The sequence below is a fragment of the Novosphingobium mangrovi genome (assembly GCF_022818885.1).
GTDB classification, from domain to species: domain Bacteria; phylum Pseudomonadota; class Alphaproteobacteria; order Sphingomonadales; family Sphingomonadaceae; genus Novosphingobium; species Novosphingobium mangrovi.
In genome coordinates this window covers 56,647-169,501 of sequence record NZ_JALHAT010000001.1, presented here as the reverse complement: position 1 = coordinate 169,501, position 112,855 = coordinate 56,647, and the positions used below count along the sequence as shown (strand labels likewise).

Annotated in this window: 103 protein-coding genes, 3 tRNA genes, 1 other RNA gene and 2 pseudogenes (2 of these 109 running past the window's edge); 65 read left to right on the top strand and 44 right to left on the bottom strand. The window is 65.0% G+C overall.

Annotated elements, in window-relative coordinates:
* The 6 genes from MTR65_RS00780 to MTR65_RS00755 form a co-directional block, all read left to right on the top strand.
* Window positions 1–376 carry the end of a leucyl aminopeptidase gene (locus MTR65_RS00780; RefSeq protein WP_243796349.1) on the top strand. 1,088 nt of this gene lie to the left of the window's left edge, so 376 of the gene's 1,464 nt are visible here — the last part of the coding sequence; its start codon lies off the left edge, out of view; the stop codon is at window positions 374–376.
* A 22-nt stretch (window positions 377–398) separates the two neighbouring features.
* Window positions 399–848: a DNA polymerase III subunit chi gene (locus MTR65_RS00775; protein ID WP_243796348.1), complete on the top strand. Its 450-nt coding sequence runs from the start codon at window positions 399–401 to the stop codon at window positions 846–848.
* A gap of 80 nt (window positions 849–928) precedes the next feature.
* The gene (locus MTR65_RS00770) at window positions 929–1,111 is read left to right on the top strand and encodes a hypothetical protein (RefSeq protein WP_243796346.1); all 183 of its coding nucleotides are present in this window, start codon (window positions 929–931) and stop codon (window positions 1,109–1,111) included.
* 122 nt (window positions 1,112–1,233) lie between these two features.
* Entirely contained in the window at window positions 1,234–1,533 is a 300-nt protein-coding gene (locus tag MTR65_RS00765; protein ID WP_213501218.1) for a hypothetical protein, read from the top strand.
* Between the two features lie 140 nt (window positions 1,534–1,673).
* Window positions 1,674–2,096 carry a nucleoside-diphosphate kinase gene (gene ndk / locus MTR65_RS00760; protein ID WP_243796344.1) on the top strand — a complete coding sequence of 141 codons (423 nt, stop codon included), beginning with the start codon at window positions 1,674–1,676 and terminating at the stop codon, window positions 2,094–2,096.
* A 207-nt stretch (window positions 2,097–2,303) separates the two neighbouring features.
* On the top strand, window positions 2,304–2,477 hold the full coding sequence (locus tag MTR65_RS00755; RefSeq protein ID WP_243796342.1) for a hypothetical protein: 174 nt from the start codon (window positions 2,304–2,306) through the stop codon (window positions 2,475–2,477).
* Between the two features lie 45 nt (window positions 2,478–2,522).
* Here MTR65_RS00755 and purN read toward each other — a convergent pair whose 3' ends face one another.
* Together purN and purM are read right to left on the bottom strand one after the other, a co-directional pair.
* Window positions 2,523–3,512, bottom strand: a complete 990-nt coding sequence (gene purN, locus MTR65_RS00750) for a phosphoribosylglycinamide formyltransferase (RefSeq protein WP_268739180.1) — start codon at window positions 3,510–3,512, stop codon at window positions 2,523–2,525.
* Window positions 3,505–4,608, bottom strand: coding sequence for a phosphoribosylformylglycinamidine cyclo-ligase (purM, locus tag MTR65_RS00745; protein ID WP_243796340.1), 1,104 nt, complete (start codon window positions 4,606–4,608; stop codon window positions 3,505–3,507). The genes purN and purM overlap by 8 nt, the downstream gene beginning before the upstream one ends.
* 69 nt (window positions 4,609–4,677) lie before the next feature.
* Here purM and MTR65_RS00740 point away from each other — a divergent pair, with 69 nt between their 5' ends.
* The 4 genes from MTR65_RS00740 to MTR65_RS00725 all read left to right on the top strand — a co-directional run bounded on the left by MTR65_RS00740 (window position 4,678) and on the right by MTR65_RS00725 (window position 7,848).
* Window positions 4,678–5,973 (top strand): heavy-metal-associated domain-containing protein, encoded by a 1,296-nt coding sequence (locus MTR65_RS00740; protein WP_243796338.1) that lies wholly within the window; start codon window positions 4,678–4,680, stop codon window positions 5,971–5,973.
* Window positions 5,974–5,982: 9 nt separating this feature from the next.
* The gene (locus MTR65_RS00735) at window positions 5,983–6,669 is read left to right on the top strand and encodes a P-loop NTPase family protein (protein ID WP_226636348.1); all 687 of its coding nucleotides are present in this window, start codon (window positions 5,983–5,985) and stop codon (window positions 6,667–6,669) included.
* 73 nt (window positions 6,670–6,742) lie between these two features.
* Window positions 6,743–7,471 (top strand): serine O-acetyltransferase EpsC, encoded by a 729-nt coding sequence (gene epsC / locus MTR65_RS00730; RefSeq protein WP_243796335.1) that lies wholly within the window; start codon window positions 6,743–6,745, stop codon window positions 7,469–7,471.
* A gap of 8 nt (window positions 7,472–7,479) precedes the next feature.
* Window positions 7,480–7,848, top strand: coding sequence for a DUF2794 domain-containing protein (locus MTR65_RS00725; RefSeq protein ID WP_243796332.1), 369 nt, complete (start codon window positions 7,480–7,482; stop codon window positions 7,846–7,848).
* Here MTR65_RS00725 and MTR65_RS00720 read toward each other — a convergent pair.
* A complete protein-coding gene (locus MTR65_RS00720; RefSeq protein WP_243796329.1) occupies window positions 7,845–8,747 on the bottom strand; it encodes an SDR family NAD(P)-dependent oxidoreductase in 903 nt (300 codons plus the stop codon). The two genes, MTR65_RS00725 and MTR65_RS00720, sit on opposite strands and share 4 nt — an antisense overlap.
* A gap of 165 nt (window positions 8,748–8,912) precedes the next feature.
* Between MTR65_RS00720 and purS the strand changes: the two genes are divergently transcribed.
* Complete coding sequence (gene purS, locus MTR65_RS00715; RefSeq protein WP_148625940.1) at window positions 8,913–9,149, top strand: phosphoribosylformylglycinamidine synthase subunit PurS; 237 nt, start codon at window positions 8,913–8,915, stop codon at window positions 9,147–9,149.
* A complete protein-coding gene (purQ, locus tag MTR65_RS00710; protein WP_243796327.1) occupies window positions 9,149–9,826 on the top strand; it encodes a phosphoribosylformylglycinamidine synthase subunit PurQ in 678 nt (225 codons plus the stop codon). Before purS ends, purQ begins: the two co-directional genes overlap by 1 nt.
* Window positions 9,827–9,910: 84 nt before the next feature.
* Here purQ and MTR65_RS00705 read toward each other — a convergent pair whose 3' ends face one another.
* From MTR65_RS00705 to MTR65_RS00690, 4 genes are all read right to left on the bottom strand, one after another.
* Window positions 9,911–12,283, bottom strand: coding sequence for a putative bifunctional diguanylate cyclase/phosphodiesterase (locus tag MTR65_RS00705; protein ID WP_243796326.1), 2,373 nt, complete (start codon window positions 12,281–12,283; stop codon window positions 9,911–9,913).
* A gap of 92 nt (window positions 12,284–12,375) precedes the next feature.
* Complete coding sequence (glmS, locus tag MTR65_RS00700; RefSeq protein ID WP_243796325.1) at window positions 12,376–14,199, bottom strand: glutamine--fructose-6-phosphate transaminase (isomerizing); 1,824 nt, start codon at window positions 14,197–14,199, stop codon at window positions 12,376–12,378.
* A gap of 94 nt (window positions 14,200–14,293) precedes the next feature.
* Window positions 14,294–14,617 (bottom strand): hypothetical protein, encoded by a 324-nt coding sequence (locus MTR65_RS00695; protein ID WP_243796324.1) that lies wholly within the window; start codon window positions 14,615–14,617, stop codon window positions 14,294–14,296.
* Window positions 14,618–14,740: 123 nt separating this feature from the next.
* A complete protein-coding gene (locus MTR65_RS00690) occupies window positions 14,741–15,571 on the bottom strand; it encodes a TIGR00266 family protein (RefSeq protein WP_243796323.1) in 831 nt (276 codons plus the stop codon).
* Between the two features lie 234 nt (window positions 15,572–15,805).
* On the opposite strand from MTR65_RS00690, the gene MTR65_RS00685 reads away from it, so the two are divergent.
* The gene (locus MTR65_RS00685) at window positions 15,806–16,543 is read left to right on the top strand and encodes a diguanylate cyclase (RefSeq protein ID WP_243796321.1); all 738 of its coding nucleotides are present in this window, start codon (window positions 15,806–15,808) and stop codon (window positions 16,541–16,543) included.
* A gap of 36 nt (window positions 16,544–16,579) precedes the next feature.
* Here MTR65_RS00685 and glmU read toward each other — a convergent pair whose 3' ends face one another.
* On the bottom strand, window positions 16,580–17,965 hold the full coding sequence (glmU, locus tag MTR65_RS00680; RefSeq protein ID WP_243796319.1) for a bifunctional UDP-N-acetylglucosamine diphosphorylase/glucosamine-1-phosphate N-acetyltransferase GlmU: 1,386 nt from the start codon (window positions 17,963–17,965) through the stop codon (window positions 16,580–16,582).
* A gap of 62 nt (window positions 17,966–18,027) precedes the next feature.
* Here glmU and MTR65_RS00675 point away from each other — a divergent pair, with 62 nt between their 5' ends.
* Window positions 18,028–18,705: an HAD-IA family hydrolase gene (locus MTR65_RS00675; RefSeq protein WP_243796316.1), complete on the top strand. Its 678-nt coding sequence runs from the start codon at window positions 18,028–18,030 to the stop codon at window positions 18,703–18,705.
* Window positions 18,706–18,720: 15 nt separating this feature from the next.
* Here the strand turns inward: MTR65_RS00675 and MTR65_RS00670 are convergent, their stop codons facing one another.
* Window positions 18,721–21,588: a M16 family metallopeptidase gene (locus MTR65_RS00670; RefSeq protein ID WP_243796314.1), complete on the bottom strand. Its 2,868-nt coding sequence runs from the start codon at window positions 21,586–21,588 to the stop codon at window positions 18,721–18,723.
* 118 nt (window positions 21,589–21,706) lie between these two features.
* Window positions 21,707–22,489 (bottom strand): phosphoribosylaminoimidazolesuccinocarboxamide synthase, encoded by a 783-nt coding sequence (purC, locus tag MTR65_RS00665; RefSeq protein ID WP_148625925.1) that lies wholly within the window; start codon window positions 22,487–22,489, stop codon window positions 21,707–21,709.
* A gap of 221 nt (window positions 22,490–22,710) precedes the next feature.
* Between purC and MTR65_RS00660 the strand changes: the two genes are divergently transcribed.
* Complete coding sequence (locus MTR65_RS00660; RefSeq protein ID WP_243796311.1) at window positions 22,711–23,298, top strand: GNAT family N-acetyltransferase; 588 nt, start codon at window positions 22,711–22,713, stop codon at window positions 23,296–23,298.
* Window positions 23,299–23,301: 3 nt separating this feature from the next.
* On the opposite strand, the gene MTR65_RS00655 is transcribed toward MTR65_RS00660, so the two are convergent.
* The 5 genes from MTR65_RS00655 to MTR65_RS00635 all read right to left on the bottom strand — a co-directional run bounded on the left by MTR65_RS00655 (window position 23,302) and on the right by MTR65_RS00635 (window position 30,093).
* On the bottom strand, window positions 23,302–23,796 hold the full coding sequence (locus MTR65_RS00655; protein WP_243796310.1) for a low molecular weight protein-tyrosine-phosphatase: 495 nt from the start codon (window positions 23,794–23,796) through the stop codon (window positions 23,302–23,304).
* A gap of 57 nt (window positions 23,797–23,853) precedes the next feature.
* On the bottom strand, window positions 23,854–24,018 hold the full coding sequence (locus MTR65_RS00650; protein ID WP_243796309.1) for a hypothetical protein: 165 nt from the start codon (window positions 24,016–24,018) through the stop codon (window positions 23,854–23,856).
* Window positions 24,019–24,171: 153 nt separating this feature from the next.
* The gene (locus MTR65_RS00645; protein ID WP_243796308.1) at window positions 24,172–26,100 is read right to left on the bottom strand and encodes a response regulator; all 1,929 of its coding nucleotides are present in this window, start codon (window positions 26,098–26,100) and stop codon (window positions 24,172–24,174) included.
* Entirely contained in the window at window positions 26,090–26,956 is an 867-nt protein-coding gene (locus MTR65_RS00640) for a CheR family methyltransferase (protein ID WP_243796307.1), read from the bottom strand. The genes MTR65_RS00645 and MTR65_RS00640 overlap by 11 nt, the downstream gene beginning before the upstream one ends.
* Window positions 26,957–26,964: 8 nt before the next feature.
* A complete protein-coding gene (locus tag MTR65_RS00635) occupies window positions 26,965–30,093 on the bottom strand; it encodes a response regulator (protein ID WP_243796304.1) in 3,129 nt (1,042 codons plus the stop codon).
* A 294-nt stretch (window positions 30,094–30,387) separates the two neighbouring features.
* Between MTR65_RS00635 and MTR65_RS00630 the strand changes: the two genes are divergently transcribed.
* Window positions 30,388–30,945 carry a hypothetical protein gene (locus MTR65_RS00630; protein WP_243796301.1) on the top strand — a complete coding sequence of 186 codons (558 nt, stop codon included), beginning with the start codon at window positions 30,388–30,390 and terminating at the stop codon, window positions 30,943–30,945.
* A gap of 15 nt (window positions 30,946–30,960) precedes the next feature.
* Here the strand turns inward: MTR65_RS00630 and MTR65_RS00625 are convergent, their stop codons facing one another.
* On the bottom strand, window positions 30,961–31,560 hold the full coding sequence (locus tag MTR65_RS00625; RefSeq protein WP_243796299.1) for a cysteine hydrolase family protein: 600 nt from the start codon (window positions 31,558–31,560) through the stop codon (window positions 30,961–30,963).
* A 147-nt stretch (window positions 31,561–31,707) separates the two neighbouring features.
* On the opposite strand from MTR65_RS00625, the gene MTR65_RS00620 reads away from it, so the two are divergent.
* The 13 genes from MTR65_RS00620 (at window position 31,708) to MTR65_RS00560 (ending at window position 50,544) form a co-directional block, all read left to right on the top strand.
* Entirely contained in the window at window positions 31,708–32,367 is a 660-nt protein-coding gene (locus tag MTR65_RS00620; protein WP_243796297.1) for an NUDIX hydrolase, read from the top strand.
* Window positions 32,368–32,468: 101 nt separating this feature from the next.
* Window positions 32,469–33,773, top strand: coding sequence for a nicotinate phosphoribosyltransferase (gene pncB, locus MTR65_RS00615; RefSeq protein WP_243796296.1), 1,305 nt, complete (start codon window positions 32,469–32,471; stop codon window positions 33,771–33,773).
* Between the two features lie 78 nt (window positions 33,774–33,851).
* A complete protein-coding gene (locus MTR65_RS00610; RefSeq protein WP_243796295.1) occupies window positions 33,852–34,412 on the top strand; it encodes an RNA polymerase sigma factor in 561 nt (186 codons plus the stop codon).
* On the top strand, window positions 34,409–35,374 hold the full coding sequence (locus MTR65_RS00605; protein WP_243796294.1) for a FecR family protein: 966 nt from the start codon (window positions 34,409–34,411) through the stop codon (window positions 35,372–35,374). Before MTR65_RS00610 ends, MTR65_RS00605 begins: the two co-directional genes overlap by 4 nt.
* Window positions 35,375–35,500: 126 nt before the next feature.
* Window positions 35,501–38,704: a TonB-dependent receptor gene (locus MTR65_RS00600; protein WP_243796292.1), complete on the top strand. Its 3,204-nt coding sequence runs from the start codon at window positions 35,501–35,503 to the stop codon at window positions 38,702–38,704.
* 17 nt (window positions 38,705–38,721) lie between these two features.
* Window positions 38,722–39,987, top strand: a complete 1,266-nt coding sequence (locus MTR65_RS00595; RefSeq protein WP_243796291.1) for a purple acid phosphatase family protein — start codon at window positions 38,722–38,724, stop codon at window positions 39,985–39,987.
* Window positions 39,988–40,104: 117 nt separating this feature from the next.
* Entirely contained in the window at window positions 40,105–40,992 is an 888-nt protein-coding gene (locus tag MTR65_RS00590) for a LysR family transcriptional regulator (protein WP_243796290.1), read from the top strand.
* 142 nt (window positions 40,993–41,134) lie between these two features.
* Window positions 41,135–42,142 carry an N-acetyltransferase DgcN family protein gene (locus tag MTR65_RS00585; protein ID WP_243796289.1) on the top strand — a complete coding sequence of 336 codons (1,008 nt, stop codon included), beginning with the start codon at window positions 41,135–41,137 and terminating at the stop codon, window positions 42,140–42,142.
* Window positions 42,139–43,158: a dipeptide epimerase gene (locus MTR65_RS00580; RefSeq protein WP_243796287.1), complete on the top strand. Its 1,020-nt coding sequence runs from the start codon at window positions 42,139–42,141 to the stop codon at window positions 43,156–43,158. Before MTR65_RS00585 ends, MTR65_RS00580 begins: the two co-directional genes overlap by 4 nt.
* 250 nt (window positions 43,159–43,408) lie before the next feature.
* Window positions 43,409–46,135, top strand: coding sequence for a TonB-dependent receptor domain-containing protein (locus MTR65_RS00575; protein WP_243796286.1), 2,727 nt, complete (start codon window positions 43,409–43,411; stop codon window positions 46,133–46,135).
* A gap of 176 nt (window positions 46,136–46,311) precedes the next feature.
* Window positions 46,312–48,300, top strand: coding sequence for a S9 family peptidase (locus MTR65_RS00570; protein ID WP_243796285.1), 1,989 nt, complete (start codon window positions 46,312–46,314; stop codon window positions 48,298–48,300).
* Window positions 48,301–48,304: 4 nt separating this feature from the next.
* The gene (locus MTR65_RS00565) at window positions 48,305–49,390 is read left to right on the top strand and encodes an amidohydrolase family protein (protein ID WP_243796284.1); all 1,086 of its coding nucleotides are present in this window, start codon (window positions 48,305–48,307) and stop codon (window positions 49,388–49,390) included.
* Window positions 49,390–50,544 carry a DmpA family aminopeptidase gene (locus MTR65_RS00560; RefSeq protein WP_419145023.1) on the top strand — a complete coding sequence of 385 codons (1,155 nt, stop codon included), beginning with the start codon at window positions 49,390–49,392 and terminating at the stop codon, window positions 50,542–50,544. The genes MTR65_RS00565 and MTR65_RS00560 overlap by 1 nt, the downstream gene beginning before the upstream one ends.
* 48 nt (window positions 50,545–50,592) lie before the next feature.
* Here MTR65_RS00560 and MTR65_RS00555 read toward each other — a convergent pair.
* The 4 genes from MTR65_RS00555 to MTR65_RS00540 form a co-directional block, all read right to left on the bottom strand.
* Window positions 50,593–50,669: transfer RNA gene (locus MTR65_RS00555), tRNA-Pro, on the bottom strand.
* A gap of 52 nt (window positions 50,670–50,721) precedes the next feature.
* Window positions 50,722–50,797 (bottom strand) — tRNA-Ile (locus MTR65_RS00550).
* Between the two features lie 111 nt (window positions 50,798–50,908).
* Window positions 50,909–51,916: a polysaccharide deacetylase family protein gene (locus tag MTR65_RS00545; RefSeq protein ID WP_419145019.1), complete on the bottom strand. Its 1,008-nt coding sequence runs from the start codon at window positions 51,914–51,916 to the stop codon at window positions 50,909–50,911.
* A gap of 52 nt (window positions 51,917–51,968) precedes the next feature.
* Entirely contained in the window at window positions 51,969–54,002 is a 2,034-nt protein-coding gene (locus MTR65_RS00540) for a histidine kinase (RefSeq protein WP_243796282.1), read from the bottom strand.
* Window positions 54,003–54,260: 258 nt separating this feature from the next.
* On the opposite strand from MTR65_RS00540, the gene MTR65_RS00535 reads away from it, so the two are divergent.
* Window positions 54,261–54,728 (top strand): Lrp/AsnC family transcriptional regulator, encoded by a 468-nt coding sequence (locus MTR65_RS00535; protein WP_148625892.1) that lies wholly within the window; start codon window positions 54,261–54,263, stop codon window positions 54,726–54,728.
* A 40-nt stretch (window positions 54,729–54,768) separates the two neighbouring features.
* Window positions 54,769–55,296, top strand: coding sequence for a hypothetical protein (locus MTR65_RS00530; protein WP_243796279.1), 528 nt, complete (start codon window positions 54,769–54,771; stop codon window positions 55,294–55,296).
* Between the two features lie 37 nt (window positions 55,297–55,333).
* On the opposite strand, the gene aroQ is transcribed toward MTR65_RS00530, so the two are convergent.
* Both aroQ and MTR65_RS00520 read right to left on the bottom strand, forming a co-directional pair.
* The gene (gene aroQ, locus MTR65_RS00525; protein ID WP_243796277.1) at window positions 55,334–55,771 is read right to left on the bottom strand and encodes a type II 3-dehydroquinate dehydratase; all 438 of its coding nucleotides are present in this window, start codon (window positions 55,769–55,771) and stop codon (window positions 55,334–55,336) included.
* Between the two features lie 518 nt (window positions 55,772–56,289).
* Window positions 56,290–56,366, bottom strand: a tRNA-Pro gene (locus MTR65_RS00520).
* Between the two features lie 310 nt (window positions 56,367–56,676).
* Between MTR65_RS00520 and yajC the strand changes: the two genes are divergently transcribed.
* The 4 genes from yajC (at window position 56,677) to MTR65_RS00500 (ending at window position 60,492) form a co-directional block, all read left to right on the top strand.
* Complete coding sequence (gene yajC / locus MTR65_RS00515) at window positions 56,677–57,009, top strand: preprotein translocase subunit YajC (protein WP_226636280.1); 333 nt, start codon at window positions 56,677–56,679, stop codon at window positions 57,007–57,009.
* Window positions 57,010–57,088: 79 nt separating this feature from the next.
* The gene (gene secD / locus MTR65_RS00510; protein WP_243796275.1) at window positions 57,089–58,696 is read left to right on the top strand and encodes a protein translocase subunit SecD; all 1,608 of its coding nucleotides are present in this window, start codon (window positions 57,089–57,091) and stop codon (window positions 58,694–58,696) included.
* An 11-nt stretch (window positions 58,697–58,707) separates the two neighbouring features.
* Entirely contained in the window at window positions 58,708–59,694 is a 987-nt protein-coding gene (gene secF / locus MTR65_RS00505) for a protein translocase subunit SecF (protein WP_243796274.1), read from the top strand.
* A gap of 198 nt (window positions 59,695–59,892) precedes the next feature.
* Window positions 59,893–60,492 carry a DUF502 domain-containing protein gene (locus MTR65_RS00500; RefSeq protein ID WP_243796273.1) on the top strand — a complete coding sequence of 200 codons (600 nt, stop codon included), beginning with the start codon at window positions 59,893–59,895 and terminating at the stop codon, window positions 60,490–60,492.
* A 37-nt stretch (window positions 60,493–60,529) separates the two neighbouring features.
* Here the strand turns inward: MTR65_RS00500 and MTR65_RS00495 are convergent, their stop codons facing one another.
* The 5 genes and pseudogenes from MTR65_RS00495 to MTR65_RS20275 all read right to left on the bottom strand — a co-directional run.
* Window positions 60,530–61,738, bottom strand: coding sequence for a glycosyltransferase (locus tag MTR65_RS00495; RefSeq protein ID WP_243796272.1), 1,209 nt, complete (start codon window positions 61,736–61,738; stop codon window positions 60,530–60,532).
* A 30-nt stretch (window positions 61,739–61,768) separates the two neighbouring features.
* On the bottom strand, window positions 61,769–62,365 hold the full coding sequence (locus MTR65_RS00490; protein ID WP_243796271.1) for a helix-turn-helix domain-containing protein: 597 nt from the start codon (window positions 62,363–62,365) through the stop codon (window positions 61,769–61,771).
* A 72-nt stretch (window positions 62,366–62,437) separates the two neighbouring features.
* Window positions 62,438–62,782 carry a hypothetical protein gene (locus tag MTR65_RS20285; protein ID WP_419145022.1) on the bottom strand — a complete coding sequence of 115 codons (345 nt, stop codon included), beginning with the start codon at window positions 62,780–62,782 and terminating at the stop codon, window positions 62,438–62,440.
* 156 nt (window positions 62,783–62,938) lie between these two features.
* A pseudogene (locus MTR65_RS20280) lies at window positions 62,939–63,772 on the bottom strand (ATP-binding cassette domain-containing protein); the annotation flags it as partial.
* A gap of 30 nt (window positions 63,773–63,802) precedes the next feature.
* Window positions 63,803–64,234: pseudogene (locus MTR65_RS20275) on the bottom strand (ATP-binding cassette domain-containing protein); the annotation flags it as partial.
* 169 nt (window positions 64,235–64,403) lie between these two features.
* Between MTR65_RS20275 and MTR65_RS00480 the strand changes: the two are divergent.
* The 4 genes from MTR65_RS00480 to MTR65_RS00465 all read left to right on the top strand — a co-directional run bounded on the left by MTR65_RS00480 (window position 64,404) and on the right by MTR65_RS00465 (window position 67,291).
* Window positions 64,404–64,727, top strand: coding sequence for a PepSY domain-containing protein (locus MTR65_RS00480; protein WP_243796269.1), 324 nt, complete (start codon window positions 64,404–64,406; stop codon window positions 64,725–64,727).
* A 123-nt stretch (window positions 64,728–64,850) separates the two neighbouring features.
* Window positions 64,851–65,528, top strand: coding sequence for a response regulator transcription factor (locus tag MTR65_RS00475; RefSeq protein WP_039394601.1), 678 nt, complete (start codon window positions 64,851–64,853; stop codon window positions 65,526–65,528).
* 55 nt (window positions 65,529–65,583) lie between these two features.
* Window positions 65,584–66,942 carry a sensor histidine kinase gene (locus MTR65_RS00470; RefSeq protein ID WP_243796471.1) on the top strand — a complete coding sequence of 453 codons (1,359 nt, stop codon included), beginning with the start codon at window positions 65,584–65,586 and terminating at the stop codon, window positions 66,940–66,942.
* A 145-nt stretch (window positions 66,943–67,087) separates the two neighbouring features.
* Window positions 67,088–67,291: a hypothetical protein gene (locus tag MTR65_RS00465; protein WP_039394598.1), complete on the top strand. Its 204-nt coding sequence runs from the start codon at window positions 67,088–67,090 to the stop codon at window positions 67,289–67,291.
* A 109-nt stretch (window positions 67,292–67,400) separates the two neighbouring features.
* Here the strand turns inward: MTR65_RS00465 and MTR65_RS00460 are convergent, their stop codons facing one another.
* Entirely contained in the window at window positions 67,401–67,700 is a 300-nt protein-coding gene (locus tag MTR65_RS00460) for a chorismate mutase (protein WP_226636256.1), read from the bottom strand.
* A gap of 109 nt (window positions 67,701–67,809) precedes the next feature.
* Here MTR65_RS00460 and MTR65_RS00455 point away from each other — a divergent pair, with 109 nt between their 5' ends.
* Together MTR65_RS00455 and MTR65_RS00450 are read left to right on the top strand one after the other, a co-directional pair.
* Window positions 67,810–68,826, top strand: coding sequence for a polyprenyl synthetase family protein (locus tag MTR65_RS00455; protein WP_243796266.1), 1,017 nt, complete (start codon window positions 67,810–67,812; stop codon window positions 68,824–68,826).
* Between the two features lie 122 nt (window positions 68,827–68,948).
* Window positions 68,949–69,716, top strand: a complete 768-nt coding sequence (locus MTR65_RS00450; RefSeq protein WP_243796263.1) for an energy transducer TonB family protein — start codon at window positions 68,949–68,951, stop codon at window positions 69,714–69,716.
* A 15-nt stretch (window positions 69,717–69,731) separates the two neighbouring features.
* Here MTR65_RS00450 and MTR65_RS00445 read toward each other — a convergent pair whose 3' ends face one another.
* Window positions 69,732–71,633 carry a putative bifunctional diguanylate cyclase/phosphodiesterase gene (locus MTR65_RS00445; protein WP_243796262.1) on the bottom strand — a complete coding sequence of 634 codons (1,902 nt, stop codon included), beginning with the start codon at window positions 71,631–71,633 and terminating at the stop codon, window positions 69,732–69,734.
* A gap of 224 nt (window positions 71,634–71,857) precedes the next feature.
* Between MTR65_RS00445 and hrpB the strand changes: the two genes are divergently transcribed.
* From hrpB to ffs, 3 genes are all read left to right on the top strand, one after another.
* Entirely contained in the window at window positions 71,858–74,311 is a 2,454-nt protein-coding gene (gene hrpB / locus MTR65_RS00440; protein WP_243796261.1) for an ATP-dependent helicase HrpB, read from the top strand.
* Between the two features lie 45 nt (window positions 74,312–74,356).
* Window positions 74,357–74,635 carry an ETC complex I subunit gene (locus MTR65_RS00435; RefSeq protein WP_039394582.1) on the top strand — a complete coding sequence of 93 codons (279 nt, stop codon included), beginning with the start codon at window positions 74,357–74,359 and terminating at the stop codon, window positions 74,633–74,635.
* Window positions 74,636–74,738: 103 nt separating this feature from the next.
* Window positions 74,739–74,833: signal recognition particle sRNA small type (ffs, locus tag MTR65_RS00430), an RNA gene on the top strand.
* Between the two features lie 35 nt (window positions 74,834–74,868).
* Here the strand turns inward: ffs and MTR65_RS00425 are convergent.
* Window positions 74,869–75,366 (bottom strand): hypothetical protein, encoded by a 498-nt coding sequence (locus MTR65_RS00425; protein WP_243796260.1) that lies wholly within the window; start codon window positions 75,364–75,366, stop codon window positions 74,869–74,871.
* Window positions 75,367–75,530: 164 nt separating this feature from the next.
* On the opposite strand from MTR65_RS00425, the gene MTR65_RS00420 reads away from it, so the two are divergent.
* From MTR65_RS00420 to MTR65_RS00390, 7 genes are all read left to right on the top strand, one after another.
* Window positions 75,531–77,627, top strand: a complete 2,097-nt coding sequence (locus MTR65_RS00420; RefSeq protein WP_243796259.1) for a DNA polymerase III subunit gamma/tau — start codon at window positions 75,531–75,533, stop codon at window positions 77,625–77,627.
* Window positions 77,628–77,631: 4 nt separating this feature from the next.
* Entirely contained in the window at window positions 77,632–77,967 is a 336-nt protein-coding gene (locus tag MTR65_RS00415; RefSeq protein ID WP_148626171.1) for a YbaB/EbfC family nucleoid-associated protein, read from the top strand.
* A gap of 206 nt (window positions 77,968–78,173) precedes the next feature.
* Window positions 78,174–80,579, top strand: a complete 2,406-nt coding sequence (gene lon / locus MTR65_RS00410) for an endopeptidase La (RefSeq protein WP_243796469.1) — start codon at window positions 78,174–78,176, stop codon at window positions 80,577–80,579.
* Window positions 80,580–80,853: 274 nt separating this feature from the next.
* Complete coding sequence (locus MTR65_RS00405) at window positions 80,854–81,879, top strand: aspartate-semialdehyde dehydrogenase (protein WP_226636243.1); 1,026 nt, start codon at window positions 80,854–80,856, stop codon at window positions 81,877–81,879.
* 244 nt (window positions 81,880–82,123) lie between these two features.
* Entirely contained in the window at window positions 82,124–82,489 is a 366-nt protein-coding gene (locus tag MTR65_RS00400; protein ID WP_226636241.1) for a carboxymuconolactone decarboxylase family protein, read from the top strand.
* A 167-nt stretch (window positions 82,490–82,656) separates the two neighbouring features.
* Complete coding sequence (locus MTR65_RS00395; RefSeq protein WP_268739183.1) at window positions 82,657–83,355, top strand: alpha/beta fold hydrolase; 699 nt, start codon at window positions 82,657–82,659, stop codon at window positions 83,353–83,355.
* 107 nt (window positions 83,356–83,462) lie between these two features.
* Window positions 83,463–85,301, top strand: coding sequence for a M2 family metallopeptidase (locus MTR65_RS00390; protein ID WP_243796256.1), 1,839 nt, complete (start codon window positions 83,463–83,465; stop codon window positions 85,299–85,301).
* 76 nt (window positions 85,302–85,377) lie between these two features.
* On the opposite strand, the gene MTR65_RS00385 is transcribed toward MTR65_RS00390, so the two are convergent.
* The 5 genes from MTR65_RS00385 to MTR65_RS00365 all read right to left on the bottom strand — a co-directional run bounded on the left by MTR65_RS00385 (window position 85,378) and on the right by MTR65_RS00365 (window position 89,589).
* Window positions 85,378–86,811: an AMP nucleosidase gene (locus MTR65_RS00385; protein ID WP_226636235.1), complete on the bottom strand. Its 1,434-nt coding sequence runs from the start codon at window positions 86,809–86,811 to the stop codon at window positions 85,378–85,380.
* Window positions 86,812–86,981: 170 nt separating this feature from the next.
* Window positions 86,982–87,584 carry a 50S ribosomal protein L9 gene (gene rplI, locus MTR65_RS00380; RefSeq protein ID WP_226636233.1) on the bottom strand — a complete coding sequence of 201 codons (603 nt, stop codon included), beginning with the start codon at window positions 87,582–87,584 and terminating at the stop codon, window positions 86,982–86,984.
* A 15-nt stretch (window positions 87,585–87,599) separates the two neighbouring features.
* Complete coding sequence (gene rpsR, locus MTR65_RS00375) at window positions 87,600–87,824, bottom strand: 30S ribosomal protein S18 (RefSeq protein ID WP_039284546.1); 225 nt, start codon at window positions 87,822–87,824, stop codon at window positions 87,600–87,602.
* A gap of 3 nt (window positions 87,825–87,827) precedes the next feature.
* On the bottom strand, window positions 87,828–88,187 hold the full coding sequence (gene rpsF / locus MTR65_RS00370) for a 30S ribosomal protein S6 (protein ID WP_039394560.1): 360 nt from the start codon (window positions 88,185–88,187) through the stop codon (window positions 87,828–87,830).
* Between the two features lie 310 nt (window positions 88,188–88,497).
* Window positions 88,498–89,589: a hypothetical protein gene (locus tag MTR65_RS00365; protein ID WP_243796253.1), complete on the bottom strand. Its 1,092-nt coding sequence runs from the start codon at window positions 89,587–89,589 to the stop codon at window positions 88,498–88,500.
* Window positions 89,590–90,198: 609 nt separating this feature from the next.
* On the opposite strand from MTR65_RS00365, the gene MTR65_RS00360 reads away from it, so the two are divergent.
* Window positions 90,199–90,780, top strand: a complete 582-nt coding sequence (locus MTR65_RS00360) for a hypothetical protein (RefSeq protein ID WP_243796251.1) — start codon at window positions 90,199–90,201, stop codon at window positions 90,778–90,780.
* 68 nt (window positions 90,781–90,848) lie between these two features.
* Here MTR65_RS00360 and MTR65_RS00355 read toward each other — a convergent pair whose 3' ends face one another.
* The 3 genes from MTR65_RS00355 to MTR65_RS00345 form a co-directional block, all read right to left on the bottom strand.
* Window positions 90,849–92,972 carry a TonB-dependent receptor gene (locus MTR65_RS00355; RefSeq protein ID WP_243796249.1) on the bottom strand — a complete coding sequence of 708 codons (2,124 nt, stop codon included), beginning with the start codon at window positions 92,970–92,972 and terminating at the stop codon, window positions 90,849–90,851.
* Between the two features lie 128 nt (window positions 92,973–93,100).
* A complete protein-coding gene (locus MTR65_RS00350) occupies window positions 93,101–93,520 on the bottom strand; it encodes a DUF2946 family protein (RefSeq protein ID WP_243796247.1) in 420 nt (139 codons plus the stop codon).
* Between the two features lie 91 nt (window positions 93,521–93,611).
* Window positions 93,612–94,847, bottom strand: coding sequence for a polyhydroxyalkanoate depolymerase (locus MTR65_RS00345; protein ID WP_243796246.1), 1,236 nt, complete (start codon window positions 94,845–94,847; stop codon window positions 93,612–93,614).
* A gap of 231 nt (window positions 94,848–95,078) precedes the next feature.
* Between MTR65_RS00345 and MTR65_RS00340 the strand changes: the two genes are divergently transcribed.
* From MTR65_RS00340 to MTR65_RS00330, 3 genes are all read left to right on the top strand, one after another.
* Window positions 95,079–95,786: a glutathione S-transferase gene (locus MTR65_RS00340; protein WP_243796245.1), complete on the top strand. Its 708-nt coding sequence runs from the start codon at window positions 95,079–95,081 to the stop codon at window positions 95,784–95,786.
* 323 nt (window positions 95,787–96,109) lie between these two features.
* Entirely contained in the window at window positions 96,110–96,535 is a 426-nt protein-coding gene (locus tag MTR65_RS00335; RefSeq protein WP_243796244.1) for a DUF2231 domain-containing protein, read from the top strand.
* Window positions 96,532–97,947, top strand: coding sequence for a PQQ-dependent sugar dehydrogenase (locus tag MTR65_RS00330; RefSeq protein WP_243796243.1), 1,416 nt, complete (start codon window positions 96,532–96,534; stop codon window positions 97,945–97,947). Before MTR65_RS00335 ends, MTR65_RS00330 begins: the two co-directional genes overlap by 4 nt.
* A gap of 94 nt (window positions 97,948–98,041) precedes the next feature.
* Here the strand turns inward: MTR65_RS00330 and MTR65_RS00325 are convergent, their stop codons facing one another.
* Window positions 98,042–98,866, bottom strand: coding sequence for a flagellin N-terminal helical domain-containing protein (locus tag MTR65_RS00325; protein WP_226636208.1), 825 nt, complete (start codon window positions 98,864–98,866; stop codon window positions 98,042–98,044).
* Between the two features lie 261 nt (window positions 98,867–99,127).
* Here MTR65_RS00325 and MTR65_RS00320 point away from each other — a divergent pair, with 261 nt between their 5' ends.
* A complete protein-coding gene (locus MTR65_RS00320; RefSeq protein WP_243796241.1) occupies window positions 99,128–100,078 on the top strand; it encodes a DUF808 domain-containing protein in 951 nt (316 codons plus the stop codon).
* A 146-nt stretch (window positions 100,079–100,224) separates the two neighbouring features.
* Window positions 100,225–100,668 carry a helix-turn-helix domain-containing protein gene (locus tag MTR65_RS00315; RefSeq protein WP_243796239.1) on the top strand — a complete coding sequence of 148 codons (444 nt, stop codon included), beginning with the start codon at window positions 100,225–100,227 and terminating at the stop codon, window positions 100,666–100,668.
* Between the two features lie 82 nt (window positions 100,669–100,750).
* On the opposite strand, the gene MTR65_RS00310 is transcribed toward MTR65_RS00315, so the two are convergent.
* From MTR65_RS00310 to MTR65_RS00300, 3 genes are all read right to left on the bottom strand, one after another.
* Window positions 100,751–102,316 carry a globin-coupled sensor protein gene (locus tag MTR65_RS00310; RefSeq protein WP_243796238.1) on the bottom strand — a complete coding sequence of 522 codons (1,566 nt, stop codon included), beginning with the start codon at window positions 102,314–102,316 and terminating at the stop codon, window positions 100,751–100,753.
* A 194-nt stretch (window positions 102,317–102,510) separates the two neighbouring features.
* Complete coding sequence (locus MTR65_RS00305) at window positions 102,511–103,530, bottom strand: DUF6976 family protein (RefSeq protein WP_243796237.1); 1,020 nt, start codon at window positions 103,528–103,530, stop codon at window positions 102,511–102,513.
* The gene (locus MTR65_RS00300; protein ID WP_039394532.1) at window positions 103,502–103,717 is read right to left on the bottom strand and encodes a hypothetical protein; all 216 of its coding nucleotides are present in this window, start codon (window positions 103,715–103,717) and stop codon (window positions 103,502–103,504) included. The genes MTR65_RS00305 and MTR65_RS00300 overlap by 29 nt, the downstream gene beginning before the upstream one ends.
* Window positions 103,718–104,024: 307 nt before the next feature.
* Here MTR65_RS00300 and MTR65_RS00295 point away from each other — a divergent pair, with 307 nt between their 5' ends.
* The gene (locus MTR65_RS00295) at window positions 104,025–104,330 is read left to right on the top strand and encodes a putative quinol monooxygenase (protein ID WP_243796236.1); all 306 of its coding nucleotides are present in this window, start codon (window positions 104,025–104,027) and stop codon (window positions 104,328–104,330) included.
* A gap of 57 nt (window positions 104,331–104,387) precedes the next feature.
* On the opposite strand, the gene MTR65_RS00290 is transcribed toward MTR65_RS00295, so the two are convergent.
* Entirely contained in the window at window positions 104,388–105,857 is a 1,470-nt protein-coding gene (locus MTR65_RS00290; protein WP_243796235.1) for a glutamate ligase domain-containing protein, read from the bottom strand.
* A 58-nt stretch (window positions 105,858–105,915) separates the two neighbouring features.
* On the opposite strand from MTR65_RS00290, the gene MTR65_RS00285 reads away from it, so the two are divergent.
* From MTR65_RS00285 to MTR65_RS00265, 5 genes are all read left to right on the top strand, one after another.
* Window positions 105,916–106,740, top strand: coding sequence for an LD-carboxypeptidase (locus MTR65_RS00285; RefSeq protein WP_243796234.1), 825 nt, complete (start codon window positions 105,916–105,918; stop codon window positions 106,738–106,740).
* 106 nt (window positions 106,741–106,846) lie between these two features.
* Window positions 106,847–107,797: an ACP S-malonyltransferase gene (fabD, locus tag MTR65_RS00280; protein WP_243796233.1), complete on the top strand. Its 951-nt coding sequence runs from the start codon at window positions 106,847–106,849 to the stop codon at window positions 107,795–107,797.
* A gap of 51 nt (window positions 107,798–107,848) precedes the next feature.
* Window positions 107,849–108,445, top strand: a complete 597-nt coding sequence (locus tag MTR65_RS00275; RefSeq protein ID WP_243796231.1) for an SAM-dependent methyltransferase — start codon at window positions 107,849–107,851, stop codon at window positions 108,443–108,445.
* 18 nt (window positions 108,446–108,463) lie between these two features.
* The gene (gene fabG, locus MTR65_RS00270; RefSeq protein WP_039394519.1) at window positions 108,464–109,228 is read left to right on the top strand and encodes a 3-oxoacyl-[acyl-carrier-protein] reductase; all 765 of its coding nucleotides are present in this window, start codon (window positions 108,464–108,466) and stop codon (window positions 109,226–109,228) included.
* Window positions 109,229–109,239: 11 nt separating this feature from the next.
* Window positions 109,240–109,719 (top strand): hypothetical protein, encoded by a 480-nt coding sequence (locus MTR65_RS00265; RefSeq protein ID WP_243796229.1) that lies wholly within the window; start codon window positions 109,240–109,242, stop codon window positions 109,717–109,719.
* On the opposite strand, the gene MTR65_RS00260 is transcribed toward MTR65_RS00265, so the two are convergent.
* Complete coding sequence (locus MTR65_RS00260; RefSeq protein ID WP_243796228.1) at window positions 109,716–110,084, bottom strand: hypothetical protein; 369 nt, start codon at window positions 110,082–110,084, stop codon at window positions 109,716–109,718. The genes MTR65_RS00265 and MTR65_RS00260 overlap by 4 nt on opposite strands.
* 257 nt (window positions 110,085–110,341) lie before the next feature.
* Between MTR65_RS00260 and dnaN the strand changes: the two genes are divergently transcribed.
* Both dnaN and MTR65_RS00250 read left to right on the top strand, forming a co-directional pair.
* Window positions 110,342–111,460, top strand: a complete 1,119-nt coding sequence (dnaN, locus tag MTR65_RS00255; RefSeq protein ID WP_039394510.1) for a DNA polymerase III subunit beta — start codon at window positions 110,342–110,344, stop codon at window positions 111,458–111,460.
* Window positions 111,461–111,821: 361 nt separating this feature from the next.
* Window positions 111,822–112,855 carry the start of an EAL domain-containing protein gene (locus tag MTR65_RS00250; protein ID WP_243796227.1) on the top strand. 1,603 nt of this gene lie beyond the right edge of the window, so 1,034 of the gene's 2,637 nt are visible here — the first part of the coding sequence; it begins with the start codon at window positions 111,822–111,824; the stop codon falls past the right edge of the window.

Genomic DNA, 112,855 nt, shown 5'->3' with positions numbered 1-112,855 from the left:
GACCGGCGCGATCCTGGTCTCGCTGGCGCACGAATACGCAGGGCTGTTCTCAAACGACGACGATCTCGCCGCCGATCTCGACGCAGCGGGCGCCGCATCGGGCGACAAGGTATGGCGCATGCCGATGGGCGCGGCCTACGACAAGCAACTCGACAGCGCGATTGCCGACATGAAGAACGTCGGCACGCGCTTTGGCGGTTCGATCACCGCCGCGCAGTACCTGCAGCGCTTCATCGACAAGGGCCGCCCCTGGGCGCACCTCGACATCGCAGGGATGGCCTGGGCCGACAAGCCCGGCGCGACTTGGGGGAAGGGCGCGACCGGCTACGGCGTGCGCCTGCTCGACCGCCTCATCCGCGACACCGCGGAAGGCTGAGGCAGGGCGAAGGGCACGGCCGATGCGCGTGATGTTCTACCAGCTCAGCCGTGACCCCGCCCACGCCGTGGTCCCGCTTCTGGCGAAGAAGTCGCTGGAGGCGGGCGCGCGCGTCCTCGTCGTCTCGGGCGAAGAGCGCCAGCGCGCGGAAATCTCGCGCGGGCTCTGGACGCTCTCCCCGCAGAGCTTCCTCGCCAACGGAGAGGCCAGCGATCCGCACGCCGAGCACCAGCCCATCCTCCTGTCGGGCGAGGTTTCCCCGGCCAACGGCGCCAGCTTCCTGTTCCTGGCCGATGGGCACTGGCGGGAAGGCGAAGGGGAGGCTCCCTTCGAGCGTGTCTTCTATCTGTTCGACAACGACACCCTTCAGGAGGCTCGGCAGGTCTGGAAGGACCTGCGCGGCCGTGACGGCGTGACCAAGGAATACTGGGCGCAGGAAGACGGGCGCTGGGCGAAGAAGGCGTCCGAATAGGGTAGCTTGGGCCCTGGTATTGACGCGGGCGGACGGTCCCGATCTAGTGCACAGACTGGATGGACAGGGGACCAATAGGCATGATCAGGACGGCTTCGACACGTTTCTCGCTGGGGTTCGTGGGCGGTCTCCTCGTCGGCGTGATCATCGACAATATCGCGCTGGGCCTTGTTCTCGGGCTGATGCTCGGTGCAGGCGGGGCAAAGCTTGGCACGGCGGGCGAGGACGACGCCGATCAGGATAGCGGGACACCCGCCGATTGACATTGGCGCAGCCGGTGCCCACAGGCTCTGGCGCGCTTGGCTGGCCTCCGGGTCCAACTCCCCGCGCGGTGAACGTCCCAGCGCGGCGGACATCCCAGCACGGCGACAAGGGCCTGAATTTCATGACTTCCCAGGAACAGCTTACCCTCTTTACCCGCGCGGTCGAGGCGCTTGGCGGCGTGCGCGCCGTCGCGCAGATCCTGGGCTGCTCGGAGCGCAGCGTGGGCCGTCTGCTCACCGGCGAGATGGCGCTGCACGAAGGTTGGCTGCGCGGCGTATCCAGCGCGCTGCTCGAACACGCGGTGCTGTGCCGCAAGCTGGAGCGCAGCCTCTCCCCCGATTTTCCCTCCAATCTCCTCTCCGGGCAGGCGCGGGCCGCCGGTTCCGGGAGGCGCGAGGACGGTGGTCTGGACGCCGACTGAGCCCTGCGATGGGACCTGTGCTGTTCAAGTAGACCGCTGGTGAATAGGGAGCGTGCGTGAACCTGTTCTTGCGAAGCGCTGCGAAGCGGGCTAGTGGCGCGCGCAACAGTTCCCCCGTTCACTTTTCAAGGACAGATCTCATGGCGGTTACCCGCACGTTCTCGATCATCAAGCCCGACGCTACCCGCCGCAACCTCACCGGCGCGATCACCAAGATGCTCGAAGATGCCGGCCTGCGTGTCGTCGCGTCGAAGCGCATCCAGATGACCAAGGAACAGGCTGAGGGCTTCTACGCGGTCCACTCCGAGCGTCCGTTCTTCAACGACCTCGTCTCGTTCATGATCTCGGGTCCCGTGGTCGTGCAGGTTCTCGAAGGCGAAGACGCCGTCAAGGCCAACCGCGACGTGATGGGCGCCACCAACCCGGCCGACGCCGCCGAAGGCACCATCCGCAAGACCTTCGCCGAATCGATCGAGGCCAACTCGGCCCACGGTTCGGACTCGGACGAGAACGCGGCGATCGAGATCGCCTACTTCTTCAAGCCCGAAGAAATCGTCGGCTGATCCGGCAGGGACGCAGGCCAGCGGCTAGCGTCCCGACCCGTCTCCGGACGGATGCAAAGGGGGCTGCCTGCAAGGGCGGCCCCTTTTTCGTGTGCGTGGGCCGTGCGGGCAGGTGAACAAGTTTTCACTTCGCGTCGCGAACCGGGGCTGAGATCAAGGAAGCGGGACAAGAAGGTGGCCTGCACGTGCAGGTCGGATGGGGCATCGATGCACGTAAAGACGTTCATGAGTGTAGGTTTGCTGTCGTTCCTGGCCTCGTTCGCCTTTTCGCACCTGGCGCAGGCTGGCGCCAAGGGCGACGAAGAGGTGCGTCAGAAGGCGGCCGCACAAGAGCGGCAACTGGCAGCCAGAGACGACCAGGGTCACGCGATCCTGCCGTAAGTGGGCGCAGGGCCCTGCAATGTCGCGCCCTGCAAAAGCCCGTGTTTAGAAGTCGTCGGCGGCGTCCTGCAGGCGCGTCAGCCGCTTGGGGGCGGCGCTTCGCCAGCTGCGTTCGAGCCATTCGCGCACGCTGTCCCAATCGACGCCCGGACGGTTGAGGATGACCCCAACCCAGCCCGAAGCGCCATAGTACGCGGGCTTGAAATAGGCTTCAGGGTTGCGCTCTGTCAGCGTTTCGATCTCGTCCACGCCGCTGGTGCGCGCGAGGAGGGCGATGTGCGGCGTGCCGTGGTGCTGGTCGTTGAAGTGGGCGAAGTACTTGCCGCCCACGCGCCATCCCGGACTGCCGTGCGATTCGCGTTCCTCCGCCTCGGGCAGGGCAGAGGCCAGTTCGCGGACCCGTTCAAGCAGCCATGCAGGATCACGCTCGCGGCTGACGAGCCTCGCCAGGCAGCGTGAATAGAGCTGGTGCTCGGCGATGAGGACGCGGGCACCCAGTGTGTCGGGCGTGTCGCCGGGCACGATGGCCACCGGCGTCTGGCCCAGGATCGGCCCGTCGTCGAGTTCGGCGGTGACGAGGTGGACGGTGACGCCGCCATGGCTGTCGCCCGCCTCGATCGCGCGTTCATGGGTGTGAAGGCCGGTGTACTTGGGCAGGAGCGAGGGGTGGATGTTGACCATCCGGTTCGCCCAGCCTGACACGAATTCGGCCGTCAGAATGCGCATGTAGCCCGCGAGCGCGACCCATTCGGCCCCGCTGGCGCGGATGGCCTTGTCCATGACGGCATCGTGCTCGGCGCGCTTCATGCCCTTGTGCGAATGGGCAAAGGTCGCCACGCCCTCGGCAGCGGCCAGAGCAAGCCCCTTGGCCTCCGGGTCGTTCGAGGCGACCAGTACGATCTCGTAAGGGCAGTCCGCCGCGCGGCTGGCATAGAGAAGCGCGGCCATGTTGGTGCCGCTGCCCGAGATGAGGACAGCGACCTTTGCCTTCTCGATGCCTGCCTGCGCGCCGGAAGCGCCGGGGATGTCAGCCAAGGTGTACGGCCTGCCAGGGCTCGCGCGCGGACCAGGCTTCGGCCGACCCTTGCACGGTGCAGCCCTTTTCGCCGGCCTCGATGGCGCCGATCACGTGGACGGTTTCGCCCGCGGCTTCGAGGTCGCTCTTGAGCGAGGCGGCCTCGTCGGCGCTGACGGCCAGGACCATGCCGATGCCGCAGTTGAAGGTGCGGGCCATCTCGGCGGGCTCGATATTGCCCTGCGCCTGGAGGAAGGCCATCAGGCGCGGCTGCGCCCAGGCGTCGGCATCGATGCGGGCATGAAGACCCTTGGGCAGGACGCGCGGGACGTTTTCAAGGAGACCACCGCCGGTGATGTGGGCGAGCGCGTGAATGCGGCCCGAACGGATGAAGGGCAGCAGGCTCTTTACGTAGATGCGCGTGGGCGCGATCAGCGCGTCGATCAGGAGCGTTTCCTGGTCGAAGAGAGCCGGACGGTCGAGCTTCCAGCCCTTGTCCTCGGCCAGGCGACGCACCAGCGAGTAGCCGTTCGAATGGACACCCGAGGACGCGAGGCCAAGGAGGACGTCGCCCTCCTGGACCTTGTCGCCGGTCAGCTGTTCGCCGCGCTCGACGGCGCCGACGCAGAAACCGGCAAGGTCGTAGTCACCGGCCGCGTACATGCCCGGCATCTCGGCGGTTTCGCCGCCGATGAGCGCGCAGCCCGAAATCTTGCAGCCCTCGGCAATGCCCGCGACGACGCGCTCGGCAACGCCGTTCTCGAGTTTTCCGGTGGCGAAGTAGTCAAGGAAGAAGAGGGGCTCGGCGCCCTGGACGATAAGGTCGTTCACGCACATCGCGACCAGGTCGATGCCGATGTGGTCGTGGCGGTCATGGTCGATGGCCAGCTTGACCTTCGTGCCCACGCCGTCGTTCGCGGCGACCAGCAGCGGGTCCTTGTACCCGGCTGCCTTGGGGTCGAAGAAGCCTCCGAAGCCGCCCAGGTCGGCATCGGCGCCCGGACGGGCGGTGGCACGCGCCATCGGTGCGATGGCTTTGACGAGCGCATTGCCGGCGGCGATCGACACACCGGCCTGCTCGTAGGAGTAGCTCTTCTGAGAGTTATCGTCGGACATTGCGGCCGCATAATGCTTTGTGACTTGGATTTCCATTCCCGTTTGGGCAAAAGGCCCACGGTTTTGAAAATGACACGATCGATTTCCTCCTTCTCACCGCGGCCCGACCGCACGGGCGCGGGCTCTATCTCGCGCAAAACGCTAGGTTATGTGCTGGCTGGCACGGCCGTGCTGGGCCTTGGCGGACTGGGCGTTTCCAGCCTCGTCGCGCAGGTCGAAGGCGATCGCGGTATCCCGCCTCTCGCCAATTCCGCGGACATTCAGGTCGATGGAATCACCGTGGACGTCACCGGCAAGACCGGCGCGGAAGCGCGCCTGAAGGGCTGGAAGGAAGCGCAGAAGCTCGCCTGGAAGAAGCTGGGCGGCCCCGATATGCCCAGCGAATCGATTGACGCGATGGTCTCCTCGGTCGTGATCGAGAAGGAACAAGTCGGCCCGCACCGCTACATTGCGACGCTGGGGGTGATCTTCGACAAGGCGAAATCCAGCCAGTACGTCGGCGGCGCGGGCAGCGTCGCCCGTTCGGCGCCCTTGCTGGTGATTCCTGTGCTCTATTCGGGCGGCGTGCAGCAGGTCTTCGAGGTGCGCGGGCCCTGGCAGCGCGCCTGGGCCGAGTTCCAGGCCGCCGCGACTCCGGTCGACTATGTCCGCCCTTCGGGAGCGGGCGGCGAATCGCTCATCCTGACTGCCGGGCAGCCCGGTCGGCGCAGCCGCCTGTGGTGGCGCACGATCCTGGGCCAGTTCGACGCCTCGGACGTCCTCATGCCCATGGCGCGCCTGGAGCGGCAATGGCCGGGTGGCCCGGTCAAGGGCACCTTCACCGCGCGCTATGGCCCGGACAACACGTATCTTGGCAGCTTTACTCTCGAAGCGCCGTCCGAGCAGGCTCTGCCCGACATGATGGACCAGGCGGTCGAGCGTATGGACGGTCTCTACCGCGAGGCGCTGGCCCGCGGCGAGCTCAAGCCCGATTCGACCCTGACAGGCGGCAACGCGCCGCTGGAACGTGCTTTCGCACAGTTGCGCGAGAAGCTTCTGCCCGGCGGCGGTGTACCCGAAATGCCCGTTGCCGAGCCCGCCGTGCCGCAAGCCCCGACCATCGTGACCGAAGAACCCGCAGGGGCTCCGGTCGAGACGGTCAACGTCCAGTTCGTGACGCCCGATGCCGCCGCGGTCGATGCAGGGCTTGCCGCCGTGCGCGGAGTGCCCGGCGTCGAGGGCGCGGCCACGGTCAGCCTCGCGATCGGGGGGACCTCGGTCATGCGGGTTTCGATGCGGGGCGGTTCGGAACGCCTTGCCAGCGCCTTGCGAGCGCAGGGTTGGCAGGTGTCCGGTTCGGGCGCGACCATCCGGATTTCGCGGTAGGTCCAACATATGCCCAAGCAGATTGCCCTTCCGCTGTCCGCCTCGAGCGACAGCCCGCCGCGTATCGTGGTGGGCGAAGCCAACGCGGCCGCCATCGACGCGCTGACCGATCCGGGCCGCTGGCCCTTCCACACCGCGATTCTCTATGGCCCGCCGCGTTCGGGCAAGTCACTGCTGGGCAACTGGTTCGCCGATGGCGGGGGCGGCGTGGTGATCGACAACGCCGAGACGGTGGACGAGGACGTGCTGTTCCACGCCTGGAACCGCGCGCAGGAAACCGGCCAGGCGCTGCTTCTCATCACCAACCGCAAGCGTGCACCCCAGAAAAAGGGGAAGGGCAAGGCCGCGGCCAAGCCCAAGGCGCCTGCGAAGTCCCGGGCCAAGAAGAACGACGGGCTGTGGCACGTAGGCCTTCCGGACCTCGCCTCGCGCCTTGGCGCGGCGCTTCAGCTGGAGATCGAGGAGCCGGACGACGAGATGCTCGCCGAGCTGATCGACGTCCACGCGCAGATGCGCCACCTCGTTCTCGACCCATCGGCAAGTGCCTATCTTGTACCCAGGGCCGTTCGTAGCCATCTGGGGGCCGAACGTCTGGTCGCGGCCATCGACCGGCTCAGTCTCGAGCGCAAGCAACCGCCCACTCTGGCGATCTGGCGCGAGGCACTGGCCGAGTTCGGCAAGAGCGCCCAGACCTGATCCTGAGACCCGCGTGCAGGGGCTTTCGTGGCCGGAACTTGCATCGCACACCGATTGATGGGAGATTCGGGCCATGTTGCGAAAACTCGTCCGTTACCTCGATTCCGTAGTCGCGCGCGATCCTGCGCCGCGGTCGCGTTGGGAAGTCCTGCTCTATCCGGGCGTCTGGGCGTTGTTCTTCCACAAGATCTCGCACCGGCTTTTCAACGCGCGGCTTTTCTTCCTCGCGCGCGCAGTGAACCACTTTTCACGCTTCATGACCGCGATCGACATCCATCCGGGTGCGACCATCGGCAAGAATTTCTTCATCGACCACGGCTTTACCGTAATCGGCGAGACCGCGTTGATCGGCGACAACGTCACGATCTATCAATGCGTGACTCTGGGGGGCTCGAACCCGACCAACGGCGTGGGAGGCAAGCGCCACCCGACCCTGGAAGACAATGTCATTGTCGGTTCGGGCGCGCAGATCATCGGGCCTGTCACCATCGGCAAGCGTGCGCGCATCGGTGCAAGCGCGGTGGTGACCGAGAGCGTGCCTGAAGGCGCGACCATGATTGGCGTGAAGGCCCGCTCCACGCTGGTGACGGCCGAAACCTACTCCAAGAAGTTCATGCCCTATGGCACGCCCTGCCGCGAACCGTGCGAGCCGGCGCCCAACCAGCGTGTGGATGAACTGGAAGAGCAGATCGAGGCGCTGCGCAAGGAAGTGGCGACGATGACCCAGGCCCTGGGCGCGGCGCACGAAGCGCTCGACCGCGCGGCCAGGACGCCCGACGAACCTGTCTGCAAGGGAGTCTGAACGCGCGCGTGTCGGGACCTGTTGGAAATTCGAACACTCCAGATGCCAGCATCGTCGCGTTTCCCGGGCGCAAGCCGCTTCAGATCGCGTTCGACCGCTTTGAACTGCAGAAGATCCTGAACCTTTATGGCCGGATGGTCGCGGCCGGGTTCTGGCGCGACTACGCGATGAACTTCGAGAAGGACGCTGCCCACTTCTCCGCGTTTCGCCGCGCGGCCGAACGCCCTCAGGCGCGGATCGAGAAGCGACCGGCGCTGCGAAGCAAACAGGGCATGTGGACGCTCTTTGGCGAATCGGGCCAGGTTCTGAAGCGCGGGCATGAACTGTCCGGCGTTCTCAGTCCACTGGAACGCAAGTTGCTCAAGGTTGTCGACTAGCTTTTACGGCTGAGGCGTGAGAGCGCGCGGTGCGATTGCTCCATGCCGTTTTCGAGGACGCGCAGGCCCCGGCGGGTGTCGATTTCGTCCCAGGCCGCGGCGATGGCTTCGGGCGTGCAGTCCTCGGGCGCCAGCAGGACGCCTTCGTTCATGGTCACATAGGCGCCCTGGAAGACGCCGCCGCTCGCGCCGATGACCGCGTCGCTCGGGGCACCTCGCGAGACGAGGAAAAGGGCCGCCGGAACCACGGTCTCGGGGCTGAAGGCGTCATAGGCCTCGTCGGGGAAGATATCGGCGGTAAGGCGGGTTCCGGCCGTGGGCGCAATCGAATTGACGCGGATGTCGTACTTGGCGCCCTCAAGGCGCAAGGTGCGGGCAAGACCCAGCACACCGGCCTTGGCCGCGCCGTAGTTGGCCTGGCCGAAATTGCCGCCGAGCCCGGTCGAGGAGGTTGTCATCAGCACCCGGCCATAGGCCTGCTCGCGCATGGTGGCCCAGACCGCCTTGGTGGCATAGGCGCTGCCCAGGAGGTTCACCCGCACCACCGCCTCGAAGTCGGCCATGTCCATCTTGTGGAAGGTGCGGTCGCGCAAGGTTCCAGCGTTGTTGATGAGGATATGGATCGCGCCCCAGGCGTCCTGCGCGCGTGCGGCCATGGCCTCCATCTGGGCAAAGTCGGAAACATCCCCCGAATCGGCCAGCGCCTCGCCGCCCATCGCGCGGATCTCCTCGACCACGCGGGCCGCACTGTCCGAGCCGCCGCGACCATCGGGTGAGGAGCCGAGGTCGTTCACGAGCACCTTTGCGCCGCGCCGCGCCAGTTCCAGCGCGTAGGCACGGCCAAGGCCGGTTCCGGCGCCGGTGACGATGGCAACCTGGTCGGCAAAGGAAATGGGCATCGAGGGCCTCCACAAGGGACCCGCACGGCACGGGCCCGGTCCGGATGGCACCAACGGCGCGCGCATTCAACGATCAAAAGCGCGCAAGTGCCCTTGCCCCGGGGGGCAAGCGAGGCCATAGGCGCATTTTACCGAATCTGCCGCATTCAGCGAAAGGCCCCCGTGATGAAAGTCCGCGTCCACGTCAGCCTCAAGCCCGGTGTCCTCGATCCGCAGGGCCGCGCGATCCACCACTCGCTCGAAGGGCTCGGCTTCTCGGGCGTCAACGACGTGCGGGCCGGTCGCCTGTTCGAGCTCGATGTCGAGGACGGCGTCTCCGACGAGGCGCTCGACGACATGTGCAAGAAGCTCCTCGCCAACATGGTGATCGAGAACTACCGCATCGAGAAGGTGGCCGCCTGATGGCGTTCCGCTCGGCCGTCATCACGTTCCCGGGCTCCAACTGCGACCGCGACATGGCGGTGGCTCTGGAGAAAGTCTCGGGAGAAGCGTGCACCCGCGTGTGGCACGGGGATTCCGATCTGCCGGAAGGGCTCGATTTCATCGCGCTTCCCGGTGGCTTCTCTTACGGTGACTACCTGCGTTGCGGCGCGATCGCCTCGCGCTCGCCGATCATGCAGGCGGTCATTGCCGCAGCCGACAAGGGCGTTCCGGTGCTGGGCGTGTGCAATGGCTTTCAGGTGCTGACCGAAAGCGGCCTATTGCCCGGCGCACTGCTGCGCAACTCGGTGATCCGCTTTGTGTGCCGCGACGTCACGCTCAAGGTGGAGAACGCGAACTCGCTGTTCACCTCGGGCTACAGCGCAGGCCAGGAAATCTCGATCCCCGTCGCGCACCATGACGGCAACTACTTCGCCGACGAGGCGACCCTCGACCGTCTCGAGGGCGAGGGGCAGGTGGCCTTCCGCTACGCCGAGGACATCAACGGTTCGGCCCGCGCGATCGCTGGCGTGCTGAACGCCAAGGGCAATGTCCTTGGCATGATGCCCCACCCCGAGCGCGCGATTGAGGACATCCACGGCGGCAGCGATGGCCGCGCGCTGTTCGAAAGTGCGATCAAGGGCCTTATCGGCGCCTGATCGCGATTTCCTGAGCGACACGAAAAACCGCCCGGAAAGCTCTGCTTTCCGGGCGGTTTTTCGTTGTGGGTAGGCCGCCTTTGGTCAGGCGACGCTCTGGCGTTCGAGGTAGTGGGGGTTGTGGAAGAGCCCGCGCGCATCCTCGGCGCTCATCGGGCGGCCGAAGAAGTAGCCCTGGATCTTGCGGCAGCCCAGTTCACGGATCAGCTGGACCTCGTGCTCGGTCTCGGCACCTTCGGCGGTGGTCGACATGTCGAGGCTCTCGGCCATGGCGACGACAGCGCGGATGATGGCGATGCTCTCGGCGTTGCCGGTAGCCGCGCTCTGGACGAAGGAGCGGTCGACCTTGATCGTCGAGAAGCGCAGCTTGCGCAGGTATCCGAGCGAGGAATAGCCGGTCCCGAAGTCGTCGAGCGCGACACCGCAGCCCAGCGCCATGATACGTTCGAGGACGTGGTTCGCGGTCGTGCCGTCGCGCAGGAAGATGCTTTCGGTGACCTCGATCTCGAGCCGGTGCGGAGCGAGGCCGCTTTCGGCCAGCGCATTGACCACGCTCGTGGCGAAGTTCGAATCGAGCAGCTGTTCGCCCGATACGTTGACGGCGACGCGCACGTCTTCGGGCCAGTTCACGGCCTGGCGGCAGGCCTCGCGCAGCACCCATTCGCCGATGGGGACGATGAGGCGAGTATCTTCGGCAAGCGGAATGAACTTGGCCGGGCTGACGAAACCGTGTTCGCGGCTGTGCCAGCGCACGAGGGCCTCGAAGCTCACCACGCTTTCGTCGGTGGCGTCGACTACGGGCTGGAAGTTCAGCACGAATTCGTCGCGTTCGAGCGCGTGGCGCAAGGCGGATTCGAGCTTGCGGCGTTCCTCGGCATGGGCGTGGAGCGAGGGTTCGTAGCGATGGTGCACGTTGCCGCCCAGGTCCTTGGCGCGGTAGAGCGCAAGGTCGGCGTTGCGCATCAGTGTTTCGACATCCGCGCCGTCCTGGGGCCCGCAGGCCGAGCCGATCGAGGCGCCGACGTAAAGGGTGTGGTTGTCGATCTCGTAGGGCTGGGCAAGTCGGTCGATCACACGGCGCGCGAGTATGGACACTCGTCCGGCATCGGACACATCGCGCATCACGATGGCGAATTCGTCGCCGCCCAGACGTCCGCACATCTCGTCCTCGCCCATCTGTTCGCGGATGCGGTCCGAGACCCGGGCGAGGAGCTGGTCCCCCACGAGATGCCCCAGCGTATCGTTGACCGCCTTGAAGCGATCGAGGTCGATCATCAGGAAGGCACAGCGCGTACGCCAGGTGGACGAGTAGGCGAGGGCATCGTTCAGCGCTTCGGTCAGCATCATCCGGTTGGGAAGGCCGGTGAGGGCGTCGTAGCGGGCGAGGTAGGCGATCTTGTCGGAACTTTCGCGCGCTTCGGTCTCGTCCGAGCCGACACCGCGAAAGCCGGTGAAGATCCCGTTCGAATCGAGCTTGGGCGTGCCGGACAGTTCCCACCAGCGCGGGCGCCCCTGCACGGTCACGCGGACAAGCAGGTTGGAGAAGCTTTCCCGGCGCTTGATCCGTTCGGCGAGCTCGCGAAGGCTGGGGTGAACGTCTTCGTCCTGCCAGCTGGAGCCTGCGATCAATTCGACAAAAGGCATGCCCTCGATCTCGCTGGCCTCGCGGCCGAGCGCGAAGGCGAAGCGTGGCGAAACAGCCCGGACCCGGCGCTTGGTGTCGGTCTGCCAGAGCCAGTCGGCCTCGTTCTCCTCGTACTCGCGAAGGAGCATCGAGACCACTTCGTCCTTCTCGGAGATGCCGGCCTCGGCCACCTTGGCATTGAGATAGCGGGTCGCGCTCTCAATCGCGCCCCAGATCGTGATGGCGGCCATGGCCAGGCTGATCAGCGCCATCTCGAAGGAGCCGGTGATGAGAAAGAACACCGCCGAGGAGCCGCCGATCAGGACGCCGAAAAACAGCGCCGCCATCGGCACGGCGGGCATGAGCAGGGCCGAAGCGGTCAGCATGACGGCGAGGATCGCCCATATCTGGAAGCGCAAGGAGAGGTCGCCGAGGCCTCCGAAGGTCGTCAGCGGCACGGTCCAGGCAAGCGCGTTGAGGCCCACGCCGTGAAGCAGGCGGTTGATCTCACTGCGCGAAATGCCGCGCCGATCCGATCCGATGAGACGCTTGAACATGGTGTAGCTATGCCACAGTGAGAATCCGGAGACGGCAAACCATCCTGCGAGGGGCAGGAGTGGAACCTTGCCGTAGCAGATCACGACGATGGCCAGCATCGCGGTGATCTGGGTGACACGCCGGATCGTCGAGGCCTGTTGCAGCCCCTGGAACTGGAGACCGCGCAGCCTCTCCCAGTCGCCGTCACCGTCCTTGGGGTCGTTCAGACCGAGGACGGCAAGGGTGGGCAGGCGACTGGGCAGGGCGCGCGTCTGATGGGAATTTTTCTTCGTCACGAAAGTGTCCCTAGGGACAACCGGTTAGCAGCCGGTAAAGGATTGCAAACCATTGCCTTGGGCAGATTGTCCAAGGTGCTTGCGGGACCTGATCATTCGACAGTGACGCTCTTGGCGAGGTTGCGGGGCTGGTCGACATCGGTGCCCTTCGCGCAGGCCACATGATAGGCGAGCAACTGCACTGGCACGGCATAGACGATGGGCGCGATCAGGGGATGGACGCGGGGCATCTCGATCGTGGCAATGCAGCCTTCGCCAGCCTCGGCAATGCCCTCGGCATCCGAAATCAGGACGACCTTGCCGCCGCGCGCGCGCACTTCCTGCATGTTGCTGACCGTCTTCTCGAAGAGCGGCCCGGAAGGGGCGAGGACGATGACCGGAACGGCCTCGTCGATCAGCGCGATGGGGCCATGCTTCATTTCACCCGATGCATAACCTTCAGCGTGAATGTAGCTGATTTCCTTCAATTTGAGAGCGCCTTCGAGCGCCAGCGGGAAATCCGGGCCACGGCCGAGGTAGAGGACATCGCGCGCAGGGGCGATGAGATGGGCCATCTGCGCGATCTCGTCGTCGTGGTCGAGCGCGGCGTTGAGGCGGGCAGGCGCTTCAACGAGGTGGGTGACGACCTGCGCTTCCTCGTCCCTGTCCATGCGCCCGCGCAGGACGGCAAGGCGCGCGGCCAGCGCGGCGAGGACGGAGAGCTGGCAGGTGAAGGCCTTGGTGGAGGCCACACCGATCTCGGGTCCGGCGTACGTCGGCAGGAGCAGGTCGGCCTCGCGCGCCATGGTGCTGGTGGGCACGTTGACGACGACCGCGATGGTCTGCCCCTCGGCCTTGCAATGGCGCAGCGCGGCCAGCGTATCGGCCGTCTCGCCCGATTGCGAGATGAACAGCGAAAGCCCGCCGGGTTCGAGCACGGGATCGCGGTAGCGGAATTCGGAGGCGACATCGATGTCCACGGGAATGCGCGCGAAGGTCTCGATCCAGTACTTGGCGACCATGCCTGCGTAGTAGCTCGTGCCGCAGGCGACGATGGTGATGCGGTTGATGCCGCCGAGGTCAAAGTCCATCTGGGGGAGGGTGACCGACTGGGAGACCTGGCGGATGTAGCTCGACAGCGTCTGCGCGACGACGGTGGGCTGCTCGAAGATCTCCTTCTGCATGAAGTGGCGGTAGTTGCCCTTCTCGATCGCCACCGCCGATGCGCCCGAGGTGACCACCGCGCGCTCGACAGGATTGTTCTGCGCATCGAAGATCTGCGCACCGTCGCGGGTGATGACGACCCAGTCGCCTTCTTCCAGATAGGTGATGCGCTGGGTCAGGGGGGCAAGGGCAAGCGCGTCGGAGCCCAGGTAGGTTTCGCCCTCACCGTATCCCACGACGAGCGGGGAGCCGAGGCGTGCACCGATCAGCATGTCGGGATGTTCGCGAAAGGCGATGGCCAGCGCGAAGGCTCCGCGCAGCTGGGGCAGGGCGGCCTTGACCGCGTCCTGCGGGGAGAGGCCGGCTTCGACCTGTTCGGATACCAGATGGGCGACGACTTCGGTGTCGGTCTGGCTCTCGAAGGTGCGTCCGCGCGATTCGAGCGATTCGCGCAAAGGGCGGAAGTTCTCGATGATCCCGTTGTGGACCAGCGCCAGCGTATCGGTCGCGTGGGGGTGGGCGTTCACCGCGGTGGGCGCGCCGTGGGTGGCCCAGCGGGTGTGGGCGATGCCGATGAGGCCCGGGGCGGGATTGCCTGCCAGTTCGGTCACGAGGTTGGCCAGCTTGCCTTCGGCGCGGCGCCTTACCAGCTGGCCATTCTCGACCGTGCAGATCCCGGCGCTGTCATAGCCGCGGTATTCCATCCGGCGCAGGCCATCGACCAGACGGTCCGCCACCTCTTCCTTGCCGACGATGCCGATAATTCCACACATTGCGCGCCTGTCACCTCTTTGCCGGGGCTCGATCCCGGAAGGACCGATATGCCCAGCGTTAAAGCGCGTGGACGCTGGCTTCCAGCCCAAAGATTCAGTTGTCGTCCGAGGTCTTGTCGGACCAGCGCTTCGTCGTGTGGATGCGCAGCAGTCCGCGATGCCGCTCGCTGGCTCGTACCTGGCGCAGACGGATCACATTCTCGCGGCGGGTTTCGGCTCGGCGCGCCGAGCCGCACAGGAGGGCCATGCCGAAGAAGGCCAGCCCGGTGGCCGAACTGACGTTGCAGATCGCGGCAATCTGTTCGGTGCTGCAAAGAAGGAGGCCCTGGCCGCTCGATGCGGTGGACGCGGCCGGGCACGGGCGGCCATAAAGCCAGGCCAGGATGAGGCCAAAGGCCAGGCAGGCGCCAAAGGCCAACCAGGCTCCTATCCGAAGTATGCGACCGGGGCCCTCGCTCCAAAACATGATGCCGCTATGGCGATGCAGAAGTTAATGGGCATTTAAGTAACTGTACTGTATACATTATTGTGAGGTTTAAGATCAGTCTCCGTCGATCATGTCGCCAAGACCACCCAGCAGGGAGCCTTCGCCCCGGTTCTGCCCGCCGCGCGACCCGGCGGCCGCCAGCATGCGCCCGGCGAGGCGCGAGAAGGGCAGCGACTGGATCCAGACCTTCCCCGGACCGCGCAGCCGGGCGAAGAAGATGCCTTCGCCGCCAAAGAACATCGACTTGACCGAGCCGGCGCGCACGAGGTCGAAATCGACGCTCTCGGTGAAGGCGGCGATACAGCCCGTATCGATGTGCAGTTCCTCGCCGGGGTGAAGCTCGCGCTCGACCACGGTGCCCCCCATCTGGACGAAGACCCAGCCATCGCCGTCGAGGCGCTGCATGATGAAGCCTTCGCCGCCGAACAGGCCGGTCATGATCTTGCGCTGGAAATGAATGCCGATCTCGACTCCGCGTGCCGCGCACAGGAAGGCGTCTTTCTGGCAGATCAGGCGCCCGCCCACTTCGTCGAGCTTGATCGGGAGGATGGCGCCCGGGACCGGGGCGGAAAAAGCCACGCGGGCCTTGCCGCGTCCGTGGTGGGTGAAGACGGTCGTGAACAGGCTTTCGCCGGTGACGAGGCGTTTGCCCGCGCCCAGCAGCTTGTCCATGAAGCCGCTGCCCTGGCCGCCCGAGCCATCGCCGAAGACGGTCGACATTTCGATCGGGGCATCCTTCCAGACCATCGCGCCCGCTTCCGCGACGGCGCTTTCTCCGGGATCGAGTTCGATCTCGACAAACTGGAGTTCCTGGCCCTTGATCTCGAAGTCGATGTCGTCCGACACGGTGGACGAGCGGGTGTGGCTCCAGGGGCTGTTGGCCATGTGAAACTCCAGATTTAAGTGGTGGCAAACCGGCGACTTGCGCGTGCCCAAGATGTGAGTTTCGACTGCTCTCTTGTCAAACCGCGTTCATCGGATATTCTGGGCACTTAAACGAACGGTTCCTTACTCGAAAAATACAGGCGCACGAAAAGAGCGCCGGGAAGGGACTGTTCCGGGAGAAGGATTGCTGCCTTGCACGCCACGAATCCGTTTTCAGGCCGTTTGTCCGCCAATGTGCCCCGCCGTCTTATTGCCGGAGCAGGGCTTGCTCTGGTTCTTGGCGTTGCGGGCCTGTCCTCCAGTGCCGGGGCTGAGGAAGCCGGTTTCGTGGAAGGGCTGCACAGGTCCGGGCCGACGGCGCTCGTGGTGGCGCCGCTGACCGCGCCCGACCTCAAGACCGACCTCAAGAAGGGCTTCGCCATGCTTCGCAAGGGCGAGGATGAGAAGGCGGTTTCCTATTTCGACCGGGTGATCGCGGCCGCCGACAATTGGCTCGCGGGTGATTCGCGCCCGCGCCGCTGCATCGATGCGAAGGCCGCGTCCACGCCCGCTGCGGGCCACGCGCCGATCGACGATGCGCTGTGCGATGCGCACTTCGGGCGCGGCTATGCGCTGATCGACATGGGCCGCGGGGATCTCGCCGAAGCGGACCTGCGCGCGGCAACTCGGATGGCGCCGGAAAATGCCCACTTCGCCAACGAATACGCCGAACTCTTCAAGTCGCGCCGCGAATGGCAGGCCGCGCTCGTCGAATTCGAGCGCGCCTGGGAGATGGCCGACAAGACCGTGGGTGGCCCCGATGCGGACCTCGCCGCCCGGGCCCTGCGCGGCATGGGCTATGCCAAGGAAAAGCTGGGAGACCTGGACGAGGCACACGCCCTCATTTCGCGCTCGCTTGAGTTCGAACCCGACAGCGAGGCCGGGAAGGTCCAGCTTGCCCATGTGGAGCGGATGCGCACGATCGGATCGTGAGCCTCTGGAGCCTCTGGAGCCTTGGGGGAGGGCGGATCAGCCCTCCTTTTGGGCCTTCTTTTTCTGCTTCATGGTGTCGTGGAAGCGATCGGCCCAGCCGGGCTTGACCAGTTGTTCGCCGCGCACGAGGCGCAGTTCGCCATCCCCCACATCGCGCGTCACTGCGCTTCCGGCGGCCACGATGGCGTCGGCCCCGATCTTGACCGGGGCGACCAGTGCCGAGTTCGAGCCGATGAACGCGCGCTCGCCGATCACCGTCTTGTGCTTGAAATACCCATCGTAATTGCAGGTGATCGTGCCCGCGCCGATGTTGGCGCCCGCTCCGATCTCGGCATCGCCAAGGTAGGAGAGGTGGTTGGCCTTGGCGCCTTCGCCCAGCACGGCCTTTTTCATCTCGACGAAGTTTCCGACCTTGGAATTGGCCTTGAGTACGGCGCCGGGGCGCAGGCGTGCATAGGGGCCGATGGCGACCCCGCTTTCCAGTGTCGCGCCTTCCAGGTGTGAGAAGGCGTGAATGGTGACATCGTCCGCCACGGTGACGCCGGGGCCGAAGACCACGTTGGGTTCGATCGTCACGTCCTGACCGATCACCGTGTCCCAGGCGAAGAAGACGGTTTCGGGGGCGACCAACGTGGCACCATCGGCCATCGCGCGTTCGCGGCGGCGGATTTGCCAGCGCGCTTCGGCGGCGGCGAGTTCGGCGCGGCTATTGATGCCGCCCACCTCGTCGGGATCGTCGGTGACGATGACCGCGCAGGCGCGCTCTTCAAGTGAAGCCACGTTGACGATGTCGGTGAGGTAGAATTCGCCCGCCGCGTTGTCGTTCTCGACCTTGGCGAGGAGGGCGAAGAGGTCCTGCGATTTCACCGCCATGAGACCGGAATTGCACAAGGTGCAGGCGCGTTGTTCCTCGGTCGCGTCCTTGTATTCCACCATCATCGCAATGCGCCCGTCATCGTGTGCGAGGATGCGGCCATAGCGCAGCGGGTCCTCCGGCTCGAAGCCCAGGACGACCACTGCGGGCGTGTCCTCGCCGTGCAGGCGTGCGATCATGGCGCGCATCGTTTCGGGGCGCACGAAGGGAACATCGCCGTACAGGATCAGCACGTCGCCTTCGAACCCGGCAAGGGCTTCCTGGGCCTGCTGGACGGCGTGGCCGGTGCCGAGCTGGGGTTCCTGCACGGCAATGGCCGCGCGCGTACCGAGCTGGGCTTCGAGCTGGTCGCGCCCGTGCCCGGCGACGACGACACTGCGCTCGGGCGCAAGCTGCGCGGCGCTCGCCAGCAGGTGTTCCAGCATGGGTTGCCCTGCGACCGGGTGCAGCACCTTGTGGCGCGCACTCTTCATGCGGGTGCCCTTGCCCGCGGCAAGGACGACGATAGCGAGCGGAGATGCGGCGGGCGGTGTTGCGGTGTCGGTCATGGTGAATTCCATCTGCCAGCAATTCATTGCAGTTTCCACCTGAACTCGCCACTTAGGCGGCGATGACGGATTTTCCCTACGACATTGTCGGCTTCGACCTCGATGGCACGCTTCTCGATACCCATGGAGACCTCGGTCATGCGGTGAACCATGCACTGGCGCTGGCCGGGCGCGAGCCTGTGGCCAAGGAGACGGTGCGCACGCTTGTCGGAGGGGGGGCGCGCAAGATGCTCGCCCGGGCCTTCGAGGTGACGGGAGGTCCGGTCGCGCAGGACCGCTTCGAGGAGCTCCATGGCGAGCTCATGGCCTACTATACAGCGAACATCGCGCGCGACACGCACCTGTTCCCGGGCGGCGAGGCCATGCTCGACGGGCTGGCCGCGCGCGGGGTCAAGATCGCTGTGGTGACCAACAAGCTGGAAGAACTGGCGGTGCGCCTGTTCGAGGAACTGGGCCTTAGCGAGCGTTTCGTGACGGTCATCGGCGGCGATACGCTGGGACCTGGCCGCGCCAAGCCCAAGCCCGATCTCCTCCATTTGATGCTGGAGCGGGCCGGAGGGGGCCGGGCGGCCTATGTCGGCGATACGAGCTACGATACCGGCGGGGCGGCGGCGGCAGGTCTGCCGTGCGTGGTCGTCAGCTTCGGTTTCAACGACGCGGCGCCCGAGACACTGGGCGGCAGCGCAGTGATCGACCATTTCGACGAACTCATCCCGACGCTGGAGCGCCTGGGCGCCTGATCCGGCGCCAGAGGCTCAGCCTTCCGGCGCTGCGTCCTTGGGAAGTACCGTCACGTCGACCGCGTCCACAGGGGCCAGATAGCGCCGCGCCATCTCCTGGACATCGTCGCCGGAGAGCGCGGCAAGGCGTTCGCGCGCCTTGAGGTAGCGCTCGATCCGCTCGGCCTCGCTCTGCGCATGGTCGACCAGCGCCATCCAGCCCGTGTTGGTCTTGAGGGCATTGTCGAGCCCCTCGAGCATCGGCTGGCGCGCGCGCTGGACAATATCGGGGCTCACGGGCTCGGCACGCAGCTTCTCGAGCACCTTGCGGATGGCCGCGCGCGTCGCCGCGACGTCCTTCACATCAACCGAGGCGCTGATCGCAAAGGTGCCATAGCCCTTCCAGTAGCGCGAAAGCGTGCTCGATGCGCCGGGGGAGTAGGTCTTGCCCAGTTCCTCGCGCAGGGTGTCGGTCAGCTCGACGCGCACGACCTTCTCCAGCAGTTCCAGGCGCTGGACGTCAACCGGGTCACTATCGTCGCGTGTCGGCCAGGTCAGGCGCAGCAGCGCCTGGTCGGCTGGGCCGTTATGGTGGATGACCCGCGGGCTGCGATCGGCTGTGAAGGGGCGCGCGGGCTTACCGGCATAACTCCCGAATGCGCGCTCGCGCGAGGGCAGGGCACCAAACGTGCGCGCGACGAGCGCGATGGCCGCGTCCTCGTCGAAGTCACCGACGAGCGCGATCTCGATGGCGCCGTGCGCGAGCCGGTCTTCGATTGCGGCCTTGAGGTCGGCGTAGGAGAGCTGGCTGTAGCGGGCAGGGGGCTGCAGGCTGAAGCGCGGATCTCCGCCCGAGAGAATACGGCCCAGGTCCGCCTGCAGCGCGGAGGCCGGGGTCGCGCGCAGCTGCGCGAAATAGGTGGCAATCGCCTGACGGTACTGCACTTCGCCTTCCGGGCGATAGCCGGGGTCGGTGACAAGCGCGGCGATGAGTTCGAGCTGGAGTTCGAGATCGGCAGGGGTCGTCTGCGCGCGCGAGACGAAGGCATTGCCGCTATTGCGCAGCTCGAAGCTCAAGGTCTTGCCCGCGAGGATCGTGTCGAGGTCATCGCGGCTGTGTGCGCCCAGACCACCCCAGGGCACGTAGGAGACGAGCTCGGTGGCAAGCGGATCGTCCCGCGTGTCGAGGCGGGTGCCGCCATCGATGGAAACCTGGACCCGCACCTTGTCCTTTTCGAGGTCGGAGCGGTGCAGGTTGAGCATCACGCCGTTGGCAAAGCGCAGTTCGCGGATGCCTAGCTGCGCCTCGCGCCGGTCCTCCACCACGCGTCCCGGCGTGCCGAAATCGGTATAGGCAAAGCGCTCGGTCTTTGTCTCGCGGGCGGCGGCGATGGGGGCGTTGTTGGCCGCCTCAAAGGCGGCGCGCAGGGCGTCCTCGCCGCCTTCGGGGGCCTTGCGGCCTTCGAAGCGGATCAGGGGATCGACCAGGGGCGCGGCCTCGTGCCGGATCGCGGCGAGCGCGGCTTCGGGCGTGATGCGTGGTTCGAAGGCGGAAAAGCGTTCAAGTGCGGATTGCGGGGTGGAGGGGACCGTCTCCTCGGTCACCAGGTTGAGCGCCGCAGAGGCGAGGGCCTTGTTGCTGCGGGTCCCGGCGCTGCGCGCGCCCTGGGTCAGCGCGGCGCGGATGTCGGCCACCTGTTCGGCCACTTCGGCCTTGCTGAAGCCCTGTTCAAGCGCGCGCCGGTACTCGGTGACGGCGGCGGTGAGGCCCTTGCGCCATCCACCATCGACGGTGTCGACGATCAGACGCGTGGTGCGAGCCGCCTCGAAGGCATCGCCCGTGCCGTAGCCTGCGCCGCGAAAGGGCGGCTCGGCTTGACGCGCAAGACGCTGAAGGCGGCGGTTGACGATGTTGTAGCCAACAAGGCGCAGGAGATTGGCCTGCCGCTGGGCGATGGAATCGGGCTCCTCGCGCCAGGGCCGATTGCGTGCCAGGGTCACGCGCTCGGACAGCGAGGGATCGAGGTGGATGTCGCTGCGGCCGCTGTCTTCGGGCGTGACCGGCCCTGCGTCGGGCTGCGGGCTTGGCGAAGGACCCGACCAGTTGTTGAAATGCCGGATGACCGCAGCCTCGAGCGCGTCGATATCGAAGTCGCCGACGACGACCAGAGTCGTGTTGGCGGGCACATAGGTGCGTTCGTATAGACCCCGCAGGCGTTGGGCTGTGGCCGCCTCGATGGTCTCGCGCGTGCCGATGGCAAAACGCTGCGTGAAGCGCGCCTCGGGGTAGAGGAAATCGAGACTGTCCAGCGTGTTGCGGAACTCGTAGGTGTTGCGGTCGCGCATCTCCGAGAGGATCACGCCGCGCTCGCGTTCGACGGCGGCGGGCGCGATGGTCAGCTCGCTTGCGGTCTCGCGCATGAGCATGAGCGCGGTGTCGAGCAGCGTCATGTCATTGCGGGGAAGATCGAGCTTGTAGGTCGTGCGTTCGAAGCTGGTCGAGGCGTTGGTGTCGGCGCCAAAGGCGAGGCCGCTGCGTTCGAGCAGGGGGACCATCTGCCCTTCGGGGACCCGGCGCGAACCGTTGAAGGCCATGTGTTCGAGGAAGTGGGCTAGGCCGCGTTCTTCGGGCGCTTCGTCGAGCGATCCCGCTTCGATGTCGAGCCGCACGACGCCGGTTCCGGCCGGAGTGGCGTTGTGGCGCAGGATATAGCGCATGCCATTGGCGAGGCGGCCAAAGCGGAAGTCCGGATCGACCGGGATGTCGCTCGTCGCGAAGGCCCAGGCGGGGGCGGTGTCGTGCGCGCTCGCCTGTTGGTCTGCACTGGCGGCTTGCGGAGCCTGCGCGAGGACAGGCAGGGGCAGGGCGAAAAGGAGGCAGGCCAGCAGCTTGGGATAACGCATCGCCCCCTAGTGCCCGAGCGGATCGGGCTTGCCAAGGCGGCCCCATGCAAAAGGCCCCCGGTCATGCGTGGATGACCGGGGGCCTGAACGTTCGTGTCAGCCGCTGGGGCTGTGAAACTTACTTGCCGCGCAGCTTGCGGTGCTGCGAGAGGTCGAGGACTTCGCTCGGGCCGTTGTCGTCCTGAAGCAGGCCGAGACGGCGGGCGACTTCCTGGTAGGCCTCTTCCTCGCCGCCGAGGTCGCGGCGGAAGCGGTCCTTGTCGAGCTTCTCGCCCGAGACCATGTCCCACAGGCGGCAGCCGTCGGGACTGATCTCGTCGGCGAGGATCACGCGGCTGAAGTCGCCGTCCCAGATGCGGCCGAACTCGAGCTTGAAGTCGACGAGGCGGATGTCGATCGCCGCGAACATGCCGGCCATGAAGTCGTTGACGCGGATCGCCATCGCCGCGATGTCCTGCATCTCCTCATTGTTGGCCCAGCCAAAGCACGCGATGTGCTCTTCGGCGACGAGGGGATCGCCCAGCGCGTCGTCCTTGTAGCAGTATTCGATCAGCGTGTGCGGCAGCATCTCGCCCTCGGGAATGCCCAGGCGCTTGGAGATGGAGCCGGCCGCGACGTTGCGTACGACGACCTCGATGGGGATGATCTCGACCTGGCGGACCAGCTGCTCGCGCATGTTGAGGCGGCGAATGAAGTGGTTGGGCACGCCGATGTGGTTGAGGCGCGAGAAAACGTACTCGCTGATGCGGTTGTTGATGACGCCCTTGCCCTGGATCGTGCCCTTCTTCTGGGCGTTGAAGGCGGTCGCATCGTCCTTGAAGTACTGGATCAGGGTACCGGGCTCGGGGCCCTCATACAGGATCTTGGCCTTGCCTTCGTAGATCTGGCGGCGACGGGTCATTCGGGTGATCCTTGCAACGTGAAATTGAGCAACTGAAAAAGAGCAAACCCCGGCTGCGGCGTCGCTTTGGCGACCTGTGGGGCCGGGGGTGTTCAGCGCCCGCATATAAAGCAACCGGGACCAAAATCAAACGGCGCGATTTGGAGGGGGACTTGCGCTGGGGGCGGGGGATACGCCAGGCTTGCGACAAGGGGGCAGGGACGAGGAGGAAAGAGGCCGGAATGGACGTGGCGATACGGGCGCTGGAAGGCGCCGAGGTGCGGGCAATGGCGGGGGCACTGGCGCAGCTGCGCATGGAGGTCTTCGCGGACTGGCCCTATCTCTATGACGGCGATGCCGCCTACGAGGAAGCCTATCTGCGCGAGTTCATCGAGGCAAAGGGCAGTGTCCTCATCGCGGCGCTGGCAGGCGACCGGCTGGTCGGCGCGGCGACGGCCTCGCCCATGCACGCGCAGAAGACGGAATTTCGCGCGCCCTTCGAGGCGCGGGGTATCGCGACGCAGCAGTTGTTCTATTTCGGCGAGTCGGTGCTCTTGGCGGACTACCGCGGGCAGGGGATCGGCCACGCCTTCTTCGACGCCCGCGAGGCGGCTGCCCGCGCACACGGGGCGCACGCGGCGACCTTTGCGGCTGTGGTGCGCCCTGAGGATCACCCGGATCGTCCGGCCGACTACCGCACGCTCGACTCTTTCTGGCGCGCGCGCGGCTATGCGCCGGTCGGAGGACTGGTCACCGAACTTGCCTGGAAGGACCACCGCGAAGCGCAGGAAAGCGCCAAGCCCATGCAGTACTGGCTGCGCCGATTCTGAGGCTCAGTCCTGTCCGGCAAGCTCGCGCACGAGGGTTTCGGCGGCGCGCCGGACCTGATCCCAGGTGATGGCAAAGCCTTCCTCGCCCCCGAAGTAGGGATCCTCGACGTCCTCGCCTTCAAGCCCCGGGACATGATCGAGCAGGAGCGAAAGCCCGGCGCGTGCATCGGCGGGCGCCATGGCTTCCAGATCGGCGAGGTTCTGCGCGTCCATGGCGATGATCCGGTCGAAGCGGGCGAAGTCGGCCGGGGAAACCTGCCGGGCGCGGTAGTGCCCTATGTCGATGCCGTGGCGCCGGGCCTCAGCGCGCGAGCGCGGATCGGGCGCCTTGCCGATGTGCCAGGAGCCGGTCCCGGCCGAATCGATCTCAAGCGCGAGGCCCGCCTTCGTCGCGGCTTCGCGCAAGGCCGCTTCGGCCAGCGGCGAACGGCAGATGTTGCCAAGGCACACGAAGAGCACCGATGCGGCAGGTGCGGGCCGGGAGGAGGAGGTCATCATGCCGATCTAGGCCAGCTTGTGGTCTGCGTCACCCCCGGCGCGCGGCCTGTGCGGCCGCTAGAGCGTGCGCAGGAACCGCAGCAGGCGCTCGCCCAGTTCGGTGATGAGGCCGGGCTCGTCCATCGGCTGGATGGGCCCGTGAATCTGGCGCCTGAGCATGGGGTCGAGCGGCGTGCGAAGCGTGGCGGTGCGGGATGGGGAATGCGGTGCGGAGCGGGGCATGGGCGTATCCTGGCTAGTGGCGGCAGGCCGGGTCTGTCCGGCCCGGCGAGGCCACTGTGAAGGACGACGGGTAACCCTTTTCCTTGCGCTTCTCCGTCAGGTTTGCCGGGGGTGCGTGGTAACCCAAATTAACCCTTGTCGGCGATCCCCCCGTCAACCCGCGGTGTTGCGTATTTCATGCGCCAGTTCGGCGATCACGGCATGGACCTCGCGGCCCAGGAAGGGCTTGGCGAGCATCGGGCGATGGCCGTGATTGGCGGGCAGGTGCTGCCGGTCGTAGCCGCTCACGAAGGCAAAGGGCGTGTCCTGCGCCGCAAGGGCGTCGGCTACCGGGTCGATCCGCTCTCCGTTAAGATTGCCGTCGAGAAGCGCAAGATCGGGATGGGCCTGTTCGATGATGCCGATGGCCTGCTCGCACGAGGAGGCAGGGCCGATCGCGATGCCGCCATTGTCCTCGATCTCCATGGCCAGTTCCATCGCCACGAGCGGCTCGTCCTCGACGATGAGGATGCGCAGATTGTCGAGCGAGGGAAGGGCTGCTGTCTGGGCCGGCTCGCTTTGCGGTGCGGGAACGGGCAGCGGCTCTGGTGGTGTGGACGTGTGGACGTGCGCGGGCGCTGGTGCTTCCTCGGCGCAAACCTTTGCGTCAGATGCCGGAACATCGGCAAGGGCAGCGGTCTCAGGTTCGTCGCACGGAGCGCACTCAGAGCCGGTAATCAGCGGGACCATGAGATCCCAGCGCACGCCTTCGGGGGCATAGTCGGCATGGATTCGCGCGCCATCTGCCGCGAGGCTGCCCTCGATCAGGCTGGAGCCGAAACCGCGGCGTTCCGGCTTGACCACGGGTGGGCCGCCGGCTTCCTGCCAGCACAGTGAAATCCATTCGCCCTCGCGGGTCCAGCTGAGGCTGACGGTGCCGGTCTCGTTGGAAAGGGCGCCGTACTTGTGGGCGTTGGTCGCCAGTTCGTGCAGGATCAGCGAGAAGCGCAGCGCCAGTTCGGGCGGCAGGTCGATGTCGGGTCCCGAAAGGCGCAGGCGATCTTCGCCGATGGCGCCGATGGCGACCTGGTCGGCGATGAGGTGGCGCAGGCTGGCGCTGTCCCAGGTCGTCGCGCTCAGCAGCGAATGCGCGCGCGAGAGCGCCTGGATGCGTCCGGTGAAGGCTTCCTGGAAGTCTTCGGGCGAACGGGCGTGGCGGAAGCCCTGTGAGCAGATCGCCTGCACGGTTGCGAGGGTGTTCTTCACCCGGTGGTTCAGTTCGCCGATGAGCAGGCGCTGGGTGCGTTCGGCCCGGCGCCTTTCGGTGACGTCGATCATGGAGAGCATGATGCTGCCGTGCGAGCCGTTGCTGCGCGGAAGTGCGGTGGCGTACCATTCGCCTTCGCGCCGGGCCCCATCGGCGCGGCGGAAACGGTGATCCTGGACGGCGCGGCCGCCTTCGCTGGCAAGTAGCGCGCGGATCGCGTCCTGAACCGATGCGCGATCCTCGTCGAGAAGAAAGGGGGCGTCCTGCAGGCGCAGGCCGATCATGTCCTGGGCGTGGTAGCCGATGGTGCGCTCGGCCCCCTTGAACCAGTTGAGAATGCGCAGGTTCGCATCGACTTCCAGTGTGGCGAGCAGCGAGTTGTCGCCGTAGGCGCGCAGACGGCCGAGCGCGGCCCCCAGCTCGTCGCGCTGGTTGGCGATCTCGCGGCGCTGGCGGGCCAGTTCGACGAAAACGGCGACCTTGGAATTCAGGATCGTGATGTCGAGCGGCTTGAGCAGATAGTCCACCGCGCCCGCCTCGAAGCCGCGGAACTTGCGCCGCTCGTCGGTGGCGACTGCGGTGAGGAAGATGATCGGGATGCCGCGCGTACGCTCGGTGCCGCGCATCAGTTCGGCGAGCTCGAAGCCGTCCATTCCGGGCATCTGCACGTCGAGCAGGGCCAGCGCGAAGTCATCCTTGAGCAGGTATTCCAGCGCATCGAGCCCGGAACTTGCCGTGACCAGTTCGACACCGGGCTGGTCGAGCGCGGCTTCGAGCGCCACCAGGTTCTCCTGGATATCGTCCACGGCCAGAATCTTGATGGGCTCATTCGGCATAAACGGCCTCCTGACTGGAATGGGAACGGCGCCGCCACACCTTTTCATCGGGTGCAAAGTCGGCAAAATTCTCGCGCTCGGGGGAGAAGAGTACGGTTTCCTTGGACCCCAGGCCGAGGAAGCCGCCGGGTGGGAGCGAGCGGGCGAACAGGCCCAGGGCGCGGTCCTGAAGGGTCCGGTCGAAGTAGATCAGGACATTGCGGCTCGACACGAAATGGACCTCCGAGAAGACCGCGTCGCTGGCCAGGTTGTGGTCGGCAAAGACCACCCGGCTGCGCAAGGTAGGGTCGAAGCGGGCGACGCCGTAGTTCGCGGTGTAGTAGTCCGAGAGCGAACCCTTGCCGCCCGCCTCGCGGTAGTTGCGCGAGAAGCCGGGCAGGCGGTCGATCTCGAAAATCCCGGCCTTGGCCCGCTCGAGCGCGGCGGTGTTGATGTCGGTGCAGTAGAACAAGGTGCGGTCTTCCAGCCCCTCTTCGCGAAAGAGGATGGCAAGGGAGTAGAACTCCTCGCCATTCGCGCAGCCAGCGATCCACACCTTGATCGAGGGCCAGGTGCGCAGGTGCGGCACCACCTTCTCGCGGATCGTGCGGAAGTAGTCCGGATCGCGAAACATGTCGCTGACCTGGATGGTGAGGAAGCCGATCAGCTCGGGCAGGCATTCGGGCTCGTGCAGGATCTGGTCGAGCAGTCCGGAGAGGTTGGCATGGCCGAAGTGCGCCTGCGCGCGCTGAAGACGACGCAGCACCGAAGTGCGCGAATAGTCGCGGAAATCGTACTGGTAGCGGCGCCAGATCGCCTCGATCAGAAGATCGAGTTCGATGTCCTCCAGGGTGTCCTCGCTGCGCATGTTCATCATCGCCCCGATTACCTGCGCGGCATCCACACGCGCACGAGGCTGAGCAGCTTGTCGATGTCGAGCGGTTTGGGCAGGTAATCGTTGGCGCCCGCTTCCAGGCATTCGCGGTGGTCGCGTTCCATCGCCTTGGCGGTGAGAGCGATGATCGGCAGGTTGGTCCATTCGCCCTGCTTGCGGATTTCGCGCATGCAGGTGAGGCCGTCCATCTCGGGCATCATGATGTCCATGAGGACGAGATCGACCGGCGCGCCGTCGCTGTCCGCCGCGCGCCCCAGCTCGGAAAGCGCTTCCAGGCCATTGCGGGCAATGCGCACGTTGACGCCATGCGGTTCAAGCACCGAGGTCAGCGCGTAGACGTTGCGGATGTCGTCTTCCACGACGAGGATCTGGCGGCCTTCCAGTGCGGCATCGCGGCCCAGCGAACGGGCCAGCAGCTGCTGCTTTTCGTCCGGAAGGTCGGAGACGACCTGGTGGAGGAAGAGCGTCACCTCGTCGAGCAGGCGCTCCGGGCTCTTGGCACCCTTGATGATGATCGACTTGGAATAGCGGCGCAGGCGCATCTCTTCTTCGGAGGAGAGATCGCGGCCGGTGTAGACGATGACGGGCGGGAACGAGACGCTCTCGTCGTGCGACAGGCGGTCGAGCAGGTCGAGGCCGGTCATGTCGGGCAGGTTGAGGTCGAGCACCATGCAGTCGAAGGTGTCGCTGGCGAGGCGTTCCAGACATTTTGCCGCGCTTTGGACAGTGACTGTCTCGACATCGCGGCTGGCAAGCAGTTGGTGGATGGCGTCGGCCTGGGTCGAATCGTCTTCCACCACCAGCACGCGGCGCAGGCGCTGGGCCATGCGCGCTTCGAGACCTTCGAGCATGGTCACCAGCGTTTCGCGCGCGACCGGCTTGAAGAGGTAGCCGACGGCCCCGCTTGCCAGCGCGTCGTGGTCATCGTGATCGGCCGAGACGATGTGCACCGGGATATGGCGCGTGCGCGTGTCGCGCTTGATCCGGTCGAGCACCGAGAGGCCGGTGTGATCGGGCAGGTGCATGTCGAGGATGACTGCCTGAGGCAGGTACTGGCGCGCCAGCAGCGCCCCTTCGTCCGCGGTTCCGGCGACCAGGCACTGGAAGCCGGTCTCGTGCGCGATGTCGAGGAGAATGCGGGCAAATGCGGGGTCGTCCTCGACAATGAGGATCGTGCGCGAATCGCCGGTGAGGCTCTCCCGGTCGTCGGGGACGAAGGGCGTACTGGACGCGGTAGGAAGGTGCTGCGAGTTTCCGCTGGGCCCCTTACGTGCGTTGCGCTCTTCGGCCGCGCTCGAAGTGGGCCGGGACGCCGCGCCGGTATCGCTGGGCTGGAAGGTGCGGGGCACCGTGAGCGTGAAAGCGCTGCCTTCGCCAGGCGTGCTCTTCAGCGTGATCGCGCCGCCGAGCAGGCTGGCGAGTTCGCGCGAGATCGAAAGGCCAAGGCCGGTTCCGCCGTACTTGCGGGCGATCCCGCCATCGGCCTGACGGAAGGCTTCGAAGATCGCGTCGCGCTGGTCCTCGGGGATGCCGGGCCCGGTGTCGCGCACGGTGAAGGCCAGGGCGTCGTCCGGGGCCGCCGTGACTTCGAGCGCGACCTCGCCCTTCTCGGTGAACTTGATCGCGTTCGAAAGGAAGTTCTTGAGGATCTGCTCGAAGCGCAGGGGATCGGTCTCGAAATTGCGCGGGGCGTCATCATCCTGGGTGATGCGCAGGGCAAGGCGCTTGTCGGCCGCGGCGCTCGCAAAGCTGTCGCGCAGCTTGGCCAGCAGGTCCTCGACGGGCAGTTCGCGCGCTTCCAGGTCAATGCGACCGGCCTCGATCTTGGAGATGTCGAGAACGTCGTTGATGAGGGTGAGGAGGTCGTTGCCCGAGGTCTCGATGGTCTGCGCGTAGCGCACCTGCTCCTCGTTGAGATTGCCACCGCGATTGTCGGCAAGGAGGCGCGCCATGATGAGCAGCGAATTGAGCGGGGTGCGCAGTTCGTGGCTCATGTTGGCGAGGAATTCGGACTTGTAGCGGCTGGCCTGCTCCAGTTCCTCGGCCTGCGCGCGCATGCGGGTCTGGGCGCGGGTCAGTTCGTCGCGCTGGGCTTCCAGAGACGCGGTCTGTTCCTCGAGCTGGGCATTGGAGCGCTCCAGATCCGCTTGCTGCGCCTCGAGCTGCTCCTGCGAGGACTGGAGCAGCTTGGTCTGGGCTTCGAGTTCGTCGTTGGTAGCACGCAGTTCCTCGCTCTGGTTCTGCATTTCCTCGGCCTGCTGCTGGGTTTCGGACAGCAGGTGCTCGAGCCGGGCGCGGTACTTGGCGGCGCGCAGGGCTACGCCCAGGATGCCGGAAATGCGTTCGAGGAAGTCGGGCACTTCGTGGGCAAGCGTGCCGGGTTCGTCGAGGAAGGCAACCTCGATGAGGCCGTTGACCCGTCCATCGATGGTGGAGGCACCGATCACGAGGCGATCCGGGCGGGCCTGGCCCAGGGCCGAACCGAAGGCGATGTAGCCATCGGGGATGCGGGTGATGGCGCGCGCGCGGCCATGGTTGATCGTTTCGCCAAGCAGGCCGTCGCCGCGCTCGATCACGGCGGGAACTGCCGCGTTCTCGGGCACGGCATAGCTGGCCGTGCGGCGGTAGATGCCGTCGTCGTTGACGTAGAGCAGGCCTGCCGTGGCTCCGAAGTTGGTGCCCAGGAAGTTGAGGACCCGCGTGCCCAGATCCTCCAGCGAGAGATTGCCCTGAAGTGCGCGGGCGAGGTCGGTCTCGGCCTGGCGAAGATGCTGTTCGAAACGGGTGGCGTTGCGCATCGCGATGAAGGCCACGCCCATGCCGCCGATCAGCAGGTTGGTGATGCAGGCAAGCGTGCGGTTGACCAGGGCAAAGTCGTCCGAGCTGTTCTCGGGGGCCAGCACGAAGCCGACGACAATCAGGACACAGGCCACCACCGCGACCACAGCCGGGACGATCCGGTGCGGTGACAGGAAGGCCAGGGTGGTTGGAATGAGGTAGATGACCCAGAACGCCATGCCGAGCGGAAACGTGCTGTCGACGATCGCGGTGAGGACCAGAAGGGCAGCCAGCAGCGTGTAGAGAAGAGGACGGGAATCGAGGGCGCGCGCAAAAGCCATGGTATCTTTCTGGTAAGCAGGAACGAGGGCCGGATCGCCTGCTGGAAACGGAATAGATCGAGCGAGGAAACGCAAGTGGTTGTAAAAGGTTCCGCACACCTCGCCATTTTTGCGAGAGGCCTCACCGAGCAGCGGCTTTGACAAGCGCGGCAAGGGAGGGGCTGGTGCATCTCTTTTTCTTTCTCGCACCTGCGATGTCGGCGATTGCCCGGATATTGCGCTGGCCTTGCACGCTTTTGCTGGCGTTTGCGCCGGGTCAAAGTTACCGTGCAGACGCTCGTCTAGGAGCGACCCATGATATCCAGGAGCAACGCGCTGACCGGACAGGTTTCCATCGCCCACGACCTTCGCGGTGTCGGCAGCGACAGCGCCGCCGTACGCCTGCTGCGCGACATGATGTTGTGCGCGGGCGGGACGATCCTGGGCGCAAAGGCGGATGGACGCCTAGCCTACTATACAATGCAGTCGATCTGCTCGGGCGATGGTTTCAACCTTCTGGCGAGCGTCTCGGTTCATCTTCGGATCCTGCCCGCCACCAGCGCGCTGATGCTCCTGGTCGCGATTGCCTGCCAGTGGCCGGGCCGCGCGGCGCATGGTTCGCGCCCCGCTTTCACCCCGCGCGAGCGGGTCGGGCGGTGGAGTGCCTTTGCGCTTCGCACCGGACTTTTCTTCCTGGCGATGATGCTGGCGATGAGCGTCATGCAGCCGGTGGCCTTGTGGGTGCTGCCGCCTTCGCCGTCCTCGGCGGTGCTGGCCTCGGTCGTGGGCATGTTGTTGCTGGCGCTTGTCGCGGCAGCGCTGCGTCCGCTGGCACTGCGTGTGCCGTTTCTTGTCCCGCTTTGCTGCCGTTAGCGCGGGCGGGGTGTCTCAGGCCTTTACAAGATGGACGGGCTTTCCGGCGAGATCGCTGGCGATCACTTCGTCGATCTGGCGGTCTATGCCCTTGGTTAGTGCTTGGGGCACATGGACCGTAAAACCTCGTTCCAGAAGCCCCTGGACAGCCCACAATACGCAATAGTCGGCCGCAACGCCGATGACGGTTACATCGCGCACTCCGCGCCTGGCAAGGTCGGTAAAAAACGCATCGCGTGCAATGGGCTGCGTGGGCCTGGCATCGTTGCGTGCGCTGGTGAGTGGGAGGCCGGCTTCGCTCCACATGTCGAAGACGCCCTTTTCCAGTTTCCAGGTCGGGATCTGCGCGGGAACCCGGTCAGGATCGAGCATGTTTGCCCAGCCTGCACTTTCGCGCACGCAGTGAAGGGGAAAGGCCTCGGCCTCGGGCGATCCGGAATAGATGGCCGGGTCGTGGGTGTCGAAGGTGAAGAGAACGCCCTCGGTCGTCTCAGGATCGAGCGCCTCGAGCCAGGCCTGCATCGGCGCGACGAGATCGTCCGCGCCCGCCACGCTGAGCGCGCCATCGGGTGCCATGAAGTCTCTTTGCGTATCCACGACAATCACGAATGGCATCGGGCGTGTCTCCTTGGGGCCTGGCACCTTGACTTATATGCGCCTCAAAAATAAGTAAAGCGCGGCTTGAATATAAGGTGCGCTGTGGCGGATATCGACATTTTGGCAGGAGAGGATCCAGACGCCTACGCGCGCCTGTCCGTCTGCGTGGATATCGTGCTTATGGGGGTGCGCAAGGGCGCCCCCTGCGCCTTGCTGCTGCGGCGCGGTGCAGCGCCCTTTGCAGGGCACGCTGCGCTTCCGGGTGGTTTCGTGGGCGCGCGGGAGGCGCTTGAGGACGCAGCCCGGCGTGTGCTTCGCGACAAGGCCGGGCTCCTGGATGTGCGGTGCGAGCAGCTCTACACCTTTGGCGAGGTCGCGCGCGATCCGCGTCGGCGCATCGTGACCGTGGCCTGGCTGGCGCTTCTGGCCCCTGCCGCTATCGAAGCTGCGCTGGAGGCCAATCCTGAATTGCTCTGCGCGACGCTGGCCGTGCCGGAGGGGGATTGTTCGGGCGATAGCGCCGTGCTGGACCCAACCGGAGCGCGGCTCCCCCTTGCGTTCGATCACGAACAGATCCTGACCCTCGCGCTGGAGCGTCTGCGCGGCAAGCTCGATTATACCGCCGTCGGCTTTGATCTCCTGCCCCCGTTCTTCACCCTGCGCCAGCTTCAAGACGTGCACGAGGCGATCCGGGGGAGCGCGCTCAACAAGCCGGCATTCCGGCGGCGCATGATCGACAAGGGGTGGATTACGCCGACCGGCACGCGCGAAACCCGAACCTCCCATCGTCCCGCCGAGCTCTATCGTTTCCGGGGCATGACCTGATTGAGCAGGGCGCGCAGGCCGCACCTGATGTTGCAATGCCTGCGTGCATGCGGAGCCGGCATTGTGTTCCTTCCCTCCCGCAATCGGCTAAGGAGCCTGGCATGACCGTAACCGACATTGCACGGCGCAGCTACGACCACGGCTTCCGGCTCGACCCCATCGTGCGCAGTCTGCTCGACACCGACTTCTACAAGTTGCTGATGCTGCAGATGATCCATCACATCCACGGCGATGTCGATGCGACCTTTTCGCTCATCAACCGCACGAAATCGGTGCGGCTGGCCGAGATCATCGACGAGGACGAACTGCGCGCCCAGCTCGATTATGCGCGCTCGGTGCGCTTTGCCAAGAAGGAGCTGATCTGGCTCGCGGGCAACAGCTTTTACGGCAAGCAGCAGATGTTCAAGCCGGACTTCCTGGCCTGGCTCGCGGACTTCCAGCTTCCCGAGTACGACCTGCGCAAGGTGGACGGGCAGTACGAACTGCGCTTCGAAGGCCCCTGGACCCACACCACCATGTGGGAGATCCCCGCGCTCGCGATCGTCAACGAACTGCGCTCGCGCGCCGCGCTTGCCGGACGGGGCAAGTTCGCGCTCGATGTCGTCTACGCGAGGGCCAAGGCGCGGCTGTGGGACAAGGTGGAGCGGCTGCGGCAATTGTCTGACCTTGCCATCTCCGACTTCGGCACGCGGCGGCGGCACGGCTTTCTGTGGCAACGCTGGTGCGTCGAGGCCCTGAAGGAGGGGCTGGGGGACCGTTTCATCGGCACTTCCAACGTGCTTCTTGCGATGGATGCCGACCTCGAGGCGATCGGCACCAACGCGCACGAGTTGCCGATGGTGGCCGGCGCGCTGGCGACGAGTGACGCCGCGCTCGCCCACGCCCCCTACCAGGTGCTTGAAGACTGGCAGCAGCACTACAACGGCAACCTTTTGATCGCGCTGCCCGATGCTTTCGGCTCGACCGCGTTCCTGCGCAACGCGCCCGACTGGCTGGCGCGCTGGACCGGCTTTCGCCCGGACAGCGCGCCGCCCATCGAGGGGGGCGAGCAGATCATCCGCTGGTGGGAGGAACGCGGCGTCGATCCGCGCACCAAGCTCATCATCTTTTCGGATGGAATGGACATCGACACCATCGAGGAAACCTACCACCACTTCCAGGGGCGGGTGCGCATGAGCTTTGGCTGGGGCACCAACCTCACCAACGATTTTCGCGATTGCGACCCGGAAGGGCAGGCCGGGCTCGAGCCGATCTCGCTCGTCTGCAAGGTGACGCAGGCCAACGGGCGTCCGGCGGTCAAGCTGTCCGACAATCCGGCCAAGTCCACCGGCGATCCAGAGGAAGTTGCGCGTTATCTGCGCGTCTTCGGGGGGCAGGACCGCGTCGCCAGCGCGGTCGAGGTGTAGCGCAAGCGTCGCCAAACCGTCATGGAGCGCGGCTAGGGCGCACGGCTACCGCATTCTCTTCACGGAAAAAGCCGCGCCGTGCCCCGACCCGATGCCCTCCTGCTTGCCCGTGACGGCGATAGTCCCGGAACCGACTGGACCATGGTCCAATCCCGGCTCATCGGCTATCTGCGCGCCCGTGGGGCCCGTGCGGATCTGGCCGAGGACATTGCGCAGGAGACCGTGCTGCGTCTGATCGCGATAAGTCGGACGAAGGAAATCGGGAGCGTCTTCGCGCTGGGGTTTCGCATTGCCGACAATCTCCTCGTCGATCAGCACCGCGCCGAGAGCCGCTACGCAGATGCGGGGGAGGGCGCCGAAGGCGAGGAAGGCCAGTGGCAGACCACGGCACCCTCGCTGGACAGGGTGCTCGATTCCCGGCGTGCGATCGAGGTCTTCCAGCGCTGTCTCAATCGAATGCCCGCGCTGCGCCGCGAAGTATTGGTGCGCCGACGCCTGCGCAACGAAAGCTGCCGGGCCATTGGCGAGGATCTCGCGCTCAGCGGCAAGGCGGTCGAGAAGCACATAACCCGCGGCCTGGTGGACCTGCGCCGCGCGATGGAAAAGGCCGGGATCGATCCGGCGGGATGGAACGAATGATGGCGAGCGAACGCGCCGAGATCGACAGCGCGGCCGCGCTCTGGCTGGAGCGCATGCGCGGTCCCGTCCAGGACAGCGCGATTGCGGCGAGCTTCGATGCCTGGATCGCCGAAGACCCGCGCCACGTGGAAAGCTACGCCCTGATGGCCTCGCTGTGGCAGTCCGAAGGGTTCGCGCAAGCTGCGTGCGCGACCCGCGCGGGCAATGATAATGGTGGGGATCACGAAGACGGCGAGGGCGGGCCGCGCGCGCGCGCAAATCGCCGCTGGTTCGGACTGGTGGCGGGTCTCGCGGCGCTCGCGGCTGTCGTGCCGCTTGCACAGGGACTGTTCGCGCCGACCCACACCTACGAAGCGCCTTGGGGCACGACGCGCGAGATCGTGCTCGCGGACGGATCGCACATCCAGCTAAGCGGCGGTTCGCGTCTCTCGGTTCGGCTGACTCCCTGGTCGCGCGAGGCGGACCTCGAGAAGGGCGAGGCCTTCTTCGACGTGGCGCACGAAGCGCTGCGCGGTTTCGCCGTCGAGGCCAAGGGGGCGCGCGTCGAAGTCCTGGGGACGGCCTTCGACATCGACGTGCTCGCGGGCGGGCGCCGCGAGGTGCGGGTCTATCGCGGGCTCGTTGAGGTCGCGGGTGAGAGCGGTGCGTGGCGGCTGCCCGCAGGCACCGGGCTCGTTCTCGAAGGTGCCCATGTGCGAAGCCTTGAGGGTATCGGCGGAGATCGTCCGGGCTGGCTGGATGGCTGGTTCGATGCGCAGGACACGCGGCTGGACCGGCTCATCGAGCGGCTCAACCGGACCGCGCGCATTCCCGTCGTACTCGACGATCCGCAGCTGGGAGAGCTGCGCGTCACGGGCCGCTTTGAAATGGATAGTCCCCAGGAAATCGTCGAGACGCTCGCGGCCATCCACGACCTGTCCTGGTCGCGCGAAGAGGGCCGTTACCGGATTGGCCGCCAGTAATTCGTCGAAGTTGTATGTCTCTAAAATGGCATCGTAATTTAATAAAAGTGCCATAAAATTATTTTGTCGGGTTTTTAATTTCTCAAGCGTCTTTCCCGCGTACTTGGTTACCACACAGGGGATTTCATGTTTCGCTCAGGATCCAGCCGCGCCGGTGTTTCGGCGCTGGCCCTTTCGCTTGCCTGCGTTTCGTTCACCGCCACACTCGCCCCGGCCCATGCGGCAGGCGCGCAGAGCTTTACCTTTGCTATCCCTGCGCAGGACCTGGGGAGCGCGCTGCGCCAGTATTCGCGCGTGACGGGTCTGCAGGTTGCCGCCTCGGCCGATGTCGTGCGCGGCCGGCGCAGTTCGGCCGTTTCGGGCTCGCTTTCGTCCGAGGCTGCCCTGACCCGGCTGGTGGCCGGGGCGGGCGTCGAGACCCGCCGCCAGGGTCGTACCATCATCGTGCGTCTGGCCGCCCCGAAGGCTTCCACCAAGGTGGCCGTGGCGGCTGCGCCCGCGCGCACATCGGCTGCGGCCACCAGCGTGGCCCTGGCCCCGGCCGACGATGAGATCGTGGTCACCGGCTACTTCGAGGCGGTGCAGGAATCGCTCGACAAGAAGCGCAACACGGATGTCGTCTCGGACACGGTGAGCGCGGACGACATGGGCAAGCTGCCCGCCAACAACGTCTCCGAAGCGCTCGCGCGCATGCCCGGCGTCAACGCGGTGCGCAGCGCGACCACGGGTGAGGGCGACCGCATTACCGTGCGCGGCCTCTCCACCGAGCTCAACAACTACTCGATCAACGGTGTGCGCCTGGGTGGCGCAGGTTCGCGCGACGATGTGTTCTACCGCGGCGTGCGCCTCTCGGTCCTGCCGCCTGACGGCATCAAGGAGATCACCGTTTACAAGACTCTGACACCCGACCGCGATGGCGACGCGCTGGGTGGTTCGGTCGATATCTCCACCCCGACCGCCTTCGATCAGGACCCGACCTACTTCCGCTTCTCCGCCGAGGGCGGGATGCTCGACAAGTTCGACCACAGGAAGTCCGCGCAGGTCTCTACCGCCGCCTCGCGCCAGTTTTCCGATAACTTCGGTGTCTTCGTTTCGGGCAGCTGGAGCCGCCGCAAGTCGCAGTTCGAGCAGAACGGCGTCGATGGCGATAACCAGCCCGACACCTGGTACGCGGACAGCGAGACGCTGGGCTGGGACCCCAACCGCTTTGTCCTGCGCGGCATGAACCTGGGCTTTGGCGAGACCGAGGTGGAGCGCTGGGGCGTCAATTCGAGCGTCGACTTCCGCTCGGACAACCACGACTTCCACCTTCGCGGGCAGTACAACAAGTACCGCAAGAAGGAGTTCCTCAACCGACTGAACTTCCGCAACGACACCTCGCGCAATTCCACCCGGCTTTCTCAGGTGGACCGTTCGCGTGCCGATCTTGCCCAGCCTGAGGACGCAATCACCGGCTTCGACGAGGAACTGGGACGCATCTACGGCTATACGCCCGGCGAAATCATCGACCGCGATGGCGACGGCATCATCACCGATGCGGACCGTTCGGCGCGCTCGACCTACAGCCTGGTCGGCAATTCGGGTGCCTGGGACCCTGCGGGTTTCCGCCTGCGCCGCTTCTGGGAAGGTTCGGCCGAGACGGGCAACCTGGCTTCGGCCAACTTTGGCGGTGTCTCGCGCTTCGGGGCGCTGACGCTTGATTATGACGTCTCCTATTCGCAGTCCGAGGACAACCTCGACGATGGCTACGAGCTGGAGTTCCGCAGCGACAAGTACGGGTGGCTGGGCAATCGCGGCGTGCTCTTCTCGGCGGCCGAGGACTCGCGCTTTCCCAAGTGGCTGCTGAACCCGGCAGGCCTCGCCGGTGTGCAGGATCCCAATGAATACGACTTCAACGGCCTTGAGGGCGAAGTGGGCGGTTCGAGCGAGAAGCTCTGGCAGGCCCAGTTCAACGCACGCTGGGATGTGGATGGGCCGTTCCTGAAGTCGATCAAGACGGGCGGCAAGTTCTACAACTCGCGCCGCCGCACCTACGAAGGCTCGTTCCTCGATCTCAATTCGGACGGCACGCTGGCGGACTTCGCCGGGCTCTACGGCAAGGAAATCACCAGCCTGTTCAGCGGCGCCTACACCGGAGACTATCGCCTCGGCACCGTTCTCGACAACGAGGCGATGCTTAGCGAACTGCAGCGTGCGCAAGCCGGCGAGAGCAGCTACTTCGATGGCTTTGCGGTCGATCCCTCGCAGGCCTCGATCTCGGACGAGGACAGCTTCGAGTTCGAGGAGCGCGTCCTGTCCGCCTACCTCATGGGCACCGCGCAGATCGGCAAGGCGAAGATCATCGCGGGCGTGCGCATGGAAAACACGCGCAACACCATCGATGCCTGGAACATGGACCCGGTTTTGGGCGAGCGTTACACGCGCGACCGCACCAGCTTTACCAACTGGCTGCCCTCGATCCACGTCAACTACGACTTTGACGACAAGACCAAGCTGCGCGGCGCAATCTGGACCAGCTTTGCCCGTCCCGACATCGCCCGCATGAGCTCGGCGCGCGAATACGCCTATGACCGCGATCCCGATGGCGATGGCGTCCTCAACCCCACCTCGGACTGGATCCTGACCGGGATCGAGATGGGCAACCCGGACCTGAAGCCCCTGCGCTCGACCAACTTCGACATGTCGCTCGAACACTATGCGGGCCGCACCGGGGCCTACTCGGTCGCCCTGTTCTACAAGCAGATCGACAACTTCCTGTTCCGCTCGTCCTCCTCGAACATCCGCAACGGCACCGCCGGTGTGAACGTCAATCCCGAGGGCGTGGCGGTGACGATGCCCAACAACGGCAAGTGGGCCGATGTCTACGGCATGGAGATCAGCGCGCAGCAGCTCCTGCACTGGCTGCCGGGCGTGCTCGGTTCGCTGGGCGTGGGCGGCAACCTGACGTTGCAGCGCTCCAAGGCCGAGACGGGCCTGTCCTGGCACCCCGAGGGCTACACCCTGCCGCTGATGGAGACGCCCGAGACCATCGCCAACCTCCAGCTCTTCTGGGAACGCGACGGCTGGGAGGTCTATGGCGCCTGGAACTACCAGTCGAAGTTCATGGCCGGGATCAACGACTTTGGAAACGACCCTTACGAGCAGGCGTACAGCTTCGTCGACCTGACCTTCCGCAAGACCTTCCTCGAGAAGTCCTCGGTCCAGCTCCAGGTGCAGAACCTCTTCGATTCGCACACCTACTGGCAGACCGTCTCCTCGGGCGACGGGGCGAGCCGCGCCTACATCAAGAACGGGCGCTCGATCTCGCTCGGCTTCAACATGATCTTCTGATGCACGAGAGACCTGTCATGACAATGTTTTCCAAGACCTTCCTGGCCGCTCTCCTTGCCGGTTCCTGTGTCGCCCCCGTGGCGGCCCAGGAGCAGGTGGTCGTGCTTGCTCCGGCAACCCAGGCGCCCGAGCGGATCATTCTCAACCTCACCGCCGACACCGCGCACGAGATGGCGGTGACCTGGCGTACGGCGCCGGGCCTTTCCGGCCGTGTCGAATACGCGGTGGCAACGCCCGGGCCGGACTTCGTGAAGACCCCGATGGCTCTGACCGCGACAACCGAGGAGGCGACCGTCGCGACCGAGGAGGACCCGGCTTTTCGGGCCGCCTACCATTCCGCCGTGATGAAGGGCCTCAAGCCCGATACCGTGTACGCCTACCGCGTGGGCAACGGCACGCTCTGGTCGGAGTGGTTCCAGTTCCGCACGGCAGCGCAGGAGATCAAACCGTTCCGCTTCCTCTACCTGGGCGACATGCAGAACCAGGTCCTTTCGCAAGCTTCGCGCACGCTGCGCATGGGCTTTCGCACGGCGGGCGATGTCGCCTTCACGATCCATGCAGGCGATCTCATCAACCACCACAATTCCGATCGGGAGTGGGGCGAGTGGTTTGCGGCCGGGGGCTTCCTCTATGCCCAGACCCCGCAGTTGCCGACGCCGGGCAACCACGAATATGGCAAGGATGGCGCGGCCCGTGCCGGATCGTCGGTGACGGGGCAGTGGCGCCATCAGTTCACGCTCCCCGAGAATGGCCCCAAAGGCGTTCCCGAGGCACGCGAGACACACTGGTACACCGACTATCAGGGCCTTCGGCTGATCTCGATCGATTCCCCGCAGCTTGACCGCAACGAAGCGGCGCGGGCGCAGACCATTGCCTGGCTGGACGACCTGCTCGCGAGGAACCCGAACCACTGGACGGTGATCTTCCTTCACTTCCCGCTGTTCTCCAGCGATCCCGACCGCGACAATCCCAAGGTGCGTTCGGCGCTGAAGCCGCTCATCGACAAGTACGGGGTCGATCTGGTCCTGCAGGGCCACGACCATGGCTATGCGCGTGGGGCTATCGACGCGGCGGGACCGGTGCCGGACGGGCAGGGGGCTACCTACGTGGTCTCTGTCGCTGGCCCCAAGATGTACGAGGTTGCCGAGCTCGACTGGGCGCGCAAATCGGCCGCGCGTACGCAGGCCTATCAGGTGATCGATGTGGACGGCGCAGACCTTGTCTACACTGCTTATACGGCCAATGGGGATGTCCTCGACACGATGAAGGTGCACAAGCCCTGATGCACCTGCACGGACCGGAGAGCGAGCGACCCGACTCTCCGGTCCGACATTTCGGACAATCGGGCGTGCGCGATGGTTGGTTGCTCTCGGGCGCGAAACGGCTTAGCGGCGCAGTTCATGAAGCTCAGGCACATCGAGGTCTTTCACGCCGTCTACACGACCGGTTCGGTCAGCAAGGCGGCGCGCCAGCTCAACGTCTCGCAGCCCGCGGCGACCAATCTCCTGCGCCACGCCGAGGATCTCCTGGGGTTCCCCCTGTTCGACCGCGTGCGCGGGCGGCTGGTGCCCACGGCGGACGCGCATGAGCTGATCGCCCAGGCCGACGAGATCCAGGCGCAGGTCCATCATTTCCGCGAGATCGCCCAGAACCTTCGGCGGGGGCGGGGGCAGGTATTGCGAATTGCCACGCTTCCGGCGCTCGGTGTCGATTTCCTGCCGCGTACAGTGGCCGATTACGTGCGCGAGCATCCAGGCGTCGTCATCGATCTGAGCACCTCGCACCACGATGAGATGGCGGCCAAGCTCTACAAGCGCGAGACCGATCTCGTCATCTGCTACTCGCTTCCGCGCGGAACCCCGGTGGCAAGCGTTCCGCTTGGCGAGGCGGAGATGGTCGCGCTGTTTCGCGAGGAGGATTTTCCCGACGCGCCCGATCCCCTGCCGCTGGAGGCGCTGGCCGGGCTTTCCTATGTCTCCACGTCGGACAGCGGGCCACAAGCGCGCCTTGTCGCAAACGAAATGGCCGCGCGCGGTATCGAGCTGGAGCCGGTTGCGTCCTCGCGCTCCTATGCCATGGCGGCCGCCATGGTCCGGGCGGGAATGGGGGCGACCATCGTCGACCAGCATACGGCTCTGGGTGCACTGCGTCCCGGCCTGACGATCCGCCCGCTGGAGCCGCGCCAGCCCTACTTGATCCAGGCTGCGCACCTGGAGGGACGTCCACCTTCGCGTCTTGCGCTCGATTTCCTCGAGCATATTCGCACGCGTCTGGCCGCGGGAGGCTGATCGGCTCGCCCACCCCGACCAGTCGGGTTGTTATAAGCTTCTGCTATAGGCGGTGCACGTCTCCTAATGACAGGAATGTTACGGTTTGTGATATTCCGGCGTGATGACCCGAGAACAGACCGCGCGCCGAAAGGATGATGGCATGCAGGCAATTGCAGGCCCGTTCCTCTTGTACCTTGGCGACAAGACCAACCCGCTCGACATCAAGACCTCGCGCGGACTGGCGCTGTTTCGTCCCGGCGAATGCGTAGGGGAACTGAGCCTGGGGGGCGGCCTCTCGCTCGGCCTTCCGCAGATGGATCCGGCGCAGGCCGCCGCGGCCGGCGCGCGCACGCTTGTCCTGGGCATTGCGACCAGCGGCGGGCGGCTGGAGGAGACCATGATTGCGACGATCCTGGCCGCGCTTGATGCAGGTCTCGATGTGGCCTCTGGCCTCCACCAGCACCTCGCCGACGATCCGCGTATCCGCGAACGGGCCGCGGCGACCGGCGGTCGCCTCATCGACATTCGTATCGCGGCGAAGGGCCTTGCCGTGGGCAACGGCAAGCCGCGCGCGGGCAATCGCCTCCTGACCGTCGGCACCGACTGCGCAGTGGGCAAGATGTTCACTTCGCTCCATCTGACACAAGCCCTGAACGCGAAAGGCATGTCCGCCCGCTTCCGCGCGACCGGCCAGACCGGCGTGATGATTGCAGGCGAGGGCGTCGTTATCGACAGCGTCATCGCCGACTTCATCTCCGGCGCCGCAGAGGCTCTTTCTCCGGCGCGGGAGGACGAGGTCTGGGACGTGATCGAGGGGCAGGGCTCGCTCTTCAACCCGTCCTTCGCTGGCGTTTCACTGGGGCTCCTGCATGGTGCGCAGCCGCGCGCGCTGGTGCTGTGCCACGATCCCTCGCGCCCGCACATGCGCGGGCTCCCGCACTTTCCGGTGCCCGACCTCAAGGCCTGCCTGGAGGAAAACCTGCGCTGTGCTCGGCTGACCAGCCCCGATGTTGCGGCGGTCGGTGTCTCGATCAACGGCTCGCAGATGGCGCCCGATGAGGTGGCGAATCTGTGCGCGCGGATCGAGGATGATCTGGGCCTGCCCTGTGTCGACCCGGTGATTACCGGCATGGAGCCGATCGTGGAGCGGATCGCCCAGCTGCCATGAGCGCACGGCGCGCCCTTCGCGCCGAGGAAGCCCGGTTCCCGCTGGCAAGGCCCTTCGCCATAGCCCGCGGCACCCGCGTCGCCATCGATCTCGTCACCGTCGAGATCGAGGAGGAAGGCCGGATTGGCCGCGGGGAGGGCGCACCCTCGGCCCGCTACGGGGAAAGTGCAAGGAGCGTCCTCGCACAGATCGCGGCCATGCGCGAAGCCATCGAGAATGGCATGGGGCGCGCGGAACTGCGCCTGGCCATGGCACCAGGAGCCGCCCGCAACGCGCTGGATTGTGCACTCTGGGACCTGGAGGCCAAGCTTGGCGGGGTTTCGGTAACGGCGCGGACGGGTCCAGTGCCGGACGCGCTGGTGACCGCAGTTACCGTGGGTATCGACACGCCGTTGGCCATGGCGCAGCGGGCTCGCGACATCCTCCAGGACTGTCCCGGTACAGGTCCGGCGCCGCTGCTCAAGATCAAGCTCGACCGCGAGGACGTGGTGGAGCGGGTCAAGGCGGTGCGCGCGGCGGCGCCGGGTGCGGTGTTGATCGCCGATGCCAACGAGAGCTGGGATATCGCTTTGCTCGAGCATGTCATGGGCGGGCTGGCCGAGGCGGGAATTGCGCTGCTGGAGCAGCCGCTGCCCGCTGGAGGCGATGCTGCTCTGGAAGGCTTCGCCTGTGCCGTCCCACTGGCCGCCGACGAATCCGCCCATGTCGCGGATGATGTGGCGCACCTGGCCGGGCGCTACGACTTCGTCACCATCAAGCTCGACAAGTCGGGAGGGCTGAGCGAGGCGTTGGCGCTCGCCGACGCGGCGCGCGAGGCGGGCATGGGCGTGATGACGGGGTGCATGCTGTGCTCCTCGCTCTCGGTTGCGGCCGGCTGGCATGTCGCGGCGAGAAGTCGCTTCGTGGACCTTGACGGACCGCTCTGGCTTGCCCGGGACCGCGAAGGAGGGGCCGTCCTGCGCGATGGAATGTTGCACGCGCCGGTCGGTCTGCAATGGGGTTATGGTTTTCCATAACTGTTGCTTATGGACGGGCAAAGTCTTCTGATTGGGTGTCTCTCGCACCAATTGTTACAGGCCCATGGCAACAAGAGATTAAAAAATTTCAGGGTCGCAGTCCTTCGAAACGGATGCATTGTTTGCCTCGGTCAACTGACCGGGGTGGTCGTGCATCTGTGTCCGGAGCGGGGGCGTCATCTCGCCGGGAGAGGTTCCAGTACCGCGATCGCGGCCTCCAGGGGCGCGGTCCACCATGAGGGATCTCAAGATGAGTTCAGTTCGCGGCCGGCTCGCCGGCTCCGCCAGTTTCTTCGCTGCTGCCGTTTCGATGGCCGTGCCCGCCTTCGCCCAGGACGCCCAGTCCGGTGACGAGCAGGGCGACGTCATCATCGTCTCCAGCTCGCGCATCGACGCCGCCGGCTTCGACGCCCCGACCCCGACCGTGCACCTCGATCAGGGTGCGCTGAGCGTTGGTGGCCGCGCCAACGTCGCAGCCTCGCTTGCCGACCTGCCGCAGTTCCGCGCTTCGACCTCGCCGCAGACCACCGGCACCAACACCAGCGCCGGTCAGGCTCCGGTCGACCTGCGCGGCCTCGGCAACAACCGCACGCTCGTCCTCATGGACGGTCGCCGCTTCTCGAGCGAGAACGACCTCAACACCGTTCCCTCGATCATGATCAAGGGCCTCGATGTCGTGACCGGCGGTGCTTCGGCTGCCTGGGGTTCGGGCGCCGTTGCAGGTGTCGTCAACATCCAGATCGACAACGAGTACGAAGGTCTGGTTCTGGGCGCATCGGCCGGTCTTTCGACCAGCTACGGCGATGACTTCGAATACCGCTTCGAGGGCAAGTACGGCACCTCGTTCGACGGTGGTCGCGGCCACTTCGTGATTGGCGGCGAATACTACGACAGCGAAGGCGTGATCCCCAAGGTCGACCGTCCGCGCATCGGTCGCTGGGCCAACTTCAACGGCACCATCACCCCCGACGTCGGCTACGGCAACATGGCCTATGGCGGCCTCATCACCTCGGGCGTGCTCGCGGGTCAGGCGTTCAACGCCGACGGTTCGCTGCGCGACTACGACTACGGCTATGCTCAGGCTGGCAACTTCTCGGCGGGCGGCGAAGGCCCCTCGAACGACGATTTCAGCCCGCTCGTCACCCCGCAGCGCCGCTACTCGGGCCTTGCCTCGCTGACCTACGAGATCACCCCCTCGATCCAGGTCACCGCGCAGGTCCGCCACTCGCGGATGTACAACAACTACATCTGGTTCGGCGACAACATCCAGGGTGACTCGCTGGGCGCAAACCCGAACCCGGGTGAAGAGCGCGGCCAGTTCATTTCGGTCGACAACGCGTTCCTGTCGCAGGGTATCCGTGATCAGCTGATCGCGGCTGGCGAGGACGGCTTCTACATGGGTCGCGCCAACCGCGACCTGTCGTACTCGTACATCGATTTCGAGCGCAAGACGACGCAGGGCACCCTCGCATTCGACGGTACCTTCGCGAACGGCTTCCGCTGGAGCGCGTACTACAGCCACGGCGAGTACCAGAACAACATCGACACCCCCGGCTTCCTGCTGAGCGAGAACTTCGCGAACGCGGTCGACGCGGTGTTCGATGGCAACGGCAACATCGTGTGCCGCTCGGGCGCCGAAGGCTGTGTGCCGGTCAACCTGTTCGGTTACGGTTCGCCCTCGGCCGACGCAATCGACTACGTCACGGGTACGCCCTCGCAGCGTTCGAAGACCAAGCTCGACGTTGGCGGCGTCAGCCTGCGCGGTGAGCCGGTCACGCTTCCCGCCGGTGAAGTCTCGTTCTCGATCGGTGGCGAGATCCGTCACGAATCCGTGAACCAGACCGTGGGCGCGCTTGATGCCGCCGACGCGTTCCGCACCTTCAGCTTCTCCTCGCTCAGCGGTGGCTACACCGTCAGCGAAGGCTTCGCCGAAGTCGCGGTTCCGCTGATCTACAACACGCCGCTCCTCCAGCAGCTGAACCTGAATGCCGCAGCGCGTTACTCGCACTACAGCACCACGGGCGGCATCTGGTCCTGGAAGATCGGCGCGACCAACGAGTTCTTCCCGGGCTTCGTGGGCCGCGTGACCCGTTCGCGTGACATCCGTTCGGCCAACCTGACCGAACTCTACAACACGCAGACGACTGGCTACAACACGATCCAGAACCCGTTCCGTCGCAACGCTGACGGCACGCCGATCAGCGAGTACGTCCTGTCGAACGGTGGTGGTAACCCCAACCTGACGCCCGAGAAGGCGAACACCTGGACGGTGGGCGCGACCTACGCTCCGCCGATGGTTCCGGGCCTCAACCTCTCGCTCGACTACTACAACATCGACATCGACGACGTGATCGACACGATTGCATCGCAGGACGTCATCACGCGCTGCTACAACGGCAACGCGGCGCTGTGCGACCGTATCGACTTCGGTCCGGACAACAGCATCCAGCGCACGGTTTCGACCTACGTCAACCTGGCGAACTACAAGACCGACGGCATCGATGGTCAGATCGACTACAAGCTGCCGGTCTACAAGCTGGGCTTCGATGGCAACGGCCAGCTGCACTTCAACGTGAAGGGCACCTGGGTGAACAGCCTGACGATCGACGATGGCGAATCCACCATCGAGTACGTGCGTTCGCAGGGCTACACCTTCGGTGATGGCGTTCCCAAGTGGCGCGTCAATGCGACGGCGGGCTACGAGAGCGAAGGCATCTCGGGTCTCATCCGTGCGCGCTACATCTCGCCGGGCGAATTCAACAGCTCGCTCGACATCACCAACAACCACATCGGGGCGTACACGTACTTCGATGGACAGCTGAGCTTCAACGTGGAGAACGACAGCGGTCCGGACATGGAACTGTACATCAACGCGAGCAACCTCTTCAACAAGAAGCCCCCCTACGGTTCGCTCTACTCCCCGTACTACGACGTGATCGGCCGCTTCGTTTCGGTCGGCGCACGCGTCAAGCTGTAATCCCCCACGGGGTCGCATCGCGGCTGTCCGGCCTGGCTCTCGCACCTGTGCGCGAGCCGGAGCCCGGGCGGCCGCTTTGCTGCGTTCGCGCTTCGCGAATTTCCCTGTAAAACAGCTTGCTACCTGTTCGAATTCCCCCTCTCGATCCTCTCCCGAAACTTCCCGAGGAAGCCAACATGACCACCCGGTTCCTGCGCCGTCTCATTCCCTCCACCGTCAGCAGCCGCGCGCTGGCGATTGCCTTCGCTTCGTGCGCAGGCCTTGCTGCGCCGCTCGCCGCCGAGGCGGACAAGCCGGCCGCGATCATCACCAAGGACGTGCCCGCGGTGCCCGATGCCGTGGTCAAGGCGACCCAGCCCTACCTCGAGGCGCGCCGTGCCGATTTCCTGGGCTGGAACACGGCCGATCGCTCGATGCTGATCAAGACGCGCTTTGGCGCGACCAACCAGCTGCACACCGTGCGTGCGGCGGGCGCCAGCCGCGAGCAGATCAGCTTCGGCCAGGAGCCCGTCCTCACCGGCTCGCTCGCCCCCTCGGACGACAACCTGACCGTCGTCATGCGCGATACCGGCGGCGATGAATTCTACCAGCTCTACCGCCTTGAGGACGGCCAGCTCGAACTCGTCACCGATGGCAAGAGCCGCAACTGGATCGGTGGCTGGAGCCAGGACGGGAAGTGGCTGGGCTACACCTCCTCGCGCCGCAACGGTGCCGACATGGACCTCTACATCGTCGACCCGCGCGACCCTTCGACCAGCCGCATGGTTGCCGAGGTCGAGGGCGGCGGCTGGCAGTTCGTCGGCTTCACGCCCGATGGCACCAAGGGTATTGCGGTGAACCGCCTCTCGATCAACGAGGCAATCGTCTACACCGTCGATCTGGAAACCGGCAAGAAGACGGCGCTGACCGATCCCAAGGCCAAGACCTCCTTCGTCGATCCCAAGGTCGCTGCTGACGGCACGGTCTGGGTGGTGAGCGATGCGGGCGGCAGCGACTTCCTGCAGTTGGGCACGCTCGATGCGAAGACCGGCGCCTTCACCGCGAAGACTGCCGAGGACTGGGACGTCAGCGACTACGCCATCGCGCCCGATGGCAGTTTCATCGCCTACGCCACCAACGAGGCTGGCGTCAGCGTCATGCACGTCATGGATCTGCCCTCGGGCGATGTGCGCAAGGTAAGCCAGCTCCCGCAGGGTGTCATTCCCTGGGCCATTGGCCCGGCCATCCAGATCGCGCCCTGGGGTGAGATCGGCTTCTCGCTATCCTCGGCCAAGGTGCCGGGCGATGCCTTCTCGATCAATCCCGAGACCCTGGACGTCACCCGCTGGACCCAGAGCGAGACCGGCGGTCTCGATGCCAGCCAGAACGTCGAGCCCGAACTCGTCACCATCAACAGCTTCGATGGCGAGCCGATCACCGGCTTCCTCTACCGCCCCGATCCGGCGAAGTTCCCTGGCAAGCGTCCGCTGCTGTTCGACGTCCATGGCGGCCCCGAAGGCCAGTCGCGCCCGGGCTTTCTGGGCTCGGAGAACTACTACGTGAACGAACTGGGCATGGCGCTGTTCTTCCCGAACGTGCGTGGCTCGGACGGCTTTGGCAAGCGCTTCGTCAACCTCGACAACGGCCCCTGGAAGCGTGAGGATTCGGTCAAGGACATCGGTGCCTTCTTCGATCACTTCGCCGATGACGCGGCCATCGATGCCTCGCGCATCTCGCTCTACGGCATGAGCTATGGCGGCTATGTCTGCTACGCCTCGGCGGTCCACTATTCGGACAAACTGAAGAGCGCGAGCTGCTATGTCGGGATCACCAACTTCGTGACCTTCCTCGAGAACACCCAGGACTACCGCCGCGATCTGCGCCGTCCCGAGTATGGCAACGAGACGATTCCCGAGCAGCGTAAGAAGCTGGAGGAAATCTCGCCGCTGAACCACCTCGACAAGATCTCGATCCCGCTCTTCGTGGCGGTGGGCGGCAACGATCCGCGCGTGCCCGCATCCGAAGGCGAGCAGATCGTCGAGGCCATGGACAAGAGCGGCCAGCCGGCCTGGTACCTCAACGCCACCAACGAGGGCCATGGCTTCCACAAGAAGGAGAACGAGGAATACTACTTCCAGACTTCGGTCGAATTCTGGAAGCAGACCCTTCTGGAAGAGGGCAACTAAGACCATGATCCTCGGGTTTTCCGCGCGCGCAGGGCTGCTGATTGCTTCGCTTTTCGTGACTGCAGGCACGGCTGCCGCCGAGACTGCGGGCGCAGAGACCCGAACCCCCTCCACCGTGACGGCAGATGCTCCCCCGCACGCTGCCGTCACGGTGGACCACCATGCCCATGTCCATTCGCCCGCGATCCTCGACTTCCTGCCCAAATACTGCGGCAGTGAAGGTCGTATCGGGCCGTGCCCCGAAGTCTTCACGCGGGCCTATTCGCCCGAGGACCTCATCGCGGAGATGGACGCGGCGGGCGTTGCGCGCAGTCTCATCATGTCGACGGGCTACCTGGCCGAAAGCCCGATGATGCAGCCTCCGCTTCCCGAGGCACCCGGTATCCTGCGCGCGGCGAACGAATGGTCGGCCGCGCTGGCGACCCGTTACCCGGGGCGCTTTGGCATCTACATCGGCATCAACCCGGTCTCCTCCAGCGCACTTCCCGAAATGGCGCACTTCGCGCGTGATCCACGCGTGACCGGCATCAAGATCCACATCACCAATTCCGACGCGAACCTGCGCGATCCGCAGAATGTCGCGAAGCTCGCGAGCGTCTTCGAGATGTCCCACCGGACGGGGCTTGCGGTGATGATCCACATGCGCACGCGCGCCGAGGACTACGGCGCGCGCGATGTGGAGACGTTCTTGCGTGATGTCCTGCCCCAGGCGGGCGATACGCCCGTACAGATCGCCCATGCGGCGGGCTGGGGCGGTATCGATGGCCCCACGCTCTCCGCGCTCGGCGCCTTCGCCGAGGCCATCGAGGCCGACCGGGACCGCTTTGGCAATGTCACATTCGACCTTGCCGCGGTCTGGGACGAAGACACTGCAGCGGATGATCTGGAAGCGCTCGCCACGCTTGTCCGGCGCATCGGCCCTGAGCATTTTGTCGCGGCTTCGGATTTCCCGTTCGGCGGGCACCTTGCCGACTATTACGCGAAGGTCTATCCGCGGCTCCCGCTGACCGACGCGGAGTGGACGACGATCCGCACCAACACGCCCGACTACGACAGCGTTGACTACGCAAAGGAAAGGATCCGGCCCTGATCTCTCATTCGGCACGTGCGCTCATCGCCCTTGCAGCCCTTGGCGCTGCGATCTCGGCGCCGGGCCGTGCCGGAGAGGGGGCGCAGGACCTGCGCGGAGCGGGCGTGCCCATCGGTATCCTACCGGCAGGCCCGCGTGATGCGATCACCGATGTGGTTGGCGTTCGCGTGGGGCACGTCACGCTCGAACAGGGTCGCGACATTCACACCGGCGTAACGGCAATTCTGCCGCACGGAGGCAACCTGTGGCAGGACAAGGTGCCCGCCGGTTTCTTCGTCGCCAATGGCTTTGGCAAGTTTGCAGGCTCGACCCAGATCGAGGAACTGGGCGAGATCGAGACGCCCATTCTCCTGACCAATACCCTCTCGGTGCCCGAGGCCATGGCGGCCAGCGTCGAGTGGACCCTCGATCAGCCGGGCAACGAGGAGGTCCGCACTGTCAACGCGGTCGTGGGCGAGACCAACGACGGCTTTCTCAACGACATTCGGGGCCGTCACGTCTCCATTGCCGATGCCCGCCGCGCCATCGAGACTGCCCAGGAAGGGCCTGTCGCGGAAGGCGCTGTCGGAGCCGGTACCGGAACGGTGGCCTTTGGCTGGAAAGGCGGCATAGGCACCGCCTCGCGCAAGTTGCCCTTGAGCCTGGGAGGCTGGACGCTCGGTGTCCTGGTCCAGGCCAACTACGGCGGCGTGCTGAGCGTTGCCGGAACCCCGGTCGGCCAGGAACTTGGCCAGTATCTCTACAAGGACAAGGTGCCCGAGAAGAGCGCGGATGGCTCTATCGTCATCGTGATCGCTACCGATGCACCGCTCTCGGACCGCAACCTGCGCCGGCTCGCCAAACGCGCTTTCGTGGGCGTTGCGCGGACAGGTTCGGCCTTCTCCAACGGATCGGGCGATTATGCCGTGGCGTTCTCCACGGCCATGGACGTGCGCCGTACCGCGCCGCGCCGAAAGGAGCAGGCGGTCTACTCCGAACTCTCGAATGATCGCATGACCCCGCTTTTCCAGGCCGTGGCCGAAGCCAGCGAGGAGAGCGTCTACAACGCCCTGTTCGCGGCGTACGACGTCACCGGCCATCGCGGAACGGTCCGGGCACTCCCGGCTGCAAAAGCACGCGCCCTCGTCCGCAAGCGCGCACAGCCAGGCAACTGACACGCAACGCTCTCGCGGGCCACTTCACGATCGAACTTTCAAGGGAATTGGTCGGGGAGACAGGATTCGAACCTGCGACATCCTGCTCCCAAAGCAGGCGCGCTACCGGACTGCGCCACTCCCCGACCTATCGGGTGCCGATGTTGGGCCACGTGCTGTCGCCCGTGAAGGCGAGGGTGGTGGGCCCGGCAGGATTCGAACCCGCGACCTAGCCGTTATGAGCGGCCAGCTCTAACCGCTGAGCTACAGGCCCCAACCGTGCCGCCCGGCGCTATCGGCGTGGCCGGGCGAGAGACGCGTTAGCTCGGCTGTTGCTGCTAGGCAAGCGTTGGCGCGCTTAAAATCGTGCTTTGTCCGCAAGTGCTCAGGGCAGGTCTACGCAGCGCATGATGTCCTTGACGCTCGTGGAGGAAACGCCACGGGTGGCAAGGTAGTCGAACACGCTCCGCCACCAGGCGTAGAAGGCGTCGAGTTCGGCATCATCGCGCACGTAAGGGGTATAGCCCGGTGCGAGCGAGGGGCTGTGGAAGGAAAAGACAAGAACGGGCACGCCCTCGTCAAGGGCTATGTCGATGCCGCGCATGGCCTCGGGCGCGGTGATCCCTTCGGGGGTGAGGGCGATGCGTTCGAGGAGCCCCAGGCGTGCCAGTATGCCGCGCAGGCGCGGTGTGCGCCAGAGCCGGGGGTAGATCCAGTCGCCAAGTTGGCGCAGCGGGCCCCAGTAGAGGCTCGTCAGCGGAAGTTCGAGAATGCGCGGATCATCGGTGCCGACCCAGTAGGGATGGCAGGGATGATGGCGATAGTTGGGACCGCCTTCGCCGCTGTAATCGAAGCGGGCCCGTACCGAACTGTCGATGGCGATCCCGCTTTCGCGCAGGATCGAGGCCGTATCTGGCCCCAGGCCGTAGCGTCCGGCGCGGTAGATCAAGGGGCTGGCACCAAAGGCGTCCTCGATCTTCGCCTTGAGCCGCTGCAGCTTGGCCTCTTCCAGTTCGCGCGGGAGGTTGCCTGCGAAGCTGTTGTACGCGGTTATCTCTTCTTCGAACGGAGGGTTGACCCAGGGGTGCAACTGGACGCCGATTTCGGCGCGCCCATCGCGGACCGCCTCTCCGATGGCCTGAACGGCCAAAGGCGTGTTCACGATCGGGTAGTCCACGAGGTAGACCGGAGTTACGCCGTATCCCTCGCAGAATTCCTGAAATTTGCGCAGGGCGGGAACACTGAGGAGAGTATGGCCTTCGCGGTCCAGGGGGCGGGACCAGTCGAATTCCTCTTCGGTATCGACCGTGACGAGAAAGCGTTGCCCGAAGCCGTCGTGGAAGCGAGCCCGGCTTTCCGGCCTTGGACGTTGCAGCATGTTGGGTTGGGCCACGACCGCCTCTATCCTTGTCTCCGGCACAACGCGGCAAGGTCATCTGCCTCCTTCAGGAGGCAAGGTCCGCCACGTCAGGGCGTGTGTCTTTCACCCGGGCCAAGGGTAGCGTAAGCACGAGTTCATTGGCAATGCGCTGCAAGGCACCCCCGGCGCTGCGGGCTTCGGCGGCGGCAAGGCGCAAGGTGAAGCCGACCCCGAATACGCCTGCTGTCAGGGCCTGACCGCGCCCGATGTCGCCGATCGCAAAGAGCGCATCGCCTTCGCGCTCGGCGAGAGCCTTGGGCAGTTGCAGGCACATGCGAAGGTCGCTGCCATTATCGGCCCAGTGGAGCGCCAAACGCTCCTCGCTGGCCGACGCGCCGGCGAGCGCGGCAAGAAGGCGCCAGACGAGGCGTTCGGCTTCGTCGTGTTCAAGGGCGATGGGCAATTCGGCATCGGCCAGGTCCGGGGAGGTGTGGAAACCGCTGTTGCGTGGGCCTGTCCAACTGCCCAGCCGCTGGATCGTGCGATGGGTGACAAGCGCGAAGTTGCAGAGCCCCGGGTCGAGCGACAAGGCGCCTGTTTCGAGTTTGACCAGTCGGTCGAGTTCTTCGAAGCCCGCCAGAATATGAGCGCAATCGCCCGCGATGGAGGCCGCAAGCGCCCGGTACTCGTGCGGGGCAGGGCCGTAGAGTTGCTGCTGGATGATCTCGGCGGCGACCTGAATGGCGTTCGCCGGGGTGCGCAGTTCATGGAGCACCTGGCGCATCCGGTCCGCCTCGGCGCTGGCGCTGGCGTTCGCCGTGTCCCGCACCGAGGGGTGGGGGCGGCGCAAGCGGCCGCTATGGCCGGTGAAGCGCCCCGTGCCCTGGTCGAAGCAGGCGGCGGCATCGACTTGCCATGTGCCACTGATCCCGGCCGGACCCGACAGCTGGATACGTGCGCCCCGGATCGGCTGCCCGTGCCGAACAGCGGTCGCGATCGTTTCCTGCTCACTCTCGTGGAGAGGGAGAAGGAAGCCAGTGACCGCGCTGGCGAAAGGGCCGTCGGCCCAGGTAATCCGGCCAAGGGCATCGGTGGCGAAATCGAGGGTAGTGGGCCCCTGCACGGTCTCGCTGATGGCATCGCCCAGAGGCAGACGGGGCGAATCGCCCTGGGGCTCTGCCGAATGGGGTTTCTGGCGGCTTCGACGGAATTCCTCGATGCGGCGTACGATCGCGCCGATGCCCGGATCCCCGGGGCCGTCCGGCGCGAGTGGCGGCGGCGGCGGGGCGAGGGGACCTGACGCGCGAAGGCGCGCCCACTCCCGCAACGACGTGGGGATGGTGGAAGGGGCAGCGGCACGCGTGTTCGCGTGGGGCGCGGGATCACGTGGCGGAGGGAAGCTGCTCGCAGGCCGGCCTTTGTCCGATTCCGGTGGGGGGGCAGGGAACGCGGGCGCTGCGGGTGGTTCGTCCCCCAGCAATTGCGTGAGCACGAGCTCCTCGACTTCCGCTTCGTTCGAGGGAACTCGACCAGCGCCGAGTGTCCGTGCCTGAACTCCCATGCCCACCGTATGCGCTGGCAGATCATCTGCCCACTGATGGGCAGGCGGTTCGAGGGCTTCACCCGTAGATCGCTCTGCGCTGGGGGCGAGCGTCTCGGCTGTGGCTGATGCGACCGTGATGGGTGGCAGCGCCCGGTCGCCAATGCCCAGCCGCTCCAGCATGTCGTTCACGCGCGGGGGCAGGTCGCGGCGGTGGCGCAGGATGCCGCGGGCATGGACGGGCAGAGCCGGAATCAGGTCAAGCCAGGATGCTTCGCTCAATCGGGTCTTGGCGAGTGCGGCGCTGGCGACCTGGGGGCCGGCTTCGGCGAGCAGGGCGAGGAGGCGGGGATTGGTAAGGCGCACCAGGGACTGGCGAATCAGTTCGGCCTGATCGGTATCGCGAATCGCCGCTCCCAGCGAATCAAGGCGGGCGTAACCCGCCTCGGTCAGCTCCGTGACGAGACCGGAAGGGGCCTGCGCCAGGATGTCGATGAGCTGCCTGTACTGGATGCGCGCAAGCGTTCCGCTGGTCGCGGAATGGCGCAAAACCGTGGAAAGGCGATCGTCGAAGTGCATTCAAATCCAAGGGAGAGCCGAGGGAGGCGGGTCTCGTTACGGGCCAGTGCGGATCCCGTAGCACGACGCAAGGCGATTTGCGGGATCGTTTTCCCCTAGCAAACCAACCGTTTCGCAAAAGTGACCAAGGGAAAGCGTTGCAAAGCGGGACGATTACGCTAAGGGATAATATTATTTCAGGAAAGCGTCGTTTTGCGTGCGTTTTCGTCGACAATGTGGCCTGAAGCGAAGGCCTGGGGTGAATTTCGGGATTCGGACATGATCAATCTGGATGAAATCGATCGTCGGCTTCTGGCCGAGTTGCAGGATGAGGGGCGGATCACCAACGTCGAGTTGGCCCAGCGCGTTGGCCTGACCGCACCGCCGTGTCTGCGCCGCGTGCGCAGCCTCGAGGAGGCCGGGATCATTCAGGGCTACCACGCCGATCTGGACCCTTCGAAACTGGGCTTCACGATCACGGTCTTTGCGCTCGTCAGCCTCAAGAGTCAGGCCGAGGAAGCGCTGCGTGCGTTCGAGGACCATATGAAGGGCCTTGCCGAAGTGCGCGAGTGCCACATGCTCAACGGCGAAATCGACTTTATACTGAAGATTGTCAGCCGCGACCTCCAGAGCTTTCAGGAATTCCTGACCAGCAAGCTGACGCCCGCGCCCAACGTGGACAGCGTCAAGACCTCGCTCACGATCCGCACGTCGAAGAGCATTCCGGGCGTTCCGCTCGAGGTCTGAGCCCTTTCGTATGCCAAATTCCCGCAAAGTTCGGCGCGCCGTGCTGGTCGGTGTGGCGCTGGCGCTGGTCGGTGCCAATCTCTGGTGGTTCACGCGCGGGGGGCAGGACGAGGGCAAGGCGTTCGAGCTTACGCCGACTTTCGGGGGCGAATATTCCCTCCAGAAGCAGGGTGTGCCGCTCGATTTCGATGCCGATACGTTGACGTGGACGGCGAACGGCAGGGTGATTGCGCAGGTGGGTACGCAAGTGAAGCGCGAGCTTCTGATGACACCGCTGGATGGCGAAAGGCCTCAGCCCATACCCGTTCCCGAAGCCTTGAAATCCCAAGGGCTGGCCTATGTGCCCGTCCACGATGATCCACGGCGCACTGTGGAAGATATGCGCCGCTTGCTCCTGTCTCTGGTGAAGAGAGGGGTTTGCCAGGTGGGACTTGTCGATCAGAGCGAGGGTGAGCATGCCGGTAGAGCCGGATCCGGCCTTGCTGATCGTGTGGAGCTTTACGGCATCATTGCTGTGCGCAGCGATACCGGGCAGCGTCTGGAGTGCACGCCCTCTCTCGCAGACTGATGGTGCTGAGCCTTGATGGTGCTGAGCCTGTAGGGCTTCAGAGCGCGGCGGCGGCTCCCAGCGCCAGCAGGTAGCTGTTCGCGCCAAAGCCCGCGATGGTTCCCTTCGCGGCCTGGCCGACCCAACTCAGATGACGGAATTCCTCGCGCGCGTGGGGATTGGACAGGTGCACCTCGATGACGGGCGCGGAGATCGCGCGGATGCCGTCGAGAAGGGCAATCGAGGTGTGCGTGTATGCGCCTGCGTTCAAGAGGATCGCATGCGCGCCCTTGTCGTCCGCCTCGTGAAGCCAGTCGACGAGCTGGCCTTCGTGATTCGACTGGCGCATCTCGATGGTGCAACCCAGCGCTTCGGCGCGTTCCATCAGGCTGGCGCCGATATCCTCGAGCGTCTGCGCGCCGTAGATCCCGGGTTCGCGCTTGCCCAGCCGGTTGAGGTTGGGGCCGTTGAGGACATAGATGAGCTTGGGGATCATGTGGGCTGCACTTCCTTGAACTTGCACCGATTGCCCGTGGGCAGCGTTGGCGAGTGGCCTCTCTCATAGGCGGCAAGGTCGACGTCGCGCAATTGCGCGCTGGGCCTTTCGTCCCGGACAGGGGGCAGACCTCAGGTCAGATGCCTGCAACAAGGGGCGAATCGCCGTTTCGGGTACCGTCAGCCGCCTCGCCGGTCATGGATTTCCGAGGCATACGGAGCGCTTGGGCCTTGAGGGTGTTCTGGTTGGGCTGCGGACTGGCGGGCTTCGGCCCCGTTGCAGTCCGAATCTTCGGTGTGATTCGAGCTGCAGCCGCTGCAAGGCGAGCCGCGATTGGGCGGGACAGAGGCTCGTACTGAGATCTGTAGCCGCGCCTCTGTCCTCTGTGGCCCGTTCTTGCGGGCCGGGAACTCCCAGAATTCGGCGAAATCCTTAGTCGGCGCTCACGTGCTGAGCACATACGAAAACGGGCCGCTTTCGCGACCCGCTTCGTGTCATCCCGCGATGACTTGTAGAATTGGTCGGGACGAGAGGATTCGAACCTCCGACCCCCACACCCCCAGTGTGATGCGCTACCAGGCTGCGCTACGTCCCGACCGGAGGGCGCCCTATAGGCGGGCTTTTTCAGGAGCGCAACCCTCTATCGACATGATCGGCAAGGTTTCTTCGCAAACTCTTCAAACGGCCTTGGAACTGCGCGGTCGGCTGCCTACCTTTCGCGGCGGGTTGGGGTGAGAGTCGGCAGGTTCGTTGCCAGCTTGGCGCTTTGTTGCTAACCGCCCGCATCCGGTACAGCCCTGTAAGGGCAGTGCCTCGATGCCCGGTGCGCCGGGTCGGTCCTGACAGGCTGGCCTGCGAAGCGCGCGGGTGATCGGGGCGACGACATAGAAGGTTTCTTAGGTTCCATGAACAGCTCGATTCTCAACCAGCTTGCCGCCGCATCGGGTGGGGCCGCCCCCGCATGGCTGCAGTACCTGCCCTTCGTGGCGATGGCGCTCATCTTCTGGTTCCTGATCCTGCGTCCGCAGATGAAGCAGCAGAAGGAGCATCGCTCCAAGCTGGAAGCGATCAAGCGCGGTGACGAGGTTCTCACCGGTGGCGGCTTCGTGGGCAAGGTGGTCAAGGTCGACGACAACTACGTCGAGGTCGAGCTCGCCAAGGGTATGGTCGTCAAGGCGGTGAAGTCTACCATCAGCGACGTCATCCCGCCCGCCGGCAAGAAGCCCGCGAACGACTGATATTTCAGGCAAGGGCCGGTCCCGTGTGGGGCCGGCCAGTTCTGTCTAGCCTCGTCCTCCTGGAGTAAAGCACAAGGCAATGCTCGATTTTCCCGTATGGAAGAAGGTCTGGTTCTGGGGTGTCGCGCTGATCTGCGCGGCCCTTGCCCTGCCTTCGCTGTTTTCTCTGGCGAACGCGCCGTGGCCCTCTGCGCTTCCCAATGCGCAGGTGAACCTGGGCCTCGACCTTGCCGGTGGCAGCCACATTCTCCTCGAGGCCGAGAAGGGCCAGGTCGCCCAGCAGCGCATCGAGAACATGGAAGAGAGCGTGCGCGCCCGCTTCCGCGCCGCCAGCCCGCGCATCGCCATCGGCGACATCTCGCGCACCAATGGCCGCCTCTCGTTCATGCTCAAGGATGCAAGCCAGGTCGACGCCGCGCGCGATGAACTGGTCAATCTCACCACGGGTGCAGGGCTCACCGGCCAGCGAGACTGGGATATCCGCGTCGAGGACGGCAACCGCTTCATCCTCACGCCGACCCAGGAAGGGCTCGACCAGGCTGTCTCGGACGCCATGGATTCGGCCATCGAGGTAGTGCGCAAGCGTATCGACGCGCTCGGTACCCGTGAGCCCACGATCATTCGACAGGGCGATGCGCGCATCGTCGTGCAGGTCCCAGGGCTCGATGACCCCGATGCGCTCAAGCAACTGATCGGTCAGACCGCCAAGCTCGAATTCAAGATGGTCGACGAGAATGCGGCCCCCAACGACGTGGCGAACGGCATCGCGCCTCCGGGCGACGAGATCGTACCCTATGCCGAAGGCAGCGAAGTGGGCGGCGTCTCGGCCATCGCGGTCAAGCGCCTGGGCGGCATCAAGGGCGACCAGCTGACCAACGCGCAGCAGTCGTTTGAGCAGCAGACCAACCGTCCCGTCGTCTCGATCACGTTCAACCAGCAGGGCGGCGCGAAGTTCGCCGAGCTGACCCAGCAGAACGTGGGCAAGCGCTTTGCGATCATCCTTGACGGCAAGGTGCTTTCGGCGCCCAGCATCAACGAGCCGATCCTGGGCGGCAGCGCCCAGATTTCGGGCAGCTTCAGCGTCGAGTCGGCGACCCAGCTCGCCATCGCCCTGCGCTCGGGCGCGCTTCCGGTCGACCTTACCGTCGTCGAGGAGCGCACTGTCGGTCCCGACCTTGGTGCCGACTCGATCAAGAAGGGCCTTATCGCCATGGGCGTGGGCTCGCTGCTCGTGATCGTGCTGATGATCGGCTCCTATGGCCGCTTTGGTATTTACGCGACGGCCGCGCTCATCATCAACGTGCTGATGATCCTCGGCATCATGGCGCAGATCGGCACCACGCTGACCCTGCCGGGTATTGCCGGTTTCGTCCTCACCATTGGTGCGGCGGTGGACGCCAACGTGCTGATCTACGAACGCATCCGCGAGGAGCGCAAGCGGGGTCGCCGCGTCTTCACCTCGGTGGAGAACGGATACAAGGAAGCCAGCCGCGCGATCTATGACGCGAACATCACCAACTTCATTGCCGGTGTCCTGCTCTTTGCGTTCGGCTCGGGTCCGGTGCGCGGCTTTGCGGTCGTTCTCATCATCGGCCTGTTCACCAGCGTCTTCACCGGCGTTGCCATGACGCGCATGTGGGTGGCCGGTTGGCTGCGCGCGAAGCGTCCCGCAGACCTGACCATCTGAAGGCTGATCCCATGCGCCTCATCAAACTTGTCCCTGACAACACGAACATCCACTTCCTGCGCTGGCGGGTGCCGTTCTACATCATCTCCTGCCTGCTGATCGCGGCGAGCTGGGGGCTGGTCCTGACCAAGGGCCTGAACTACGGCGTCGACTTCGCAGGCGGGCAGGAAATCCAGGCCACCTTCACCAAGCAGGAGGAGGCCCCGATCGCGAGCCTTCGCGAGCTGATCGGCGGACTTGGCTATGGCGAGCCCGTGATCCAGCGCTTCGGTGAAGCCAACGAGGTCTCGATACGCTCCAAGCTGCCCGAGGAAGCCGAAGGCAATCCCGGTGCTGCGGCGCAGATCTCCAAGCAGATCACCAGTGCCATCTCGACCGCCTATCCCGACGTGCGCATCGATGGTGTGAGTACCGTTTCGGGCAAGGTTTCGGGCGAATTCCGCGAGATGGCGATCTACGCGCTGGGCGCGGCGATGCTCGCGATCTCGCTCTACATCTGGGTGCGCTTTGAATGGCAGTTCGGCGTGGGCGCGCTCTTCGCGCTGTTCCACGACGTCTCGCTGACGTTGGGCCTGTTCGCGTTGTTCCAGATGGAGTTCAGCCTCCAGATCATCGCCGCGATCCTGGCGATCATCGGCTACTCGCTGAACGACACCATCGTCGTCTACGACCGCATCCGCGAGGACCTGAAGAAGTACCGCAAGATGCCGCTGCCCGAACTGCTCGACATGTCGGTCAACGAGACGCTGGCGCGTACGGTGATGACGTCGGCCACGCTACTGGTCGCGCTGATCCCGCTCCTGATCTTTGGCCCGGAGAGCCTGTTCGGCCTCGTCGCGGCGATCACGGTGGGTATCTTCGTGGGTACCTATAGCTCGATCTACATGGCCGCGCCGATCCTGATCTGGCTGGGTGTTTCGGGTGAAAGCTTCATTCCCAACGAATCGGACATCGACCGCCAGGAGCGCCTCGCGCGCGAGCGTGCGGCCAAGCCCTAAGGGCCGTGATCACGATGGACACGAAAAGGGGCGTCCTCGGGCGCCCTTTTTTGTGCGCCGCGATGCGGAGTATGGCGACAAGGATGTGAAGTTGCCGCTCAGGGGACTTTTGGCCTCGTGAGCACGTTGTGTGCCAGTTTGTTTTGACAGTGCGAATTTAACCGACCATCTTGCAGGTCTCAGGGCGGGGGTGTTCGCATGTTTTTCGGCATGGGTTTCTTCAAGTCTACTGTAATTGGCGGGGCATTTTTTCTCGTTCCACTCGTTGTGATCGCCGTGATCATCGGAAAAGCTCTGGGCTTCATGCGCAAGCTCGCGATGCTCTTCTCCGGTATTTTCGAGATCGACTCGGTGAACGATGTCCTGTTCCTCGACATTCTCTCCGTCATCGTCCTGGTGCTGGTGTGTTATCTCGCCGGACTGGTCGCCAGGACACGCGCCGCGGTCCGCCTGGTGCAGTGGCTGGAGGAAGGGCTCCTCAACAAGATCCCGCTCTACCTGTTTTTCAAATCGCTTGCCGGAGGAGGGCCTTCGCACGAGGCTGATCATACCCTGATCCCGGTTTGGGTCCGGCTCGACGATTTCTCGCAGCTGGCCTTCGAAACCAAAAGGCAGGAGGACGGTCAGGTCGTGGTCTTCTTTCCGGGAGCCCCGAATCCCTGGTCGGGGGCCCTTGGTCTGGCGGATCCGGAGAGGGTCACGCCCGCCGAGATGACGATGGTGCAGGCCATCGCCTACCAGAGCCGGCTTGGCTCAGTCGAAGCCCGGGCGAAGAAGTTGGCCCCGGACACGCCGTGACAGCCTGTGAGGACCAGGACCTGATCAGGTCCTCAGCCTAGCCTCCTGTGTGAACCGGCCGTCCATCCAGGACGTCGCTCCAGAACTGGACGAGGTTCTCGGCGTTCTTGCCCCAGCTGAAGCGATGGACGTTCGCGGCGACTTCGTCCTGCGACGGCGGATCGGCGAGGATGTCGCGGATGGCCTCGGCGATCGCATCGGGGGTGCGCTCGGCAATGCGGCCTGCGCTAGGGTCCTTCATGACTTCGCGTGCGCCGCCGATGTCGGGAATGACAATGGGCGTGCCCGAGGCCAGCGCCTCGATCCAGACGTTGGCCAGGCCCTCGCTGGCCGAGGGCAGCACCATGACGTCGGCCGCACACAGAAGCTGGGGAAGCACGTCGTGGCTGACCATGCCGAGGAAATGGACGCGATCGGCGACGCCCAGGATCTTTGCTTCGGCCCTCAGGCGTGCCTCATCCTCGCCCGAGCCGGCAAAGGCGAGGCGCGCCTCGGGGAAGTGGATGAGAGCTTCCAGGACAAGCCGCTGACCCTTGCGGGCGATGAGCGCGCCCGGGGTCACGATCAAAGGGCCGATGTTCCAGATTTCGAGGCCGGGCATGGCCGAGACCAGAGTCCGCGCGGCGCTGCGTTCGATGGGGTGGAAGCGCTCGCGATCAAGCCCTGTGTAGTGCACGCCGATACGCTCCTTGGGCATGCCGAGCGCGATCATGTCCTCGCGCAGAGCCTGGCTGACGGCAAGCAGCCCGGCGGCCTGCTCGGCCGCCTGCTGCATCTGTTCGCGCGGCGAATCGCGCCGCCCCCAGTAATGGATGTCCGCGCCGCGTGACTTGATCGTGAGCGGGATGCCCAGTTCGCGCGCGACAATGGCCGCAGCCGGGCCGTCGGGGAAGAAGAACTGGGCATCGACCAGGTCGAATGGGACTTCTTCGTGCAGGCGGCGGACAAGGGGGAGGATCGCCTTGGCGATTCGGCCGGGGTTACTGTCTCCGCCCAGCTTCGGAATCGTGGTGAAGCGGGGGTAGTAAGTCGGGATGCCCGCGTCATCGCTCTTTTCGGGAAGGTCCTTCAGGGCCTTGTAGGGCGCGCGCGTGGATAGAGGCCAGGGTGGGATGCCCAGCGGGCTGACCATGACGAGGTCGACATCGCCGCGGGCGGCGACCGCGCGCATCTGGTTGGCCACGAAGATACCGAAGCCGGGCTTCACTGCATTGGGGAACAGCGTGGCTATCGAGAGAACGCGCATGTCAGTGCCTCGTTTGCGGTGCGCGCTCGCTCAGAGGGCGCGCACGAGTGTTTCGGCCAACGCGATCCATTCCGGATCCTCGATGCGGACAGGCGGGCGCCGGGCAAGGGAAGGAAGCAGCGTGACGAGGCTTCGTTCCTCATCCGTTGAAATACTTACGATTCGCCCGAAGGACACGCGTCCACCCGGTAAGGGGACCAGGGCTTCGCGATTGATGAGATGCGATGTCGCCGCGATGAGCGCGCCAGCATCGAGATGGCGCATCCACACCTGGTCGCCGGCGCGGTAATCACCGGCGGCGACTTCGATGCCCAGAACCACCCAGCGGGCAAGCGGATCGATCTCGCTGTGGGGAAGGACATCTTGGGGGACGGTCAGCGGGCGCAGGCCCGTTGGGCCGTGGCTTGCGATCATGCGGGCGGGACTTGTTGCCTCGGCGCGCAGGAGGCTGCCCGCTTCTACCCCGAGGGCCGCGGCGATGCGGTTCATCCAGTCGAGCGAAAGCGTGCGCGCGCCTGTCTCAAGGCGCCCGATGGTCTGGGCGGTGGTGGGCGGCGAACAGGCCGCAGCGACATCCGCCAGGGTCATGCCCTTCTGCTGGCGGATGGCGCGGATTCGATCGAGCATGGAAAGCGGGGCCTGCGGATAACCGGATTGGCTTGCTACTTTCTTCGCAAATTACCGATTTGGCAAGTTTTGTCAGCCCTCGACTTGTTCGGCCAGTTCCAGCCAGCGCTCCTCGGCGGCTTCCTTTTCGGCTTGCGCCTTCTCGATGGCCTTGGTCAGCGCGGCGAACTTGTCCGGGTTCTTCGTGTAGAGGTCCGGGTCGGCGAGGGCGGCCTCGTCGCGCTCGATCGCCGCTTCCAGTTCCTCGATTCGCCCAGGCAGCAGGTCGTAGTCGCGCTGGTCCTTGTAGGAGAGCTTGGTGCTCTTGGGCTTGGGCGGGGGAGGGGGCGCGGCCTCGGTGCTGGCGTTTTTTGCCTTGCCGCCTGAGGTCCTCTCGCGGCGCTTGGCCTCCCAGTCGGCATAGCCGCCTGCGATCACGTCAATATGGCCGCTGCCGTCGAGCCCCAGCGTCAGGTTGACGGTGCGGTCAAGGAAGTCACGGTCGTGGCTGACGATGAGCACCGTGCCCTCGTAGTCCGAGATCACTTCCTGAAGGAGGTCGAGGGTCTCGAGGTCGAGGTCGTTGGTCGGCTCGTCGAGCACGAGGAGATTCGAGGGGCGGGCGAACTCACGCGCCATGAGGAGGCGCGATTGCTCGCCGCCGGAAAGGGTGCCGACCTTGGCGTCGATCAGCGAGGGATCGAACAGGAAGTCCTTGAGATAGCCCTGCACGTGCTTGCGCACGCCGCGCACGTCGACCCAGTCGCTGCCTTCGGCGATCACGTCGCGAAGCTGCATCTCGGGCTTGAGGAACGAGCGCTGCTGGTCGAGGATGATGGAGGTCATCGTCTGGGCCTGCGTGACCGTGCCCTCATCGGGTTCAAGTTCGCCGGTCAGGATCTTGAGCAGTGTGGATTTGCCCGAGCCGTTCGAGCCGACGATGCCGATGCGGTCGCCGCGCTGGATGCGTAGGGAAAAGTCCTTGATGACGGTGCGTTCATTCTCGCCTTCGCCAAAGCGCTTGGTGACGTGTTCGGCGACGATCACCGACTTGGTCTTGGAACCATCGCCCGACACGCCAAGCTTGGCGGTGCCCTGCGGGCCCATCATCGCAGCCCGCTGGGCGCGCATTTCCCAGAGTTTGGCAAGGCGGCCCTGGTTGCGCTTGCGCCGCGCGGTGACGCCGCGTTCCAGCCAGTGCGCCTCGATCTTGAGTTTGGCGTCAAGCTTTTCGGCCGCGCGGGTTTCTTCCTTCTGGACTTCCTCTTCCCACGCCTCGAAGCCGCCAAAGCCCACTTCCTTGCGGCGGATCGAGCCGCGGTCGAGCCACAGCGTCGCCTTGGTCAGACGGGTGAGGAATGTACGGTCGTGGCTGATGACGACGAAGGCGCCCTTGTAGCGCTGGAGCCAGCCTTCGAGCCATTCGATGGCCGCAAGGTCCAGGTGGTTGGTCGGTTCGTCGAGCAGCAGCAGGTCGGGCTCGGAGGCGAGCGCGCGGCACAGAGCGGCGCGGCGACGCTCACCGCCCGATGCGCTCTTAGCCTCGCGCGAGAGGTCGATGCCGAGCTGGTCGGCAATCGCTTCCACCTCGTGGGGCTGCGGGCCGTCCTCGCCATGGATGGCGAAGTCGAGCAGCGTGTCGTAGCCGGTGAAGAAGGGATCCTGTTCCAGCGTGACAACGCGCGTGCCGGGCTGGATCGAGCGCTTGCCCGCGTCCGCCTCGACGATCCCTGCGATCAGCTTGAGCAGCGTCGTCTTGCCCGCGCCGTTGCGGCCGATCAGCGCGAGGCGGTCACGCTGGGCGATGTTGATGTCGAGATCCTGGAAGAGCCAGCCGGTGCCCTGGATCAGGCCGAGGCCTTCCCAGCTGAGAATAGGTGCAGTTGCCATAATGCCAGCGCCCTACAGGGGCAGGGCAGGGGCTGGCAAGCGTCCTTGGCGGCGCAGGCCCGGTCACCGCGGCAAGACCTGTCGCGAACGGACAACACTTGTCCCGCTGCGTGGCGCATCGGGCATTCAGGGCTTGTTCAATCCCTTCGGCTTAGGCAACCAGACCATAATGAAATATCGTAGCTTTTCTTCCACAGCAGTGGCCGCGATGGTCCTGGCTCTCTCGGTTGGCGGCACGGCTGCGCTTCCAGCTCAGGCCGAGGCCCAGAACGGTGAGCAGGGCCAGGTGCGCAAGGAGCGCCGGGCGGGCAATATTCTGTCCAGTCGGCAGATCGAGAAGATCGTCCTGCCGCGCATGAGCGGGATGCAGTACATCGGCCCGGAGTACGATCCTGCCGCCATGGCCTACCGCCTGAAATTCATCGAGAACGGCAAGGTCTACTATGTCGATGTGGACGCGCGTACAGGGCGGATCATCGGCCAGTCGAACTGAGCCGGGTAGCGTCGTGATCGAGGTCGGCTGCGCGCGTGTCGCGGGAACCTCCTGCGCCCCCGTCGCTTGACGCTGCACAGCTTTGCACCCATCTCGCATGGGACCCTAGAGGGAGGACCAGAATTGCGCATCCTGATCGTCGAGGATGAACCCACACTCGGCAACCAGCTCAAGTCCACGCTGGAGCAGAACGGCTATGCCGTCGATCTTTCGGTCGATGGCGAAGATGGCCATTTCCTTGGCTCGACCGAAGACTACGACGCGGTCATTCTCGACCTCGGCCTGCCCGAGATCGATGGTCTGACGGTGCTTGGCATGTGGCGCAAGGAAGGGCGCAACTTCCCGGTGCTGGTGTTGACGGCACGCGATTCGTGGTCGGACAAGGTCGCCGGGCTCGACGCGGGCGCGGACGACTATCTCGCCAAGCCGTTCCAGACCGAGGAGCTGATCGCGCGCCTGAGGGCATTGATCCGCCGCGCCTCGGGCAATACTTCCAGCGAACTGACCGCAGGGGATGTGCGCCTCGACACCCGTTCGGGCCGCGTGACCCTGGCCGGAGAGCCGGTCAAGCTCACGGCGCAGGAGTACAAGCTGCTGTCCTATCTGATGCACCACAAGGGCAAGGTGGTCAGCCGCACCGAACTGATCGAGCATATCTACGATCAGGATTTCGACCGCGATTCGAACACGATCGAGGTCTTCGTGACGCGCATCCGCAAGAAGCTCGGGTCCGACGTCATCACCACGATCCGTGGCCTTGGCTACAGCCTCGACGATCCCGCAGAGCCGACCCGGGCCTGAGGCGTCGGGAGACGCGAAGGTGACCAGCGCGCGCGGACCGGTGCCTGCACAGGACATGCCGGCCAATACCGGCTCGCTCGCGCGGCGCATGATGCTGATCGCGGCGGGCTGGATCTCGATCCTGCTTCTGCTGGGGGGTTTTGCGCTCGACAGTGCGCTGGCGGGGCTCGTCACGCGCAATTTCGACGAGCAACTCAGCTACATGCTGCTCGGCATGATCGGCTCGGCCGAGATCGCGCCCGATGGCGAGGTCTATTTCAACCGGCCACTTGGTGACCAGCGCTTTCTCGAACCCAATTCGGGCCTGTACTGGCAGATTCGCGCCAAGGGGCATGAGGACTTTTCCTCACGCTCCTTGTGGGATCTGACGCTGGACGTCCCGGCCGATCACTACGACGCGCAGCCCCACGTCTACAATTCCGACCAGTTCTCCGGCGAACCGCTGCGGGTGATGGAACGCTCGATCATCCTGCCGGGCAGCGATGCCGAGTGGATGTTCACCGTCGCTGCGAGCCGCGAGGAACTGGACGAGCAGATCAAGACCTTCCGCTCGATCCTCATCTACAGTTTCGCGGTGCTTGGGGTCGGCCTCCTCCTCATGGCGGGCCTCCAGACCTGGTACGGTCTGTTCCCCTTGCGCCACGTGCGCCGTGCCATCCAGAAGCTGCGCACGACCGGCGTGGCGCGGGTGAGCGATCCGCTGCCCAAGGAAGTCGCCCCGCTGGTCGAAGAGCTCAACGCGCTGCTCGCCCATACCGAGAACCAGGCCGAAGAGGCGCGCACCCATGCGGGCAATCTGGCCCATGCCCTCAAGACGCCGCTGACGGTGGTCACCAACGCGGCGTCGGCGCAGGATCCCGATCTCGACAAGACGGTGATCCGCGAGGTTGCCAACATGCGTCGCCACGTCGACCATCATTTGGCCCGCGCCCGCGCGGTCGGACGTCGCGCCGCGGGCATGTCGCGCGCCGAGGTCTGGCCCAGCCTGGAAGCGGTGTTCCGCGCGGTCGAGCGGCTTTACGACACGACTCGCTTCGACCTTGATGGCGACAAGGGCGCCACGGTCGCGCTGGAAAAGCAGGACCTGGAGGAACTTCTCGGCAATCTCATCGAGAACGCGGCGAAATACGGGGGCGGCAGCGTCTTCGTGACCGTTGATCCGCCGGGCGCCGATCCGAGCCCGGAGCTGTGCGAAATCTGGATCGAGGACGATGGCATGGGCATCCCGGAAGCCGAGCGCCCGCGCATCTTCGATCGCGGTGCGCGCCTTGATACCGGCAAGCCCGGTACCGGCCTTGGCCTTGCCATCGTACGCGATGTCGTGGAAATCTACGGAGGTTCGGTCGAACTGGCCGAGAGCGAGGACCTGGGCGGCTTGCTGGTCAAGCTGCGGCTTCCGCGCGCGGCGGTGTAAGGGACGGTGTGAGCGGCAACCTTTCGCGGGGCCATGCGCTTTGGGGGAAAGGTGGCCCGGCAACGGTTGCAGCGTGGGCGCGAAGGTCTATGTCGGCCCCCATACCGACATTCCCATTTCTCATGCGACAAGGCGAGGAGCCGACATGAACGAAGACATCACCCTGACGCTGACCACGGACGAAGTCGCCATGCTGGTCGACGCCCTGGAAGTGGACCTTGAAGGTTACCTGGAATCTTCCAAGGAAGCCGAATCGACCGGTAACCGCTCGGAAGTGAAGACCTTCAACGATGCGGCCCTTCGCATTCAGACCCTCATGGCCAAGCTCCAGGAATACGTTCCGGAGTAAGCCCGTCGGCCGCGTTCGGTCGTCGCGTGACGCGGCGCCGTTTGCATACGAAAAAAGCCGTCGCGCAATGCGACGGCTTTTTTCGTATGCAGGCAGGGTGTGCGCGAGATCAGGCGTTCTTGGCGCGCTCGTGATGGCGGATCACTTCCTGGATGATGAAGCGCAGGAATTTCTCGCCGAAGTCCGGGTCCAGGTTCGCATCCTCGGCCAGCTTGCGCAGACGGTCGATCTGGATCTGCTCACGGCCCGGGTCGGAAGCGGGCAGGTCGTGCTCGGCCTTGTAGGCACCGACCGCCTGCGTGATCCGAAAACGCTCGGCCAGCATGTGAATGAGGGCGGCATCGATATTGTCGATGCTCGAACGAAAGCCGGCAAGAACCGGATCGGAGGCGGGCGTATCCTGTGTCATCGTCTGGGCGCGCTAGCATGGCTTTTCCCCCTCGGCCAGTCGCGCAATGGAGCCGAAGGCGTCCTTTTTGCACTTGCGTCAGAGCGCGCGAGCCCCCATTGCGCCCTCGATGAGTGCAGAAGTCATATCCTTGCGGGAACGCGGGTCGCAGCCTTCCCTCGCTCCCATGCTGGCGCTGACGGCGCCGGGCATGAACAGCGTCAACGCTGTCATCCTTGACCGGATGCAGAGCGAGATCCCCCTGATTCCGTCGCTCGCCGGGCATCTGATTGCCGGCGGCGGCAAGCGCATGCGCCCGATGCTGACGGTCGCAGGGGCGGAGCTGTGCGGCTATCAGGGCACGCGCCACCACAAGCTGGCGGCCGCCGTGGAGTTCATCCACACCGCCACTCTCCTGCACGACGATGTCGTCGATGGTTCGGAAACACGCCGCGGCAAGGCGGCGGCCAACATCGTCTTCGGCAATCCGGCAACGGTGCTAGTGGGGGACTTCCTGTTCACCCGCTCGTTCGAACTGATGGTCGAGGACGGTAGCCTCAAGGTTCTCAAGATTCTCTCGACGGCAAGTTCGATCATCGCCGAGGGCGAAGTCGACCAGCTGACCGCCCAGCGCCGGATCGAGACGAGCGAGGACCATTACCTCGACATCATCGGCTCCAAGACGGCGGCGCTCTTTGCGGCAGCCACGCGCATTTCGGCCGTGATCGCCGAAAAGGGCGAGGCGGAGGAGCTGGCGCTTGATTCCTATGGCCGCAACCTCGGGATCGCGTTCCAGCTGGTGGACGATGCCATCGACTACGATTCCGAAGCAGCGGAATCGGGCAAGGACAAGGGTGATGATTTCCGTGAGGGCAAGATGACCCTGCCGGTGATCCTGGCCTACGCGCGCGGCAACGCCGAGGAGCGCAAGTTCTGGGAAGAGGCCATCGCGGGCTTTCGCTGCGATGATGAGGACCTCGCCCACGCGATCACGCTCATCAACAAGCACGGCTGTGTCGAAGCGACCCGCGAGCGGGCGCGTATGTACGCGCAGCGCGCCATCGATGCGCTGTCGATCTTCCCGTCGGGCGCAGCGCGCGACGCCATGGCCGAAGCGGTCCAGTTCGCGGTCGCTCGCCGCTACTGAGGGCGGATCGTCACTTAATATCAAGTGTGTAGCGTTACGCACCGGATAAGGGCGGCGTAACGCGCGATTTGCGCGGCCACGGCAATTGCAGCGCTCTTGGCAGACGGCTAAGGCAGGCCGTGATGCGAGACGTCTCGGCACTTTCCCATACCGGTTACCGCTCCGGTTCCCCGCGCCAGCGCGCCCTTTCGGCGTCGCTGTCGGCGGGTATCGTCGTGCTCGTTCTGCTGGCCGCGATCTACCAGACCCAGATTGCGCCGCGCCTTGACGATGCCGCTCCCACGGTGACGAGCTTCGACGTCGAGGGGGAGCAGCAGGACAAGGGCGACAAGGCCGCCGAGGAAGAGCAGGAAGAGGCTGAGGAGGAGGAAAAGCCCGCCGAACGCGAAGTTCCTGAGCGCTTCGTCGAGCCGGTCGAAGTGCCGCCGGAGAAGGCGCCGACTGCACCGCAGCCAAAGCCTGCCTACTCCTGGCTCAAGATGTCGAGCACGGACATGGCCGCGGCCGATATCGGCAAGATGAGCGCGCCAGCGCCGACGACCGGAAACGAAGCGGGAGGGGGCAAGACCTATGGACCCGGTGAGGGGCCGGGCGGCGCTGTCCTCTACAACGCGGACTGGTACCGACGGCCGACCAATGCTGAGCTGGCCAGCTATCTGCCTGCGCAGCGGCCCGATGAGGGATACGGCCTCATCGCATGCCAGACCATTGCCGACTACAGGGTCGAAAATTGCCAGATTCTGGGCGAATCGCCGCGGGGGTCGGGCTTCGGGCTCGCGGTCCTCAACGCAGCCTGGCAGTTCCGCGTGAAGCCTCCGCAGATCAACGGGAAACCCCAATTGGGCACCTGGGTGCGGATCCGTATCGACTACGGGATCCGCAGGCTCTAGGCCCGAGAAATCCCGCTATTGGGCCAGCTGCGTGTGCACGCTGTTGCCCAATTCCATCCGGTGCAACAGGGCGGCAAGCGGCATGGGCCGTGCGATCAGATAGCCTTGCGCCAGCGGGAAGCCGGCAAGGCGCGCGCTGATGAGCTGATTGTCGGTCTCGATACCCTCGATCACGCATTCCAGGTCAAGGGAACGGGCAAGGTTGCGGATCGCCGTGATCAGCCGTCGTCCGGCCGCCTCGTCGAGTTGCGAGGCAAAGCTGCGGTCGATCTTGAGTACATCGAGCGGCAGCTGATGGAGCGAGGACAAGCTGGAGTAGCCCGTACCGAAATCGTCGAGCGCGATCTTGGCTCCGGTCGCGTGAAGCTGGCCAAGCGCGCTGCGGGCGCGTTCGAGTTCGGTGATGAGCGAGGTCTCGGTGATCTCGAAAACAAGGCGTGTGGGCGAGCAGGCCATTCCCTCGATCCGGTCGAGGAGCCCGGCAATCGTGCTCGGGTCGGAGAGGTCGTGGCCGGACAGATTGAAGGACATGCGCAGGTTCTCAGGCAGTGCGCCGATGGCCTGCAGCGCCTTGTCGAACAGGATCAGCGTGACGTCGCGCGCGCGTCCGAGGCGCTCTCCTGTGGCGATGAGCTGCTCGGGCGAGACCTCGCCGATAAGAGGGGATGTCCAGCGCGCCAGGCACTCGACGCCGATGAAGCGCAGGTTCGTCGTGTCGACGATCGGTTGGAAGGCGAGCGAGAGTTCGGCGTCGAGATCGGCGGCCTGAAGCGCGGTATCGAGCGTCTGCTCCGAGCGGATCAGGGCCTCCAGTTCCTCGGTAAAGCGCACGCATTGACCGCGCTTGTGGTTCTTGGCGTGGTAGAGCGCGAAGTCGGCGCGGTCGAACAGCAGATTGGCCGTTGTCGCCGCTTCGGGATAGGACGCAAGGCCAACGGAGCAGCCAACCGACACGACCACATCGCCCAGTTGCCCGGGCTTGCCGATTTCCTCTGCGAGGCGCTGGGCGACGGCTTCGGCTTGCTCAAGATCGCCGATGACGATGAGCCCGAATTCGTCGCCGCCGAGCCGTGCAAGGATGGTGTCGGCAGGGGCCGCCTCGACCATCCTCTGGCCCAGAATGGAGAGCAGGCGATCGCCGTTGGCATGGCCATAGGTATCGTTGACCGGCTTGAAGCGGTCGAGGTCGAGCAGCCCGACGCAAAATGGGCGCTCGCGCGGGGTACCGGCGAGGAGCTTCTCGAGGGCAGTGAAGAAGTAGCGGCGATTGGGAAGGCCGGTAAGAGCATCGGTCTGGGCAAGATAGGCGTTCTCTTCGCCCAGCGACTGAGCCTGACGCCGTTCGCTGTTGAGCGCGCGCTGCGAGACCTCGAGCTCCACAAACGCGTTGTAGGAGTTGCGGGTCAGTTTCAGGATGACGACGGCCACGAGCGCCAGATTGATGGCGATCGCGATGTAGACTTCGGTTCCGACGTAGAGCGCGTGGGCGAGGAAGGACAAGGTGCCGGTCACGCAGACCGCCTCGGCCGCCTGGGGCAGGAAACTGAGGCAATAGACGCAGCCAAGCAGGGTCACGGCTACGAAGATCGTGACATGTCCGTGTTCATAAGGTCCGCCATAGAGGTCGAGCGTGAAGGCCCAGAACACGAAGGCGAGCGAGAACAGGAAAGAAAGGCGCGTCGTTGCATGGAGCTTGGCCGCTACCAGGCTGGGGACGAAGGATTCCGCCTTGACCGGCCGGATCCAGATCACCATGCGCATGAGCGAAACAGCTATCAGCACGGCCGGGATTGCGTACGCCAGGATCGCGGGGGCCACGTGCCGATGGGTGTAGGCGAGGATCGCGGTGTTGGCGGACAGGAGTCCGTAGAGGGCCGGGATCTGCTGGCGCAGCCGTAGATACTGCGCGACAACCAACGGATGCTGACCGGCTTTCGCGGTGTTCAGGCGAGGGCTATTGTCTTGCTGCAAATCCGAAGTCTCCGCAGGCATGGCTAACGGACAATGATTGACGAAATGTACACGTGCCGGAAAATGAGACAGGTCCTTCCTTCTACTATGTTTCATGCATTTAACCATATAACTTGCGTATTGTTGCGTAGATCGCGTGAGCGACGCGTTCATCTGTCGGGAGGCCGGGGATGACATGCTTGCCCGTAGAAGAGGTTCTCCCGCAGCTTCGCATGGCCCTCGATACGCACGCGGGGGCGGTCCTCATCGCGCCTCCAGGAGCCGGCAAGACCACCGCGGTTGCGCCCACGCTGCTCGTCGAACCATGGTGTACGGGCAAGATCATCCTGCTTTCACCGCGCCGCGTCGCGGCGCGGGCAGCGGCGGAGCGCATGGCTGAACAGCTTGGCGAAAAGGCCGGCGATACGGTTGGCTATCTGACGCGGCTTGATAGCCGGACCTCGGCGCGCACGCGGATACTGGTGATGACCGAGGCGATTTTCGTCTCCACGATCCTGGCCGATCCCGAGCTCGAAGGGGTCAGTGCCGTGCTCTTCGACGAGGCGCACGAGCGTCATCTCGACAGCGATCTCGGCCTGGCGCTGGCACGCGAGAGCCAGGACGTGCTGCGTGAGGACCTGCGCATCCTGGTCATGTCCGCGACGCTCGACGGCGCCCGCTTCGCCAGCCTGCTGGGGCCGGGCACGCAGGTCATCGAGAGTGAGGGGCGTGCCTGGCCGCTGGAAATCCGCTGGCTTGGGCGCGCGGCGGAGAAGCGTATCGAGGAATCCGTGGCATCAGCCGTCCTGCAGGCCTGGCGCGAGGAGGACGGGGATATTCTCGCCTTCCTGCCCGGCGTGCGCGAGATTGAGCGCGTCTCGGACCGTCTTCATGAACGCCTGCCGTCTGCGCAAATTCATGCGCTGCACGGTCAATGCGATCCCTCGGCCCAGCGCGCGGCGATCCGGCGCGATCCTGAAGGGCGGCGCCGGATCGTTCTGGCAACCGCCATTGCCGAGACGTCTCTTACTCTTGATGGCGTACGCATCGTGGTCGATGCCGGGCTCGCGCGGCGCGCCGAGTTCGACAAGGCCGCAGGCGTGACCCGCCTTGTTACGCACGCGGCCAGCCAGGCCTCGGCGGCGCAGCGCGCGGGACGCGCGGGGCGTCAGGGGCCGGGCGTAGCCTATCGATTGTGGGAGGAGGCGGCGCACGCGGGACGGCCCGCTTTCGAGGCTCCCGAGATCAAGGTCAGCGATCTGGCGCCGCTAACGCTGTCGCTCGCACAATGGGGGACGGGCGATCCGGCGCAGATGGCCTGGATTGACCCGCCGCCCGAGGCTGCATTGGCGGCGGCCAGGGCGCAGCTTCGCGGGCTGGGCGCGCTTGATGACGAGGGAAGGATCACGCCCTTCGGAGACAAGGTGGCACGCCTGCCGATGAGCCCTAGCCATGCGACCATGATCCTTCAGGCCAGCAGCTATGGCTGTGCGCGCACGGCGGCCCGGCTCGCGCTGCTCTTGCAGGAAAGGGGCCTTGGTGGGCGCGGGGATGATCTTGCGCAGCGCCTGGCACGGTGGGGCGCGGATCGTTCTGCGCGCGCCGAGGCGGCGCGCAAGCTGGCGGCAGGCTGGGCGCGCAAGGCGCAGGCACTGATGGAAGGGCCTGTCGAGGAGGAGGACGTACCGCTCGCGATCCTCCTTGCCATGGGGCAGCCCGCCATGCTGGCCCGGCGCCGCGATGCGAGTGGGGAGCACTGGTTGTCAGCTGGAGGGCGTGGCTATGTCCTCGATCCGGCCTCGCCTCTCGCCGCGCGTGAGTGGATGGTGATCGGCGATGCCCAGGGACAGGCGCGCGGCGCGCGTATTCTTTCGGGTGTCCCGCTTGAATCGGCGGACGTCGAGGCCTGGCTGGCTGATCGGATGGAACGCCGCTCGATCCTGCGCTGGAACGAGGCGGAGGCGCGTGTGGAGGCCCGGCTTGAGAGACGGGTCGGTGCGATCGTGCTGGCGAGCGGACCTGATCCCGCGCCCGACCCGGATGCGATTCGCGCGTTTCTGCTCGAGAGGGTGCGCGCCAGTGGGCTCGACATCGTGCCGATGGGCAGGGCCTCGCAGGCGCTCCTGCGGCGTGCGCGCCATGCCGGGGTGGATGCTCTGGGAGAGGCCGCGCTGCTCGAGGATCTCGAGAGCTGGCTGGGTCCGGTTTTGGGACGCCGACTCGATGCAATCGACCAGGGGGCCCTGCATGGCGCGCTGCGTGGGCGCCTGACCTGGGATGATCAGCAGCGAATTGATCATCTGGCACCGGCGGAATTTCGCAGTCCTGCCGGTACGAGCCATGCCATCGATTATGAAGATGAAGGCGGGCCGAGCGTGGAGGTACGCGTCCAGGCCCTGTTCGGACTCGACCGGCACCCGGGCTATGGGAAACCCGAAAATCCGTTGCTTTTGAAGCTGACATCGCCTGCAGGCCGTCCAATCCAGACCACCTGCGACCTTCCCGGGTTCTGGCGGGGGAGCTGGAAGGATGTGCAGCGCGAGATGAAGGGGCGCTATCCCCGGCACCGCTGGCCGGACGAACCCTGGAACGAGAACCCCAGCCTGAAGACCAAAAACGCGTTCGAACGCTCCGGAAAGGCGTGATTTGAACTTGATTTCTGGCGCGATTTGGGGGCAATGCACATCCCCATGAGTGCACGCATCTATCAGCGCCCGAAGAATGCCATGCAGTCGGGCAAGGCCCTCCTGGACCAGTGGGTCCTCGAATTCCAACCCGCCGAGGCCAAGAAGCCCGATCCCCTCATGGGGTGGGCCGGTTCGGGCGACATGAAGCAGCAGCTCCAGCTGCGCTTCAACAGCGCCGACGAAGCCAAGGCCTACGCGACGCGTTACGGTATCGATGCCGAAGTCCACGCGACTCCGCCGCGTCGTCTCAAGATTCAGGCTTACGCCGACAACTTTCGTTGAGCTTTTCCCTCAAGGGATAAGCGTTTGAAAGGAATTGCTCGGCTTCAGGAGCTCCAGGCAATTCCCGGGTTGCATTCCTGCCAAAGCATTGCCATAGGGCGCGCCGGGAGTCGGATGGACGTTTGCGTTCGCCAACTTGGTCAGGTCCGGAAGGAAGCAGCCACAACGGATTGCGACGGGTCATTCGGCTCCTTTGAAAACAGCGCCCACCGGGCGCTGTTTTTGTTTGGGCCTCAATCGCTCTCTTCGGTCTTGGCGATTTCCCGGTCAATCGTGAGGGCCAGCCTGTCCCACTGGGCTGCGACCGAAAGCAGCATGGCGTGGATCTCGCCCGAGATGTGGACGATGGCGCGGCAGGCCTCGGCGTCGCTGGGATCGCCTTCCAGTGTCTTGAAATGCGGTTCGAGAGCGGCGTCGCGCCGGGCATTTTCATCGGTTGTCGACGCAAATTCGGGGCTCATGAGCGTCGCATCCAGAATCGCGCGGCGTTGTTCCGCGGAGATGTCCGTGTGGTCGAGCCGCCCTAGCGTGCCTTGCGCGCGCGCATTCACATAGTTCTCCAGGCGCCCCTCATAGCTTCCGTCGGCAAAGGGGCTGGTCAGGACCTTTGCGCGCGAATCGGCGCTGGCGCAGTCGGCTGCCGCGAACACGGGCAGCTTGGGCAGCGGTGTTGCTGCGGGGACGGGCGCAGTGGCGGACGCGGCAAGCAGCGCAAGAACTTCAGAAATCATATCAAATCCAGTTATTTGATGGGGGCGTATTGGTGATGTGCGCTGTTACTGCCCTTGGCAAGCTGCCTGCGGTGGACGGCCCGCCATCGAGGGCGCGCGAGTCTGTGGAGCAACGCGCAACGCACCTGACATTCCGTGCGCAAGCGCCTAGTCTTGCAGGCACGATGGACGATTCACGCGAAAACCCCGAGAACCGCCCGCCCTGGGATGATGCCGGGCAGGACGAGCAGCGGCCCTCCTCGCAGGAGCTTGAGGATGCCGGACAGGCCTCGATGTTCGGGGACGCGCCGACGCAGGACCGCGGGGACGATGCGGACAAGGCCGCCGAGGGACCGAGTGCGGCGGAACTGGAAGCGGCAGGACAAGCCTCGATGTTCGGTGGCGAGCCTGCGGCACCTCTCGAGAAGGCGGCTCCAGCCATCGAACCGACACGATCTCCGGCTCCGGCCGCGCCCGTCCCGAATGGGGCGCCTCCGCCGCCGGCAAAGGCCGCTCCGGCTGTCGCGTCCGACGAAGCGCAGCAGCCCTACCGGGTGCTTGCCCGCAAGTATCGTCCCCAGACTTTCGATGAGTTGATCGGACAGGAGGCGATGGTCCGCACGCTGGCCAATGCGATCAAGCGCGATCGTCTGGCCCATGCTTTCCTGATGACCGGCGTGCGCGGTGTCGGCAAGACCTCGACCGCGCGCCTGATCGCCAAGGCGCTCAACTGCATCGGTCCCGATGGCGAGGGCGGTCCCACGATCCATCCGTGTGGCCAGTGCGAACCGTGCCGTGCGATTGCCGAGGGGCGCCATATCGACGTGATCGAAATGGACGCGGCGAGCCATACCGGCGTCGATGACGTGCGCGAAATCATCGAGGCGGTGCGCTATGCGGCCGTCTCGGCGCGCTACAAGATCTACATCATCGACGAAGTGCACATGCTGTCGCGCAACGCGTTCAACGCGTTGCTCAAGACGCTCGAGGAGCCCCCGGCGCACGTGAAGTTCCTCTTCGCGACGACCGAAGTCGACAAGTTGCCGGTGACCGTGCTCTCGCGGTGCCAGCGCTTCGACCTGCGCCGTATTCCCACGCCCATGCTGGCCGAGCATTTTGCCAAGGTCTGCGGCCTTGAAGGTGTCGAGGCCGAGGGCGAGGCGCTGGCGATGGTCGCCTCGGCGGCTGAGGGCTCGGTGCGCGATGGCCTCTCGATTCTCGATCAGGCGATTGCCCATGCCGATCTCGACGGAGAGGGGCAGGTCCGCGCGGACAAGGTGCGCGACATGCTGGGGCTGTCCGACAAGACGGTGCAGCGCCAGCTTTTTGCGAAGCTGCTGGAAGGCAATGGCGCGGGTGTTCTCGAGGTCGTGGCGCGCCAGTTCGCGCTCGGGGTCGAACCGATCGCGCTCATGCGCGGGCAGATGGACCTGGCGCACCGAATCGCCCTGGCCCAGGTTTCCGGCAGTGCGCCGGAGGCGCATTCAGCCGAAGAGCGCGAAGCCATCGGAGGCTGGGCGACGTCGCTCGCGGCCGGACAGGTCCACCGGTTGTGGCAGCTCCTTCTCAAGGGCTTCGAGGAAGTGAAATCCGCGCCCGATCCGCTTGTGGCCGCGCAAATGGCGCTGCTGCGGATCATGCACGCCAGCGACATGCCCGATCCGGGATCGCTGGTGAAGAAGCTGGAAGATCTCGTCGCGCGCGGACCTGCTCCCACCCAGGCACCAGCACCGCCCCCCGCAACTGCTACTCCATCGGGCGCAACGGGTGAGGCACCCGCGCCTGCTGCCCCTGCAGGTTCGGCTGCTTCGACGGCAGCGCCTGAGCAGGCCGCCGCTCCGGCCCCTGCAGCTCCGCTAGCTTCTGAGCCTGAGGCTGTCGCACCGGAATTCCTGGCCGCGCGCTGGGACAGCCTGGTCGACGAAGTCGAGCACGCGGGCGGTCCGACGGTCGCGAACATCATGCGCATGCAGGTGCGGGTGGCACATCTTGCACCGGGCACGTTGAAATACGAGCTTGCACCGAGCTTTCGCGAGGATATCAGCGGCTACCTGCGCGATGGTCTTGCCAAGGCCACCGGCCAGCGCTGGGAAGTCGTGCGCGTCGAGAGTGGCGGGATGCCGACGATTGTCGAGCGGGCCGAGGCCGACCAGGCGGCAGCCTCGCAGGCTCTGCGCAAGGCCCCGCTGGTCGAGGCCACTCTGGCGGCCTTCCCGGACGCCGAACTGATCGAGGATGAACGGCCCGCCGCCATCGGCGGCGGTGGCCGCAACTGGAGATAATGCAATGAAGTCCATGGAAGAAATGATCCAGGCGGCCCAGCAGGCCGCCGAGACGATCCAGAAGCAGATGACCGAGACCCAGAGCAAGCTCGACTCGATGGAAGTCGAAGGACTTTCGGGGGGCGGCCTTGTGAAGATCCGCTGCTCGGCCAAGGGCCGCGTGATCGGCGTCGCCATCGACGACAGCCTGATGCAGCCGAGCGAGAAGGGTATGCTCGAGGACCTGATCGCCGCGGCCTACAACGATGCACGGGTCAAGGCCGATTCGGTGGCGAACGAAGAGATGGGCAAGGCGCAGCAGGGCATGGGTCTGCCGCCGGGCTTCAAGATGCCGTTCTGATGAATTTGTGCCGGGTTGCCCGCACCTTGGGCGACCCGGCTGTACCTCGATTGCATGGGGCAGGGGGAACTGCCGCAGGGCCTGTGAAGCACTTCCACAAGGCTTTGCGCGCTACCTCCATTGCGGATTGATAATTCGCCCCCATATCGTGGAACACTCTAAGGTGGGTGGCCGTTACTGCCCTCCACGAACAAGACCAGATGGAAATGCCCTTGAACCTGCTGCCCCTGCTTCCGCTCCGTGACATCGTCGTCTTTCCCGGCATGGTCGTGCCGTTGTTTGTCGGCCGTGAAAAATCGGTAGCAGCCCTCGAAGCCGCGATGGCAGGCGACAAGGACATCTTCCTGCTCGCGCAGCTCGATCCGGGCTGCGACGATCCGGATCGCGATGATCTTTATGACACGGGCGTGATTGCCAGCGTTCTCCAGCTCTTGAAGCTCCCCGACGGCACCGTGCGCGTCCTCGTGGAAGGACAGGAGCGCGCCAAGCTCGAACGCCTGCGCGCCGAGCAGACCGACGATGGCGAGATGCTGCTGGCCGAAGTGGAGAAGCTGGAGGGCGTCGAGGCCGAAGGCACCGAAGTCTCGGCCATGATGCGTTCGGTCATCGACCAGTTCAACGAATACGCCAAGCTGAACAAGAAGCTGAGCCAGGATGCGGGCGACCAGCTCGACGATATCGAGGACGCGGCCAAGCTCGCGGATACGGTCGCCGCTCAGCTTTCCGCGAAAGTTTCCGACAAGCAGGCGGTTCTCTCCGAGGATGATCCGCTCAAGCGTCTGGAAATGGTCTATTCCTTCATGGAGGGCGAGCTCGGCGTCCTGCAGGTCGAGCGCAAGATCCGGGGGCGCGTGAAGCGCCAGATGGAAAAGACCCAGCGCGAATATTACCTCAACGAACAGCTCAAGGCGATCCAGTCCGAGCTCGGCGGCGGCGAAGGCGAGGAAGCCAACGAACTGCAGGAACTGCAGGACAAGATCGAGAAGACCAAGCTTTCGAAGGAAGCGCGCGAGAAGGCGAACGCGGAACTCAAGAAGCTGAAGTCCATGCAGCCGATGAGCGCGGAAGCGACCGTCGTGCGCAACTATCTCGACATCCTCCTTGGCCTGCCGTGGGGCAAGAAGAGCAAGCTCAAGCGTGACATTTCGACCGCGCAGGACGTGCTCGACGCCGACCACTATGCGCTCGACAAGGTCAAGGACCGCATCATCGAATATCTCGCGGTCCAGGCGCGCACCAACAAGCTCAAGGGGCCGATCCTGTGCCTCGTCGGGCCTCCGGGCGTCGGCAAGACCTCGCTGGGCAAGTCGATCGCCAAGGCGACGGGGCGTGAGTTCATTCGCCAGTCGCTGGGCGGCGTGCGTGACGAGGCCGAAATTCGCGGCCACCGCCGCACCTACATCGGCTCGCTGCCGGGCAAGATCGTTTCGAACCTGCGCAAGGCAGGCAAGTCGAATCCGCTCTTCCTGCTCGACGAGATCGACAAGCTGGGCCAGGACTTCCGCGGCGATCCGGCTTCGGCTCTTCTCGAAGTGCTCGATCCCGAACAGAACGCCAAGTTCCAGGATCACTACCTCGAACTCGACATCGATCTGTCCGACGTGATGTTCGTGTGCACCGCGAACAGCCTCAACCTGCCGCAGGCGCTGCTTGATCGCATGGAGATCATCCGCCTCGAAGGGTACACCGAGGACGAGAAGGTCGAGATTGCCGAGCGCCACCTCGTGGCCAAGCAGGTCGAGGCGCATGGTCTCAAGGACGGCGAGTTCACGCTGACCGAAGCGGGCCTTCGCGACCTTATCCGCTACTACACCCGCGAGGCGGGCGTGCGTACGCTGGAACGTGAGATCGCGCGTCTCGCGCGCAAGTCGCTGCGCCAGATCCTCGAAGGCAAGGCCAAGAGCGTGACCATCACGCCCGAAAACCTGGCCGACTACGCCGGTGTCCAGAAGTTCCGCCACGGCAACTCCGAAGAGGAGAACCAGGTCGGCGCGGTGACGGGCCTCGCCTGGACCGAAGTGGGTGGCGAGCTGCTGACCATCGAAAGCGTGACCGTTCCGGGCAAGGGCCAGATCAAGGCAACCGGCAAGCTGGGCGAAGTCATGAACGAATCGATCCAGACCGCCTGGAGCTTCGTGAAGGCGCGTTCGCCCGCCTATGGGGTGAAGCCGAGCATCTTCAACAAGCGCGACATTCACATTCACCTTCCCGAAGGCGCCGTGCCCAAGGACGGTCCTTCGGCGGGTATCGGCATGGTGACTTCCATCGTCTCGACGCTCAGCGGTGTGCCGGTGCGCAAGGATGTTGCAATGACGGGCGAAGTGACGCTGCGTGGTCGTGTCCTTCCCATCGGTGGTCTCAAGGAAAAGCTCCTGGCGGCTCTGCGCGGTGGCATCACCACGGTGCTGATCCCCGAGGAAAACCGTAAGGACCTGGCTGAGATCCCCGAGAACGCGAAGCAGGGCCTGGACATCATTCCCGTCAGCCATGTCGACGAAGTGCTGGCCCGCGCGCTGACCGAAACGCTCGAGCCCATCGAGTGGACCGAAGCTGACGAACTTGCGGCAGCGCCTCCGGCCCACGGCGGCGTGAGCGGGGCGACGGCGCACTGAGCGAGCCGATCATCGGATTGAGAAAAGGGAAAGGGCGTCGCTTCGGTGGGCGCCCTTTTCCTTTGTGCTGTGGGCGCATCGAGAGCCTGTGCGGGGCCGGAATTGACCGATTTTGCGTGTCTCTGCCGCTATTTGCGTAATCTTTTGCGGTAATCGGGCGCATTTTGCGCAATCAATGGCAAAGGGCGCTTGTCATTGGGGGCAGGACCCTGTAACCGCCCGCCTTCACGCTTGGGCATGGGCCCTTGCGTGTTAAGCCAAGAAGGATCTTGAAATGGGTTACCGGGTAGCCGTTGTCGGCGCGACCGGAAATGTCGGCCGCGAAATGCTGAGCATCCTTGCCGAGCGCGAGTTCCCCTGCGACGAGATCGCAGCGGTTGCTTCGTCGCGTTCCACCGGCACGGAGATTGATTTCGGCGAGACCGGCAAGAAACTCAAGGTCAAGAACATCGAGCACTTCGATTTCACGGGCTGGGACATCGCGCTTTTCGCGGCCGGCTCGGGCCCGACGAAGATCTACGCGCCCAAGGCGGCTGCGCAGGGCTGCGTCGTGATCGACAACTCGTCGCTCTACCGCATGGAGCCCGATGTGCCGCTGATCGTGCCGGAAGTGAACCCGGACGCCATCGATGGCTACACGCAGCGCAACATCATCGCCAATCCCAACTGCTCGACCGCGCAGATGGTTGTGGCGCTCAAGCCGCTGCACGATGCCTTCGGCATCAAGCGCGTCGTTGTTTCGACCTACCAGTCGGTTTCCGGCTCGGGCAAGCAGGGCATGGATGAGCTGTTCGAGCAGAGCCGCGCGATCTTCGTGGGCGATCAGGTCGAACCCAAGAAGTTCACCAAGCAGATCGCCTTCAACGTGATCCCGCACATCGACGTCTTCCTCGACGATGGTTCCACCAAGGAAGAGTGGAAGATGGTCGTCGAGACCAAGAAGATCATGGATCCCAAGATCAAGCTCCATGCAACCTGCGTGCGCGTGCCGGTCTTCGTGGGCCACTCCGAAGCGCTCAACATCGAGTTCGAGAAGGAAGTCTCGGCCGAGGAAGCGCAGAACATCCTGCGCGAAGCTCCGGGCGTGATGCTCGTCGACAAGCGTGAGGACGGTGGTTACGTCACCCCCGTCGAGTGCGTGGGCGACAGTGCTACGTACATCAGCCGCGTGCGCGAAGACCCCACGGTCGAGAACGGCCTCGCGCTGTGGTGCGTCTCGGACAACCTGCGCAAGGGCGCGGCGCTCAACGCGGTGCAGATCGCGGAACTGCTCGGCCGTCGCCACCTCAAGAAGGGCTGATTTCAGCACCTTTGCGAAGCGGATTTCGAAGAACCCCCGTCAGGTGTCCTGGCGGGGGTTCTTCTTTTTGTGAGCCTCACGCTTCGCACTCCATGTAGCAAGCGAGCCTCAGGGCATACCCCGATAGTGCGGCGATGGAGGCGCTGCCATGGAATGTGGGCCTGCGTTGGGTGGCTCTTGATCTGGCGCAAGGCGACACGCGGATCGCGGGGCGCACAGTGCTCCCAGCAAGGAGGTAGAGGGTATGTCAAAGAGCAACTTTCACGACTGGCCGCAGATGGCGAAGGACCTGAACCCGGCCATCGGTGAACTCAAGAAGAGCTCGCCGGGGCCGATGCAGGCGTTTTCCGAGATGGGTAAGGCAGCCCTGGCGCCCGGCGCCCTCGACACCAAGACCAAGGAGTTGATCGCGCTGGCTATTGGCGTGGCGGTGCGCTGCGGGCCCTGCATCACCTACCATTCCTCGGGTGCGCAGAGGGCGGGCGCGACGCGTGAGGAAATTGCCGAGGCCATGGGCCTTGCGGTCTACATGGGGGCGGGTCCTTCCGCGATGTATGCCGCGCAGGCCCTGGAAGCCTTCGACCAGTGGGACGAGAAAGCCTCCGGCTAAGGTTGCAAGATCGCGCCGAGCCGCGCAAAGACCCCGGTGAGAGGTAGGATGCCGGTCCCGCGGGGCCGGTGCCTGCCTCTTCTGCTATGAGAAAGGGCGCGCGCGTGAGTGAGATCGAAAGCCGGATTGTCGAGGGGTTCGCCGATACCAAGCTGGTGGTGCACTGCATGGGCGAGGCGAGCGGGCGCCCGCTGGTCTTGCTGCATGGCCTGTTTTCCAGCGCGCACGTGAACTGGATTAAGTACGGCAATGCGCAAATCCTCGTCGATGCGGGCTTCCGTCTCTACATGCCCGATCTTCGCGCGCACGGTGAAAGCGAGGCGCCCCACGATCCGCGCGCCTATCCCGAGGATGTTCTTGTCGAAGACCTCAAGAGCATCATCGCCGAGCTGGAGCTGAAGGACTACGATCTGGGCGGTTTCTCGCTGGGATCGCGCACCTCTGCGCGCGGTGTGCTGGCAGGCCTTGCGCCGCGTCGTCTGATCCTGGCGGGTATGGGCCTGTCCGGTCTTTCGGGCTGGGCGCGTCGTTCGGCTCATTTCGTCGATGCCATCGACCGTTTCGGTTCCATCGAGCGTGGGGATCCGGCGTTCGTGGCCCAGGCCTTCATGAAGACGATGAAGATCGATCGCGAGGCCGCCCGGCTGCTGCTGGGTTCTGTCGACGATACCGCGCCTTCGGAGCTGGCACGCATCACCATGCCGACCCTGTGCGTGTGCGGTGCGGACGACGAGGACAACGGCAAGGCGCAGGAACTGGCCGACGCCTTGCCTGATGGTCATTACGCCGAAACGCCGGGCAATCACATGTCCTCGGTGACGTTCAAGGAGATGGGGCGCGCGATGGTCGAGTTCCTTCTCGACTGATTCCGGCCCCGCGCCCTTGCGGTTTGCCCTGTCTCTTATGTTGATCTTGTCGGACCATTGGCTAGTCTCCCGGTCCGACAGACACATAACAGGGTGATTTTCTTTCCATGAAACGTGCGACCACAGCTCTTGCCGCGCTGGCGGCGAGCTTGTCCTTTGCCGCAGTCCCCGCCGCCTGGGCCCAGGAAACCGCGGCGAGCTATCCCCATACCGCGCAAGGGGCCGCGGATTTCGTCGCTGCGGCTGAGCAGGACCTTGCCGATTTCTCGCTCGACAATGCGCACGTGAACTGGGTCAACAGCACCTACATTACCGATGACACCAACGCGCTCGCGTCCAAGTCGAACGCTGAACTGACCGAAAAGCAGGTCGCCTACGCGGTGGAAGCCGCGCGCTACAAGGACATCTCGGGGCTTGATCCGGACGTCGTGCGCAAGCTCGCAATTCTGAGCCAGGGCATTGTCATGCCCGCGCCGACGACGCCCGGCGCGGCGGACGAACTGGGCACGATCATGACTGATCTGAGTGCGACCTACGGCAAGGGCCGTGGCACTCTGAATGGCGCGGAGATCAACGGCTCGGACATCGAGGAGGAAATGGGCAACCTCGATCATACACCGGCCGAATTTGCCGAGATGTGGGCGAGCTGGCACGACAATGTCGGTGCGCCGATGAAGGATGACTATGTGCGCATGGTCGAGATCGGCAACACCGGTGCTCGGGAACTAGGCTATGCCGACGTCGGCGCGATGTGGCGCTCCGGCTACGACATGGAGCCCGAAGCTTTCGCCGCCGAGACCGAGCGCTTGTGGCAGGAGGTCAAGCCGCTCTATCTTGCGCTGCATACCTATGTCCGCAACAAGCTCAACGCGAAATACGGTTCGGACGTGCAACCGCAGACCGGGCCGATCCGTGCCGATCTGCTTGGCAACATGTGGGCCCAGGAATGGGGGAGCATCTACCCGCTCGTCGCGCCCGAAGGGGCTGGCGATCTGGGCTACGACATCGGTGATCTGCTCAAGGCGAAGGGCCAGACGCCTGTCGACATGGTGAAGACCGGCGAGGGCTTCTATTCCTCGCTCGGCTTCGATCCGCTTCCGGGAACCTTCTGGACGCGCTCGATGATCACCAAACCCGCCGACCGGGAAGTGATCTGCCACGCCTCGGCCTGGGATGTCGACAACAAGGACGACATCCGCATCAAGATGTGCACCAAGGTGAATTCGACGGACTTCGTCACGATCCACCATGAACTGGGCCACAACTACTACCAGCGCGCCTACAACGAGCAGCCCTACTTGTACCTCAACGGGGCCAACGATGGCTTCCACGAGGCGATTGGCGACTTCGTGGCGCTCTCGATCACGCCGCGCTACCTCGTCCAGATCGGCCTGCTCGATGCCGCCAAGGTGCCGAGCGCAGACAAGGATATCGGCCTGCTCCTGCGCCAGGCGATGGACAAGGTGGCCTTCCTGCCATTTGGTCTGATGATCGACCGCTATCGCTGGGGCATCTTCGATGGTTCGATCACGCCTGCGCAGTACAATTCGGCTTGGACCAAGATGCGTCTGGAGTACCAGGGTATCGTGCCGCCGGTGGAGCGTCCGGCCGATGGCTTTGATGCAGGGGCCAAGTTCCACATTCCCGGCAACACGCCCTACACCCGCTATTTCCTTGCCCGGATCCTGCAGTTCCAGTTCTACCAGGCCGCGTGCAAGCAGGCCGGGTGGACTGGGCCTCTGCACCGCTGCAGCTTCTACGGCAACAAGGAGGTTGGCAAGAACCTCGAGGCGATGCTGAGCATGGGCATGTCCAAGCCCTGGCCCGAAGCCCTCAAGGCGTTCACCGGCTCCTCGAAGATGAGTGCCAAGCCGATGCTCGACTACTTCGCGCCGCTCAAGGACTGGCTCGACAAGCAGAACAAGGGGCAGAAGGCGGGCTGGTAAGCCTTTACGTTACGCAAAAAAAGGCCGGGACGCGAACGCGGCGTCCCGGCCTTTTTCGTATCTGATCGAGCGAGCCTTACCGGAACGGAGGCTCATCGAAGGCGCGCAGCTTGCGGCTGTGGAGGCTGTCGCCCTCGGCGCGCAGCAGGGCGCAGGCGTGGAGGCCGATCTTGAGGTGCCCGGCGATGGCTTCCTCGTAGAAGCGGTTGGCTTGGCCCGGCAGCTTCAGTTCACCGTGGAGCGGCTTGTCGGAGACGCACAGCAGGGTGCCGTAGGGGACGCGGAAGCGGTACCCTTGCGCGCTGATGGTCGCGCTCTCCATCTCGATGGCGATGGCACGCGAGAGGCTGAAGCGGTGGGCCGAGGCGGTGTAGCGCAGCTCCCAGTTGCGGTCGTCGGTGGTGACGACGGTGCCGGTGCGCATGCGCTTCTTGAGGTTCGCGCCGCTGTCGCCGCTGACGATTTCGGCCGCCTCGGCAAGCGCCTGCTGGACCTCGGCGATGGCGGGCAGGGGGATCTCGGGTGGGAGCACGGGATCGAGGACCTTGTCGTCGCGCAGGTACGCGTGGGCGAGCACGAAGTCGCCGATACGCTGCGTCTCGCGCAAGCCTCCGCAGTGGCCGATCATCAGCCAGGCCTCGGGGCGCAGGACCGCGAGGTGATCGGTGATCGTCTTGGCGTTCGAAGGGCCGACGCCGATGTTGACGAGGGTGATACCCGACTTGTCCTCGCGCACGAGGTGATAGGCGGGCATCTGGTGGCGGCGCCAGGCGGTGTCGGACAGGCGCGCGCGCGCGTTGTCGGTCGGCTCGTCGAGATAAAGCCCGCCCGCACCGGCCAGTGCGGTGAAGCCATCCTGGCCGATCTGCGTGCCCGCCCAGTCCACGAACTCGTCGACGTAGCGGTGATAGTTCGTGAAGAGGATGAACTTCTGGCAGTGATCCGGGCTGGTGCCGGTGTAGTGCGCGAGGCGTGCGAGGCTGAAGTCGGTGCGCAGGCCATCGAAGAGCGCGAGCGGCTTGGGATCATTCTCGGCAAAGATCATCAGGCCATCGGCGATCTCGTCGCCGATCATCGCGAGCTCAGTGCTCGGGAAGTGGGCGGCCAGCTGCTGCGGGGTGGCGGTGCCCACGCCAATGCCGTCCAGAACGTAAGGGAAGGGGATCTCCTGGTCTGAGCGTCCGACCTCGATCTCGATCTCGTATTCGGCATCGAGAAGGGTGAGCTGCTCCTTCAGGTAATCGGCAAAGAGGTGCGGCCTCGTGATCGTGGTCGCGTAGGTGCCTGTCTCGACGAGGCGGCCAAAGGCGCGGCCGTAGACGGCTTCGCGCTCGTTTCCGGCGTAGCGCACGGTGAGTTCGGGGTAGGTCCACTCCCGCTGGCTGCGGCGTTCGGGAGGGGGGAGGGTGCCGTGTTCGACATAGGCGGCGATGTCGGCCTTGAGGGTGGCGACGGCGGTTTCATAGACGCGGACCAATTCCGCGTGGATCTGATCTATTCTGTTTTGCATCGCCTGTAGTTACGCAATCCATGTTGCAGTGCAAGGGCAGGCGGGGGGATCGTGTTCGTGCAGGCCGATGAGCGTTGCTCGGGCGCAACAGGTGGAGTGGGCACGAAAAAACCCCCGCAGCCGGTCCGGCGCGGGGGTCTTTCGTGTCCTGAAGGTCAGGAAGAGGAGGCTCAGGCCTGCTCTTCGCCGTCCTCGGCAGGAGCTTCTTCCTCGACTGCGATCTCGCCGGGCTCGGCGTTGGGATCGTAAGCCTCGGTGAAGCCGCTGGTGTCTTCTTCGAACATGGCTTCCATGACGTTGACGCCCTGGGCCTGCAGTTCGGCTTCGTCGGGCGAACGTGCGACGTTCACCTGGACGTTGACGGCCACTTCGGGGTGCAGCGAAACGCGCACGTCGAAGACGCCGAGGGTCTTGATCGGGTGCTCGAGCACGATCATCTGCTTGGTGACCTGCGCGCCTTCGGCGTTCAGGGCTTCCGCGATGTCACGCACGGTGACCGAACCGTAAAGCTGGCCCGAGTTCGACGAGGCGCGGATCAGGACGACCTGCTTGCCTTCGACGTTGGTCGAGTGGCTCTCGGCAGCCGAACGCTTCTCAGCGTTGTCGGCTTCGATCTTGGCGCGGTTCGCTTCGAAGACCTTCTTGTTGGCTTCGTTGGCGCGAAGGGCCTTCTTGTTCGGCAGCAGGTAGTTGCGCGCGAAACCGTCCTTGACGGTGACGACGTCGCCGATGTTGCCGAGCTTCTCGACGCGTTCGAGGAGGATGATATCCATGAGGTAATTCCTCCCTTACTTGACGATGAAGGGCAGCAGGCCGATGTGCCGGGCGCGCTTGATGGCCTGGCTCAGCTCACGCTGCTTCTTGGCGGACACCGCGGTGATGCGGCTGGGAACGATCTTGCCACGCTCGGACATGAAGCCCTGGAGGAGACGCACGTCCTTGTAGTCGATCTTGGGCGCGTTCTTGCCCGAGAACGGGCAGGACTTGCGGCGGCGGAAGAATGCACGTGCCATGGATCAGTTCTCCCGGTCGCGACGGCGACGGTTGTCGCGGTCGTTCTTGCGCATCTGGACCGAAGGGCCGCCTTCGTGCTCTTCGACCTTGATGGTCATGTAGCGGATGACGTCTTCGTTGATCTGCGTCTGGCGCTCGAGCTCGGCGATGGTGTCGCCGGGGCACTCGATGTTCAGCATCACGAAGTGAGCCTTGCGGTTACGCTTGATCTTGTAGGCGAGGTTCTTGAGGCCCCAGGTCTCGGTCTTGGTGACCTTGCCCTCGTGGCTCTCGACGATCTCGGTGGCGGCGGCGGCCAGCGCATCAACCTGCGACTGGCTCAGATCCTGGCGCGCCAGGAACACGTGCTCGTAAAGCGGCACTGCAGCTTCCTTTATCTGTCTAACCGATCGCTGGCTTGCCGCACCATTGCGGGGCCCCTCCGGCTTTCTTCAAGTTTCCCGCGAATCCGTGTGCGAACGCGTGGGAAGCGGCGCCTTTAGCCGATTGCGGGCCAAATGCAAGCCGCCTTCGCACATTCGCACGGGTGAGGGGGACGCGGAAAGGTGACACCCAGGTTGACACAGGTGACACACTCCAGAGGGGAAACGGTGTCACCTGTCACCCTGTTCCACGGCGTTAAAAAGTCCACTGTAGAAGAGGCGAAAGTGGCATTTTGCTACACGTGTACGCCTAAACAATTCTTCCATAGAGATATTTTTCTGCATCCCCACTACTCTCTTCTCCAACTGTTGCGCCAGCATGCAACTGCCAAGCTATCAATCCAGTCCGAAAGAGCCACTCTATTACAAGAAAGAGGGCGCCTTTTGAGAGAATTGCATATATCACAAATAAGTTCAGCCTGGCCTGCTGCCCGCCTCCCAGCTGCTCCGAAACAAACTCCCACGCCATCTGAATGCACCCATAGCCCATCAAGAAGATAAAAACTGACTTAGGCAGCCGTACGAATGGTGAATCCAACTTGGATACAAACGCACACGTTAAAACGCCTGCCACAAATCCGCTCAAATGAGCGAAGTTGTCTGAGTATCCAATCATTAAGCTAAAAATCAATTCAGCGGCAAAGAAACAAAATAAGGCGGCCATAGCTGGGCCTTGCTTCAAGTGATTTACATACTCGTCGCCATTTCCAGATTTGACGACGGTGTTTTCTGCAAAATTATAATACAATATAAACAAGAAATAGCTACAAAAATTATTTAACAAATCCTCAGTTACATTTATTATGTCAATAAATCTATCAATGTCTTCGTAATTAATTCTAATTATTGTTGTCGTGATTAGCCCGATATATAGGGCTAGCCAAGAGTACATGAGGTAGTTCCAGTATTTGTGGAAAGAATTTATTGCCGTGCGAACTCGCTTGGGAATGCCCGTTGCGCTAGGCGGTCTTGATGCTACACAGATCATTATAAAAAGAATGGATACCTGAACCAAGTAGGCTCCGATACCTTGCGGCCCAAACAAATCAATGAGCGCTCTCGATGCACCCTCTCTCCCCTCAAGGCCAAGTTTCTGCAATATTTGATCAATATAATCTGATCTTATTAAGTACACTGACCAGGTGAAAATCGACATTGGAAATAACAACTTCCATCGCCTCTTGACCCAGGCGTAGAATGAGGGAGTGATTGGGCCATCGCCGCCACCTCCAGCCTGCCCACCCTCTCGCTCAACGACAAATGTAAGTTTAACTTCTGAATCGGATAGGGATTCAGGGATATATTGCTTCCCTGTATAAAACTCGACAACCTCCTCAGGCATAAAAACCTCCAAAAACGCCGAATAGTACAATAAGCTCAAAATAGAACTAAAAATAGCTCCATAATTCAGATCGGCAATTTGCTCGTAGTAATGATTATTTTTCTGGTGAAATCGTGACTTTGCGCTACGCGACACGCAACATGCTCACGCGCGAACATCACGGCAAGCGGGGGGGGGGGGGGCGCCGTCCCGCAAGCGCGCATGCGCTGCCTGATCACGATCCCCTCGTCCCAGCTTTGCGCAAAGCCCTCACCGCTGCGGGTCCGCAGACGATAGGCCGACTGGCGGCTCATCCCCGCCTGCGCTACCGATCCGGTGGCAACAAGACTGTGCAGGAAGGTGAGCATGCGCGCGCGTCCAGCGCATTGGGCGGGATTGAGAGGCTTGTGGTAAGGCCGGAATTATAGCTTATGGAGGAGGGGGTAGGAAAATGCCGTCTTGGGATGGGACAGGCGGGCTTCCGAGGCGCCCCGGTTTCGCGCCCTTTCTGTGGAGGTGTAGTCCTATCCCAAAGCTAGAACCGAGGGATGCATGAAAAGAATTGGGCGAATTGGTAAATCTTGATACTTTGATCGTGTTCCAAGACTATTCGGCGATGCGGGGTATTTCATGGTGAGACGGCGGCTGCTGGCAATTCCGGTGATCGTGATGGCGGCGGTTTTCGTGAGCGCTGCGTCCGAGGACGACCCGATCGTTGTCGAAAGATCGCGTGAAACGAATGTCGTTTCGGCCGGAGAGTGGGAAGTGCAGATCTCGCGCTCCTATCGGTTCGGCAAGAGCCTGGACGGGAAGAACGACGCGCGGGCGCTCGGCAAGGAACGCACGTTCAACTTCTGTCTGCGCGACACGCAGATTGAGCTTTTTGTGCGGCAACTGGTAGGCGAGGGGCAGTCGGATGCCGCTTCGAGCACCACGTGTCGCCCGATGCACATGAAGATCGAGAACGGGCATGTTCACGCGTCTCAGGTCTGCAACGGCGGAAGCGTCAGTGTTGTTGCAGACGAGGAGACGAAGCGGACCTCGACGCAACCCACCAAGCTGTCTCTGAATGTCGATGGGTCATTCGATTCCGCTTCGCTCAAGATCGATTTCGAGAGCCGGCGAGAGCTTCTGACGCGCGATGGTCTGGATGCGCTGCGCCCCGATCTGATGCGCTGGTCCATCGTGGGCCGGAAAATGGGTGCGTGTTGAAGCGGGCCTGACGTCAACGGCCACGGGTGCAAGGCCCGGGTGTGCGTGCCGGGCCTTGCACAGGACGGTCAGAACGCGGTCGAGATCGACAGGTTCACGCTGCGGCCTTGTCCGGCGACCGGGCGCCAGGTGTCGGTTGCGGCGAGGTCGCCCAGCGCCATGCCGCCGAGCGGCAGGTAGTAGCCCTTGTCGAAGAGGTTGGTGGCCTCGATCCCGAGGCGCCAGCCTTGCAGGGTATAGGCCGCACCAAGATTGACGAGGGCGTAGGCCGAAGTCTCGGGCTCGTTGCGGCGGGTGTCGATGCGGTCCTTGCGGTCCACCCACTCGACGCTGCCGGTCAGCTCCAGCGCGCCGGTGCGGTGGGTGAGGGCGAGCGCGGCGTTGAGCGGCATCTGATGGTAAAGCGGCACGTCGGCCCCGGTGTTCTCGCCATGCACATAGGCTAGCGTTGCGGTGAGGAGGGTGCCCTGTTCGGCGCTGCCCTGGAGGACCGCGTCGGCAGAAACGTCCACGCCGTAGAACTCGGCATCGGTGTTGGCGAACTGGAGCTGGACGGCGCGTTCATTGAGCGTGCCGATCACGTTGGCGTCGATATAGTCGTTCACGTGCGTGTAGTAGGGCGAGACCTTCAGGTGGACGTCCTTTGCCGGGGAGACGGCGAAGGCGGCGCTGAAGGTGTCGGCGCGCTCGGGATCGAGCGCGATGTCGCCGACATAGCCGTTGCCATCGCCGTACCAGCCGATCATCCGGCTCGCCATCGATCCGCGCCCCCAGGTGTAGCGCTCGTAGAGGTTGGGGGAGCGCACCTTGTGGGCATAGCCCAGTTCGAGAGAGAGCGCCGCGCTCGGTGTCCAGCGTACCAGGGCCGAGCCCGACCAGTTGTTGTCGGTGCGGCGGCGGTCGGCGGCGTTGAAGGCGGCCGCGGCGGCCACGTCGGCGGCCTGCATCATGCCCGTGCCATAGGGCGCGACATCGCCGGTGTTCATCTCCACCCGGTCATAGCGCAGGCCCAGCGTGGTGGTGAGATTGGAGGTCCAGTCGCCGGTCCATTCCCCGTAAGCGCCCACGCGGTTGCGCGATCCCTCGTTGATGTTCACGAAGGCGTTGGGCCCCATCATCATCGAGCCTTCGACCGGCGGCCACCAGTCGTTCAGCCACTGGTGGTGGTATTCCAGCCCTGTTTTCAGGACATGGTGCTCGCCCGCCGGGATCTCGAACTTCACCGCGCTGGTGAAGGTGTGGACGCGCGTTTCCATCGGCATGGAGCCCGGCAGCTTGTCCTCCAGGAAGTTCATCGTGTGGTCGGTGTCGCGGTAGCTTGCCGAAAGGTCGGCCTTGCCCCAATCGTACTCCCCCCGGAAGCGTCCCTGCACGAACCAGGAGCGGTTGTCGGTCATGTCCATCGACTGGTTCACGAAGCCCTCGTAGGGGCTGTAGTGGTAGCCGCCCTTGAGCTCGAAGAGGCCCGCCTCGGTGCGCAGGGCAAGGGCGAGCGCGTGGTCGGTCTTGGCGTATTCGCTGGAGTGGACGGTGCCCAGGTGCCCGCCCGCCTTGTAGTTGTCGGACTGGGTGTAGGCGCCGGTGTAGGTGGCCGAGAGGTTCTCGCCGGCCAGCGTCAGCGAAACCGAGGTGCCAAAGGCGTTGCCGTTCGAGCGGTAGTAGCCCGAAGCGCTGCCGGTCACCAGAAGCGCGCCGTCCTTCGCGAAGACCGGGGCTGCGCTCTCGGCGGCAATCACGCCGCCGATGGTGTCGCCGCCCAGGCTCACCGGGGAAACACCCGGGATCACGGTCAGCGAGGCGAGCGTCTGCGGGTTGGTATAGGAGAGCGGCGAGTTCATGTCGTTGGGGCAGGCCATGTCGATCGGCTGGCCATCGACGGTGATGCGCAGGCGCTGCTCGGAGAGGCCGCGGATCGCGGGCATCGCGGAAAAGCCGCCGCCGGTGTTGGCCGAGACCCCGGCAATGCGCGCGAGGACCTGCGCGGTGTCGCTGGCTGCGGCGCCCTTTTCGTGGAGGTCCTGCCCGGAGAGGCGCGAGCCGACCACGGTGGGATCGGGCATGTGACCCTCGACCACGGTGAGCGGGGGCGGGGCCTCGTCGGCCTTCGCGGCGGGGACGGCACCAAGGGCGGGGGCGAGGACGGTGCTGGCGTAAAGAGCGGTGCGCGCAGCGCGCACGAAATGGGTCTGCATGGTGATGGAATGTCCTGAATGCGAAGATCGGGCGAACGCGCGCCGCGCGGCCGCACGCAGGCGGCGCATCGCGGGGGCGATGTTCGCGAGGAAAGAGGCCCCGACGTGTGGTGCGGGGGCTCAGAGGATCAGGACAGGTGGGGCGGGGCGCGCAGTGGCGGGGTCCAGTAGCGGGCCCGGACGAGCCGCAGCGGCGGCGCAGGCAGGAAGCCGAGCGCGAGGATGAAGGCCAGCGCCAGCGCCAGCAGCGCGGGGTCCGCAGTGCCCAGCGCATGCGCGGAGAGCGCAGTGAAGGGGCATTCCTTCGCGGCCTTCGCGTGCTGCTGTTGCTGCGAGGAGGTGTCGGGCTTGCCCGGAAGCGCGATCTTCTGGAGGCGGGTGTGGCCCTGGCTGTCGCAGATCTCGACCGTGAGGACCTTCGCGCCCGCGCTCTCGATCATGAAGCCTGTCGGGACCAGCGCCTTCATGGCGAGCGCCATCGCGATCACGAGCGCGAAGAGCCACAGGCGGCGCGCAAGGAAGGAGCGAAGGGCGTGCATGGTGGTCATGCGCCTAGCTCGGAACACAGGGCCTGTCACGCGGGGCATGGCGATGATCGGCGGGACAAATTGTCCCAGCCTCCGGGCTCGTGTGTAGGGCTCAGTTCATCGCGAGGATGAGGTTCTTGACCTGGGGGTAGACCTGCTTTTCCCACTTCGAGCCCGAGAACGTGCCGTAGTGGCCGACGCCCGGCTGGAGGTGGTGCTGCTTCAGGTGGGGGCGCAGGCTCGTGCACAGGAGGTGCGCGGCCGCGGTCTGGCCGACCGCGCAGATATCGTCGCGCTCCCCCTCGACGGTGAGGAGGGCGGTCTTGCGGATCGCGCCGCAGTCGACGGGCTCGCCGCGGAAGGTCAGTTCGCCCTTGGCAAGAAGCGCGCGCTGGAACACCTTGTCGATCGTCTCGAGGTAGAATTCCTCGGTGAGGTCGAGCACCGCGAAATACTCGTCGTAGAAGCTCTCGATCTTGGTGACGGTGGCCGTCTCCTCGTCGGCCAGCGCCTGGTAGAGCTTGCGGAACTGGTCGATGTGGCGACCCATGTTCATCGACATGAAGGCGGTGAGCTGGAGGAAGCCGGGATAGACCCGCCGCCCGGCCCCGGGATGGCGCCAGGGCACGGTCTGGATCATGTTCGCGGCAAACCAGTCGTAGGAATTGGTGGTCGCAAGCTCGTTCACCAGCGTGGGCGATTCGCGCACGTCGATCGGCCCACCCATCAGCGTCATCGTGCGCGGCTGGCAGGGATCATCGTCGCCCGCCATGATCGCAACCGCAGCCAGCACCGGGACGCAGGGCTGGCACACGGCCAGGACGTTGGCGCCCTTGCGCGCGACCGGATCGCCCAGCTCCTGCAGGAAGGTGATGATGTAGTCGATATAGTCGTCGAGCCCGAAATCGCCGGCGGACAGCGGCACGTCGCGCGCGTTCTTCCAGTCGGTGATGTAGACGTCGTGGTCGCACAACATGGTCTCGACCGTGTTGCGCAAGAGGGTCGAGAAGTGGCCCGAGATCGGCGCGACGATCAGCACCTTGGGCTGGGGCACCGCGACATCGGGCTTGGCGAAGTGGAGGAGGTCGCCGAAGGGCAGGTCCATGAGTACCTCCTCGACGACCTGTGTCTCGCGGTTGCCGCAGGGCACGCTGTCGATGCCATAGGACGGGCGCTTGTGCGTGATCGCGGCCTTTTCGTAGACTTCGGCCAGCGCAAAGAGGCGGCGGGCAAAGGGCATGTCTTTCGCGCCATCGAGCGCCTCGTCGCGGAAGCGCCGCGCCATCTTCGCAGCAAAGCGCGAGGGGGCGAGGAGATCGTTGGTGGCCTCGTAGGCGTCGTAAAGCATGGGTCTTATCCCTTGTCTTCCGCGAGTGTCCCGCGCGTCATGCGCCGCGCTCCGTTGCCAGGTGACGCCATGCACTTGCGCAGGCACGATGCACCCGTCATGCTGCGCTGCATCATTGCCGGATGCAAGCGAAACCGCCTTTCGTAAGAGAGGCATTTGCGCAGTGCGTCAAGCCCGCAGGAGTGATAGGCTCTCCGGTGAGCGGCCAGACGAGAAAGAAGGATACGAGCCATGGTTGAGACGGCGTCCACGCCTGATGGCAAGGTGAAGGCAGGGGCCAGGGTGCCCGAGAAGGCAACTCTCACGATCTCCAGCAAGACCTATTCGGCCTGGTCGCTGCGCGGCTGGCTGATGTGCCGTCTGGCCGGGCTCGAGGTGATCGAGAAGCCCGCGCCCAACGATGCCAACAACCGGGCCGAACTGCTCCTGCTCTCGCCTTCGGTGTTGGTGCCGCGCCTTACCTACGACGGGGCGAGCGTGTGGGACGTGCTCGCCATTGCGGAGTTCCTGAACGAGGAATGCCCCGATGCCCACCTCTTCCCCGAAGACCGCATCGCGCGCGCGCACTGCCGCTCGGTCTCGGGCGAGATCCATTCCGGCTTCACCAACTTGCGCTCGGCGCTGCCGATGAATCTCAAGGTCCGCCACGACAGCTTTCCCGTCTTCTCGGGCGCGCGCCCCGACATCGAGCGGGTCGAGGCGGTCTGGACCGAGTGCCTGGAAACCTATGGCGGTCCGTTCCTCTTCGGCGAGCACCCCACTGTGGCCGATGCCATGTACGCGCCCGTCGCCACCCGCTTCCTCACCTATGCCGTCGCCGTTTCGGCGCCGTGCCTTGCCTACTGCAAGACGATCACCGAGTGGGCGCCGATGGCCGAGTGGATCGCCGCGGCCAAGGCTGAGCCTGAGGAAATGGAAGAACTTGAAGTCGAGTTCTGAAGTTTTGTCCAAAGAAGAAGAAGCAGGTCCGAGGGCCATCGCCCTCGGGCTCCCCAAACTGTCCACCTCACGTCCCGCGCGCCACCTCGGCTGAGAAGGGTGAGGTCGCCCATTTGGGGGTCAAGGGGTGATGACCCCTTGAATCTACCTGCTTCTTTCCTCGCCGTTTCTGCGAGGAAACCTCCGCAAGTCTATTGAATTTTCGCGATTTTAATCGCTTTTCGGAACAAGGTGGCAAGTTCCGCTTTGTGGAGAGGTATCGCCGTGTGCGGCGCCCTTGGTGCCGCCCGGCCATTTCCTCCTCCTGACATGGGATCGCCGCCATGCCTCTTTCTCATCGATTTCGCCCCGCTCCGGCGCGCGCGCTGCACCCGGTGCACGCCGCGCTTCTGGCCGGTTCCCTGCCGCTCTTTGCGGGCACGCTGCTGAGCGACTGGGCCTATGCCGCCAGCTATGAGGTGCAGTGGACCAACTTTGCCTCCTGGCTCAATGCGGGCGCGCTCCTGTTCCTGGGGCTGGCGCTGGTGTTTGCGCTGGTCGACACCATTCGCGGCCTTGGCCGGGGCATCATCTACCTGGTGCTGGTGGCGGCGACCTTTGCCATCGGTCTCGTCAATTCGTTCATTCACGCCAAGGACGGGTGGGCCTCGATGCCGACTGGTCTTGTGCTCTCGATCCTGGTGACCGGCCTTGCGCTTGTCGCGGTCTGGTTCGGCTTTGCCACGCTGCGCAAGGGAGAGACGGCATGAGGGCGCGTTTCGTCTTCGGCACGCTGGCGGCCTGCGTGGCGCTCACGGCCTGTTCGGGCGGCAGCGAGGCACCCGAGTATGGCGAGAACCCGCAGCTTCCCGAAAAGCAGCGCGGACTTCTGCCCAACATGGAGATTGCCAATCCCGCCTCCTGGGGCGATGCCCGGCCGCAGGTGCCCGAGGGCTATGCGATCACGGCCATTGCCACCGATCTCAAGGTGCCGCGCCAGACGCTGGTCCTGCCCAACGGCGATATCCTGGTGGCCGAGGGCAGCGGTGGCCATGCGCCCAAGCTTCGCCCCAAGGACATCATCGCGGGCTACATCAAGGCCAAGGGCAAAACATCGGTGGAGGGCGGCAACCGCCTGACCCTGCTGCGCGATGCCGATGGCGATGGCACCTACGAGGTGCGCAGTGTCTTTGCCGAGGGGCTCGATGCGCCCTATGGCCTCGCCTTCGCCAACGGCATGATCTACGTCGCCAACCAGGGCGAGCTGGTGCGCTTCACCTACCGCGACGGGCAGACCAGGGCCGATGCGCCGCCGATCCGGGTCACGAAGTTGCCCGCGAAGATCAACCACCACTGGACCAAGTCGCTGGCGGCGAGCCCGGACGGGCGTTTCCTCTATGTCGGCATCGGCTCGAACAGCAATGTGGGCGACCGGGGGATGGACGTGGAGGAGGACCGCGCGATGGTCTGGCAGATCGACGCGCGCACCGGCATGCACCGCCCCTTTGCCACCGGCATCCGCAACCCGACCGCGCTCGCCTTCCGTCCGGGCAGCGACGAGCTCTGGGCGGTCGCCAACGAGCGCGACGAACTGGGCGCGAACCTCGTGCCCGACTACCTGACCTCGGTGCGTGACGGGGCTTTCTACGGCTGGCCCTACAGCTACTGGGGGCAGAACGTGGACACCCGGGTCAAGCCCGCGCGGCCCGACCTCGTCGCCTCCGCGATCAAGCCCGACTATGCGCTGGGCGCCCATGTCGCGGCGCTGGGGGTTGCCTTCTCTGCCCCGATCATGGGCGAGCGCTTTGCGCAAGGCGCCTTCGTGGGCGAGCACGGCAGCTGGAACCGCAGCGAGCCCGTCGGATACAAGGTGGTCTTCGTGCCCTTCAGCAACGGGCGTCCCGCGGGCGACCCGGTCGATGTCGTCACCGGCTTTCGCGGCGAGGACGGGATGACGCGGGGGCGTCCGGTGGGCGTGACCTTCGATCCGCGCGGCGCGCTCATCATCTGCGACGACCTGTCGAATACCGTCTGGCGGCTGGTGCCCGAGACCCCGGGCAACCCGGAGGACTTCGTGCCGGCCGGGCGCTCGCGGGCGGACGTGATGGAAGAGGGGGAGGGCGGCGTGCGCGCGCCGGCTTCCGCCGTCGCCACGCCCGACAACCTGCCTGAGGCACGCTGAACGTGCAGCCATCAGCTGCAAACGCGATTGCCCCGGTGGGGACCATTCCCCACCGGGTGCTTTCGGGACCTGGTTGGTCTGAGGCTCGCTGCGCTTAGCGCAGGAGGCTCATCACGTTCTGCTGGGCCTGGTTGGCCTGGGCGATCATCGCCGTCGACGCCTGGCTGAGGATCTGCGCTTTCGCCATCGCGGTCGTTTCCACCGCGTAGTCGGCATCCTCGATCCGGCTGCGGGCATCGGAAAGGTTGGTCACCGTGCTGGTCAGGTTGTTGACCACCGATTCGAGGCGGTTCTGACCGGCGCCGAGCGAGGCGCGGGTGGCGTTCACTTCCTGGAGCGCGGTGTCGACGTTGTCGAGCGTGGTGCTGGCGGCCGCCGCGGTCGAGACGTCGAGCGCGGTGGCGTCGATCAGCGTGCCGTTGATCGCGGTGGAGGTCAGGGTGACCGTCTCGCCCGAGTTGGCACCGGTCTGGATGTCGAAGGTGAGGTCGGTGCCCGAGGTGGTCGAGAACAGCGTGTTGCCGTTGAACTCGGCCTGGGAAAATACGTCGGCGAGCTGCTCGGTCAGCGCGGTCACTTCCTGCTGCATCGCGGTGCGGTCGCTGTCCTGGTAGGTGCCCGAGGCCGACTGGATGGCCAGTTCACGAACGCGCTGGAGCATGTTGGTGACTTCCGAAAGCGCGCCGTCGGCGGTCTGGGCAAGGCTGATGCCGTCATTGGCGTTGCGCATGCCCTGGCTCATGCCGCGGATCTGCGAGGTCATCGAGGTCGAGATGGCAAGGCCCGCGGCATCGTCCTTGGCCGAATTGATGCGCTTGCCGGTCGAGAGGCGTTCCATCGACACGCCGAGCATCTTGTTGGCGGCGATCGAGGCGTTCGAAGCACGGATGGCGGAGATGTTGGTGTTGATGACAGACATGATTTAATTCCCCAGTTTCAGAAAGTTGTGAGAGCGTTTGGTTGTTCGCTCCGGTCATGGGGAAGAACGGTGAGGCCGCGGGAGCTTTAAGGCGCCGTTCGCGTTTTTTCGTGATTGGGGGCTCATGCAAGGCCGCTGCGATGGGTGCCAAGGCCCCGGAAAGGCGCCGGTTATGGCCGCTTTCGCTTGATTGCCGAAAAAATCCCCCGCATGTCGTCTTGAGGGGCCTTCTGCCCCGTTTTTCATGAGGATCCCTTTACGATGCCCACCGGTCTTGTCGCCCTTCTCGACGACGTTTCGGTCATTGCCCGCGCGGCCTCTGCCTCGATCGACGATGTCGGGGCGGGCGTGGCCAAGGCGGGGAGCAAGGCCGCGGGCGTGGTCATCGATGATGCCGCGGTGACCCCCGGCTACGTCACCGGCTTCACGCCCGACCGCGAACTGCCGATGATCTGGCGCATCACCAAGGGCTCGATCTTCAACAAGCTGGTGATCCTGCTCCCCATCGCGCTGATCCTCAGCGCCTTCCTGCCCCAGGCGATCACCCCGATCCTGATGGCGGGCGGCCTGTTCCTCTCCTTCGAGGGCGCGGAGAAGGTGATCGAGAAGGTCTCGGGCACCAAGCACGGCGAAACGCTGGACGACGAGATCAAGGACCCGGTCGCCTTCGAGAAGGCGCGCACCAAGGGCGCGATCCGCACCGACCTCATCCTCTCGGCCGAGATCATGGCGATCGCGCTGTCGGAAGTCAGCGATGCCAGCCTGCTCACCCGTGCGGTGACGCTGGCTATCGTGGGCCTGGTCATCACCTTCTGCGTCTATGGCGCGGTGGCACTGATCGTGAAGATGGACGATGTCGGCCTGCACCTGGTGCGCAAGTCGTCCGAGGCGGCCCAGGCCCTCGGGCGTTTCCTCCTCAAGGCCATGCCGATTGTACTCAAGGTGCTGAGCTTCGTGGGCATGCTGGCCATGCTGTGGGTCGGCGGGGGCATCATCCTGCACGGCCTGGAGGAACTGGGCCTGCCGGCTCCGGCGCATTTTGCCCACGGTGTCGAGCACGCGGTGGCGCAGGCTACGGGCGCGCTGGGCGGCATCGCCGGCTGGGTGTCCTATGCCGTGGTCTCGGCGCTGCTTGGGCTGGTGCTGGGCACGATCATCGCGCTTGCCTTGCACATGTTCGCCAAGGATGAGGGCGGCAAGACAGCGCACTGATTGTTTAATGGTATACACAATGTCTGTCCGAAATTAGGACATATGTCTATAATTAACCTTGTTTTTATTTAATTCAGTCGATCGGCTCATTCGTGCTTAACTGCATTTAATTGTTGTAGTTCGGAGAGAGTGTAGTGGGCATGTCGATGGATAATCGGAATGAAGACGGGTATGTGGCGATGATGCGCGCGCGCGCCGCCATCGACGAACTGACGAAACTTCTCGAGGAGCAGGAGGCGGCAGGCGTGGATGCACCGGCGGTGCCGAAGTCACGGCTGGAGGCGGTCGGGAACCTCTACCGTGTGCGCCGACTGCGCGACGAGATCCTGGGCAAGGACCTGTTCGGGGAGCCGACCTGGGACATTCTTCTGGATCTCTATGCGATGCACCAGCAGGGCCGCGAGTGCAGCGTGAAGTCGGTCTGTATCGCCTCGGCCGTCGCTCCGACAACGGCGCTGCGCTGGTTCAACGTGTTGCTGCGCAAGGGGTTGCTGACGCGGCTGGACGATCCACGCGACGGGCGAAGATCTATCGTGCGGATGACCGAGAAGGGACTTCGCGCGATGGATGAGGTTGTCGCACGGATCTGAGTGCGCGCTGTGCACGGGTGATCGTAGCTGGCTGGGGCCAGCTCACCCTATCTGCTGTTCGAGACTGCCCGGCGCGCCGGGATCAGAATTCGGCCCAGTCGGCGTCAGTGGCTTCTTCGGGCTGAAGAGCCAGTGCGCCCGAGGTGCGCGGCGCGGAATAGGCCGCAGGCTCCGGAAGCGCGCGCGGCGTAGGAGCAGGCGCCGGGGAGGGCGGCACGACGCTTAAGGGATTCCCGCCCGTCGCGCCGATATCCAGCTTGAACATGCGCACCAGCTTGGCCAGATCCTCGGCCTGCTGGGCGAGGTTGCGCGCCGCCGCGGTGGTTTCCTCGACCATGGCCGCGTTCTGCTGGGTCATGCGGTCCATGTCGCCAATGGCGGAATTGACCTGACCCAGCTGCCCGGCCTGGTTCTGCGAGTTGTCCGAAATCTGCGCGGCAAGCCCGGTGATCCCGGAGACCTTGTCGACGATGCGGCGGAACACTTCGCCGGTACGGCCCACCAGCGCGACGCCGCGCCCGACCTGCTGTTCGGACGAGCCGATGAGGTCCTTGATGTTCTGCGCCGCTTCGGCCGAGCGCTGGGCCAGCGCGCGCACTTCGTTGGCGACGACCGCGAAGCCCTTGCCGGCATCGCCGGCGCGTGCGGCCTCGACCCCGGCGTTGAGCGCAAGGAGGTTGGTCTGGAAGGCAATCGAATCGATGACGTTGACGAAGGCGCCGATTTCCTGGGCGGACTTCTGGATGCCGTCCATCGCCTCGACCGCTTCCTCGACCACCTGTCCGCCTTCGCGCGCCTCGGCTTCGGCCTCGGAGACCGAGCGGTTGACCTCGCCTGCCCCTTGCGCGGAGGTCTGCACGCCGCTGGTGAGCTGGTCGAGCGCGGCGGCTGATTCCTCGAGCGCGGCGGCCTGGCTTTCGGTACGTTGCGAGAGGTCATCGCTCGCCGCCCGGATTTCCGAGGCGCCGACGCGGATCTGCTCGGAGGAGGCGGCGACCGCGCCCAGCGTCTGGGCGATACAGTCGCACATCGCGGCAAAGTCGGACTGGATCTGCTCGAACCCGGCGGGAAGTGCCTCGAGCTGGGTGGTAAGATCGCCCTGCGCGACCGTTTCCAGCGCCGTGGACAGCGAGGAAAGCGTGGTCTCGCGGCTATGGTCCTGCGCTTCGAGATAGGAGGAGATGGCGATGTCCATGTCCATCAGCGCAACCTTGACCAGCGTACCCAGCCGCTTGGCCCGTCCCTTCATCAGCGGTCCGGCCAGGCCGCCGGTCATGTCGCGTTCGATCACGTCGGCAAGGATCTGGGCATAGGCGCCGACGTAGAAGGTGGGCGGCAGGCCGATCCGGGCGTGGACATGGCCGATACGCTCGGCGCGGGCCATGTAGGCGTTGTCGATCCGGCCGGAAAACAGGTCGACCCAGTGGTCGAGCTGCTTGGCGCGGGCGTGGTCCATGACGCTTTGCGACTTGAAGAAGGCGGCCCGTCGTCGGTCGGCCCGGACGAGCGCATAGAACTTGTCGAGGACGGCGGGCCCGGCGCGGGAGATGAGCCGGGCGATTCCGCCGAACCGGGAATTGTCGGTTTCCGTCAGTGCGAACATTTCCAGCCGCTCGGAAATGTCCATCTTCGATGTCGTGTCGGACATGCCATGGCCTCGTTGAATTTCGATGCCTTGGTCCTAGGGAGGCTTGTGGAATTTTGCGTAAGCAGTGGCTTACGTAGGCCTACGCGAAGCGCTGCGGCCTAGGGTAAAGGCGCCGCGAGCTGCCGAAACAATGCGCGCCGGGAAACCGAAGTCTCCCGGCGCGCCGTGGCCGTGTGCGGGGGATGGAGAAGGGATCACTCCTTGCGCAGAACGACCATGGTCTGGTTGAGCAGCTGGTAGGCGATCTCGCCGAAGGTGACGGGCCCGGCCGCGCCGCCGATGGCCACGCCCTCCAGCTTGCCGAACATGAAGTTGAGAATGCAGTTGCACGACCACACCGTGCCTGCGGTGGGGTGTTCGGCGAGCGCCTGACGGAAATCGCCGGCATAGTCCGCCACCGGCGCGGCGAAGGCATAGTCGACACCGGGGAAGACGGGCGCGAACAGTTCCACCGTGCCGGTTTCGGTATCGATGGTCTTGAGCGAGGCGTTGACGTGCGCGCCGCCGTAGTTGCCCACCAGCGGCAGGTCGCACCCCTCGCGGCCCCGCGCCAGCACGTAGTCGCAGAAGCGCTGGCGGGTGCCGTTGACGGTGCACCATTCAGGCGTGAAGCCGGTCTCCTCGAAGTGGATCACGTCGCCGCCGTCGGGCGCGAAGATGTTGACGATCTCGATCACCGGGCTCTCGCCGTCGGGCAGGGTGACCTGGGCCACCGCGACGCGGTCGGGGAAGGCCTTGGCTACCTGGCCATCGTAGACCCAGGGGGTGTGGCCTTCCTTTTCCAGGTCGTGCCCCGAGATCCAGCCCACGGTCGGTCGCATGAAGGCCATCGGGTAGTTCGCGGCGTTCTGGGCAAATTCGGTGTGGCAGGCCGAGCCGCCCGGAATGATGGCAAGCGCCAGCCCGTTATCCGGTGCCTCGCCCGAGATGCGTTCCAGTTCATGCGCCTCGTAGGTGGCAAAGGTAACCGTGCCGATCGCGCCGAGGTCGGTCACGAAGAGCACGTCGTCATCGACGATCCGCCCCCCTTGCGCGGTCATGAAGTAGGGCGAGGTGCCCGCGATCCAGTTGCCCGCGGGCAGCCGGTCGAGCGCGGCCTTGCGGCCGGCCAGGCTGAGGCTGGCCCCGGCCTTGATGAGATCGACAACGGTGTCGACGGGCAGGAGGCCGTTGATGGCCCCGCCCTCAGAGACGATTGAGCTGGGCGACTTCATTTGCAAGGGACCTCTCCCACTTGACGAAATAGTTGTAGATCTCGGTGGCCTTGGCGCTGGCCGGGGCCGGGCTGAGTTCCAGCCGCTTCATGAGCATCTGTGTGCCCAGGTGGCTCGTCTGCAGGCGCGACAGGCCGCCGTTGGCCAGTCGCCCCCACACGGGCGAACCTTGTGCAGGTAAAGACATATCCGCTCCCGAATGTTCGTGGCATCCGTCCTCTAGCGGTGGGCCTGCTAAAGCCGAGTTGGGGGCCCTTAGGGATATCTGCGGGGCTGGCGGACGAGCCGTCGTTATTCCACGGTCTGGCACGAGCGGGCAGGGGTTCCCGAAAGGGCAGGATGAGAACTTCTCATCGCGCCGTGGAGGAGGGCAGGGCTGTCCGTCTGCCCCTGCGCTAACCAGCTAGGTGCTTGAAAGAACGGCCTCTCTTTACGCGGATGCCCTGCACCGTGGAAAGCGAGGCCCGACCTCTGCCTGCACAAAGGAATGACCCATGAGCACGACCGATACCCAGCCTGTCCATTGCGTGGCCTTCAACATCGCCAAGCCCGGGTGCGAGGACAAGCTGCGCGACGCGCTGCTGGAGCTTGTGCCCCAGGTCCACCAGGAAGAGGGCTTCGTACGCTACGACCTGCATCAGGACCTCGACGACCCGCGCCGCTTCGTGATCACCGAGCAGTGGCGTGACCGCGCGACCTTCGATGCCCACGCCTGTGCGCCGCACGTCAAGGCGTTCGAAGCCAAGGCGGGAGAATGGATCGAGAGCGGCTTCTACCATCCGCTGGCGCGCATTTCCTGACGCCGTCCGGCCCGCACGAAGGGCCGGCGGCCCGGCGATTCTGCTCGAACGCCTGGCTCAGGCGAGGCGGGCGAGCAGGTCGCGGGCAAAGACCGTCAGCGTGTCGTCACGCGCGCCCATCACCACGATGCGGTCACCGGCCTGCGCGATCTCGGCAATCCGGTCCGCGCAGGCGCTGCGCTCGGGCACGTACTCGGCGCGCGCGCCAGCTTCCTTGATCAGGCGCACGATCCGTTCGCTGCCCTCGCTGCGGTCGACCGTGCCGCCGAAGTAGACCGGATCGCACAGGATCGCGACGTCGTTGGCGCCCAGCTTCCAGCCGATCACCTGCGCCAGCTCGGCGCCCATCTGCCGTAAGGGACCGTAGCCGTGCGGCTGGAAGAAGGCGATCACGCGGCCCGGGTGGGATTTCAGCGTCGTGAGCGTGGCCGCGACCTTGTCCGGGTTGTGCCCGAAATCGTCGATGACGGTGATCCCCGAGGGCGAGGTGCCCACGATGTCGAAGCGGCGGGCGAGCCCTGCAAAGCTGGAAAGCGCGGCCACCGCGTCGGCCACCGGCACCCCGGCGGCGTGGCTGGCGGCAATCGCGGCGAGCGCGTTGTAGAGGTTGTGGCGCCCGGGCACCTGCAGCGTGAGCGCGTGGCGCGTGCCCTCCAGCCGGTCGTGAACCGTGGCCTGGAGCGAGGTCGGTCCCTCGACGATCTCCCCGGCGCGCAGGCGCACATTGGGACTGGTGATGCCAAAGGTGATCGCGGCCTTGGCGCGGTGGGCGAGCGCGGCGCTTTCGGCATCGTCGAGATTGATCGCGGCGATGTCGGCCGAAGCGAGGAAATCGCCGAAGAGGCGGCGCAGCTCCTCCATCGACTTGTGGTCGAGGCTGACGTTGAGAAGGGCGGCCACCTTGGGACGGTAGAGCGCGATCGAGCCGTCGCTTTCATCCACCTCGGAGACGAACGCGGGGCCCTTGCCCACGCGCGCGCTGGCGAAGGGGGCGTCCTCGGAGACGAAGTTCTTCATCACCGCGCCGTTCATGATCGTGGGATCGGCGCCCGTCTGTGTGAGAATCCAGCCGGTCATGCCGGTAACGGTCGACTTGCCCGAGGTGCCGCCGATGGCGATGCCTTCTCCGGCCGCGTTGAAGAGCGTGGCGAGAAGCTGCGCGCGGCTCATGCGCGCACAGCCCAGTTCCTTGGCGCGCACGACTTCGGGGACGGTGTCTTCGACGGCGGCCGAGGCGACGAGGGTCTGTGCGCCTTGCGTGATCCCGCTGCCGTCCTGGGGGTGGAGCGTGAAGCCCAGCTCTTCCAGCCAGGCGAACTTTTCCGGGCTACGGCCCTGATCGCGGCCCCGGTCCGAGCCCGCGATGGTCGCGCCAAGGCCCTTGAGGATCAGGGCCAGCGGCAGCATGCCCGACCCGCCAATGCCGCAGAAGAACCAGGGATGCGCCGTCAGGTCCGCGGGCGTCGTGGCGATAGCGGGGGCAGTGGCGGGATCGGCGGCAGCAGCGGCCTCGGGGCTTTGGGTCATGGCGCTATCGGTATGCGCCCTTGCAGCGCATGACAACATGGATAGGAAGGACATCACCATGCGTATCGCTGTTTGTGCACCGTCCACCCCGATCACCCGCGAGGATGCCGCGCGCGTCCAGGCGCTGGCCGCGTCCGAGTTTCCCGGCGTCGAGCTCCTCGTCCACGAGCAATGCTTTGCCGAGGAGGGCCACTTTGCCGGAAGCGATGCGCAGCGCACCGCAGCCCTTGTCGCTTGCGCCAACGATCCTGCCATCGACGCCGTCTGGTTCGCGCGCGGCGGCTATGGCGCGTGCCGCGTCGCCGAGGACGCGCTCGCGGCGATGGACCATGCGGCGCAGGACAAGGTGTTCCTGGGCTATTCGGATGCGGGCTATCTCCTGGGCGGGCTCTACCGCGCGCGCATCGGGCGCCCCGTGCATGGCCCCATGCTGGCCGACATCCGCCGCGAGGGCGGGGAAGAGGCGATCCGCCGCGCGCTCGGCTGGCTGACCGGGGCCGGGCAGGCGCACGTGGAACCCAGCCTTGCGCGCGAAAAGCACCCCGTCGTCGCCTTCAACCTGATGACGCTGGCCATGCTGGCGGGCACGCCGCTGATGCCGGGCCTTGCGGGCCACGTGGTCATGGTCGAGGAAGTGTCCGAGTATCTCTATGCGGTCGACCGGCTGTTCTTCCACCTCACCGCGCACCTGGGCGGCATCGCGGGCTTGCGCCTTGGCCGGGTGAGCGCGGTGCCCGAGAACGACCGGCCCTTTGGCGCGAGCGCCGACGAGATCGCGCGCCACTGGTGCCAGCGCCACGCCATTGCCTATCTGGGTGAGGCCGACATCGGCCACGATGCGGCCAACAGGATCGTACCCTTCGGGGCGGCGAGCGCCCGGTGAAGGCCGCCGCCGATGGCTTGCCCTTGGGCGCGGAGCGCACTAAGCGCTGCGAGTTTCCCCGGCACTCACCATGGACAGACACGGCCGGGATGAAAGGATTTTGCTGATGCGTGCGTTCGTTTTTCCGGGTCAGGGCAGCCAGAAGGTGGGCATGGGCGTCGAGTTGGCTGAGGCCAGCGCAGCCGCGCGTGAGGTCTTCGAGGAAGTCAACGACGCGCTCGGCCAGGACCTCTTCAAGATCATGTCCGAAGGCCCCGAGGACCAGCTGACGCTGACCGCCAACGCCCAGCCCGCGATCATGGCCAACGCCATCACCGTGCTGCGCGTGCTGGAAAAGGACGGGGGCATCAGCCTTGCGGACAAGGCCGATTTCGTCGCCGGGCACTCGCTGGGTGAGTACACCGCGCTGTGCGCGGCAGGCGCCTTCAGCCTTGCCGACACCGCGCGTCTCCTCAAGCTTCGCGGCGAATCGATGCAGGCCGCCGTGCCGGTTGGCGTGGGCGCCATGGCTGCCCTCCTGGGCGCGGACATCGCCAAGGCCACCGCGCTTGCCGAAGCGGCCGCGACCGGCCCTGACGGCGAGGTCGAGGTCTGCACCGTCGCCAACGACAACGATCCCGGCCAGGTCGTCCTCTCGGGCCACAAGGGCGCGATTGAGCGCGCGGTCGCCATGGTCAAGGATCACGGCATCAAGCGCGGCGTGCTGCTGCCGGTCTCCGCGCCGTTCCACTGCCCGCTGATGCAGCCCGCCGCCGACGCGATGGCCAAGGCGCTTGAGGAAACGCGCCCCGGCGCGGTCAGCGTGCCGCTCTTCGCCAACGTCACGGCCGCCATCGTCACCGATCCGCCCGCGATCCAGTACCTCCTCGTCGAGCAGGTCTGCGGCCGCGTGCGCTGGCGCGAGAGCGCGATGGCGATGGCCGAGGCGGGCGTCACCGATTTCGTCGAACTGGGCGGCAAGGTCGTGGGGCCCATGATCAAGCGCTCGGCGGGCGATGTGAACGTGCTGACCGCCTCGAGCATGGCCGAGATTGAGGAACTGGCCAAAACGCTCTGAGCCGGTATAGCTGGGCCGCCAGAGGCCCGGAAGGATCGAGGGAGAGCTGCCATGTGGGACGCGCGCTACGCTGAGGCCGAGTTTGCCTATGGCTGCGAGCCCAACGACTTCCTGGTCGAGCGTGTCGCGGACCTGACGCCGGGGCGCTGCCTGTGCCTTGCCGAAGGGCAGGGGCGCAACGCGGTCTGGCTGGCGCAGCAAGGTTTTGATATGACGGCGGTGGACCAGTCGCCGGTCGGGCTCCAGCGCGCGCGCGAGCTTGCCACAGAGCGCGGCGTGGAGATCGCGACGCGCGCGGTGGACCTGGCGGACTACGACATGGGCACGGGCGTGTGGGACAGTGTGGTGGCGATCTTCGCGCACCTGCCCCCGCGCCTGCGCCGCGATGTCCACGCCCGCGTCGTCCGCGCACTGAAGCCGGGCGGGACGGTCCTGCTCGAAGCCTATACTCCGGACAAGTACACCCAGCCCGGCGCAGGTGGCCCGCCGCCCTCGCAGAAGGACTGGACGATGACCCGCGAGGGCCTGCTGGCCGAATTCGCGGGGCTTGAACCCATTTGCGCCGAGGAAGTCGTGCGCGAGATCACGGAAGGCGAATACCATCGCGGGCAAAGCGCCGTCGTGCGCTTCCTCGCGAGGAAGCCTTGAGAACCAATGAGGAATGACATGTTTGACCTTCACGGAATGACCGCCCTTGTGACCGGCGCCAGCGGTGGCATCGGTTCGGCGATTGCCCGCAAGCTGGCCGCGCAGGGCGCGCGCCTTGCGATCTCGGGCTCCAACGCGGACAAGCTGCGCGCGTTCCGCGACGAGCTGGACGAGCACACCCCGCAGGCTCCTCAGGAAGTCGACCACGTCGCCATTCCCTGCAACCTCTCGGACGCCGAGCAGGTCGAGAAGCTGGTCCCCGCCGCGCTCGAGGCGCTGGGCAAGATCGACATCCTCGTCAACAACGCGGGCATCACCCGCGACAACCTGGCCATGCGCATGAAGGACGAGGAGTGGGACCAGGTCATCAAGATCAACCTGGAATCGACCTTCCGCCTGATGCGCGGCGTGACCAAGCCGATGATGAAGGCGCGCTTTGGCCGCATCATCAATGTCACCTCGGTCGTGGGCACCACCGGGAACCCTGGCCAGATGAACTACTGCGCGGCCAAGGGCGGCATCACCGCGATGTCCAAGAGCCTTGCGCAGGAGCTCGCCAGCCGCAACGTCACCGTCAACTGCATCGCGCCCGGCTTCATCCGCACCGCGATGACCGACGTCCTGCCCGATGCCCAGAAGGACGCGCTCAACGCGAAGATCCCGATGGGCCGCATGGGCGAGGGCGATGACATCGCCGCGGCGGCCGTGTTCCTCGCCTCGAAGGAAGCGGGCTACGTCACCGGCCAGACCATGCACGTCAACGGCGGCATGGTGATGATCTGATGCGATGCCGGGTGCGTCCTGCCGCAGCTGCGCTTGTCCTGCTGCTGCTGGCAGGCTGCACCCAGTACTATGACCTCGCGGCCGGGAAGGAGGGCGATTCCATCGTCTTCACCCCCGGCAACTGGGGCGGCTGGGGCGATCCGGGCTGCGTGCGCGAGGTCGCGGTGACCCCGGTTGCCTCGGGCGAGGACGTCCTGGGCGTGGGTGTCGACGGTTCGGGGCTGGAAGGCGCGCCGGTGTGGTCGCAGGCCGTTTCGCAGGAGGCCTGTTCGGCCACGTTCCCGCTTGCCTACGGGCAGGCGCTGGGCGTTCCCGGAGAGGAGACCCCGCCGCCGCTCGTCCCCGGCCAGCCCTACATGGTGCACATCATCACCGAGGGGCCGGATTTTGGATCGGGACTGTTCGTGATCGACGCGCAAGGTGAGGTCGAGAACCTCGACAGCGCGGATCTTGCCGCCGCGCCTCTCGCGCAGGCGAGTGCGGCGCGCTAGTCGGTTTCCACGCCTTCGTCATCGTAGATCTTGGCGTCGAGTTTCAGGGCAAGGCTGCGCGCGAGCGAGAGGCGGTGTAGCTCCTCGCGCACGCCCGGCTCGGGGGCGGGGAAGCTGATGTAGCCCTCGGGCGAGTACCAGAACACGCGCAGCCAGTCCTCGCAGTCCGGGCGCCAGATCTCGACGTCGCCGCCGCGGTTGGGCATCGAGACGATCTCGTGGGTGCGCGGATTGATCTGCTGCGCATCGCCATCGGCAAGGCGCAGGTCCTCGATGGTGGCGACCGCCTTTTTCCAGTCCTCGAGGTCGATCATGGCAAGGGCGCCGTCGTGGTCCTTGCGCTGGATGTGAAGGGTACTCGACACGTCGCTTCGACTCCCGTGGTTTCGCTGGCATCTCAGGGGCTTTGAAGCGAACATGGCGCTTCCTTGCTGCAGTGCAAGATCAATCTTGCCAGCGCCCTCATGCGAAAAAAGCATGAAACTCCCCCGAATTATCCCCAGATTCACCTTCTGTGGACCAGTTCCCGCTTGCCGCGAGGCTTGCGTCCGTTAGAGATATTTGTCCTGTTTTTGGGGATTATGAACATTCCCGGGCCGACCAAAGGGGACCTGAGGCTGCTATGAAGGCCACCATTGAACGTTCCACGCTGCTGCGTTGCCTGAGCCACGTGCAGTCCGTTGTCGAACGCCGCAACACCATTCCCATCCTCTCGAACGTCCTGATCGAGGCGTCGGGCACCTCGTCGCTGCGCATCATGGCGACCGACCTCGACCTCCAGGTGGTCGAGACGCTCAACGCCAACCATGTCGAACAACCCGGCGCGATCACGGTGTCTGCACACCTCTTGTTCGACATCGCCCGCAAGCTGCCCGACGGCAGCGAGGTGAGCCTGGCCGCCGCGGACAACCGCCTCGTCGTCAAGGCCGACCGCAGCCGCTTCCAGCTGCCCACGCTGCCGCGCGACGATTTCCCCATGATCGCCGAAGGCGAGCTGCCGACCAGCTTCGAGATTCCGGCCGCCACGCTGGCGCAGATGATCGACCGGACGCGCTTTGCGATCTCGACCGAGGAAACGCGCTACTACCTCAACGGCATCTTCTTCCACGTCACCGAGGACGAGCTGAAGGCCGCCGCGACCGACGGCCACCGTCTTGCCCGCTTCACCATCGCGCGTCCCGACGGGGCCGATGGCATGCCCGACGTGATCGTGCCGCGCAAATGCGTCGCCGAACTGCGCAAGCTGCTGGAGGAATCGCTCGATTCCAACGTGCTGATCGACATGTCGGCAAGCAAGGTGCGCTTCACGCTCGGCGGTGAGATCGGCGTCGTGCTGACCAGCAAGCTGATCGACGGGACCTTCCCCGATTACACCCGCGTCATCCCGACCGGGAACGACAAGCTGCTGACGCTCGATCCGCGCGCCTTCTTCGAAGGTGTGGACCGCGTCGCGACGATCGCCACCGAAAAGACCCGCGCGGTGAAGATGGCGCTCGACACTGACCGCATCACGCTCTCGGTGACCTCGCCCGACAACGGCACCGCGGCCGAGGAAGTGCCCGCCGGTTACGGTGCGGACAGCTTCGAGATCGGCTTCAACGCCAACTATCTCAAGGACATCCTGGGGCAGATCGACGGCGATTCGGTCGAGCTGCACCTCGCCGATGCCGGGGCGCCCACGCTCATCCGGCAGAACGACAAGAGCCCCGCGCTCTACGTGCTGATGCCGATGCGCGTCTGATCGCAGACAATCGTTCAGGAACGGCTTTCGAGGGCCGGGAGGGCATTGTCCTCCCGGCCCTTTTGCATGGGGAAGGGCCGTGGCTCGGGCGCGTTAACGCTTCGATCCCGCGCATCTTGGGGAATTTTCGTACGAACAGGGCCTGCGAAGTGCGCGCAGGTGGTTCACATTTAACCGTTTCGCAATTGCTTTGCGGCAAGACCAATCCATGAGCAGAATGGGACCCGGTCGCCAGAGCGCTGCGCCTCGCGCGCGAGCCACGCAATCGGACGTGCAACGGCAAACGATTGAAGGCGCTGGGAAAGGCTCGGGCGACACTGCGGCCCGGAGCGATTCCGGCGCACGCCGACGCACGCCTGCGATGGCCGGGAAGGTAGCGGCTGCGCGCGGCAAGCCGGGCGATTTCGCGGCGGCCGCCGAAGGCGTCGCTGCGACCAGCGATCCGCTCCTCTATCTCCTTCCGGCCAACTGGATCCTGATCGTCATCTGCATGGGCTCGATCCTGATGACGATGGGGCTGCTTTCGCACAGCTTCCCGACCCCGCTCTCCGCCGGTCTTCTGGCGATCAGCTTTGCGATCTGCCTGGCCGGCACGCGCCTGTTCCGGCTGGAGCAGAACATCGGGCGCACCGGCTGGAAGCGCTATCTCCTGCTGATCTTCGCGATCGGAGTGCCCATGGCGCTGTTCGGCCATGTCGGCGCGCGCTGGACCGAGCGCGTGCCCGAATTGGGTTGGGAGACGACCGCCAGCTGCTTCGTCATCCTCATCCTCATGGCCAATGTCCTGCTTGAAGGACGGCTGACCTCGATCATCGTGGCCACCGTGGCGTTGTGGGGCGGGGCCTGGACCATTTCGGGCTCGGTGCCCTCGTTCATGCTCCTCCTGGGCGGAACCGCGATAGGCCTCTACCTTGCGGTGAAGCGCAGCGAGCATGTGCGCGCCGAGATCGAGGCGCGCTCCGAGCGCGAGCGCGAGCAGCGCCGCGCCGAGGAACTGCTCAACGAATACGAGGAGACCGGGCAGGGCTGGTTCTGGGAGACCGACCGACGTGGTCAGCTCACGTATGTGTCGGCGCATATCTGCGCGCTGCTGAAGACGACGCCCGAAGATCTGGTCGGACGTCCGCTCTCGGCGCTGTTCCTGCTGCGGGGCCACGAGAACGAGAACGAGCGCACGCTCGTCTTCCATCTCTCGACCCGCTCCTCCTTCAAGGACCTGTCGGTGCGCGCGGCGACCGCCGGTGCCCCCGGAGACGAGCGCTGGTGGTCGATCTCGGGGCGCCCTGTGCTCGACCAGTTCGACAATTTCATGGGCTTTCGCGGCTCGGGTACCGACCTCACCGAGACCCGCCGCTCGCAGCAGCACGTCACCCAGCTTGCGCGTTTCGATTCGCT

Bases quoted from the DNA above. Each gene is read 5' to 3' on its own strand.
- MTR65_RS00775 (WP_243796348.1), top strand. From the start codon at position 399: ATGCGCGTGATGTTCTACCAGCTCAGCCGTGACCCCGCCCACGCCGTG.
- MTR65_RS00770 (WP_243796346.1), top strand. From the start codon at position 929: ATGATCAGGACGGCTTCGACACGTTTCTCGCTGGGGTTCGTGGGCGGT.
- MTR65_RS00765 (WP_213501218.1), top strand. From the start codon at position 1,234: ATGACTTCCCAGGAACAGCTTACCCTCTTTACCCGCGCGGTCGAGGCG.
- ndk (WP_243796344.1), top strand. From the start codon at position 1,674: ATGGCGGTTACCCGCACGTTCTCGATCATCAAGCCCGACGCTACCCGC.
- MTR65_RS00755 (WP_243796342.1), top strand. From the start codon at position 2,304: ATGCACGTAAAGACGTTCATGAGTGTAGGTTTGCTGTCGTTCCTGGCC.
- purM (WP_243796340.1), bottom strand. From the start codon at position 4,608: ATGTCCGACGATAACTCTCAGAAGAGCTACTCCTACGAGCAGGCCGGT.
- MTR65_RS00740 (WP_243796338.1), top strand. From the start codon at position 4,678: ATGACACGATCGATTTCCTCCTTCTCACCGCGGCCCGACCGCACGGGC.
- MTR65_RS00735 (WP_226636348.1), top strand. From the start codon at position 5,983: ATGCCCAAGCAGATTGCCCTTCCGCTGTCCGCCTCGAGCGACAGCCCG.
- epsC (WP_243796335.1), top strand. From the start codon at position 6,743: ATGTTGCGAAAACTCGTCCGTTACCTCGATTCCGTAGTCGCGCGCGAT.
- MTR65_RS00720 (WP_243796329.1), bottom strand. From the start codon at position 8,747: ATGCCCATTTCCTTTGCCGACCAGGTTGCCATCGTCACCGGCGCCGGA.
- purS (WP_148625940.1), top strand. From the start codon at position 8,913: ATGAAAGTCCGCGTCCACGTCAGCCTCAAGCCCGGTGTCCTCGATCCG.
- purQ (WP_243796327.1), top strand. From the start codon at position 9,149: ATGGCGTTCCGCTCGGCCGTCATCACGTTCCCGGGCTCCAACTGCGAC.
- glmS (WP_243796325.1), bottom strand. From the start codon at position 14,199: ATGTGTGGAATTATCGGCATCGTCGGCAAGGAAGAGGTGGCGGACCGT.
- MTR65_RS00690 (WP_243796323.1), bottom strand. From the start codon at position 15,571: ATGGCCAACAGCCCCTGGAGCCACACCCGCTCGTCCACCGTGTCGGAC.
- glmU (WP_243796319.1), bottom strand. From the start codon at position 17,965: ATGACCGACACCGCAACACCGCCCGCCGCATCTCCGCTCGCTATCGTC.
- MTR65_RS00675 (WP_243796316.1), top strand. From the start codon at position 18,028: ATGACGGATTTTCCCTACGACATTGTCGGCTTCGACCTCGATGGCACG.
- MTR65_RS00670 (WP_243796314.1), bottom strand. From the start codon at position 21,588: ATGCGTTATCCCAAGCTGCTGGCCTGCCTCCTTTTCGCCCTGCCCCTG.
- purC (WP_148625925.1), bottom strand. From the start codon at position 22,489: ATGACCCGTCGCCGCCAGATCTACGAAGGCAAGGCCAAGATCCTGTAT.
- MTR65_RS00660 (WP_243796311.1), top strand. From the start codon at position 22,711: ATGGACGTGGCGATACGGGCGCTGGAAGGCGCCGAGGTGCGGGCAATG.
- MTR65_RS00655 (WP_243796310.1), bottom strand. From the start codon at position 23,796: ATGATGACCTCCTCCTCCCGGCCCGCACCTGCCGCATCGGTGCTCTTC.
- MTR65_RS00650 (WP_243796309.1), bottom strand. From the start codon at position 24,018: ATGCCCCGCTCCGCACCGCATTCCCCATCCCGCACCGCCACGCTTCGC.
- MTR65_RS00645 (WP_243796308.1), bottom strand. From the start codon at position 26,100: ATGCCGAATGAGCCCATCAAGATTCTGGCCGTGGACGATATCCAGGAG.
- MTR65_RS00640 (WP_243796307.1), bottom strand. From the start codon at position 26,956: ATGATGAACATGCGCAGCGAGGACACCCTGGAGGACATCGAACTCGAT.
- MTR65_RS00635 (WP_243796304.1), bottom strand. From the start codon at position 30,093: ATGGCTTTTGCGCGCGCCCTCGATTCCCGTCCTCTTCTCTACACGCTG.
- MTR65_RS00630 (WP_243796301.1), top strand. From the start codon at position 30,388: ATGATATCCAGGAGCAACGCGCTGACCGGACAGGTTTCCATCGCCCAC.
- MTR65_RS00625 (WP_243796299.1), bottom strand. From the start codon at position 31,560: ATGCCATTCGTGATTGTCGTGGATACGCAAAGAGACTTCATGGCACCC.
- pncB (WP_243796296.1), top strand. From the start codon at position 32,469: ATGACCGTAACCGACATTGCACGGCGCAGCTACGACCACGGCTTCCGG.
- MTR65_RS00605 (WP_243796294.1), top strand. From the start codon at position 34,409: ATGATGGCGAGCGAACGCGCCGAGATCGACAGCGCGGCCGCGCTCTGG.
- MTR65_RS00600 (WP_243796292.1), top strand. From the start codon at position 35,501: ATGTTTCGCTCAGGATCCAGCCGCGCCGGTGTTTCGGCGCTGGCCCTT.
- MTR65_RS00595 (WP_243796291.1), top strand. From the start codon at position 38,722: ATGACAATGTTTTCCAAGACCTTCCTGGCCGCTCTCCTTGCCGGTTCC.
- MTR65_RS00590 (WP_243796290.1), top strand. From the start codon at position 40,105: ATGAAGCTCAGGCACATCGAGGTCTTTCACGCCGTCTACACGACCGGT.
- MTR65_RS00585 (WP_243796289.1), top strand. From the start codon at position 41,135: ATGCAGGCAATTGCAGGCCCGTTCCTCTTGTACCTTGGCGACAAGACC.
- MTR65_RS00580 (WP_243796287.1), top strand. From the start codon at position 42,139: ATGAGCGCACGGCGCGCCCTTCGCGCCGAGGAAGCCCGGTTCCCGCTG.
- MTR65_RS00575 (WP_243796286.1), top strand. From the start codon at position 43,409: ATGAGTTCAGTTCGCGGCCGGCTCGCCGGCTCCGCCAGTTTCTTCGCT.
- MTR65_RS00570 (WP_243796285.1), top strand. From the start codon at position 46,312: ATGACCACCCGGTTCCTGCGCCGTCTCATTCCCTCCACCGTCAGCAGC.
- MTR65_RS00565 (WP_243796284.1), top strand. From the start codon at position 48,305: ATGATCCTCGGGTTTTCCGCGCGCGCAGGGCTGCTGATTGCTTCGCTT.
- MTR65_RS00540 (WP_243796282.1), bottom strand. From the start codon at position 54,002: ATGCACTTCGACGATCGCCTTTCCACGGTTTTGCGCCATTCCGCGACC.
- MTR65_RS00535 (WP_148625892.1), top strand. From the start codon at position 54,261: ATGATCAATCTGGATGAAATCGATCGTCGGCTTCTGGCCGAGTTGCAG.
- aroQ (WP_243796277.1), bottom strand. From the start codon at position 55,771: ATGATCCCCAAGCTCATCTATGTCCTCAACGGCCCCAACCTCAACCGG.
- yajC (WP_226636280.1), top strand. From the start codon at position 56,677: ATGAACAGCTCGATTCTCAACCAGCTTGCCGCCGCATCGGGTGGGGCC.
- secD (WP_243796275.1), top strand. From the start codon at position 57,089: ATGCTCGATTTTCCCGTATGGAAGAAGGTCTGGTTCTGGGGTGTCGCG.
- secF (WP_243796274.1), top strand. From the start codon at position 58,708: ATGCGCCTCATCAAACTTGTCCCTGACAACACGAACATCCACTTCCTG.
- MTR65_RS00500 (WP_243796273.1), top strand. From the start codon at position 59,893: ATGTTTTTCGGCATGGGTTTCTTCAAGTCTACTGTAATTGGCGGGGCA.
- MTR65_RS00495 (WP_243796272.1), bottom strand. From the start codon at position 61,738: ATGCGCGTTCTCTCGATAGCCACGCTGTTCCCCAATGCAGTGAAGCCC.
- MTR65_RS00490 (WP_243796271.1), bottom strand. From the start codon at position 62,365: ATGCTCGATCGAATCCGCGCCATCCGCCAGCAGAAGGGCATGACCCTG.
- MTR65_RS00480 (WP_243796269.1), top strand. From the start codon at position 64,404: ATGAAATATCGTAGCTTTTCTTCCACAGCAGTGGCCGCGATGGTCCTG.
- MTR65_RS00470 (WP_243796471.1), top strand. From the start codon at position 65,584: ATGCCGGCCAATACCGGCTCGCTCGCGCGGCGCATGATGCTGATCGCG.
- MTR65_RS00465 (WP_039394598.1), top strand. From the start codon at position 67,088: ATGAACGAAGACATCACCCTGACGCTGACCACGGACGAAGTCGCCATG.
- MTR65_RS00460 (WP_226636256.1), bottom strand. From the start codon at position 67,700: ATGACACAGGATACGCCCGCCTCCGATCCGGTTCTTGCCGGCTTTCGT.
- MTR65_RS00455 (WP_243796266.1), top strand. From the start codon at position 67,810: ATGAGTGCAGAAGTCATATCCTTGCGGGAACGCGGGTCGCAGCCTTCC.
- MTR65_RS00450 (WP_243796263.1), top strand. From the start codon at position 68,949: ATGCGAGACGTCTCGGCACTTTCCCATACCGGTTACCGCTCCGGTTCC.
- hrpB (WP_243796261.1), top strand. From the start codon at position 71,858: ATGACATGCTTGCCCGTAGAAGAGGTTCTCCCGCAGCTTCGCATGGCC.
- MTR65_RS00435 (WP_039394582.1), top strand. From the start codon at position 74,357: ATGAGTGCACGCATCTATCAGCGCCCGAAGAATGCCATGCAGTCGGGC.
- MTR65_RS00425 (WP_243796260.1), bottom strand. From the start codon at position 75,366: ATGATTTCTGAAGTTCTTGCGCTGCTTGCCGCGTCCGCCACTGCGCCC.
- MTR65_RS00420 (WP_243796259.1), top strand. From the start codon at position 75,531: ATGGACGATTCACGCGAAAACCCCGAGAACCGCCCGCCCTGGGATGAT.
- MTR65_RS00415 (WP_148626171.1), top strand. From the start codon at position 77,632: ATGAAGTCCATGGAAGAAATGATCCAGGCGGCCCAGCAGGCCGCCGAG.
- lon (WP_243796469.1), top strand. From the start codon at position 78,174: ATGCCCTTGAACCTGCTGCCCCTGCTTCCGCTCCGTGACATCGTCGTC.
- MTR65_RS00405 (WP_226636243.1), top strand. From the start codon at position 80,854: ATGGGTTACCGGGTAGCCGTTGTCGGCGCGACCGGAAATGTCGGCCGC.
- MTR65_RS00400 (WP_226636241.1), top strand. From the start codon at position 82,124: ATGTCAAAGAGCAACTTTCACGACTGGCCGCAGATGGCGAAGGACCTG.
- MTR65_RS00395 (WP_268739183.1), top strand. From the start codon at position 82,657: ATGGGCGAGGCGAGCGGGCGCCCGCTGGTCTTGCTGCATGGCCTGTTT.
- MTR65_RS00390 (WP_243796256.1), top strand. From the start codon at position 83,463: ATGAAACGTGCGACCACAGCTCTTGCCGCGCTGGCGGCGAGCTTGTCC.
- MTR65_RS00385 (WP_226636235.1), bottom strand. From the start codon at position 86,811: ATGCAAAACAGAATAGATCAGATCCACGCGGAATTGGTCCGCGTCTAT.
- rplI (WP_226636233.1), bottom strand. From the start codon at position 87,584: ATGGATATCATCCTCCTCGAACGCGTCGAGAAGCTCGGCAACATCGGC.
- rpsR (WP_039284546.1), bottom strand. From the start codon at position 87,824: ATGGCACGTGCATTCTTCCGCCGCCGCAAGTCCTGCCCGTTCTCGGGC.
- MTR65_RS00365 (WP_243796253.1), bottom strand. From the start codon at position 89,589: ATGCCTGAGGAGGTTGTCGAGTTTTATACAGGGAAGCAATATATCCCT.
- MTR65_RS00360 (WP_243796251.1), top strand. From the start codon at position 90,199: ATGGTGAGACGGCGGCTGCTGGCAATTCCGGTGATCGTGATGGCGGCG.
- MTR65_RS00355 (WP_243796249.1), bottom strand. From the start codon at position 92,972: ATGCAGACCCATTTCGTGCGCGCTGCGCGCACCGCTCTTTACGCCAGC.
- MTR65_RS00350 (WP_243796247.1), bottom strand. From the start codon at position 93,520: ATGACCACCATGCACGCCCTTCGCTCCTTCCTTGCGCGCCGCCTGTGG.
- MTR65_RS00345 (WP_243796246.1), bottom strand. From the start codon at position 94,847: ATGCTTTACGACGCCTACGAGGCCACCAACGATCTCCTCGCCCCCTCG.
- MTR65_RS00340 (WP_243796245.1), top strand. From the start codon at position 95,079: ATGGTTGAGACGGCGTCCACGCCTGATGGCAAGGTGAAGGCAGGGGCC.
- MTR65_RS00335 (WP_243796244.1), top strand. From the start codon at position 96,110: ATGCCTCTTTCTCATCGATTTCGCCCCGCTCCGGCGCGCGCGCTGCAC.
- MTR65_RS00330 (WP_243796243.1), top strand. From the start codon at position 96,532: ATGAGGGCGCGTTTCGTCTTCGGCACGCTGGCGGCCTGCGTGGCGCTC.
- MTR65_RS00325 (WP_226636208.1), bottom strand. From the start codon at position 98,866: ATGTCTGTCATCAACACCAACATCTCCGCCATCCGTGCTTCGAACGCC.
- MTR65_RS00320 (WP_243796241.1), top strand. From the start codon at position 99,128: ATGCCCACCGGTCTTGTCGCCCTTCTCGACGACGTTTCGGTCATTGCC.
- MTR65_RS00315 (WP_243796239.1), top strand. From the start codon at position 100,225: ATGGATAATCGGAATGAAGACGGGTATGTGGCGATGATGCGCGCGCGC.
- MTR65_RS00310 (WP_243796238.1), bottom strand. From the start codon at position 102,316: ATGTCCGACACGACATCGAAGATGGACATTTCCGAGCGGCTGGAAATG.
- MTR65_RS00305 (WP_243796237.1), bottom strand. From the start codon at position 103,530: ATGAAGTCGCCCAGCTCAATCGTCTCTGAGGGCGGGGCCATCAACGGC.
- MTR65_RS00300 (WP_039394532.1), bottom strand. From the start codon at position 103,717: ATGTCTTTACCTGCACAAGGTTCGCCCGTGTGGGGGCGACTGGCCAAC.
- MTR65_RS00295 (WP_243796236.1), top strand. From the start codon at position 104,025: ATGAGCACGACCGATACCCAGCCTGTCCATTGCGTGGCCTTCAACATC.
- MTR65_RS00290 (WP_243796235.1), bottom strand. From the start codon at position 105,857: ATGACCCAAAGCCCCGAGGCCGCTGCTGCCGCCGATCCCGCCACTGCC.
- MTR65_RS00285 (WP_243796234.1), top strand. From the start codon at position 105,916: ATGCGTATCGCTGTTTGTGCACCGTCCACCCCGATCACCCGCGAGGAT.
- fabD (WP_243796233.1), top strand. From the start codon at position 106,847: ATGCGTGCGTTCGTTTTTCCGGGTCAGGGCAGCCAGAAGGTGGGCATG.
- MTR65_RS00275 (WP_243796231.1), top strand. From the start codon at position 107,849: ATGTGGGACGCGCGCTACGCTGAGGCCGAGTTTGCCTATGGCTGCGAG.
- fabG (WP_039394519.1), top strand. From the start codon at position 108,464: ATGTTTGACCTTCACGGAATGACCGCCCTTGTGACCGGCGCCAGCGGT.
- dnaN (WP_039394510.1), top strand. From the start codon at position 110,342: ATGAAGGCCACCATTGAACGTTCCACGCTGCTGCGTTGCCTGAGCCAC.